Source organism: Lysinibacillus sp. NPDC094403, assembly GCF_050278745.1.
GTDB lineage: Bacteria > Bacillota > Bacilli > Bacillales_A > Planococcaceae > Lysinibacillus.
Window position 1 is genome coordinate 1 of record NZ_JBNNTL010000013.1, and the last position, 115,343, is coordinate 115,343.

General features: G+C 37.1%; 108 protein-coding genes and 1 riboswitch (1 of these 109 running past the window's edge). Of the genes, 23 read left to right on the forward strand and 85 right to left on the reverse strand.

Annotation, left to right across the window (positions count from 1 at the left end):
• Positions 1-355: 355 nt before the first annotated feature.
• On the reverse strand, positions 356-1,249 hold the full coding sequence (locus ACQKMV_RS17160; RefSeq protein ID WP_427505393.1) for a nucleotidyltransferase-like protein: 894 nt from the start codon (positions 1,247-1,249) through the stop codon (positions 356-358).
• Between the two features lie 253 nt (positions 1,250-1,502).
• Between ACQKMV_RS17160 and ACQKMV_RS17165 the strand changes: the two genes are divergently transcribed.
• Positions 1,503-1,853 carry a YgzB family protein gene (locus ACQKMV_RS17165; RefSeq protein ID WP_427505394.1) on the forward strand — a complete coding sequence of 117 codons (351 nt, stop codon included), beginning with the start codon at positions 1,503-1,505 and terminating at the stop codon, positions 1,851-1,853.
• 25 nt (positions 1,854-1,878) lie between these two features.
• On the opposite strand, the gene perR is transcribed toward ACQKMV_RS17165, so the two are convergent.
• The 3 genes from perR to bcp form a co-directional block, all read right to left on the reverse strand.
• Positions 1,879-2,322 (reverse strand): peroxide-responsive transcriptional repressor PerR, encoded by a 444-nt coding sequence (perR, locus tag ACQKMV_RS17170; RefSeq protein ID WP_427426692.1) that lies wholly within the window; start codon positions 2,320-2,322, stop codon positions 1,879-1,881.
• A gap of 116 nt (positions 2,323-2,438) precedes the next feature.
• Positions 2,439-3,383 carry a D-2-hydroxyacid dehydrogenase gene (locus tag ACQKMV_RS17175; RefSeq protein WP_427505395.1) on the reverse strand — a complete coding sequence of 315 codons (945 nt, stop codon included), beginning with the start codon at positions 3,381-3,383 and terminating at the stop codon, positions 2,439-2,441.
• Positions 3,380-3,856 (reverse strand): thioredoxin-dependent thiol peroxidase, encoded by a 477-nt coding sequence (gene bcp / locus ACQKMV_RS17180; RefSeq protein ID WP_427505396.1) that lies wholly within the window; start codon positions 3,854-3,856, stop codon positions 3,380-3,382. Before bcp ends, ACQKMV_RS17175 begins: the two co-directional genes overlap by 4 nt.
• Before the next feature lie 131 nt (positions 3,857-3,987).
• Here bcp and ACQKMV_RS17185 point away from each other — a divergent pair, with 131 nt between their 5' ends.
• Positions 3,988-5,274: a glutamate-1-semialdehyde 2,1-aminomutase gene (locus ACQKMV_RS17185; protein ID WP_427505398.1), complete on the forward strand. Its 1,287-nt coding sequence runs from the start codon at positions 3,988-3,990 to the stop codon at positions 5,272-5,274.
• Between the two features lie 232 nt (positions 5,275-5,506).
• Complete coding sequence (locus tag ACQKMV_RS17190; RefSeq protein ID WP_427505399.1) at positions 5,507-6,595, forward strand: FUSC family protein; 1,089 nt, start codon at positions 5,507-5,509, stop codon at positions 6,593-6,595.
• A gap of 291 nt (positions 6,596-6,886) precedes the next feature.
• Here ACQKMV_RS17190 and ACQKMV_RS17195 read toward each other — a convergent pair whose 3' ends face one another.
• The 18 genes from ACQKMV_RS17195 to mutY form a co-directional block, all read right to left on the reverse strand.
• Positions 6,887-7,921, reverse strand: coding sequence for a toxic anion resistance protein (locus ACQKMV_RS17195; RefSeq protein ID WP_427505401.1), 1,035 nt, complete (start codon positions 7,919-7,921; stop codon positions 6,887-6,889).
• A gap of 21 nt (positions 7,922-7,942) precedes the next feature.
• Entirely contained in the window at positions 7,943-9,574 is a 1,632-nt protein-coding gene (locus tag ACQKMV_RS17200) for a YceG family protein (protein WP_427505402.1), read from the reverse strand.
• Positions 9,575-9,705: 131 nt separating this feature from the next.
• The gene (locus ACQKMV_RS17205; RefSeq protein WP_427505404.1) at positions 9,706-10,506 is read right to left on the reverse strand and encodes an HAD family hydrolase; all 801 of its coding nucleotides are present in this window, start codon (positions 10,504-10,506) and stop codon (positions 9,706-9,708) included.
• A gap of 11 nt (positions 10,507-10,517) precedes the next feature.
• Complete coding sequence (locus ACQKMV_RS17210; protein WP_427505405.1) at positions 10,518-11,618, reverse strand: cysteine protease StiP family protein; 1,101 nt, start codon at positions 11,616-11,618, stop codon at positions 10,518-10,520.
• Positions 11,618-12,976, reverse strand: coding sequence for a phosphoribosyltransferase family protein (locus tag ACQKMV_RS17215; protein WP_427505406.1), 1,359 nt, complete (start codon positions 12,974-12,976; stop codon positions 11,618-11,620). The genes ACQKMV_RS17210 and ACQKMV_RS17215 overlap by 1 nt, the downstream gene beginning before the upstream one ends.
• Complete coding sequence (locus ACQKMV_RS17220) at positions 12,964-14,154, reverse strand: HpcH/HpaI aldolase/citrate lyase family protein (protein ID WP_427505407.1); 1,191 nt, start codon at positions 14,152-14,154, stop codon at positions 12,964-12,966. The genes ACQKMV_RS17215 and ACQKMV_RS17220 overlap by 13 nt, the downstream gene beginning before the upstream one ends.
• Before the next feature lie 145 nt (positions 14,155-14,299).
• On the reverse strand, positions 14,300-14,875 hold the full coding sequence (locus ACQKMV_RS17225) for a TerD family protein (protein ID WP_427505408.1): 576 nt from the start codon (positions 14,873-14,875) through the stop codon (positions 14,300-14,302).
• 32 nt (positions 14,876-14,907) lie between these two features.
• Positions 14,908-15,489, reverse strand: coding sequence for a TerD family protein (locus tag ACQKMV_RS17230; RefSeq protein ID WP_427505410.1), 582 nt, complete (start codon positions 15,487-15,489; stop codon positions 14,908-14,910).
• A 25-nt stretch (positions 15,490-15,514) separates the two neighbouring features.
• Entirely contained in the window at positions 15,515-16,132 is a 618-nt protein-coding gene (locus tag ACQKMV_RS17235; RefSeq protein ID WP_427505412.1) for a TerD family protein, read from the reverse strand.
• A gap of 478 nt (positions 16,133-16,610) precedes the next feature.
• A complete protein-coding gene (nikC, locus tag ACQKMV_RS17240) occupies positions 16,611-17,504 on the reverse strand; it encodes a nickel transporter permease (RefSeq protein WP_427426697.1) in 894 nt (297 codons plus the stop codon).
• Between the two features lie 15 nt (positions 17,505-17,519).
• Complete coding sequence (locus tag ACQKMV_RS17245; RefSeq protein WP_427426698.1) at positions 17,520-18,524, reverse strand: ABC transporter permease; 1,005 nt, start codon at positions 18,522-18,524, stop codon at positions 17,520-17,522.
• A gap of 243 nt (positions 18,525-18,767) precedes the next feature.
• Entirely contained in the window at positions 18,768-20,384 is a 1,617-nt protein-coding gene (locus ACQKMV_RS17250) for an ABC transporter substrate-binding protein (protein ID WP_427505413.1), read from the reverse strand.
• A gap of 21 nt (positions 20,385-20,405) precedes the next feature.
• Positions 20,406-21,395, reverse strand: a complete 990-nt coding sequence (locus tag ACQKMV_RS17255; RefSeq protein ID WP_427505415.1) for an ABC transporter ATP-binding protein — start codon at positions 21,393-21,395, stop codon at positions 20,406-20,408.
• A complete protein-coding gene (locus tag ACQKMV_RS17260; protein ID WP_427505416.1) occupies positions 21,370-22,383 on the reverse strand; it encodes an ABC transporter ATP-binding protein in 1,014 nt (337 codons plus the stop codon). Before ACQKMV_RS17260 ends, ACQKMV_RS17255 begins: the two co-directional genes overlap by 26 nt.
• Before the next feature lie 368 nt (positions 22,384-22,751).
• The gene (locus ACQKMV_RS17265) at positions 22,752-24,497 is read right to left on the reverse strand and encodes an ABC transporter ATP-binding protein (RefSeq protein ID WP_427505418.1); all 1,746 of its coding nucleotides are present in this window, start codon (positions 24,495-24,497) and stop codon (positions 22,752-22,754) included.
• A gap of 222 nt (positions 24,498-24,719) precedes the next feature.
• Positions 24,720-25,268 (reverse strand): nucleoside tri-diphosphate phosphatase, encoded by a 549-nt coding sequence (gene ntdP / locus ACQKMV_RS17270; protein WP_100545160.1) that lies wholly within the window; start codon positions 25,266-25,268, stop codon positions 24,720-24,722.
• Positions 25,269-25,617: 349 nt separating this feature from the next.
• Complete coding sequence (locus ACQKMV_RS17275; RefSeq protein ID WP_323650745.1) at positions 25,618-25,794, reverse strand: gamma-type small acid-soluble spore protein; 177 nt, start codon at positions 25,792-25,794, stop codon at positions 25,618-25,620.
• Between the two features lie 84 nt (positions 25,795-25,878).
• Complete coding sequence (gene mutY, locus ACQKMV_RS17280; protein WP_427505419.1) at positions 25,879-26,913, reverse strand: A/G-specific adenine glycosylase; 1,035 nt, start codon at positions 26,911-26,913, stop codon at positions 25,879-25,881.
• A gap of 197 nt (positions 26,914-27,110) precedes the next feature.
• Between mutY and ACQKMV_RS17285 the strand changes: the two genes are divergently transcribed.
• The gene (locus ACQKMV_RS17285) at positions 27,111-28,097 is read left to right on the forward strand and encodes a metal-dependent hydrolase (protein WP_427505421.1); all 987 of its coding nucleotides are present in this window, start codon (positions 27,111-27,113) and stop codon (positions 28,095-28,097) included.
• A gap of 38 nt (positions 28,098-28,135) precedes the next feature.
• Here the strand turns inward: ACQKMV_RS17285 and ACQKMV_RS17290 are convergent, their stop codons facing one another.
• From ACQKMV_RS17290 to recX, 3 genes are read right to left on the reverse strand one after another with little or no spacing between them, the layout of a single operon-like run.
• On the reverse strand, positions 28,136-28,405 hold the full coding sequence (locus ACQKMV_RS17290; protein ID WP_427505422.1) for a YfhJ family protein: 270 nt from the start codon (positions 28,403-28,405) through the stop codon (positions 28,136-28,138).
• Entirely contained in the window at positions 28,406-28,735 is a 330-nt protein-coding gene (locus tag ACQKMV_RS17295) for a YfhH family protein (RefSeq protein WP_427426707.1), read from the reverse strand.
• Positions 28,732-29,535 carry a recombination regulator RecX gene (gene recX, locus ACQKMV_RS17300; protein WP_427505424.1) on the reverse strand — a complete coding sequence of 268 codons (804 nt, stop codon included), beginning with the start codon at positions 29,533-29,535 and terminating at the stop codon, positions 28,732-28,734. Before recX ends, ACQKMV_RS17295 begins: the two co-directional genes overlap by 4 nt.
• Before the next feature lie 260 nt (positions 29,536-29,795).
• On the opposite strand from recX, the gene ACQKMV_RS17305 reads away from it, so the two are divergent.
• Positions 29,796-30,614 carry a polysaccharide deacetylase family protein gene (locus ACQKMV_RS17305; RefSeq protein ID WP_427426709.1) on the forward strand — a complete coding sequence of 273 codons (819 nt, stop codon included), beginning with the start codon at positions 29,796-29,798 and terminating at the stop codon, positions 30,612-30,614.
• A gap of 44 nt (positions 30,615-30,658) precedes the next feature.
• Positions 30,659-32,038, forward strand: a complete 1,380-nt coding sequence (rlmD, locus tag ACQKMV_RS17310; protein ID WP_427505425.1) for a 23S rRNA (uracil(1939)-C(5))-methyltransferase RlmD — start codon at positions 30,659-30,661, stop codon at positions 32,036-32,038.
• Between the two features lie 184 nt (positions 32,039-32,222).
• On the opposite strand, the gene ACQKMV_RS17315 is transcribed toward rlmD (ACQKMV_RS17310), so the two are convergent.
• From ACQKMV_RS17315 to ACQKMV_RS17330, 4 genes are all read right to left on the reverse strand, one after another.
• A complete protein-coding gene (locus ACQKMV_RS17315; RefSeq protein ID WP_427505426.1) occupies positions 32,223-32,504 on the reverse strand; it encodes a hypothetical protein in 282 nt (93 codons plus the stop codon).
• Between the two features lie 10 nt (positions 32,505-32,514).
• A complete protein-coding gene (locus ACQKMV_RS17320; protein ID WP_427505428.1) occupies positions 32,515-32,907 on the reverse strand; it encodes an SHOCT-like domain-containing protein in 393 nt (130 codons plus the stop codon).
• 13 nt (positions 32,908-32,920) lie between these two features.
• A complete protein-coding gene (locus tag ACQKMV_RS17325; protein WP_018393054.1) occupies positions 32,921-33,286 on the reverse strand; it encodes a DUF2089 domain-containing protein in 366 nt (121 codons plus the stop codon).
• Between the two features lie 2,085 nt (positions 33,287-35,371).
• Complete coding sequence (locus ACQKMV_RS17330) at positions 35,372-36,550, reverse strand: MFS transporter (protein WP_427505429.1); 1,179 nt, start codon at positions 36,548-36,550, stop codon at positions 35,372-35,374.
• Between the two features lie 368 nt (positions 36,551-36,918).
• Here ACQKMV_RS17330 and ACQKMV_RS17335 point away from each other — a divergent pair, with 368 nt between their 5' ends.
• On the forward strand, positions 36,919-37,104 hold the full coding sequence (locus ACQKMV_RS17335) for an SE1561 family protein (RefSeq protein ID WP_285400331.1): 186 nt from the start codon (positions 36,919-36,921) through the stop codon (positions 37,102-37,104).
• Between the two features lie 51 nt (positions 37,105-37,155).
• Here the strand turns inward: ACQKMV_RS17335 and ACQKMV_RS17340 are convergent, their stop codons facing one another.
• The gene (locus ACQKMV_RS17340) at positions 37,156-37,947 is read right to left on the reverse strand and encodes a YwqG family protein (RefSeq protein ID WP_427505431.1); all 792 of its coding nucleotides are present in this window, start codon (positions 37,945-37,947) and stop codon (positions 37,156-37,158) included.
• A gap of 503 nt (positions 37,948-38,450) precedes the next feature.
• Here ACQKMV_RS17340 and ACQKMV_RS17345 point away from each other — a divergent pair.
• Entirely contained in the window at positions 38,451-39,989 is a 1,539-nt protein-coding gene (locus ACQKMV_RS17345; protein WP_427505432.1) for a fumarate hydratase, read from the forward strand.
• A gap of 609 nt (positions 39,990-40,598) precedes the next feature.
• Positions 40,599-42,503, forward strand: a complete 1,905-nt coding sequence (locus ACQKMV_RS17350; protein WP_427505433.1) for a heavy metal translocating P-type ATPase — start codon at positions 40,599-40,601, stop codon at positions 42,501-42,503.
• Positions 42,504-42,558: 55 nt separating this feature from the next.
• Here ACQKMV_RS17350 and ACQKMV_RS17355 read toward each other — a convergent pair whose 3' ends face one another.
• Together ACQKMV_RS17355 and ACQKMV_RS17360 are read right to left on the reverse strand one after the other, a co-directional pair.
• The gene (locus ACQKMV_RS17355; RefSeq protein WP_427505434.1) at positions 42,559-43,497 is read right to left on the reverse strand and encodes a YihY/virulence factor BrkB family protein; all 939 of its coding nucleotides are present in this window, start codon (positions 43,495-43,497) and stop codon (positions 42,559-42,561) included.
• A 23-nt stretch (positions 43,498-43,520) separates the two neighbouring features.
• The gene (locus tag ACQKMV_RS17360) at positions 43,521-43,847 is read right to left on the reverse strand and encodes a YtxH domain-containing protein (protein WP_427505435.1); all 327 of its coding nucleotides are present in this window, start codon (positions 43,845-43,847) and stop codon (positions 43,521-43,523) included.
• A 279-nt stretch (positions 43,848-44,126) separates the two neighbouring features.
• On the opposite strand from ACQKMV_RS17360, the gene ACQKMV_RS17365 reads away from it, so the two are divergent.
• Positions 44,127-44,348: a DUF1128 domain-containing protein gene (locus ACQKMV_RS17365; protein WP_068986647.1), complete on the forward strand. Its 222-nt coding sequence runs from the start codon at positions 44,127-44,129 to the stop codon at positions 44,346-44,348.
• Between the two features lie 66 nt (positions 44,349-44,414).
• Here the strand turns inward: ACQKMV_RS17365 and motB are convergent, their stop codons facing one another.
• Together motB and motA are read right to left on the reverse strand one after the other, a co-directional pair.
• A complete protein-coding gene (gene motB, locus ACQKMV_RS17370) occupies positions 44,415-45,188 on the reverse strand; it encodes a flagellar motor protein MotB (protein ID WP_427505437.1) in 774 nt (257 codons plus the stop codon).
• Positions 45,172-45,975 carry a flagellar motor stator protein MotA gene (gene motA / locus ACQKMV_RS17375; protein WP_427505438.1) on the reverse strand — a complete coding sequence of 268 codons (804 nt, stop codon included), beginning with the start codon at positions 45,973-45,975 and terminating at the stop codon, positions 45,172-45,174. The genes motB and motA overlap by 17 nt, the downstream gene beginning before the upstream one ends.
• A 198-nt stretch (positions 45,976-46,173) precedes the next feature.
• Between motA and ACQKMV_RS17380 the strand changes: the two genes are divergently transcribed.
• The 3 genes from ACQKMV_RS17380 (at position 46,174) to ACQKMV_RS17390 (ending at position 47,629) form a co-directional block, all read left to right on the forward strand.
• On the forward strand, positions 46,174-46,410 hold the full coding sequence (locus tag ACQKMV_RS17380) for an aminopeptidase (protein WP_427505525.1): 237 nt from the start codon (positions 46,174-46,176) through the stop codon (positions 46,408-46,410).
• A 335-nt stretch (positions 46,411-46,745) separates the two neighbouring features.
• Positions 46,746-46,880 carry a hypothetical protein gene (locus ACQKMV_RS17385; protein ID WP_283164800.1) on the forward strand — a complete coding sequence of 45 codons (135 nt, stop codon included), beginning with the start codon at positions 46,746-46,748 and terminating at the stop codon, positions 46,878-46,880.
• A gap of 185 nt (positions 46,881-47,065) precedes the next feature.
• Positions 47,066-47,629: a beta-class carbonic anhydrase gene (locus ACQKMV_RS17390; protein WP_427505439.1), complete on the forward strand. Its 564-nt coding sequence runs from the start codon at positions 47,066-47,068 to the stop codon at positions 47,627-47,629.
• A 49-nt stretch (positions 47,630-47,678) separates the two neighbouring features.
• Here the strand turns inward: ACQKMV_RS17390 and ACQKMV_RS17395 are convergent, their stop codons facing one another.
• Both ACQKMV_RS17395 and ACQKMV_RS17400 read right to left on the reverse strand, forming a co-directional pair.
• Positions 47,679-48,266, reverse strand: a complete 588-nt coding sequence (locus ACQKMV_RS17395) for a GNAT family N-acetyltransferase (RefSeq protein WP_427426723.1) — start codon at positions 48,264-48,266, stop codon at positions 47,679-47,681.
• A 739-nt stretch (positions 48,267-49,005) separates the two neighbouring features.
• Complete coding sequence (locus tag ACQKMV_RS17400) at positions 49,006-49,836, reverse strand: polyphosphate kinase 2 family protein (RefSeq protein WP_427505441.1); 831 nt, start codon at positions 49,834-49,836, stop codon at positions 49,006-49,008.
• Positions 49,837-50,039: 203 nt separating this feature from the next.
• Here ACQKMV_RS17400 and ACQKMV_RS17405 point away from each other — a divergent pair, with 203 nt between their 5' ends.
• Positions 50,040-50,753 (forward strand): hypothetical protein, encoded by a 714-nt coding sequence (locus tag ACQKMV_RS17405; RefSeq protein ID WP_427505442.1) that lies wholly within the window; start codon positions 50,040-50,042, stop codon positions 50,751-50,753.
• 25 nt (positions 50,754-50,778) lie between these two features.
• Here ACQKMV_RS17405 and map read toward each other — a convergent pair whose 3' ends face one another.
• From map to thiT, 3 genes are all read right to left on the reverse strand, one after another.
• Entirely contained in the window at positions 50,779-51,534 is a 756-nt protein-coding gene (gene map / locus ACQKMV_RS17410) for a type I methionyl aminopeptidase (protein ID WP_427505443.1), read from the reverse strand.
• Positions 51,535-52,521: 987 nt separating this feature from the next.
• Entirely contained in the window at positions 52,522-53,037 is a 516-nt protein-coding gene (locus ACQKMV_RS17415) for a DUF4871 domain-containing protein (protein ID WP_427505445.1), read from the reverse strand.
• Between the two features lie 208 nt (positions 53,038-53,245).
• Positions 53,246-53,806 carry an energy-coupled thiamine transporter ThiT gene (gene thiT / locus ACQKMV_RS17420; RefSeq protein WP_427505446.1) on the reverse strand — a complete coding sequence of 187 codons (561 nt, stop codon included), beginning with the start codon at positions 53,804-53,806 and terminating at the stop codon, positions 53,246-53,248.
• Between the two features lie 127 nt (positions 53,807-53,933).
• A riboswitch (TPP riboswitch) is annotated at positions 53,934-54,041 on the reverse strand.
• 124 nt (positions 54,042-54,165) lie between these two features.
• On the opposite strand from thiT, the gene ACQKMV_RS17425 reads away from it, so the two are divergent.
• Entirely contained in the window at positions 54,166-54,501 is a 336-nt protein-coding gene (locus ACQKMV_RS17425) for a DUF4870 domain-containing protein (protein WP_427505448.1), read from the forward strand.
• A 206-nt stretch (positions 54,502-54,707) separates the two neighbouring features.
• Here the strand turns inward: ACQKMV_RS17425 and ACQKMV_RS17430 are convergent, their stop codons facing one another.
• The 9 genes from ACQKMV_RS17430 to ACQKMV_RS17470 all read right to left on the reverse strand — a co-directional run bounded on the left by ACQKMV_RS17430 (position 54,708) and on the right by ACQKMV_RS17470 (position 68,105).
• The gene (locus tag ACQKMV_RS17430; RefSeq protein ID WP_427505450.1) at positions 54,708-57,788 is read right to left on the reverse strand and encodes an SbcC/MukB-like Walker B domain-containing protein; all 3,081 of its coding nucleotides are present in this window, start codon (positions 57,786-57,788) and stop codon (positions 54,708-54,710) included.
• Entirely contained in the window at positions 57,785-58,942 is a 1,158-nt protein-coding gene (locus ACQKMV_RS17435) for an exonuclease SbcCD subunit D (protein ID WP_427505451.1), read from the reverse strand. The genes ACQKMV_RS17430 and ACQKMV_RS17435 overlap by 4 nt, the downstream gene beginning before the upstream one ends.
• 591 nt (positions 58,943-59,533) lie before the next feature.
• Positions 59,534-60,466, reverse strand: coding sequence for an SGNH/GDSL hydrolase family protein (locus tag ACQKMV_RS17440; RefSeq protein ID WP_427505453.1), 933 nt, complete (start codon positions 60,464-60,466; stop codon positions 59,534-59,536).
• A gap of 32 nt (positions 60,467-60,498) precedes the next feature.
• Positions 60,499-61,728, reverse strand: coding sequence for an aminopeptidase (locus ACQKMV_RS17445; protein WP_427426569.1), 1,230 nt, complete (start codon positions 61,726-61,728; stop codon positions 60,499-60,501).
• Between the two features lies 1 nt (position 61,729).
• A complete protein-coding gene (locus tag ACQKMV_RS17450) occupies positions 61,730-62,878 on the reverse strand; it encodes a DEAD/DEAH box helicase (protein WP_427426568.1) in 1,149 nt (382 codons plus the stop codon).
• 268 nt (positions 62,879-63,146) lie between these two features.
• On the reverse strand, positions 63,147-63,848 hold the full coding sequence (locus ACQKMV_RS17455; protein WP_427505454.1) for an aspartate/glutamate racemase family protein: 702 nt from the start codon (positions 63,846-63,848) through the stop codon (positions 63,147-63,149).
• Entirely contained in the window at positions 63,848-65,077 is a 1,230-nt protein-coding gene (locus ACQKMV_RS17460; RefSeq protein WP_427505456.1) for an ATP-grasp domain-containing protein, read from the reverse strand. The genes ACQKMV_RS17455 and ACQKMV_RS17460 overlap by 1 nt, the downstream gene beginning before the upstream one ends.
• A gap of 121 nt (positions 65,078-65,198) precedes the next feature.
• Complete coding sequence (locus ACQKMV_RS17465; protein ID WP_427505458.1) at positions 65,199-66,185, reverse strand: C39 family peptidase; 987 nt, start codon at positions 66,183-66,185, stop codon at positions 65,199-65,201.
• A gap of 423 nt (positions 66,186-66,608) precedes the next feature.
• Positions 66,609-68,105, reverse strand: a complete 1,497-nt coding sequence (locus ACQKMV_RS17470; protein ID WP_427505459.1) for a class I adenylate-forming enzyme family protein — start codon at positions 68,103-68,105, stop codon at positions 66,609-66,611.
• Between the two features lie 251 nt (positions 68,106-68,356).
• On the opposite strand from ACQKMV_RS17470, the gene ACQKMV_RS17475 reads away from it, so the two are divergent.
• Positions 68,357-68,947: a metallophosphoesterase family protein gene (locus ACQKMV_RS17475; RefSeq protein WP_427505461.1), complete on the forward strand. Its 591-nt coding sequence runs from the start codon at positions 68,357-68,359 to the stop codon at positions 68,945-68,947.
• 83 nt (positions 68,948-69,030) lie between these two features.
• On the opposite strand, the gene ACQKMV_RS17480 is transcribed toward ACQKMV_RS17475, so the two are convergent.
• From ACQKMV_RS17480 to ACQKMV_RS17500, 5 genes are all read right to left on the reverse strand, one after another.
• Complete coding sequence (locus tag ACQKMV_RS17480; RefSeq protein WP_427505462.1) at positions 69,031-69,612, reverse strand: DUF305 domain-containing protein; 582 nt, start codon at positions 69,610-69,612, stop codon at positions 69,031-69,033.
• Between the two features lie 119 nt (positions 69,613-69,731).
• The gene (locus tag ACQKMV_RS17485) at positions 69,732-69,902 is read right to left on the reverse strand and encodes a cysteine-rich CWC family protein (RefSeq protein WP_427505463.1); all 171 of its coding nucleotides are present in this window, start codon (positions 69,900-69,902) and stop codon (positions 69,732-69,734) included.
• Positions 69,903-70,033: 131 nt separating this feature from the next.
• Entirely contained in the window at positions 70,034-70,231 is a 198-nt protein-coding gene (locus tag ACQKMV_RS17490) for a gamma-type small acid-soluble spore protein (RefSeq protein ID WP_427505465.1), read from the reverse strand.
• Between the two features lie 15 nt (positions 70,232-70,246).
• Entirely contained in the window at positions 70,247-70,459 is a 213-nt protein-coding gene (locus ACQKMV_RS17495) for a hypothetical protein (RefSeq protein ID WP_427426559.1), read from the reverse strand.
• 41 nt (positions 70,460-70,500) lie between these two features.
• Positions 70,501-70,734, reverse strand: a complete 234-nt coding sequence (locus ACQKMV_RS17500; protein WP_427426558.1) for a hypothetical protein — start codon at positions 70,732-70,734, stop codon at positions 70,501-70,503.
• Between the two features lie 216 nt (positions 70,735-70,950).
• Here ACQKMV_RS17500 and ACQKMV_RS17505 point away from each other — a divergent pair, with 216 nt between their 5' ends.
• Positions 70,951-71,445 carry a L,D-transpeptidase family protein gene (locus tag ACQKMV_RS17505; protein ID WP_427505466.1) on the forward strand — a complete coding sequence of 165 codons (495 nt, stop codon included), beginning with the start codon at positions 70,951-70,953 and terminating at the stop codon, positions 71,443-71,445.
• A 300-nt stretch (positions 71,446-71,745) separates the two neighbouring features.
• Here the strand turns inward: ACQKMV_RS17505 and ACQKMV_RS17510 are convergent, their stop codons facing one another.
• Positions 71,746-72,510: a DUF2935 domain-containing protein gene (locus ACQKMV_RS17510; RefSeq protein ID WP_427505467.1), complete on the reverse strand. Its 765-nt coding sequence runs from the start codon at positions 72,508-72,510 to the stop codon at positions 71,746-71,748.
• Between the two features lie 209 nt (positions 72,511-72,719).
• Here ACQKMV_RS17510 and ACQKMV_RS17515 point away from each other — a divergent pair, with 209 nt between their 5' ends.
• The gene (locus ACQKMV_RS17515; RefSeq protein WP_427505469.1) at positions 72,720-74,390 is read left to right on the forward strand and encodes a ribonuclease J; all 1,671 of its coding nucleotides are present in this window, start codon (positions 72,720-72,722) and stop codon (positions 74,388-74,390) included.
• Positions 74,391-74,488: 98 nt separating this feature from the next.
• Here the strand turns inward: ACQKMV_RS17515 and ACQKMV_RS17520 are convergent, their stop codons facing one another.
• Entirely contained in the window at positions 74,489-75,121 is a 633-nt protein-coding gene (locus ACQKMV_RS17520) for a restriction endonuclease subunit S (RefSeq protein WP_427505470.1), read from the reverse strand.
• Between the two features lie 213 nt (positions 75,122-75,334).
• Here ACQKMV_RS17520 and ACQKMV_RS17525 point away from each other — a divergent pair, with 213 nt between their 5' ends.
• Entirely contained in the window at positions 75,335-75,724 is a 390-nt protein-coding gene (locus tag ACQKMV_RS17525) for a helix-turn-helix domain-containing protein (protein ID WP_427505472.1), read from the forward strand.
• A gap of 181 nt (positions 75,725-75,905) precedes the next feature.
• Here the strand turns inward: ACQKMV_RS17525 and ACQKMV_RS17530 are convergent, their stop codons facing one another.
• On the reverse strand, positions 75,906-76,784 hold the full coding sequence (locus tag ACQKMV_RS17530; RefSeq protein WP_427505474.1) for a radical SAM/SPASM domain-containing protein: 879 nt from the start codon (positions 76,782-76,784) through the stop codon (positions 75,906-75,908).
• A gap of 187 nt (positions 76,785-76,971) precedes the next feature.
• Between ACQKMV_RS17530 and ACQKMV_RS17535 the strand changes: the two genes are divergently transcribed.
• Complete coding sequence (locus tag ACQKMV_RS17535; RefSeq protein WP_427505475.1) at positions 76,972-77,241, forward strand: hypothetical protein; 270 nt, start codon at positions 76,972-76,974, stop codon at positions 77,239-77,241.
• Between the two features lie 273 nt (positions 77,242-77,514).
• Here the strand turns inward: ACQKMV_RS17535 and ACQKMV_RS17540 are convergent, their stop codons facing one another.
• The 3 genes from ACQKMV_RS17540 to ACQKMV_RS17550 form a co-directional block, all read right to left on the reverse strand.
• Entirely contained in the window at positions 77,515-78,918 is a 1,404-nt protein-coding gene (locus ACQKMV_RS17540; protein WP_427505477.1) for a SpoVR family protein, read from the reverse strand.
• Positions 78,919-78,945: 27 nt separating this feature from the next.
• A complete protein-coding gene (gene yhbH, locus ACQKMV_RS17545; RefSeq protein WP_427505478.1) occupies positions 78,946-80,103 on the reverse strand; it encodes a sporulation protein YhbH in 1,158 nt (385 codons plus the stop codon).
• 212 nt (positions 80,104-80,315) lie between these two features.
• Positions 80,316-82,211 carry a PrkA family serine protein kinase gene (locus ACQKMV_RS17550; RefSeq protein WP_427505526.1) on the reverse strand — a complete coding sequence of 632 codons (1,896 nt, stop codon included), beginning with the start codon at positions 82,209-82,211 and terminating at the stop codon, positions 80,316-80,318.
• 402 nt (positions 82,212-82,613) lie between these two features.
• On the opposite strand from ACQKMV_RS17550, the gene ACQKMV_RS17555 reads away from it, so the two are divergent.
• Together ACQKMV_RS17555 and ACQKMV_RS17560 are read left to right on the forward strand one after the other, a co-directional pair.
• Positions 82,614-83,609 carry a M23 family metallopeptidase gene (locus ACQKMV_RS17555; protein ID WP_427505479.1) on the forward strand — a complete coding sequence of 332 codons (996 nt, stop codon included), beginning with the start codon at positions 82,614-82,616 and terminating at the stop codon, positions 83,607-83,609.
• A 301-nt stretch (positions 83,610-83,910) separates the two neighbouring features.
• Entirely contained in the window at positions 83,911-85,605 is a 1,695-nt protein-coding gene (locus ACQKMV_RS17560) for a methyl-accepting chemotaxis protein (RefSeq protein ID WP_427505481.1), read from the forward strand.
• A 222-nt stretch (positions 85,606-85,827) separates the two neighbouring features.
• Here ACQKMV_RS17560 and ACQKMV_RS17565 read toward each other — a convergent pair whose 3' ends face one another.
• The 4 genes from ACQKMV_RS17565 to ACQKMV_RS17580 all read right to left on the reverse strand — a co-directional run bounded on the left by ACQKMV_RS17565 (position 85,828) and on the right by ACQKMV_RS17580 (position 88,580).
• Positions 85,828-86,511 (reverse strand): hypothetical protein, encoded by a 684-nt coding sequence (locus ACQKMV_RS17565; RefSeq protein WP_427505483.1) that lies wholly within the window; start codon positions 86,509-86,511, stop codon positions 85,828-85,830.
• 86 nt (positions 86,512-86,597) lie between these two features.
• Positions 86,598-87,449: a methyl-accepting chemotaxis protein gene (locus ACQKMV_RS17570; protein ID WP_427505485.1), complete on the reverse strand. Its 852-nt coding sequence runs from the start codon at positions 87,447-87,449 to the stop codon at positions 86,598-86,600.
• Positions 87,450-87,560: 111 nt separating this feature from the next.
• Positions 87,561-87,758 (reverse strand): hypothetical protein, encoded by a 198-nt coding sequence (locus ACQKMV_RS17575; RefSeq protein ID WP_427426544.1) that lies wholly within the window; start codon positions 87,756-87,758, stop codon positions 87,561-87,563.
• A 324-nt stretch (positions 87,759-88,082) separates the two neighbouring features.
• The gene (locus ACQKMV_RS17580; RefSeq protein WP_427505486.1) at positions 88,083-88,580 is read right to left on the reverse strand and encodes a DUF1456 family protein; all 498 of its coding nucleotides are present in this window, start codon (positions 88,578-88,580) and stop codon (positions 88,083-88,085) included.
• A 207-nt stretch (positions 88,581-88,787) separates the two neighbouring features.
• Here ACQKMV_RS17580 and ACQKMV_RS17585 point away from each other — a divergent pair, with 207 nt between their 5' ends.
• On the forward strand, positions 88,788-88,985 hold the full coding sequence (locus tag ACQKMV_RS17585) for an alpha/beta-type small acid-soluble spore protein (protein ID WP_049668804.1): 198 nt from the start codon (positions 88,788-88,790) through the stop codon (positions 88,983-88,985).
• 62 nt (positions 88,986-89,047) lie between these two features.
• Here the strand turns inward: ACQKMV_RS17585 and ACQKMV_RS17590 are convergent, their stop codons facing one another.
• The 22 genes from ACQKMV_RS17590 to ACQKMV_RS17695 all read right to left on the reverse strand — a co-directional run.
• The gene (locus ACQKMV_RS17590) at positions 89,048-90,259 is read right to left on the reverse strand and encodes an MFS transporter (protein WP_427505487.1); all 1,212 of its coding nucleotides are present in this window, start codon (positions 90,257-90,259) and stop codon (positions 89,048-89,050) included.
• A 591-nt stretch (positions 90,260-90,850) separates the two neighbouring features.
• Positions 90,851-92,452, reverse strand: a complete 1,602-nt coding sequence (locus ACQKMV_RS17595) for an ABC transporter permease (protein ID WP_427505489.1) — start codon at positions 92,450-92,452, stop codon at positions 90,851-90,853.
• Complete coding sequence (locus ACQKMV_RS17600) at positions 92,439-93,356, reverse strand: ATP-binding cassette domain-containing protein (protein WP_427505490.1); 918 nt, start codon at positions 93,354-93,356, stop codon at positions 92,439-92,441. The genes ACQKMV_RS17595 and ACQKMV_RS17600 overlap by 14 nt, the downstream gene beginning before the upstream one ends.
• Positions 93,357-93,368: 12 nt before the next feature.
• Positions 93,369-94,025: a TetR/AcrR family transcriptional regulator gene (locus ACQKMV_RS17605; RefSeq protein WP_427505528.1), complete on the reverse strand. Its 657-nt coding sequence runs from the start codon at positions 94,023-94,025 to the stop codon at positions 93,369-93,371.
• Between the two features lie 213 nt (positions 94,026-94,238).
• Complete coding sequence (locus tag ACQKMV_RS17610; protein ID WP_427505529.1) at positions 94,239-95,207, reverse strand: tRNA dihydrouridine synthase; 969 nt, start codon at positions 95,205-95,207, stop codon at positions 94,239-94,241.
• Between the two features lie 516 nt (positions 95,208-95,723).
• Positions 95,724-95,912, reverse strand: a complete 189-nt coding sequence (locus ACQKMV_RS17615; RefSeq protein WP_415732260.1) for a hypothetical protein — start codon at positions 95,910-95,912, stop codon at positions 95,724-95,726.
• On the reverse strand, positions 95,912-97,285 hold the full coding sequence (rlmD, locus tag ACQKMV_RS17620) for a 23S rRNA (uracil(1939)-C(5))-methyltransferase RlmD (RefSeq protein WP_427505491.1): 1,374 nt from the start codon (positions 97,283-97,285) through the stop codon (positions 95,912-95,914). The genes ACQKMV_RS17615 and rlmD (ACQKMV_RS17620) overlap by 1 nt, the downstream gene beginning before the upstream one ends.
• Positions 97,286-97,504: 219 nt before the next feature.
• On the reverse strand, positions 97,505-97,627 hold the full coding sequence (cydS, locus tag ACQKMV_RS17625) for a cytochrome bd oxidase small subunit CydS (RefSeq protein ID WP_427426530.1): 123 nt from the start codon (positions 97,625-97,627) through the stop codon (positions 97,505-97,507).
• 13 nt (positions 97,628-97,640) lie between these two features.
• Positions 97,641-98,666, reverse strand: a complete 1,026-nt coding sequence (locus ACQKMV_RS17630; protein ID WP_427505493.1) for a cytochrome d ubiquinol oxidase subunit II — start codon at positions 98,664-98,666, stop codon at positions 97,641-97,643.
• The gene (locus ACQKMV_RS17635) at positions 98,663-100,009 is read right to left on the reverse strand and encodes a cytochrome ubiquinol oxidase subunit I (protein WP_427505494.1); all 1,347 of its coding nucleotides are present in this window, start codon (positions 100,007-100,009) and stop codon (positions 98,663-98,665) included. The genes ACQKMV_RS17630 and ACQKMV_RS17635 overlap by 4 nt, the downstream gene beginning before the upstream one ends.
• A 397-nt stretch (positions 100,010-100,406) precedes the next feature.
• A complete protein-coding gene (locus tag ACQKMV_RS17640) occupies positions 100,407-101,321 on the reverse strand; it encodes a diacylglycerol kinase (protein WP_427505495.1) in 915 nt (304 codons plus the stop codon).
• A gap of 130 nt (positions 101,322-101,451) precedes the next feature.
• Positions 101,452-102,012, reverse strand: a complete 561-nt coding sequence (locus tag ACQKMV_RS17645) for a thioredoxin family protein (protein WP_427505497.1) — start codon at positions 102,010-102,012, stop codon at positions 101,452-101,454.
• A gap of 252 nt (positions 102,013-102,264) precedes the next feature.
• A complete protein-coding gene (gene gatB / locus ACQKMV_RS17650) occupies positions 102,265-103,692 on the reverse strand; it encodes an Asp-tRNA(Asn)/Glu-tRNA(Gln) amidotransferase subunit GatB (protein WP_427505498.1) in 1,428 nt (475 codons plus the stop codon).
• A gap of 1 nt (position 103,693) precedes the next feature.
• On the reverse strand, positions 103,694-105,157 hold the full coding sequence (gatA, locus tag ACQKMV_RS17655; protein WP_427505500.1) for an Asp-tRNA(Asn)/Glu-tRNA(Gln) amidotransferase subunit GatA: 1,464 nt from the start codon (positions 105,155-105,157) through the stop codon (positions 103,694-103,696).
• A gap of 24 nt (positions 105,158-105,181) precedes the next feature.
• Positions 105,182-105,469, reverse strand: a complete 288-nt coding sequence (gatC, locus tag ACQKMV_RS17660) for an Asp-tRNA(Asn)/Glu-tRNA(Gln) amidotransferase subunit GatC (protein WP_010857153.1) — start codon at positions 105,467-105,469, stop codon at positions 105,182-105,184.
• Between the two features lie 435 nt (positions 105,470-105,904).
• Positions 105,905-107,038 (reverse strand): CamS family sex pheromone protein, encoded by a 1,134-nt coding sequence (locus ACQKMV_RS17665; protein WP_427505502.1) that lies wholly within the window; start codon positions 107,036-107,038, stop codon positions 105,905-105,907.
• A gap of 286 nt (positions 107,039-107,324) precedes the next feature.
• Positions 107,325-109,328 (reverse strand): NAD-dependent DNA ligase LigA, encoded by a 2,004-nt coding sequence (ligA, locus tag ACQKMV_RS17670; protein ID WP_427505504.1) that lies wholly within the window; start codon positions 109,326-109,328, stop codon positions 107,325-107,327.
• Between the two features lie 14 nt (positions 109,329-109,342).
• A complete protein-coding gene (pcrA, locus tag ACQKMV_RS17675) occupies positions 109,343-111,595 on the reverse strand; it encodes a DNA helicase PcrA (RefSeq protein WP_427505505.1) in 2,253 nt (750 codons plus the stop codon).
• Between the two features lie 32 nt (positions 111,596-111,627).
• Positions 111,628-112,317 carry a heptaprenylglyceryl phosphate synthase gene (locus ACQKMV_RS17680; protein WP_427505507.1) on the reverse strand — a complete coding sequence of 230 codons (690 nt, stop codon included), beginning with the start codon at positions 112,315-112,317 and terminating at the stop codon, positions 111,628-111,630.
• Between the two features lie 111 nt (positions 112,318-112,428).
• Complete coding sequence (locus ACQKMV_RS17685; RefSeq protein ID WP_004225717.1) at positions 112,429-112,749, reverse strand: YerC/YecD family TrpR-related protein; 321 nt, start codon at positions 112,747-112,749, stop codon at positions 112,429-112,431.
• 15 nt (positions 112,750-112,764) lie between these two features.
• Positions 112,765-113,820 carry a DUF3048 domain-containing protein gene (locus ACQKMV_RS17690; protein WP_427505508.1) on the reverse strand — a complete coding sequence of 352 codons (1,056 nt, stop codon included), beginning with the start codon at positions 113,818-113,820 and terminating at the stop codon, positions 112,765-112,767.
• Positions 113,821-113,889: 69 nt separating this feature from the next.
• Positions 113,890-115,343, reverse strand: partial view of an adenine deaminase C-terminal domain-containing protein gene (locus tag ACQKMV_RS17695; protein ID WP_427505509.1) — the 3' portion only. The gene runs 268 nt beyond the window's last position; the window shows 1,454 of its 1,722 coding nt (coding positions 269-1,722); its start codon lies beyond the right edge, outside the window; it ends in the stop codon at positions 113,890-113,892.

The window sequence follows — 115,343 nt, forward strand, 5'->3', positions numbered from 1 at the left end:
CAAACTCTCCATAAAAAGAAATTTGATTAGCTCAAATTGTTTTGCTGGCATCATGTTTGATGTCCAAAATTTTGTTTCGTTCACTAACTCAAGGTTAGCTACTAAAAACTTTATTGATTACGTTTTGCTTGTTCAGTTTTCAAGGTTCATTTCGTCGTTGTTTTCAGCGACTTCTTAATATTAACATTTAACTCAATTCGTGTCAACAACTTTTTTTAAAAAGTTTTTTTCGTTCGTTGAGTTTTTTTATTACGTCTTAGCGACAATTAATATAATACAATATCAACGAATTAAAAGTCAACAACTTTTTATAAAAAAATATCGAGGTATTTTTCATACCTCGATAACTAGCATACTACAGTCCTTGCTCCATTTCTAGAGCTTCTTTATTTACCTTATAATGACGATGGAATATCATTTCACTTTTCGCAACGATAGGTTCTATTTGAATATAGCCCTTGTCCACTAGAAATTCTACAAACACTTCTAAATCAACCGAGTAATTCATGAGCTCATCATGATCGTGCAATTCCTGAATTGTCCAAGTCTCTTTTGATTGCATTACTTCTAAAATATGTTGAGCGCCGTCTCGAGTACGTGAATGTATTAAAAACTCACTTGCTAAAAACAATAGCTCTAGCCGTTTTTCTATCGGTTCATTACTTGTAACGAGTTCCTCGTATAATTTATAAATCGCTGGTTCTATTTTTTTTACCTGTGACCAAACAGTTACTTCAGGATAAAGTCCACTATCAATGATGGATAAACGGCCCAAATGATGTAACGAATCTACAACATGGTTATAAGCATCGAGATAACTACCCTTATCAAAGTATTCTTTCCCTTCTAAGTAGCGTCGAATTAATTTTGAAAACTGAATGCCTGTTTTGATTTTTCGACCACTAAACGGAAACTCCTGTAATTCAATTTTTAATTTATGAAGAAATTCATTACGATCAAATAATACTCTACCAAAGAAAATCCAATCGACCACTTTTTTATTTGAACCAATTAGTAACCATTTTCGTATTATTTTCTCAGTAACAGTATGTAAAGCTACTTTATTTCCTTCATATAAGTAATGTTTCGTAAAGACTGGCTTTTCTGCTTCCTTTACGATAATAAGTAAGACTGTATCAAATGTATCTGTAACATTACTTTGTTCCTCGCGTTTTCCCACTAAAATAACGCCTAATGTATTCGACTGACTTGCACGTTCTTGGTATATTGGACGCAAAACTTGTTCCATTTTCAGTCCCCCCTCTATTTACTTGTGACCTTTTACCTTTCGCTGGCGGATGTCACGGATTGTTCATCTGTGCGGCAGCAATAAATGTTTTCTGTGCGAAAGCGAAGCGACAGCACAATTACGCCAAAGCGAAATTTATTTCGTTAAAATTTCGACATACTCTAAAAGTATTCCTTCTTTCCATGTTTTCAAAGCTAAAATACTTTGTTCTTATATGTTATAGTAGATTTTAGATTGGGAGGCAAGATGATAAATGAAACCTTACAAAAGTAAAATTAATAAAATCCGTTCATTCGCATTAGCACTTATTTTTATCGGCTTTGTAGTTATGTATGGGGGAATCTTCTTTAAAAACAATCCTATTCTAGTTTTAATTTTCATGACCCTTGGAGTACTTTGTATTATCGGTAGTACAGTTGTTTATGCATGGATTGGACTGCTCTCAACAAAAGCTGTTCAAGTGGAATGCCCTAATTGCCATAAGCACACAAAAGTTTTAGGTCGTGTAGATATGTGTATGTACTGCAATGAACCATTAACGCTGGATCCAACTCTAGAAGGAAAAGAGTTCGACCAATCTTATAATAAGACAAAAAAATCCTAGCCCTCATATAAGAGCTAGGATTTTTTTATTGTACTTTTGCAGATACATCTTTACACGATGGACAAGTGCCGTAAATTTCTAAACGATGCGAATGCACATCAAAGCCTGTTACTTGTGATGCAAAATGTTCAATTTCGTCGAGACCAGGATAATGGAAGTCGACTATTTTTCCACAGCATTCACAAATCATATGATAATGATCGTTTGTAACGAAATCAAAGCGACTAGAAGCATCACCAAATGTTAGTTCTTTCACTAGACCAACTTCACGGAATACGCGAAGGTTATTATAGACAGTCGCTACACTCATATTTGGGAATTTCCCTTCAAGTGCTTTATAAATTTCATCGGCAGTAGGATGTGCCATTGTTTGAATTAAATATTCCAAAATAGCATGACGCTGAGGAGTAATACGAACACCAGTTGTTTTTAACGTGTCAAGTGCATCCTGTAAATGCGTTGCAGACATCGTCATGCACCTCTTCCATAAAGATTCTTAATTTATAATAGTTATAATTAGTGTATCGAATTACTCTTACTTCTGTCAACAATCATACACATTTCAGTTTAATTAGGACCGACACTTCAATAACCTCTTGATAAATCCATAATATTTTCTACATCTATTTCACCACGTAACCACTTCTCTAAACTTGGTTTAAAGATCTCTAAGCTACGTTCAACATAGCGAGATGAGTGACTTGAAATATGCGGAGACACAATGACATTTGGTAAAGTCCATAAAGGATGATTCTCAGCTAAAGGCTCTTGTTCAAATACATCTAAAACAGCATAACCAATTTCACCTGCTTGAATGGCATGGATTAAAACATTTTCCTCTACTAAGTTTCCACGACCAAAATTCATGAAAATGGCGTCATTTTTCATCGCTTTAAAATGTTCTTCTTTCAATAAATGTGTCGTCTCTTCTGTTTTAGGTAATACAGAAATGACAATATCAGCCTTAGGTAAAGCTTCGATTAATTGATCAAAGCTCACTATTTCATTCATATATGTCGCTTCGTTCCCAGAACGGTTACAACCAATTGTCATAACACCAAACGCTTGCAATAAGCGACCTACTTCCGAGCCAATAGCTCCTGGCCCTAAAATAAGTGCTGTACTATCCCGCAGTTCGGTTTGTTTCGCTTTTTTTGACCATTCACTTTTCTTCTGCTGTTCATACATCCAAGGCAGTGCACGCTTAATCGCTAGAATATGGGCAAGCATTGATTCTGCCATTGGTGTTTTATGAATGCCACGCACATTCGAAACTAATATCCCTCGTTCAATAATGGCTTGAGCTGGCATTTTTTCGATCCCCGCTGAAGCTACAAAAATCCATTTAACATTTGTCGCATACTGAATATTTTCATCATTTAAATCTTCACCATATGTCACAAGCACATCTGCTTTTTGTAGCTCATCGTTTGATAAGCCATTTTCAAAAATAAAATCAACTTGTGGGAATTCTGCTACTAGTGGCTCACGTAAATCTGGTCTTGGTTCAAAAGTAAAATAAATTCTCATTGCGTCGCCTCCCATTCCGCTAAATATGTATATACTTCTTCAATATGATTTTTCACTCTTACTTTACGCCAAGCCTTTATCAGGTTTCCTTCTGTATCAATTAAAAACGTCGAACGTTCTATCCCCATATATTCACGTCCATACATCTTCTTCAGCACCCATACGCCATACGCTTCTGCTACGGCATGATCCTCATCCACTAATAGCGAGAATGGTAATCCATGCTTATCTATAAATTTGGTATGTTTTTTTGCATCGTCAGGACTAATGCCAAGTACAACTGCATTTAATTTACTAAAATCCTCGTGCTTATCACGGAAGTCACAAGCCTCCGTCGTACAGCCTGGTGTCATATCTTTAGGATAAAAATATAAAATAACATTTTGTCCTTTGAAATCCTCTAACTTTACTGTTTCTCCTTTTTCATTTATAAGGGAAAAATCAGGTGCTTTTTTACCTTCTATTAAAGCCATATCAATCTCCTCCTCTGTAGGCTCTATTTTACTCTAAATAGTAAAACAAATCATATCCCTTAATTTCTTTGGATTTCTTGCACTGATAGGTCTACAATAGATGAAGTATAAAGATTTAGGAGGCAATATATATGAATCACACAAAATCTGAAGCAGTACACGCAGAAGCGACACAGCATATCGTTGGTGGTGTAAATAGTCCTTCTCGTTCTTATAAAGCAGTTGGCGGAGGTTCACCTGTTGCAATGGCTCGTGGGAAAGGTGCTTATTTTTGGGATGTTGATGGCAACCGCTATATCGACTATCTAGCAGCATACGGTCCAATCGTTACTGGTCACGGTCACCCACATATCGCAAAGGCTATTACACACGCAGCTGAGAATGGCACTTTGTTTGGAACTCCAACTGAATACGAGGTTACTTTTGCTAAAATGCTAAAAGAAGCAATCCCATCTATGGATAAAGTACGCTTTAATAACTCTGGTACAGAAGCCGTAATGACAACAATTCGTGTTGCACGTGCTTTTACTGGCCGTACAAAAGTTATGAAATTCGCTGGCTGCTACCATGGTCACTTTGACTTAGTATTAGTAGCTGCTGGTTCTGGTCCTGCGACATTAGGTACTCCAGACTCAGCAGGTGTTACAACTGCAACAGCAGAGGAAGTAATTACTGTACCATTTAATAATCCAGAAGCATTTACAGAAGCAATGGATAAATGGGGCGATCAAATCGCAGCTATTTTAATCGAGCCTATCGTTGGAAACTTCGGTATTGTAGAACCTAACCCTGGCTTCCTAGAATTAGTTCATGCCACAGCAAAGGAAAAAGGTGCATTAACTATTCACGATGAAGTTATTACTGCTTTCCGCTTCCATTATGGTGGTGCTCAAAACTTATTAGGCTTAACACCTGACCTAACTGCCCTTGGTAAAGTAATCGGCGGTGGTTTACCAATTGGTGCATATGGCGGTCGTAAAGAGGTTATGGATACAGTCGCTCCACTTGGACCTGCCTACCAAGCAGGCACAATGGCTGGAAACCCTGCATCTATGCAAGCTGGTATTGCCTGCCTAGAAGTATTACAAACTCCAGGTATTTATGATGAAATGGACCGTCTCGGAGGTATTTTAGCGGAAGGTATCTTAGCTGCAGCCAAAAAACATGATGTAACAATTACTGTTAATCGTCTTAAAGGTGCTCTTACAATTTACTTTACAGATGTGAAAGTAGAAAACTATGAGCAAGCTGAAAACTCAGACGGTGAAATCTTTGGTCGTTTCTTTAAATTAATGCTTGCACAAGGCATTAATTTAGCTCCATCAAAATATGAAGCTTGGTTCTTAACAACAGAGCATACAGAAGCAGATATTATTGAGACAATCAAAGCGGTAGATATTGCATTTTCACAATTGTAATTATGGGAACACATAAAAAACATATGTTCAACAGTTATTTAAATTAGCGACAACTATAAATTATTAAGGCGGCTCTCCTAAGAGTCGTCTTTTTCATTTAAATGACGTACAAATCTATGTATTTTATGAACACTTCCTTCTATAATGTATAGAAGCATTAATTTTGCCTTGGCATAATTGTGTCTCGCAGAAAGAAGTTAAAAATTTTAGACAGAAAGGACATCCATTTTCTATGAAATTAGGTGCCCGTGTATTTAAAACTGGTGTGGCCATCGTGTTCGCACTATTTATTGCTGAGTTGCTAGAGCTACCTTCACCTGTTTTTGCAGGAATTGCAGCAATCTTTGCGATTCAGCCATCTATTTATCGCTCCTATCAAACAATTGTTGAGCAAGTACAAGCCAATATTATAGGAGCTACCATTGCGGTTATTTTTGGCTTGCTTTTTAGTCACCATGTAGTAGCAATTGGCATTGCAGTCATTGTTGCTATCGGTATCATGTTGAAATTTAAACTTGAAAGGTCGTTGTCTCTAGCACTTGTTACAGTTGTAGCTATTATGGAGTTTCAAGGAGATGACTTTCTTACATTTGGTCTTATTCGCTTTATTACAATATTAGTTGGGGTGTTAGCAGCATTTGTTGTTAACCTAGTCTTCCTTCCACCAAAATATGAAGTAAAGCTTTTCCGTAAGATTTACTTTTTACAGGATGATATTATTCGATGGACGCGACTTGCTGTTCGTCAGGCATCTGAGCATACTTCTACAAAAGAAGCATTAAGCAAATTTAAGGCTCGTATGCAACGAGTTGATACACTGTATGATTTTTATAAGGAAGAGCGTAATTACTTAAAAAATAAAAAGTTTGTAAAAGCACGTAAGCTAGTTGTTTATCGTCAAATGATCACAACGTCAAAGAAAAGTTTAGAGCTTCTTCATCGCCTTCATAATCATGAAAACGAATTAGCACAGCTACCGACGCAATTTCATTTAATGATTCAAGAACGGCTTGATTTCCTGCTAACTTACCATGAGCAACTACTGTTAAAATATACAGGGAAATTAAAGCCCGAACATTCAGAGTGGAGTAAAAACATCGATTATGTTCAGCGCAATGAGTTGATGGAAATATTTATCAAACAAATAACTTATGCACATGATGAAGGCGATACAGAATTTTCGAGCTATCACTTGCTTTATATTTTATCGCGTATTTTAGATTACGAAGAAAACCTAGAGCATTTAGATACGCTCATCGTGTCGTATCAGACTCATCATGGTCATGAAATCAATGTGGAATTTGAAGAGGAATTTATTTAACGAACAAATGCGCCAAAGCGCTCGTTTACATCCGACAAGCGCTGGAGAGCCCGAAGCAAAAGTAAACGCTCCACCTCTTTGGCCCGAGGGATCGAAGCGACCTCGAGGATGTAGCGCTTTAACCTAGACGACTATGTTCTAGGTTATCCAAGGCAAAAAATCTATAGTTTCATTAACTAAAAAAAACGATAGATTGGATTACCATTCTGTCGTTTTTTAAATTTGATAAACATATACTCTTTTAGTGAATCCCCCCTAAAGTAACAGTTTTACCTTAGAGGGGATACTGGTTCAGTTACGCAATGCCATCAGTTTTTTCTCTGCTTGCTTATGCTGTACTGTTTGTTCATCGCGCAACTTCCTATAGTTAGCAATACCTAAAACAATGGTATCCCATATTTCTTCGAGAGTTTGTGTTGTTTCAGTCTGTTGTGCCATAGCAGTACTTAGTTCCACAGTTTCATTGCTAACTCCTCCGAATTGCTTCATACGCTTTTCAAAGGCTGCTACTGAATCATTTTGTAGTTTTTGACGTTTTTCATTAACCGCATTCATAATCCCCATCTTAAAAACAGGAATCGTTGTCACAAACGCATTATTAATTTGCTCCATTAGCTCACTATTGCCATAACGAAGCATCTCAATTTGCGGGGCTGCTAAAATAGCAACCATACGTGATTTCTCAAGCTCTTCTATTTTTTGCTTGAGTAATTCAGCAATGGTTTGTAAACTATTTAGTTCCATTTTTGCTATTTGGTTGCCTGCTTCACTCTGCTTTTCATACATAGGTATTAATGTTGTCGAGACTTCATCTAGTTTTAATTCTGCAGCTACTATATACTTTTCAATGTCAAGATAATACATCAAATCTTCTTTATATAGCCGTGCAAGCATACGATTATCCTTTGCCAATGCTTCTTCCATTAGCACAAATTGATAATGTATCTTCTCTATATCTCTACCTAGAATATTGTACTTGGCAAACAAATCTTCCTCTTTTTTTGCTTCACGCTTAAACAACTTTCTAAAAAAACCTTTCTGCTCAATCACTTCTTTTTTATCGAATTTTGACATCAAGACTTCAAGCTGCTTTAATAAATTACTTGATTCATTTGCTTTAGATTGCGTTATCATGTTTAAAATTTGATCAGAGAAATGTGATAGTTTCGTTGCAGGTCCTTTACCCAATGCCATTAAATCTAGTTGGTTTTTTATATTTATCTGATTTGCAATTTGCTTTACTTCTGCATTTTGACGTAATTGTTGTTTTGCTACTTCCGCTGTTTCTAGTGTCAGTTGCTCAAGAGTAACAGGGATATTTGACATCGTGCGCCCCCTTCCTAACCATCAGAAAAAGCGATTAAATAGTTTTTTTATCATTTTATCTGGCTTGTTTTTTTGTTGTTTTGGTTCTTCATATTGTAAATCAAACAACATATGCTCCAAACGATGTACATCAAATGTATCCTCTTGCAAATATTTTTCTAAATCTAGTTTGCCTGTCGGATTGTATAATACAATATCAATACCGAAGCGATTTAAAAATGCAAGAAGCACAATATCCTCTCGTGATAAAGCTGGCTGCTGAGGCGCTTGATATAATACTAATTTCGGCACCTCTTGCGAATAATCAAAGCTTTGCAATAAACGCAGTATTTCTTGAGGGATCATCGTCAATTGTTTAAATAAAAATAATTGTAAGTCATACAAAGGTTCGTTCGGCTGTTGTTTCAACATTGGCTGTTCACATGAAGTTTTTATCGTATGGGCGATTGCATGTTGTAGTTCTAATGTTAGATCGCCATATTGCCACCAATCACTTTGCACAATACGCTCTACTGATAGTTCACCATTCACTAAGCAATGCTTATAGTGAAAATGATAGTTGGCTCTACTAGTTGTCACAAATGGAAACTCCTGTACAAATACAGTTTGTTGGCTAGTAATCAGTTGATGCATATAATGCCAATATTCTTCACGTCTACTCGAAACACCACTTATTTTCGCAAAAATTACTGGGATTATCACTTCATCTTTTATTACTTCGAATTTCGGGCGAACCATGGCCTTCTCGTTTGCATAAATAAAAATATCATCGTATGTCATACGTAGCGTTAAAGAGCGAGGCAGGCAATCTTTAAACTGCCAAGGTTTAAACACACCCGATTGCTGATCATGCATTAATTGTTCGAAATGCTGACTTGAACGATAACCAACTGTCGCCTGACGGTCACGCATCTTATCAGGAAAAGGCTGTAACGTTGTTTGACTTGCATAGGAATGTGTAATAGAAAACGCATCTGTAGAATCAATTTCTGCAAATTCATCAACTTTAGCTGGATGAAAAATCAATACATCGCAACCAAGCTCCATTAATAATAATAAAAAATATCTCTGACTAATTGTGGTTTCGCCATACCAAACGACTTTTGGAAAGTCATCTGTCGGCTTCATCGATTTCGTCCATTCAATCCAATGGTTTTTTAACCACTTCACCATATCAATTAGAAATCGACGAAAATCATTTGCCAGTAAGCCTAGTGATTGTTGCTCTTGAAAACGTTCAACAACTCGAATCGTCGCTAGCTGTAAATGACGATTCATGTCGGCATCATCATGCTTCGGTATTAACTGATAACCAGACATCATAGCCACTAAACGATTAATAGATAAACCTTTAGGTGTTTGCTGATGCTGCGCTAAAATATTTTGTAGTGCCTGAAAATCCTTTTGTTCTATATGTTTGTTTAATTCTTCATTTAAAATATGGATATTTGGCTTTTGTGACAATGTAAATAATGAATTAAAATAATCATCTTCTTCTATCGGTGCACCTAACACACGAACAGCAATGCGACTAAAACTCACCTGCTGCGCTGTTTCCTCATAATATGCGCGACTCTTTGGTGAATCTTGGAACGCCTGTAGCCAATCATCCGGATCTCGTTCTAGCACTGATTTAATTGTGATTGTTTGCATACAAACGTCACCTCCTCCAAAATCATCTTCCTTTGCACATGCTCAAAAATAACATATTCACGTTTATCCATTGTGTTGCATCACTTATATTTACTTGCCTATTATTTAAATGAAACTTACTTATAGCCTGTTTACTTTGTAGCCAGTCTTAAAACTGCTTCAAGTAATTCTTTTGTAAATGCTTCACCACTGTGCACCGAATAGGTTGTATTCATTAACGTTCGTGGTTGTTTATCCTTTAAATCCCCATGATGAGGTGTATAAGCTATGTCAGCCATCGCAAGCATTCCGTAATCCATAATAGAATCGCCAGCTGCTACATGCAAATCATATGTACAAAGTTCTTTCATATACTCAATCGCCGCTTCCTTCGTAAGCACTTTAGGCATAAAATATAATTTTTTCCCTTGTAGAAGAACATGCCAACCGTGTCCGTCAAATTCATGGATAATTGCTTGTAATTCATCTGGGCGTAAAACATCTACATCAACATGATGAACATAAAATAGGTCATCTATGTAAAATGAACGCTGTAGCCATGTGTCCGATTTTATAGTATGAAAATGTTTTAGCATATCCCCCTGAGGAATAGAAGAGTCTTCAATACGCATACGTAATGTTTTTGCCCACTGTTCATATGGACGACCCTTTTCTAATATTGTACCTCCATTACTCGTAATTGCAAAAGTAGGGCTCAAATCATTTATAAAATGAATTTGTTCATATTGATACAAAGCTCGTGTTGTCACTGGTACAAACTGTGCATGTTTATGAACCTGTTGCAGTAATGGCGCAGTTACTTCTGTCATCATACTAATAATTTCATTCGCTCTTTGTTCAACTACAACCGTATCTGTTGCTGGCGGGAAATTATCCATCATGCGCTTTGAATAAATGAGTGTTCTATCTAAATCAGATGTAAATAGTAGCATATTTATCTCCTCTATATTTCTTTAATAAGGCCGCAACATGCATACGACATATTTGGATATTCTTCTATTGGTACATTTCTTTCCTGAGCTAATAATAAAATGTGTTCAAGTTCATTCATGTATTTTGGATTAATTAAAATTTTCCATGGAATTCGTCTTAGTAATACTCGTGTTGTTTCACCAACACCAGGTTTAATAAAATGAATATTATTAATACCAAATACCTGTTGAATCGCTTGCACTGATTTCATGCCCTGCCAAGTAATCGGAGAGGCTGTTCGCTCCAGAAGTTGTTGTTCAACCTCCTTCTGCACTTTTTCAAAACATGTAGCTACACGATCTATGTATAAGTTTGACACATCTACATCCGCGAGTTCTTTATAGTATTTAGCCCCGTGAAAGTCAGTTTCATCCATAAATTGCAAATTCAAAACCGTCCGACTCACCAACCCGGATACAGTGGAATTCAAACATGCTGAAGGGATTAAAAAATCTGTACGTGTTCCATAAATCGAAGCGCAATGACCTGGATCAGCCAACACAGCCAAATTTGCACTCAGTTGCTCTTTATGATTTGCATTGAACTTTTCACATGAATGTAGCAATTCTGTTGTGATGGCACCTTTACCCGTCCAGCCATCGATAAATTGAATACATGCTTGAGAGTGTTTAGTAAAAATGTAACGAATAGCTGTCTCATCAAAACCTCGACCACGAAGAATGGATATAGAGTAATGAGGGACACAGACACTATAGCGCATTTTTAAATAACGTTTAATTAAAATGCCTATTGGAGTACCTGCCCTTGCTAAACTCACAAGTACTAAATTTTCTAAACCCTGATGTTCTACAATTTGTTCAGCCACAATACCAACAGCTAATGCAATCCGTTCTTCATAGACACTTAAAGTTTCATGAAAAAGTGCCATATATGCCTCAGTTGGATGATATTCGACTGGCAACATTTCTGAATAATGCGTACCAGATTGAATAAGACGTTCACGTTTTTCATTATCCAATTCAAGTAAGACATTACTAATATCACGAAATAAAAAAACAACATCTTCAGGTGCATAACTACCCATTTTATCTGGCTGCATAATTGAGATCATTATTCTTCCTCCACTTCATGCATACAAACTACATAAATTTTTGCATTACTTACAGATTGTAATGCTTTCACAAATAGTGCTAAAATTTCTTTATTTGCTATACGTTCCACAATTACAAATAGTTCCGAGTAAGGGTGACTTTGTACATTATATAAATAGTTTTCAACACCATTATTTTCAGGACATTCAAAAGAGATTTTTTCTGTTATTGTATAGTCTTCATGATCTGTACAATAAATCGGACTTCGTGTTGTTGATTGAAAATAAACATCTTTACCTAAGTAAGCGGCAATTTGCATTGGAACATACATAAACTCACCTGTTCCAATTACTAGTGCCGGTCCATCTGTTCGTAGTTTTTTTAATTGTTTGGCGATTCCCTGTAATGCATCCTTTTGCTTGCTATGCTGCTCAGACGTCAACATAAATCTTCCAGTCGCTAGCATATAGGGTTTACTGTTTTCTAAACCGTTCTCCGCAATAGAACGATAATATCTACGCTCACCCGTTTCTTTTATCGGTAATAGCGATATATCTTGTGCAACACAGTCCATTACTCTTTTTTGGCTACTTGTTAAAAGCGGTGTACCACCACAGCTAAAGCAACCACCCATAATCGCTATAAAATCAACCGATACATGCCACTTCTCCTCTAAATGCTTAAAAAAGGCTTGCTGTTGTTCAGAACGCCAGTCTAAAATGGATAGCACTGTATAATGCTTGACTAAAGGAAATTTCTTTCGTAACGTATTAATAATATTCACGACTGTATTTCCAGTTGTAATCTCATCATCAATTAACACAATGCGCTTTGCATGTAACAATTTTTCAGGTTCTTCCGTATAAATATTATGGCTAGTCGCATGAGAATGTTCTTCTTCAAACGTAACAAATGGTTCGAAGTCAGGTAGTACTTCTCGTGTCGTATGGATATACATAGCATTCGATTGAAACGTATTAAATACAGCGTGACCAAGTGCTGTTGCTGTTTCTGCAAATCCAATAAACAATGTTTCCTCAGGCAGTGTCATACCTGCATCCATGGATAGTTGTAAATCATCCTGCTCATTGAAAGTTTTAAGCGCCTGTACAATAGATGTAATGCTATTTACTTCTTGATCAACAAGCTTCTGATAATACATCATTGCTAGGAGGTTTCCTGTAAGCAATGGTACTTGTGGACGAACAGCTAAATGTTTCCCAAGAACCGTACTCACAAATAAAAATTGTCTTTTCTTATTAATACGTGCCGCCATTTTAAATAAATCTGTGACTGCAAAATCATATGGGTTATGTGTGATATCAATCTCTATGTCATAACTTTGAAGAATATTTAACTTATTTTTTAATTGTTGCATAGACAGTCACTACTCCCTATCTCTGAATTTAATAAAAGTGAGGCAAAATCTATGGACTCGTGATAGACTCCATATACATGTGCCTGACGCAAAATTCGCTGTGCCCATCTCATATGTGGTTTTATTTCATTCATTTTATTGGCATAGTGACTTTTCAAAACACCTTTTTGACCATCATTATTTTCTATAATACTTAGTGCATCTAAATATTCCTCATAGGAAATAGCATATAATGCATGTACAACACGAATATGGCTAGGATGAATAACCGTTTTACCTAATATTCCATTCTGTCTGTCCATTAATACTTCCTTCATTAATCCATCTAAACAATCATCTAACAATGCCTTGCGTGTAGCTAGTGCTCCCTTTTCACTAAACGGTGTTACTCTTAATTCTGGTTTTAATACACGTTGATTACTAAAATACTCCCATACAGGCCCAGAAATGATAAAGCCATCTTCTTCACGACCTAGTACATTGACAATATCAGCAAAACAATCTCGGATCACACTTATATCATAAATTGTCGAATCCATACGACGCCGAATGCCAAATATTCCGCAAAAATCAGTTGCACCTATACGCACGTTTAATACTCGCTGTCGGTATTGCTGTAGGACTTCTTTAATAGCAAATAACGAATCCATACGAGATTCCTTATATAAAATGTCACGACTTTCTAAAATCGGCATACCATATAAGGTTAATTGATGCTGTTGAATCGTTTGCTCCAATAATTCAAAATAGATAGCCCCTTGCACTGCTGTAAATTTAGGAAACACATAACCCGTTAATACTTCTTGTCGCTCTCCTAGCACGGTACTTAAATATTTGAATTGTTCGACATTTCGAACACGAATAAATATTAGTGGTAATTCCTGAGGTAGTAGTTGTTTATTGCTATAGAGCATATATAATTCACTAATATCAGCTATCAATTTTGCCTCACAGCACTCTAATTCGGTATCTCCTACTGCATCCTCTAAATCTATGACCAGTGATGCCAGCTCTTTATATTTTCGTGATTGTATTATACTCACAATATCGGGCATGGATGCAGGCATATACAAAGTCGCACCCAAGGCATATGACAAAATATCTGGCGTTTCCCATTTAGTAAAAGGCTGTGGCTTTTTATAAAAAATCGTCTCTGCTTCTGTTGCAAAATGTTGCAAATTAATCCCCTCCTCAGTAAGAAGTATACCTTGTAAAAAAGCACTGCATCGGCCTCCTTCTACAGACCAATACAGTGCCTTAGTTATACAATTGTTTTCTTATTCGTCTTGTACACAACAAATGTTAATAAGAATGCCACTTACTTTATTGCAGGCCAAATGTATTAATTAATGCTGCTAATCCACCTTTATAGCCTGCGCCTACTGCGGCAAATTTCCACTCGCCATTATGACGGTACAGCTCACAAAATACGACAGCTGTTTCAATACTGAAATCCTCACCTAAATCGTAGCGCAGTACTTCTGACCCTGAGTCTTCATTCATTAAACGAACATATGCATTCAACACTTGTCCGAAATTTTGGTGACGTCCTTCTGCATCGTAAATTGTAACAGTCACAACAATCTTTTCAATTTGAGGAGATACTTGCTTTAAGTTAACAAGAATTTTTTCATCGTCCCCATCGCCTTCACCTGTACGATTATCACCAATATGCTCGACAGATTGGTCTGAACTCTTTAAATTATTGTAGAAAATAAAGTCTTGTTCATTTCGGCATTTTCCAGATGCATCTAGTAAAAATACAGATGCATCTAAGTCAAAGTCTTGCCCACCATCGAATTGTTTCACATCCCAGCCTAATCCAATACCTATGTTATTTAAGCCTGGATCTTGCTTTGTTAAATCAATGCGTTGCCCTTTACTTAATTGAATACCCATTAGAATTCCCCTTCTTTGTTTAAAGATAAATTTTAGTTTACATCTAAGCCATAATCGTTACATAGAACAGCCAATCCACCTTGGTAACCAGCACCGACTGCATTAAACTTCCATTCACCGTTATGGCGATACAGTTCACCTACAACAATAGCTGTTTCAATACTGAAATCTTCCCCTAAATCATAACGTATTAGTTCCTCATTTGAAGCTGCATTCATAATACGAATGTATGCATTAGAAACCATACCGAAGTTCTGGCTACGCGCCTCTGCCTCATGGATTGTTACAGTGAATGCTATACGTTGTACATGTGCAGGTACTTGAGTTAAAGCTACTTTTACCACTTCATCATCGCCATCGCCAATACCTGTTAGATTATCACCAGAGTGTTCAACTGAACCGTTGCCACCTGTTGAATTATTATAGAAGATAAAATCATTTTGATCTGCTACTTTCCCTGTATCAGCAAGTAAAAATACAGATGAATCTAAATCAAAATCATTTCCACCATCATATTTATTTGTATCCCAGCCTAAACCAACAACAACATTTGTTAATCCTGGATTTGATTTTGTTAAATCTACCTTTTGACCTTTTTGCAATGAAATTCCCATTATTCTATTCCTCCTATATTTTAAATTATTGATATCTTCGGACTACATCGCCAAGCTTCATATCGTTAGTACCTGTGCCAACAGCAGCGAACTTCCACTCATTATCATGACGATAAATCTCACCACAAATTAGCGTCGTTAAGTTCGAATAATTATCAGTTAAATTATAACGAATCAATTCATTTCCAGTCCTGTCATCATACACACGAATATATGCATTTTGGATCATACCAAAGTGTTGGTTACGTCCTGCAGCATCATAGATATTCACGACAAACACAAGTTTGTTATATTGCGTTGGTACAGAAGATAACTCGATTGTGATAACTTCATCATCCCCATCTCCATCACCCGTTAAATTGTCGCCTGAATGTCGGACAGAACCACATGTACTTGTTAATTTTCCAAAGTAAACAACGTCATCTCCTGCTAGAACCTTATCATCTTGTAGCATTAATACGGATGAATCACAATCGATACTTCTTTCATTACTTCCACTTTTACTAGAAAATAAACCACCTAAGAAGCCACCGCTTTTTCCTTGGCTTACAGGGTCCCACCCTAAACCAACTTTAATTTTATTTAAACCTGCATTACCTTTTGTTAAATCAACACGTTGCCCTTTTTGCAAATTAATTCCCAATTTCAACAACCTCCTACAAATTGTATGTACTTCCACTAAATCGGCTCATCACCATAACGTGTGGTTGATTTCCGTTCCGACTGGGCGCTTTTATCGCTGCCGCTTCGCTTTCGCACAGAGCAAAGCTTCCTAGGGACGTCCAATCAACTAATATACAGCGCATATATTAAAAAAAATGGTCATCCACAACTTTTGGCGATAAACCACTAAATCATTGTATGTAAATAAAAAAATTACATCCGTTAAAGCAAAGTTGCTAAACTATCGGTTATCAGCCAATATATCTCAATTTTAAAATAATACTACAAAAAACTCAATAAACGATTCCAGAAAAAGGTTTTGTCTCTTTTCTTATTTCGGCCTCTTTATAGAAGACGTTCCTGGTGAAAAAAGTGTTTCCATTTCCATGCATCCTTTTATTTGAAAGACCCATAAAAATCAAAAAACCTTCACATATTGAAGGTTTTTGATTTTTCTATCAACTTTTCATTTTCGGATCAAGTGCATCACGTAAACCGTCCCCCATTAGATTAAAACCGAGAACCGTTAACATAATAGCTAAACCTGGGAAAATCATCGTCCACGGCGCCTTTAATAAATAGATACGGGAATCCGCTAGCATTTTACCCCATTCTGGCGCTGGTGCTTGAGCTCCTAATCCAAGGAAGCCTAATGCCGCCGCTTCAATTATCGCTGTCGCTATCGCTAGCGTTCCTTGTACGATGATTGGCGTCATCGAGTTTGGTAAAATATGAGAGAACAAAATTCGTGAATCACGCATTCCGATGGCCTTTGCCGCTACGATATACTCCTCCTCCTTTACACTCAATACTTTCGAACGAATTAGGCGCCCGAAATTTGGCACGTTAATAATGGCAATGGCAATCAATGCATTTTGTAAAGATGGTCCAAGTACTGCTACTACCGCAATCGCTAGTAAAATGCTAGGGAATGCTAACAAAATATCGAAAATACGCGAGATTATCGTATCAATCCATCTTCCATAATAACCCGCAATAATGCCAAGGAAACTACCTACAATTACAGAAAGGATAACCGAAAAAAACCCTACCTTCAAAGAAATACTAGCTCCATGTATAACTCTAGAGAAAATATCCCGCCCAAAGTCATCCGTGCCAAACCAATGCTCACTTGACGGTGCTAATAAACGCTGCGAAAAATTTTGTTCATTAATTCCTTCAGGAGCAATCATCGGGCCGACTATAGCAAGTATAATAAATAATAGTACAATACCTGCACCTATGAGGGCGATTTTGCTCTTTTTAAAGCTACGCCAGCCTTCTCTCCAAGGACCTGCCGCTCGTTCACGACTTGGTGCTACTTCTGTTTTTATATCTATCGCTTCAGTCATTATCGCTTCCCTCCTCTATTTGTATTTAATCCGTGGATCGATCACCGTATACAGTAAATCCACAATTAAGTTAATCATAATAAAAATAAAAGCAATTATTAAAATACCTGATTGAATAACAGGATAGTCTCGGAAGCCAATGGCATCATAAATATAACGACCAATTCCAGGCCAGCTGAAAATTGTCTCTGTTAATATGGCACCACCTAGCAGTAACCCTGTTTGCAAACCGATTACTGTTAACACTGGAATAACTGCATTTTTTAATGCATGCTTATAAACAACAATAAACATTTTCTGTCCCTTTGCTCTAGCGGTGCGTACATAGTCAGAGCGCATTACTTCAAGCATAGACGACCTAGTCATTCTTGCAATAATCGCCATTGGAATTGTCGCAAGAGCTATGCCCGGTAATACTAATCTCTTTAATACTTCAGTAAACTGATCAAAGCGGCCTTGTATTAACGTATCCAGTAAATAAAAATGAGTAATGGCGGTTATTGGATCTCGCACATTTTCTCGCCCAGATGTCGGGAACCAGCCGAGCTGATTACTAAAAGCCCATTGTTCCATTAAACCGAGCCAGAAGACTGGTACAGACACCCCAATTAAAGCAACTACCATTGCCACATAGTCGAACCAAGAATTTTGGAACCATGCAGAAATAATACCTGCATTTACGCCAACTATCACTGCGATAATCATTGCAAATAGCGCTAGCTCAGCTGTTGCCGCTAAATACGGGAAAATTTCCTCTGATACAGGTAATTTAGTACGCAATGATACTCCTAAATCCCCCTGAAAAACGCCACCTAAATAACTAAAATATTGTGTATACCATGGCTTATTTAATCCTAAACTTGCGTTTAACGCTTCGACCGCTTCTTTCGTTGCCTGCTGTCCTAAAATTACTTGTGCTGGATTACCAGGAATTGAACGAATTAACATGAAGACGATAAAAGTCATTCCAAGCAAAACTGGGATTAATTGAAACAAACGTCTTCCCATATAGTGAAGCATCTTCTTCACCCCTCTGTTATTTTCATAAAATACTTTTTCATCAAAAGCATTGAAGTCTCAACGCATACTGTAGAAAGGGTCAGCTTTCACCAAACAGTTTAGATGATTGGTCTTTCATACAGAAAAAAATACATCTACCTTGTAAAAAGAATCCGCTAGATTTCTACGGCTTACCCGCAGAAAGCAAGCAGATTCTTTAAAATTTTCTCTCAAATCAAACTTGTAAGGATAACCCTTTTACTCCTACTTCGTATCTACATTAGCTAAATGGTCAGAACCTGTTGGATGTGCAATATAGTTTGTAACTTTAGTGTTAGCAGCTAAAATTGGAGTAGAGTGAGCAAGTGGAACCCATGGCGCATCTTTAGAGATGATCTCTTGTGCTTGCTTGTAAAATTCATTACGCTTGTCCTCATTAATTTCAGTTTGTGCAGCCACTAAAAGTTTGTGTAATTCTTTATTGTCATAGAATGTATAGTTGTTGGAACCGATGTTATCCCCATCTAATAAAGTATAAAGGAAGTTATCAGCATCTCCGTTATCACCTGTCCAACCAAGTAAGAACGCATCTGCTTCACCATTTTGCGCTTTTTCTAAATACGTAGCCCATTCAAAAGATACAATTTCAGATTTGATTCCAACATCATCTAAATTCTTTTGGATCGCTTCTGCAATTTTTTTGCCATCTGGCATATACGGACGTGGCACAGGCATAGCCCATAGTTGAATTTTTTTACCATCATAGCCAGCCTCAGCTAATAATGCTTTAGCTTTTTCTGGATCGTACTCATAGCCTTTAATGTCATCGTTGTATCCTGAAATTACTGGAGGCATAGGATTTTTCGCTGGCTCCGCTAAGCCTTCATAGAATGCATCTACTAATGCTTTTTTATCGATTGCATAATTTACTGCTTGACGAACTTTTACATTATCGAATGGTGGACGTGTTACTGTTAATCCAAGATAACCAACATTCATAGATGGGCGTTCGATTAATTGTAATTGTGAGTTTGATTCAATGGAAGCTTTATCAGATGGACTTAAGCCATCCGCTACATCAACTTCACCGTTAGTTAATGCATTTAAGCGTGTAGAGTTTTCTGGAATTGATTTATAAATTACTTTATCTAATTTCGGTAAACCATCAATATAGTAATCTGGGTTTTTCTCAATAGTAATTGCATCATTACGTACCCAGCTCACAAATTTGAATGGACCCGTACCTACTGGATTTGTAGATAATCCTTCTTCATCTGCTTCAAAAGCTTTTGGAGAAGCAATTGCAAAAGGAGACATCGCTAAATTTTTTAGGAATGGTGCCTGTGGCTGGCTAAGCTTGAATACAACAGTATAATCATCTTTAGCAGTTACCGATTCAATCACTTGCTTGCCACCTACTACAAATTGGGAGCTGTAATAAGGGTGTTTATCAGCACCAGCTTTCCAACGCTCAAAATTTTTAACAACACCTTCTGCATTGAAATCAGTGCCATCATGGAACTTTACACCTTCTTGCAACTGGAATGTGTATGTTAATCCATCTTCTGATGGCTCCCATGATTTCGCTAAACCTGGTTGAATTGTTACATCTCGCTCACCGAAATTAACCAGTGTTTCATATATATTTGCTGTAACCGTGAATGATTCACCATCAGTTACAACTGCAGGGTCTAGTGCTACTGAATCACCACCACGACCATAAACTAATGTTTTTGGTCCGCCACTGCTAGCTGTATCGCCACCACTTGAAGTATCTTTACTACCCGTATCCTTAGTATCTGAGCTACCACAAGCAGCTAAGATTGTCGAGAGAACAAGGATAAGCATTACACCCAAAGTCCAAAGCTTCTTTTTCTTCATTGAATTTCCCCCTAAATTTTTTTATATCATTGAATGTTGGATTGCATCATAAAGATGGCAAGCAACATAATGACCCGGTTTCACTTCTTGCAATTTCGGAACTACTTGAGAACATTCTTCATTTTTAAATGGACATCTCGTATGGAAAGTGCACCCGCTTGGCGGATTCGAAGCACTTGGAATATCTCCAGAAATAATGAGCTGTTCACGTTCAAACGCAGGATCTGGAACAGGTACCGAGGATAGCAGTGCCTGTGTATATGGGTGAAGTGGCTCAGCATATAAATCCTCGCTTGCTGTTAACTCCACTATTTTCCCTAAATACATCACACCTACACGATTACTAATATGGCGTACAACCCCTAAATCGTGGGAGATAAAAATATAAGTTAGCTTTAATTCCTTTTGTAGGTTTTGCAATAAATTCAAAACTTGAGCCTGTATTGACACATCAAGTGCAGAGACAGGCTCGTCCGCAATAATTAAACGCGGATTCGTCATCAGAGCACGAGCAATACCGATACGCTGTCTTTGACCACCACTAAATTGATGCGGGTAACGTTTCACATGATATTCATTTAACCCAACAATTTCGAGAAGCTCTAAGACCTTCTGTTTCCGTTCCTTTGCATTGCCCATTCCATGAACAATAAGAGGCTCCTCCAATATTTTTCCAATATTATGCCTAGGATTAAGAGAGGCATAAGGATCTTGGAAAATCATTTGAATATCTCTACGGGCTTTGCGCATTTCATTGTTCGATAATTCCGAAATCATTTTACCTGCGAATTCAATTTTTCCCTCTGTTGGTTCAAGCAATCGCATTAAAAGTCGACCAGTCGTTGATTTTCCACATCCAGACTCACCTACAATGCCTAATGTTTCTCCTTCAAAAACTTCAAAGGAAACATCATCCACTGCCTTTACATCTCCAACCTGTGTATTTAAGACGCCCTTCCGAATGGGGAAATATTTTTTCAAACCATCAACTTTCAACAACACTTTCGACATGTTGCTCCACCTCCTGTTTCTCTAGTAAAAAACATCTCGATTTATGCTGCTCTGTTGCTTCATATAAAGGTGGTGTTTCTTGTACACAACGGTCCATTGCAAATTCGCAACGCGCTGCAAAACGACATCCTGCCTGAATACTTCCCGGCTTTGGTACACTGCCTGGTATTGAGTATAGGTTGTCCTTTTTATAACGCATATCTGGTACAGATTTAATAAGTCCCTGTGTATAAGGATGCTTCGGATTAGCGAATATCTCCTGAATAGGTGCCTCTTCTACAATCTGGCCTGCATACATCACAATAACCCGCTCGCATGTTTCTGCTACAACGCCTAAATCATGTGTAATTAATAAAACAGCTGTATTTAAACGTTTATTTAAATCTTTCATAAGCTGCAAGATTTGAGCTTGAATCGTAACATCTAGTGCAGTAGTCGGCTCATCAGCAATCAATACCTTCGGATCACAGACAAGCGCCATTGCAATCATGACCCGTTGTCGCATTCCCCCAGATAGCTGATGTGGATAATCTTTTAATAATTCCTCTGCACGTGGCAAACCTACAAGTTTCATAATTTCAATTACCCTTGCAAAGGCTTCTTTTTTCGACCATTTTGGATTATGAATTAAAATCGCTTCTTTTAGCTGATCCCCAATTGTAAACAAAGGATTTAAGGATGTCATAGGCTCCTGAAAAATCATCGCCACATCTTTTCCACGAATTTTCTGCATTTGTTTATCAGATAATGTTACGAGATTTTTGCCATCTAACAGTATTTCTCCACCCGTTATTTTTCCTGGTGGTGACGGTATTAATCCCATAATGGACAGTGATGTAACACTTTTTCCACTTCCCGATTCCCCTACAATCCCTAATATTTCCCCCTCATGAACAGAAAAGTCGATATCATCTACGGCAGGAATTTGTCCATCATCTGTAAAAAAGGTTGTCTTTAAACCCTTTATTTCTAGCAGCTTTTTTCTCATGATTAATCGCTCCCTCCCACCCATATTTTTATTTAGCCGAAATAACCGTCGCTCTATTCTCTATTTTCAGATAATTCTAACCAATAAATCTCTCTCTTTCAATCATTATTATTCTGCAATTAACATAGATTTTCTACATTGTTCGAGTTTCATACTAATAATGTCTTATTAATTGATAATATTATATAAATAAGATAAAAAAATAGCCTTCCATTTATGTTAAACGGAAGGCTATTTATAGATTATTCATCACCAAAAGATGGGGATGACATGACGCTTTCGCTATTTATTGCCTCAAAGCGCCCAGTCGGAACGGAAATCAACCCCACGTTATGGTGATTAGTCAGATTTTTTCTATTTAGGGTATATCAATCTAAATGTTGCACCTGGAATAAATTAAAGTAAGTCCCCTCTTTTTGCATTAATTGCTCGTGCGTACCACTTTCAATTAATTGTCCATGATCGATAACAATAATTTTATCTGCATGTGTAATCGTAGAGAGTCGGTGAGCAATTATAATGGTCGTACGTTCATGTGCAAGTACATCCAATGATTCTTGAATAAGAGCCTCACTTTCTAAATCCAATGCAGAGGTTGCTTCATCTAGTATTAAAATAGGAGGATTTTTCAAAAATACACGAGCGATCGCTACTCGCTGCTTTTGTCCACCTGATAACTTTACACCGCGCTCCCCGACCTTTGTGTCATAGCCATTTGGTAAGCTCATAATAAAATCATGTGCATTTGCTGCTTTTGCCGCAGCTATGACCTCTTCATCAGAAGCATCTGGCTTGCCCATTAAAATATTCTCTTTTACCGAATCACTGAACAAGATATTATCCTGTAGGACGATTCCAATTTGTGAGCGTAAAGAATGTAATGTTACGTCTCGAACATCATATCCATCAATACACACCGCTCCACTAGTAGTGTCATAAAAGCGAGGAATCAAACTAATAATAGTTGATTTTCCTCCACCACTCATCCCTACAAATGCAACTGTCTCTCCAGGTTGTATAGTGAAATTGATATTGTTTAAAATTTGTGAGCCATCTTCTTCATATTGAAAGTTCACATTGTCAAAGCTGACTTCACCTTTTACTCGAGGTAACTCTGACGCATTCGCCTTGTTTTTTATTTCATAGGGTTCGTCCATTAGTTCAAACATTCGATCCATTGATGCGAATGATTGTGTTAACATCGTTGATGAACTTACAAGACGACGGAGTGGACCATAAAGTCGTTCGATATAGGCAATAAAGGCCACCATCGTCCCGACTGAAAGAGGACCATTAATAACCTGATAACCCGCATAAGCAATTACTAGGAGAGGTGCTACATCCGTGATTGTATTCACCACTGCAAAGGATTTAGCATTCCATTTCGTATGATCCAACGCTTTTTCTAAAAATTCTCCATTTGCTTCATCAAATAATTTTTGCTCATGCTTTTCTAGCGTGAAGCTTTTAATAATGCTCATCCCAGCTACACGTTCATGTAAATAACTTTGCACACCCGCAAGTGCTTGTGATCGTTTACGTGTTAAAGATCGAAGTTTACCAAAGAAGTACTTCACACTAAATGCATAGAACGGGAACGCAACTAATGCTACTAGCGTAAGCTTAACATCCATGGCAAACATTATACCAATAGCAATAACAATTGTCGCAAGGTCGAGCCAAACATTCATTAAGCCTGTCATGATAAAGTTTTTTGTTTGTTCCACATCATTAATCACTCTTGAAATAACATCGCCAGCTCTTGTATTTGCATAGTATCTTAAACTTAGTCGCTGTAAATGTGCATATATTTGTTGTCGAATATCGAAAAGCACCTTGTTACTGACATGTTGAGCAAAATATTGACGGTAATACTCAATCGGTGGTCGAATAATAAAGAATACTATGATCGTACCACCTAACCAATAAAACAGTTCTTTTGTCTTCTCTGCATCCGTTAGATTATCTGCAGCGATAATATCATCTAACACAATTTTTATGAGTAATGGAATAAATAACGGAATCGCAAATTTCACTATACCAATTATAATTGTTAAAATAATTTCCCATGTATATGGTTTTACAAATCTCATATAACGCTTTATACTACCCAATTTATTATCACATCCTTATTTAAAAGCCTCGCTCTTATGTACATTAAGCAGATACACCACTTTGCACAAAAAAAGAAACAGACATCCACAAACTGAATGCCCAAACGTATTATAGCAATATTTCGTTCAAAGTACAGTTAATTCAGCTTTAACACTAACTATTTTGCAATTAGATTATTTAAGACATAAAAAAACACCCATTAGTAAAACTAATAGGTGCAACTAACAATCATCTGCTTGCATATCGAGCTGAAACTTATAACGACTTGTCCAGGCATCGATGAAATCAGGTGCAAAAGGTCCTCTTTTTTGTTGAATCCAGCTAATTAATTTATCGACATTACGCTTTAAAATTTTATCTATGACATCTGGATAAGACATTTCCTTACTATGGAGCTCATATTCATCCTCATCTAAGAGTGAATAAGACATATCAGGGAAAACTTTAATGTCTAAATCATAGTCAATATATTTAATGGCATTATTATCGAAAACAAATGGTGAGCTTAGATTACAATAATAATACACACCGTCCTCACGTAGCATGCAAATGATATTAAACCAGTGCTCCGCATGGAAATAACAAATAGAAGGCTCTCTCGTTAGCCACGTTCGACCATCGGATTCTGTCACAAGTGTCCGTTCATTCGCACCGATAATGATATTTTTCGTTCCTTTTAAAACCGTTGTTTCTTGCCAAACACGGTGGATACGGCCATTGTGCTTATAACTATGTATTTGTATCGTTTCTCCTTCTACCGGTATTGCCATTTTTGAAGCCCACCTTTTCGTCTATGCTACCTTAATCTAGCAGTCTCTAGTATATTATAGCAATGTGTACGCGAAAGGTGTAGTTAGAAAACCACAAATTTCCCTGCGCTCTTTTAAGTCTATACAAAATTTCGTTAATTTGAAGCGAATATTATCATAACAACAACCCAATTGGATTTTTTTGCTTGTTCTTATATATTAAATCGGGTTTTTTCTTCTGAATCTGAGCGGTTTTCTTGGCTACCCGAGCAGTTTCCTTATCTTAAAATTCAAAAGGAGCTGTCTTTTTTAATCTTTTCGATTTTAGACAGCTCCTAAGAGGTAAATGCAATTATGCAATTACAAAGTGTTATTCACCAAGATCTTGGTTAGTTTTGTTGAAGTTACCTGAAGCTTGAGTTTTGTTTTGCTCTGCTTTAGCATTTTGCTTTTGCACTTCATTAACGTCTGTTTCATAACCAAATTCTTGACTTTGACGTTGCATGTTTTTATTCGGTTGTAAATTTTGGTTGTTTTGCTTTTTCATTATTCATTCACCTCCACGTTCATTATTGTGTACCGAGGTGAATGCTTTTATGCTCATAAATTTTTATTTAATATATTTTTTTGATTAATCCTTAACTTCTTGCCAAATTTTCAGCATTGGAACGGGCATTGGTAATAATTCTATTTGTTCGCGAGTCAGCCATTTGCCCTTTTCTGCTGAATTACATTTCATAAAATAGCTATTTATATGCCATGTTAAATGTGAAAAAACATGCTTAAATGTTAGTAAATCATGTTGCGATTGAACACATATAGCATAATCATTCTTAAAAGTATCTATTGAATCTTTACTGTGCTCGAGCATTGGAAACTGCCATAGATTAGCTAGTAAACCCTCTTCTGGACGTTGCTCCAATAAAATTCGACCTTTGTCATCTTGACATACAAGCACATCATATGTGATATGCTTCATCTTTACTTTTTTAGATTTAATAGGTAATTTTTCAGGCTCACCTTTATTAAAAGCGGTACAGTATTCGCGAACTGGGCACAATAAGCACTTTGGTGAAGTTGGCGTACAAATAAGTGCACCAAGTTCCATTAAGCCTTGATTGAAGGAAGATGCATTTTCTGGATCTATCAGTTCTTCAACAGCCGCTTCAAAAATCTTCTTAGTCTTTGGAACTGCTATATCATCATAAATATTAAGTACACGACTTAAAACACGCATTACATTGCCATCAACTGCATGTTCGGGCTTACTATAGGCAATACTTAAAATAGCTCCAGCAGTATACGGACCTACACCTTTTAATTTTGAAATCTCATGGCGATTATCGGGTACTACCCCACCGTAGTTTTCTAATACCTCGCGAACACCTGCTTGTAAGTTACGTGCACGGGAATAATAGCCGAGGCCTTCCCAATGCTTCAATAAGTATTCTTGTGGAGCTTCCGCGAGTAATTCTAATGTTGGAAAACTTTCCATGAAACGATTGTAATAAGGAATAACTGTGTCGACACGTGTTTGTTGTAGCATCACTTCCGATACCCAGATTTTATAAGGGTCCGTAGTATGCCTCCAAGGTAAATCACGTTTCTCAACATTAAACCATTCGACTAAAGATTGTCGAAATTCTGTTACATATGGATAATTCACAGTGACCTCCAGCGTCTTTACGATTTTATTTATGGTAAAAAGGGTATACAATTAAGAAAAGATTATCTGTCAAAAACGACAAAAAACGTCATAATTCAATTCAGCACGATTAAGTAAATATCAGGTATTACGGATTATTGAAATATACATGTATGCAAATTGTACTCTATTCTTATGCATACAAGGAGTGGATATTTTTGGATTCAGGCACACATTTCGTTATGGGTATAGCCCTCGGTGGTCTTGCACTAGCTGATCCCGTTGTAGCAGATCATTCTATGACCTTTACCGCAGTAATGGCAGGTACAATTATTGGCTCACAGGCACCAGATGTCGATACTGTTTTAAAACTGCGCAACAACGCAATTTATATTCGACATCATCGTGGGATTACACATTCACTACCAGCAGTAGCTATTTGGCCTCTCTTAATTACAGCGGTTTTAGCAATTATTATTCAAGACGCAAATGTGTTTCATTTATGGCTTTGGACATTTTTAGCTGTAGCACTTCACGTCTTTGTTGATATCTTCAATGCTTATGGTACACAAGCACTTCGACCATTCTCTAGAAGATGGGTTGCACTTGGTGTCATTAATACGTTTGATCCAATTATTTTTACACTACATTGCCTTGGCATTTTACTTTGGGCATTTGGTGCAAATCCAGTTTGGACATTTAGTATCATGTATCTCATTATTATCGTTTACTACATTTTACGATTTGCAGTCCAAAAGGCTGTCAAGAACGCTGTGCATAATACCATTCAGGATGAAGAGCATGTTATTGTAGCTCCTACAATGCGATTCTTCCACTGGCGAATTGCAGCAAAATCCAAAACGCATTATTACGTCGGGCGTGCTTATGGGCGAACTGTTAATATTTATGATAAATTCGAAATAAAATCTTTACCAAAAACGCCTCTTATCGAAATAGCTTTGAAAGATCGCAATCTCGCTGCATTCGTGTCATTCTCACCATTGTATCGTTGGGAAATTTCAGAACTCGATAATGGCTTAACTGAAGTAAGATTAATTGATCTGCGTTACCGTAGTGATAATCGCTATCCTTTCGTAGCTGTCGCTCATTTAAACGATGACAACGAGATTATCACTTCATACACAGGCTGGATTTTTACTGAAGATAAACTTCAGAAAAAATTACAAGTTGGAGCAAGTAATTAAACATCAGTAAACCCTGACCAACATTGGTCAGGGTTTTGTTATTGCACCATATCATCACTAGCATCAAGTAAATGTGCGTATTTGGGATTGCGCCCTGCAAATGCATGCAGTTTATCACCATAGCTGGTAATTAATTGACGCACCAAATTTTCAGTGTAATCAGCACCACGATAGGCGTAGCCAGCTTTTGCAGAAGTTGATTCAAAATCACTCCATAAAAGCTCAATCCAAACTCGTGCACGTCCTACTGACATTTGTGGGTTTTTTGCAAGTAACTCAGCAATTAGTTTCTCAATTTTTTCATCCATTTATTTGCCCACCTTTAGTGGAGATAGCATTGAAACTGGTAAAGCTTCTTGGTATTTTTCGCCTCCTAAGCGATGTCCCCAGGCAAAGCGTCCTTTTAAATAATCCACTTGGAAAAATTCATTTTCAGAGCCGTCAATACGATACATTTCTCCAGGAATTATTGTATCTAAATCTACTAAATAAGCAGCAGCCATTAAAGCCTTACGCTCGTATACTGCGAACTCATTGATGATACCGAGCTGTTCCGCCTTACGTGCCTTTTCCTTTATCATGGCTATTTCTTCACGTAATTCGTGCTCTGACATTGCAGCATAATTTTTTTCGTTCATTCCTCATTCTCCTTCTCTTCTATAAAACGATCTATAACCTCTATAGGAAATCCCTTTTGATAGAGCGCCTGCTTTATTTTCATTTTCAGTTCAAAATCAGTATACTTCGATGAATACTTTTTCCAAACTTTTTCTCCTTGTACATCAAGTAACTGTTGCCATTCATCTTCATCTTGCTCAATCTCTACTTGACTTAGCACATCATCTACAACACTAAAAGAATAACCTTTTCGCATTAAAAAATCTTGAATTTTAGCTTTTATTTGTGTTGGTGTTTTCTTTTTTTCAGATCGAATGACTTTTTCAGCTAATTGTGTCGCAAGCTTTACCTGTTCCTCATGACTATACGTAGAAAGTACCTCATCCTGTAAGCTTTTATCAATTCCCTTTTTCATAAGGTCTTGCCTAATTGCCTTAGGTCCCTTTTTCATCGTAGCTTTTTTCGTATCGAGTAATGCCTTAGAATAAGTTTCATCATTTAAAAAACCATATGATTTGAGCTTTTGTATAGCCTCTAATATAACAGCTTCCCCAAACTCTAATGCGAGAAGCTTTTTTTTGACCTCATGCTCACTGCGCATTTGATAAGACAAAAAATTTAACCCTTTGTTAAAAGCTTTTCGAATCTCATCCTCATAGGCAATTTCCTGAATATCAAATTCCTCAAGCACTTTTCCCTTTGTTAATCCAAATTGAATGAGAATTGCCTCATCTACTGGAAAAGCGTATTCTTCGTTCAAATATATATTATAACGTTCTGGATTGTTTTTTTGACGTGCAATTTTCGTAATAATACGCATTAGTAACACCTCACTATTTACCATTATAACATTTTTCGTGGGTGTTGCTTTTTTCCCTTGGGTATTCTCATGTTCGCGGGTATTTTCCCGTTTCACGCGGGTATTCGCTTCTCTTAAATGGGTAAAGGTCAGCATGTACTACCTACTGTTTTAGAAAAACATCACTTTAAAAGATGCCCTTCAAAATTTATTGTATTAAATTGAGTAGGATAATTTTTTGAAAAATACGCATTCTAATGAAAAAGAAAGGATGCGTTTTTATGTGGAAACAGCATATTGTAGGAGCGGTCATCGCTACTTTTATTATTGCCGCGGCAATTAGCTTTAATCCATTTTCAGCTTCTGGCTCTGAAGAATATAACTGGGGCCTCAAACGAGCGAAAAACGGTGAACCAGCTGAGGCTGGAGCACAGCTTGATCAGCTACTTGAGAAGTATGGCGCTATTTATAAAGGTAAGCCTGATAAAAAAGTTGCTTATTTAACCTTTGATAACGGATATGAAAATGGATTTACGGAAAGCATTTTGGATACATTGAAGAAGGAACACGCACCAGCTACCTTTTTTCTAACAGGTCATTATTTAGAAAGTGCCCCTGATTTAGTAAAACGCATGGTTAAAGATGGACATACTATCGGCAACCATTCATGGGGGCATCCAAATATGGCGAGGCTTACGCCAGAAGGTATGCGTAGTGAATGGAAGAAACTCGATGATAAGTTACGTGAATTGACAGGTATTGAACGTACAACATATGCTCGCCCACCTGAAGGTACATTTAATGCGAAATTATTAGAGGTTGGAAATGCTGCAGGCTATCGTCATATTTTCTGGTCTGTTGCCTTTAAGGATTGGGAAAGGGATGTACGTCGTGGCGCAGATTATGCGTATAATGCACTAATAGAACAGCTACACCCTGGTGCCGTAATATTAATGCATACTGTTGCGCAGGATAACGCTGAAGCTCTTCCTAGGTTTATTGCTGAAGCGAAAAAACAAGGCTATACGTTTTTATCCCTTGACGATTTAGTTTTAGAATATGAAGATTTCCCTGTCGCTTTGCAATCGTCTACTCCTTAGTTATAATGGGGAGATGATATTAAAAGAACAGGGACGTGGAACGCTTGACGCAGCAAACAACAATGGAAGTAGGACAAAAATTTCCTCTAACAATAAAGAGACTTGGTATTAATGGTGAAGGAGTAGGCTTTTATAAACGTAATGTCGTATTCGTAAAGGGCGCTATTCCTGGCGAAGAAATTACAGCACAAGTGACTAAAACACAGCGAAATTTTGCCGAAGCAGAAATATTGAATATACGCAAAGCTTCAAAATATCGTCAGGAAGCTCCTTGCCCAGTTTACAACGAATGTGGCGGCTGTCAGCTTCAACATATGACATATGAAAAACAGCTAATCGAAAAGCGTGATATCGTAGTTCAAGCATTAGAACGTTATGCTAAGCCTTTAGCTAATGCAGTTGAAGTTCGTAAAACTCTAGGGATGGATAACCCATGGAATTATCGTAACAAAAGTCAATATCAAGTACGTAAAGAGGGTAAGCGTGTCTATGCAGGGCTATTTGCAGAAGGTAGCAACAAGTTACTGAACATCAATGACTGCCTTGTCCAACATCCGATTACATCAAAAATCACAGTGGCAACACGTAAAATTTTACAAAAACTAAATATTACGATTTACGATGGTCGTTCTCTTGATGGCTTAGTGCGTACGATTGTTGTACGTACAGGGATTCGTACCGATGAAACGCAAGTCGTGCTCGTAACAACGCGTAAAGAAATTCCACATCTAGCGGAACTCATTGCTCGTATAAAAAAAATCGATCCAAGTATCGTATCGATTGCACAAAATATTAACCGTGAGAAAACATCGCTAATCTTTGGCGATGAAACGATTGTCCTTGATGGTAAGGAAACGATTCACGAGGAGCTTGGCGAATTAGCCTTTGATTTATCAGCTCGCGCATTTTTCCAACTGAACCCAACACAAACCGTTCATCTCTATGATGAAATCAAAAAAGCAGCAGCATTAACAGGCAAAGAAACAGTTGTTGATGCTTACTGCGGTGTTGGAACAATCGGTTTATGGCTGGCTGACAAAGCAAAAGAAGTTCGTGGGATGGATGTTATTCCAGAAAGCATTCAGGATGCACGTAAAAACGCCCGAAACCATGGCTTCAAGCATACAAAATACGCAGTCGGCACAGCAGAAAGTGTTTTAGCCAAATGGCGCAAAGAAGGATTTACTCCAGATGTTATTACAGTTGACCCACCACGCACAGGTCTAGCACCAGAGTTCATCCGCACTGTATTAAAGCTAAAACCTAAGCGCTTTGTCTATACGTCTTGTAATCCTTCAACATTGGCGAAGGATTTAAATGAATTATCGAAGCTTTATGATGTAGAGTATATTCAGCCTGTCGATATGTTTGCACAAACGGCGCAAGTGGAATGCGTTGCAAAGCTTGTGTTGAAGAATAAATAATTTAACTTGTTCATAATGTTTGCACATAAAAATGTACATTACTAAATGTATCTTTCATCAAAAATTAAACAACTATATTTTTAACCCCGTCCTAAATTTAGAACGGGGTTAATGCTTTTTGTAAGTAAGAAATTAGGCTATTTCTTCAAAATGCCAGTCAGTGATCGGTGTATTCTATAATAAATTATAATCTAACCTTAACCTCAGTACCGTCCTTAGCTTTGACATCTACTAGCACGATTCCTTTATAATTTTTCAGTTCCTTAACAATAGGCTTTAGCGTTTTTTTATTTATTAACGGGAAGGTAAAGTCCAGTTTTTTTCTTTCGAAGTGCTCTTTTGTCCATTTGTTTGCATTTTGCTGAAAAAATTTCGAAGACAAAATTGAAATAGCAATGTTTAAAACAGCATATGGAATTGGTAAGGTAAACCGAACGTCTTTTGCTTTCACTTTTACATACATCATAAGCAAATCACTATTCAATGATGACCGAAACGGTATCCCCGTTTGCCGATTTAATATCAACAATTTGACCATCTAATTCGTTTTCGATTGCTTCTATAATAAGGTTTATGTCTATATCTTTAACGTATTGTTCCGCTTGAGGAATACTCGCTGCAATGCTGTGTCCAGCCATTAGTACTACCTTGACAAGCTTTATAGGTAAATTGACCATGACGTTATCGCCTTCGTCTGATACGACACGAATTTTTAAAGTTTTATCTAAATATTTTGCCGGTTTTTCAGAAAGCTTATTATCTGTTTCTTCTTCTTTCTCTTTTAATACTTGAATCAGTTCTGATGCCTTATCTGCATCAATCTTACCTTCTTGAACCATCGCTAACACTCTTGTAATTTCTTCTTTCATGATAATTTCCTCCTTATTCTTCTTTTAAGAGCTTAATGGCTTCTTCTGGTGTGATTTCGCCATTTTCCAACATAGTGACAACTTTTTTCTCGTCTACTTCATTTTTCTTCTTCTGCACATATCCAAGGGATGAAATGATGTCTGTTAGCTTACCTCGAACCGTTGGATACGATATCCCCAGTTCCTTTTCAACCTCTTTGATATTCCCTCTGCATGTTAAAAATACTTCCACAAAATGAAGCTGATCCTTTGATAAGGATGCCAGCTTAGATAATTCAAACTCATTTTCAATCGTCGTATGACAATGAGAGCACTGCAACTTTGTAATTTTCAATGTTTTACTGCAGACAGGACAATTCGTGATTACTTTATAAGCCATAATGTTATCCCTTCCTTTTAGTTGATTTGATTATATAACAAGAAAATAAAAATGTAAATAAATAAAATTAAACATCATTAATACAAAAATCAATAATATTAATTCGACATTTAACATTTTTAATTGCCCATCCCCATTTTTCATTTATGCATTATATTGTTATAGACATTTCTCTTGATGAAAATACCTAGTTGCATAATGTGCACGATTTCTTAGACTTTGAAATATTGATTAATAATCCATGGATATTTGTTATTAGTATTCCAACTGTTGATGAGTCAGCTGTCGTTAGCTTTTGGGAATTATAAAATCGTATATAAAGGTTGAAGGAAAAACATATGAGGAAAATTAAACAGCAGTAAATTAGGCGTCTCCTAAAATAAAGAGACGCCCTCATTGTTTTGTTTATTATTTTTATATGTAATGCACAGCTCCTGCTGCCTAGTGGATGACGGACGGTCCAGAAAAATCAGCACCTTAACCAATAGTCAAGGATTTAAAAAATTTTTATACTTTAAGTTTTTAACTTTAATCAAAAGAACTTTTGAAACGTAAACTTTTGGATCTAAGTCAAGATTCCGGACACACAAAGTTAAGTTTTTGTTTTGTGGCAACCACCATTTATGGAGTGTTCCACATCCCGAGTAGCCAGTTAAAGTGAAACGAACCTTTGACAGACTACTCGGGATGTGGGCGAGAAACTCATGGAGGTTGCGCTCCAAATATGTGAAGGGGAAGGTTGCTTTTTTACCCCAAAGTGTTACGCCGTAGCTCGGCACATATCTTCGCATTCATTGGGGGTTAGAAAGCCCTAGAGCACTATGAAATCGTTTACGATTGTACCAACCTTCAATGTATTTAAATAACGCCAATCTAGCCGTTTCAAAATTTACATAGCGCAGATAAATAATGATGAAAAAGGACGTCTCCAATTTTTCGAGACGTCCTTAGCAATTTTTGAGCCATTATATAGTAGCTCTTATGTTCCCTCCTTGTCAATTTTATCCCTTTTCAAAATCAATACTATTGCGATATATATTAAAATAAATGATAGAAAATAGAATATTAAAGAGGCTGTACTTCTAATACCAATTCCAACAAATGTGGACATATTAGCAAGAAGCAAAAACGCTACCCCTACACCCCTCCCACTTTTATTATTTCGCTTATTATATAAAGTAATGCTAATTAATAGAATTATCCCTACAAGTAGCCAAAACATTGAGACGATATTGTACCAGTACATATAATCCCTCTTTTTTAAACAATATTCCCTGTTACATTTTTAATGATTCGTCATAATTATTACCACTTGCCGAACTAGGAATTACAATTGAAAATAGAATTGCAATAGTTAAGAAAAGCATTGTTAATCTCTTTAACATAATTACTACCTCCAATACTTTTTTATGATTATATAAGTACCATAGCATTTGCTATAATATTTTAAAAATCAGTTTTTTTCGAAAATTGAACAAATTTTGATAAAACTCTGAGTTTTTATCAATTATCAATTAAATTATATTATTTTATTAAATTCAAAATATAAACTTATCAAAATATCACTTAAGTCGTTTTATATATGGCGATTATAAAGTTATAGAGCTTGTATCCGTATATGAAGGTAGACGGAAAAATACATTATATGGGGAGGAATTATGCAGCTGTAAAACAGGCGTCTCCTAAAATAAAGAGACGCCATCATTGTTTTGTTTATTATTTTTATATGTAATGCACAGCTCCAGCTGCCTGGTGGATGACGGACGGTCCAGAAAGACCAACACCTGAACCAGTTGCTCAGGAAATCCAAAATCCAAATATTTCTTGTCTGCAAATATTATTTGATTTTATGTTTGCTTGTCTGTATAATAACTTTCTAGGTGCCAAACCTATGTGACTTGGACGGAACATCCTTGTCACACCAAAGAACGCCATAACAGCACGGATTTGCTGGGCGTTTTTTGTTTTATGAGCGGGAAGATGAGCCCCGCTCTTTTATTTTGCCCAAAAGTCTCCGAGCTGAGTAATTCTTCTGTTTCCCCGAGCGTTTGATTCTCTTCCCCAAATTCGAAAGGACAATGCCCCTTACATCGACACTGGTCGCTTATTTTTATTTCGCCCAAATACTAGCAAAATAATTGCTATAATAAGTAAAAGCATCGCCACTAATAAAAGGAAGCTGTAATTTACATATTCTAAATAAACGCCTCCTAAAAATGGACCTGTTAAGCTACCAATACTAAGGGCAATGCCGCAAAGCAGATTTCCTGTTGGCAGTAGCTCCTTTGGTGTTAAGTCAGCCATATAAGTAATACCTAACGAAAACATCGAACCGACTAATGTACCTGTAAAGAAAAATGCTACGGCTACTGCCATTTGTGAATGCTCCAAAAAGCTTGCAATACCAAAAAGAACAGCCCCTCCAAATGAGCCTATCATCAAGACATTGCGTCGTCCTACTTTATCCCCTATTGCTCCAAGTGGTACTTGCGTTAAAATCCCGCCAAATGTAAAGACTGATAAAATAATAGGAATCATATTCACGTCAAAACCTTTACGTAAAGCATAAACAGGGAACAATGCATTTAAAGAAGATTCTAAAAAACCATAAACAAACGGCCCTACAAATGCAATCCACCCAAATACAATAGCCATTTTATAACGATGCCAACCTCTTGCATGCAAGTCTCCCGTTAATCGCTCTGGTTTTTCATTTTGTAAAAGGAATACAAAAGCCCATGCAAATAAGCACATAACCGAGGAAACAATAAACGGTAATGCTTCTGCAATTTGTATAAGTTTCACCATTAAAGGTCCAACTGCAAATCCTGTACTAAAGGACAAGCCGTAAATGGCCATACCTTTTCCTAAGCTTTTATGATCTGAGGTGCTTGTAATCCATGTCTGTGTCGCAAAGTGTAACGCATGATCCCCTACTCCAATGAGTAGGCGGAGGGTAAACCAGAAGGTCACACTCTTCCATAAAGGAAATGCTAACAACGAAACGAAGACAATTGCACCGCCAATTAAGATAATTGGTTTGTAGCCCCATCTTCGTAATGGCTGCTCGATAAACGGTGAGATTAATAATGTTCCTATGTATAGACCTGTTGCATTCAATCCATTCAACGCGGAGGATACTCCATCACGTTCGAAAATAATCGAAATTAGTGGTAAAAGCATCCCTTGTGAAAAGCCTGATATAGATACAATTAACACTAGAATGGCAAATCTTTTTTTGCTGTAATCTGAGAAGTATGTCATCTTTTCCTCCAACATTAAGTCACTTTTCCAAATAACAGCATACCAAAAAGCCTTAGCGCTCACCACATGTGATTTTACGCTAAGGCCTAACTAACACTTATCTCCATTTAATTGTATAAACACGAATTTCGGCTTTTACATTGGCCGATTACTTGTTTAAACTCCCTCCTTTTCGAGTTAGAGTTTTTAAGATTTTTAAAATCAGCTCCTTTACTTTTTCTTAATATTAATTTAACACACAACATCAATATTGTAAATATTCTGTCTATTGTTTTTTCAAAATAATCGCTTAGTCCTAGGTGTTTACCTAAGCATTGAAATTTAGTCCCAAATCAGCTACTATGAAGGGGACGAAATGAGGTGTATGTATGTCAAATCCAATCACTGATAAAAAGCAACAAGTGAATTACTTAAGAGAGCGTCTTGAAATATTTTTAGAGGTATTAGATGCGATTGATCCTGAAACAACTGAATTAGAGGATATTGATCGATTAATTCAAATGATGGATGATTTAGAAGACAAAATGGAGCAATTTAATGCTCGTGAACAATAACTGATAAAAGCAAGTGGAAGGCTCTAATTATCCACTTGCTTTTAATTTAAGTTAATAACAATCCCAATTATATAGAACTTTACTAAAATCCTTACTTTTCAGCTCATCCTCTGAGATGAAAAAATTGCCGACCCCGACATCTCCCCACAGAATATGATCGCCTACACTGTCAATTTGAAGCAACAAAATTGTTGAATCTGTATAGTCGCCATATGCCCTTGGATCTTCCTGGGTAAAGAATGGATATCCCCCGATTTTATGACCTGTGCTATTTAATGTTTCATAAAATGAGTCTACTAAATTATCATTATCTTCTATATCAGCAAGGATCTTCGCATATAGTTTTTCACTTCTAAAGTCACTTGCTGATAGTGGTTCATAGCCTGCTTCAAAGGACAATGCCATTTCTTTTTCCACTGGAAAGTATAATTCTTCTTCTTTCGCTTCAACAAATGAAAAGTCTTGTATTAACTGTGACTCATCACTGACAATATATTCGTGAAAAACAACACGGAAGCCCACCTGATTTCGACCATTATCAAAGTCCATCCCTAGTACATCATCATATCCATCAATATAAAACTGTAAGATTCCCTCTTTAGGGAAATTTGGCAAATGCTTAGGTGCACCTGCAAAATTAATTTGTGCTAGTAATTTTAATGGTTGCCCTTCAGGACTTTTCGGATATTCCATTGACATCGGAAAATACGGATCCCCTGCAAACTTACTTTCAAATAAAGATGTTTTTCGTTCTTCGGTTTCAATAAATACAGTAGGTTGTATAGTTTCTTCTATTACTGTCCTATATTGTTCAAATGCTTCAGGTAAATTAAGTAGCTTCATAATAACCTCCTAAAGTAAATTTAATTTCATTATAGAACAAATGTTCCTGTATGACAATCTTTATTTCAAGTAACCTATAACTTTTAAAGAAGGCAGGTACATTCTTTCACTATATACGTGATTGGGTAAGTATTTATATATCAATTAGGTACATAGGAAATTTTGATCAGGTTGGCTCTATAATTGATCAGCTGCTTGGAAAATCTGATCCGGTTAGCTCCAAATGTGATCGGCTTCTTTCTAAAAGCGATCGGTTTCTCAGGAAATGCCTTCGTTTCCTACTATACTCTTCTTAAGATATTGTTTATTCCCCTGCTTCAATATCTTAATAATAGCTTAACGATAGATAATACTTGATTAACATAATTTCACATATAAATTACTTCTTTTTGAGAATAGACCTATAATTCCGACCACAATGAGTTGAACTCTTTTTTTCATTAGTTGAAAAGAGTATAATGTAACGTGGAAATAATCAAATTTTCTATGGGGGGCAATGCCAAATGAATATCCAAACTTTGGAGAAAAGTCTTTACAATTTAATTACTGAAACATCTACGAATCTACCTAAAGACGTTCGTCGTGCAATTAAGAAAGCTAAAGAAGCTGAAAATGCTGGTACTCGTGCTGCAATGAGCTTGGACACAATCTCAACTAATATTATTATGGCAGAAGATAATGTATCACCTATCTGTCAAGATACTGGTCTACCAACATTTAAAATTTATACTCCTGTTGGTGTAAACCAATTAGAAATTAAAGAAGCTATTAAAAAAGCTATTAACGATACTACTGCAGATGCAAAATTACGTCCAAATGCGGTTGATTCATTAACAGGCGCAAACAGCGGTAATAACCTTGGTGACGGTCTACCTGTTATGAAATTCGAACAATGGGAAAAAGACTACATCACAATTAAGTTAATCCTTAAAGGTGGCGGCTGTGAAAACAAAAATATTCAATACAGCCTACCATGCGAGCTTGATGGTCTTGGCCGAGCTGGTCGTGACCTAGATGGTATCCGTAAATGTATCATTCACTCAGTATACCAAGCACAAGGACAAGGCTGTTCAGCTGGTTTCATCGGTGTAGGTATCGGTGGTGACCGTTCTTCTGGTTATGACTTAGCGAAAGAACAATTATTCCGTCATGTGGAAGATACAAATCCAAATCCTGAGCTTGCTAAATTAGAAGACTATGTAGTGAAAACTGCAAACACATTTGGTATCGGTACAATGGGCTTCGGTGGTGAAGCAACATTACTTGGTTGTAAAATTGGTGTTATGCACCGTATCCCAGCTTCATTCTACGTATCAGTAGCTTATAACTGCTGGGCATACCGTCGTATGGCTGTGGACATCAATCCTCAAACTGGCGAAATTATTAACTGGCATTATCAAGAAGGCGAAAAAATTACATTTAAAGAAGATGAAGTTGCAGCAACAACAGAAGATACTACTACAAATGTAGTGGAACTTACTGCACCAATTACTGAAGAACAAATTCGTGCTCTAAAAGTTGGTGATGTTGTATCAATTACTGGTCGTATGTATACTGGCCGTGACGCAATTCACCATCACTTAATGAGTCATGATGCTCCAGTTGATCTTAATGGACAAGTTATTTATCACTGTGGCCCTGTAATGGCAAAAGACGAAGAAGGCAACTGGACAGTTAAAGCGGCTGGTCCAACTACTTCTATTCGTGAGGAGCCATATCAAGGTGACATCATGAAAAAATTCGGTATCCGTGCTGTAATCGGTAAAGGCGGTATGGGACCAAAAACACTTGCTGCATTAGAAGAACATGGTGGTGTTTACTTAAATGCAATCGGTGGTGCTGCACAATACTACGCTGACTGCATTAAAGGTGTAGATGGTGTTGATCTAATGGAATTTGGTGTTCCAGAAGCTATGTGGCACTTAAACGTTGAGAAGTTCACAGCTGTTGTAACTATGGACTCTCATGGTAACTCACTACACGCAGACGTAGATAAATCATCCCTAGAAAAACTTGCGCTTCACGCAGAAAGAGTATTTTAATAAAGAGTTACTTTGAATAGCAGAATTATTTTATAAGCTGTGGCGATAGCAGAACATTAGCCACATTGCAAAAAAGAGTTTATAACTTAATATTTTAGGCTCATCATCAAAAGTTTGGGATGACATTTACGTATGCCATGTTGATTGTAGTGGAGGCTGGGCGACTCCTTGGGGATCAGCGTCACAGATAAGCATCGGACGCCTCCAGGAAGCTTTACTCAGCGCGAAAGCGAAGCGTCCCCTGCCGGAACGGAAATCAACCCACATTTTATGATGAGACTAATTTATGCAGTAATTCCTAAAGTAAAGGCATTTTCACTGCACAAATTTGAAAAGCACAGAATATTCCTATGAATAACTGTGCTTTTTTTATGTTCAAAATTATTTCAAAAAAAGTCATAATCACCTCAATCTCAATCCTGGACTACTTTTATCCCTCTTTCTTTTAAAATTCCTTCAAATTTTTCACTTTCTTTTTCAAAATATCCTTGTTATAATAATTCTAAATTAGAAAGGAGCCAATTGAAAGCCATTTTCAATTCACTATTGTTAATATATATTGATTTACATGGTTTTTGATATTGATTTTCATTATCAGGGGGGATAAAGGTGGAATATTCTAATCGAGAAAATTTTAATCTAATTGAGAAAATTAAGGAGCATGCTGAATTAATTGCAGCTCTTATAGCAGGTTTGTTTATTTTGCTTGCATGGCGTTTAGATACTAGCGAGCAAACAACAGCTTCTATTATTTTATATATTGTTGCATTTTGCGTTGGTGGATTTGCTAAAGCTAAAGAAGGTATTGAAGAGACCATTGAAAATAAGGAGCTTAATGTTGAGCTATTAATGGTATTGGCTGCAATTGGTTCGGCAGCAATCGGTTATTGGACGGAAGGTGCTATTCTAATTTTCATCTTTGCTGTAAGTGGCGCTCTTGAAACATACGCAATGAATAAAAGTCATCGTGAAATTTCTGCACTCATGAATTTACAACCCGAAGAGGCTTGGCTTGTTCGTGGTGATTTTGAACCTATGAAAGTCGCTGTATCAACGTTGCAAATTGGTGATCGCCTATTTATTAAGCCTGGTGAACGTGTACCAGCAGATGGTGTAATCTTTAAAGGACAGTCTTCTATCGATGAATCCGCTATTAGCGGTGAGCCTCTGCCAGTAGCAAAACGTGAAGGTGACGAGGTATTTGCAGGTACAGTGAACTTAAACGGTGCCATTACGATGGAAATGACAAAACCGAATTCCGAAACACTATTCCAAAAAATTATCCAGCTTGTACAAAGTGCTCAGAGTGAAAAATCTCCTTCTCAGCAGTTTATAGAAAAATTCGAAGGTACTTACGTGAAAATTGCACTACTTACAGTTGCTATAATGATGTTTTTACCCCACTTTGTACTCGGTTGGGACTGGACAACAACTTTCTATCGAGCAATGGTACTTCTAGTAGTTGCTTCTCCATGCGCACTTGTTGCATCCATTATGCCAGCAACACTTGCAGCAATTTCAAATGGTGCAAAACACGGTGTGCTATTTAAAGGAGGCTTACATTTAGAGCATCTAGGTGCATTACGTGCACTAGCAGTAGATAAAACAGGTACTTTAACACAAGGAAAACCAATTGTTACTGATTTTATTGTTCGAGAAGGAGTAGACCGTGAAAATACAATGGCAATCCTAGCAAGTATTGAAGTACAATCGAACCACCCACTTGCTCAAGCAATTACTTCATTCGTAAGAAAAGAGGGTATCACACAATTTCCTCAAGCTACTATTGAAGATATCCCAGGTTGGGGTATTAAAGGCTACGTTAATGAAGTCGAGTATCTTGTTGGTAAACCAGACTTTGTTGGTATAGATGAGGCAAATGATTTTGCAAATGGTGTAGCAGAAAACCTTGCCTCAGAAGGAAAAAGTGTTATTTTCATTCGTGACAAAGATGGCATTGTCGCATTAGCAGCCTTAAAGGATACCGTTCGTAATGAAGCAAAAAAAGCAGTATCATTATTAAAAGAGCTAGGTATTAATGTTGTCATGTTAACAGGAGACAATGAGAAGACAGCAAAGGCCATTGCCAAGGAAGCAGGCGTGACAGAATACGTTGCTGAATGTCTCCCTGAAACAAAAGTGACTGAGATGAAACGACTTCTTTCTCAACATAAATTTGTAGGGATGGTCGGTGACGGTATTAATGATGCACCTGCATTAGCAACTGCAACTACCGGAATTGCTATGGGAGAAGGAACAGATGTGGCTTTAGAAACAGCAGATGTCGTTTTAATGAAAAATGACTTATCTAAAATTGCCTATGCAATACGCTTATCACGTAAAATGCAACGCATCGTCAAACAAAACATCTTCTTCTCAATCGGAGTTATCGTTTTATTAATTGCCTCAAACTTTTTACAAATCGTCGATTTACCTCTAGGTGTAATTGGACATGAAGGAAGCACCATTTTAGTTATTTTAAACGGCTTACGTATGCTTAATAAAAACGTCTAAAATAAACAGCCTCGTATCACAAAACGTGATAACGAGGCTGTTCTTTTTAATATTCCTAACTATTAGGTAGTGTCCCCTGCTTCAGAAGTTCTTTTTGCAATGTCTTTTTTTGCATCGTTGCATTTAAAATCCCACCAAAAATTAAAATAATTCCCGTGAAATATAGCCAAAGCATCAAAATAATAACCCCACCAATACTGCCATATGTAGCGGAATAATTTGCAAAATTACTAATATAAAAAGAGAAAGCATATGTTGCAGCTAACCAGGTTAGAGTTGAAAACAATGCCCCTGGCCAAACGCTCATTAACTTCAAGCGAGGATTTGTATTCGGAACAAATCTATATATCCCCATTAAAACGATAAAAATAAGTAGAGGTGGTATCGACCAGCGCATTCTATACCAGATTATTTCAAACTGCTCCTCAATGCCAACAATCGAAAATAAGAAATGCCCCACTTGTTGCCCAAAAACCGGTAAAAGAAGAGCAACAGCAATAACAACGACAAATGCTATGGTGAAAACAAGGGATAACCCTCGATCTAATATACTCCCCCTAGTTTCTGTATCATATGCCTTATTCAAGGCTCTAATCAATGCATTAATTCCTTTGGAAGCAGACCAAATTGTTCCAAGCACCCCGATGGATAATAAACCACTATTACGGCTTGTTAAAATTTCATTCAATGTATTTTCAATAAGCCTATATACCTCGTCCGGCATAATATTCACTAAAAAGGAATACACTTGCGTCGTCTCTATATTCAAAAACGGTAGTAATGTAACTAGAAAAATTAGTAGTGGGAAAAAAGATAGTAAAAAGAAATAAGCCAATTCCGCTGCAAGAGCTGATATTTCCACTCGCTGTAAGCGTAGTATTAAATCTTGCATAAAGCCCCTTGATGTCATCACATCTACAGCGTCTTCTTCTGGTGAGACAAATGACTTCACCACACCGACAGCTGTATGTATCGATGCTTTTTTCTTTTCCATACAAATTTCCTCCTGTATGATAACTATTCTTTATCAGATAAAGAAAAGGCTGATTTTGTGTCATTAATCATGCCTTCGATTGTGGAAGGTAATTCTTTAAATTCATCAACCTTTTCAACAATTGTGTTGACATTTTCTGTTACACTTTCACATAGCACTTTAGCGGCCAATGCTTTTTCCTCGACTAGTACTTGTAATTCCTCTCGATTGGCTGCATAATACGAGATTGCTTCTTTCATCTTTTTCGTTGTAGCTATTGTTTTCTCACGCGTTGTACGGTCAAACATGCTTAATGCAGCACCAACTGTAGCGCCAACTACGATGGATGCTAATAATTTACTTCGTCCCATGTTAAATACCTCCTGCTTGGTAAGTGTATATTCCTTTAGGATAATTAAGACTCATCACCAAAAGTTAGGGCTGTTTGATGCCCCGACACCTCCATGAAAGCGCCCAGTCGGAACGGAAATCAACCACACGTTATGGTGATGTACCATAATTAAACTGCTTACTGCCCTTATTCTACCCAATAACAGTCTATTTTTAAAGCAATGCCCAAATACAGTGTTGACATTTTTTTTATTCAATGAAATGATATTTTCGAGGATTATGAAAGGTAGGTTTAAATAATGGATTTATCAGTACCGTCAAAAGAAAACGTTATTTATATGGTTGATCAAATGAAAGACAAGCTTCGCATGGTTAATGTCGATGCGATGAAATCGGAAAATTTCGATGAAGCTAATTACGAAGACCTAGTCTATTTATACGAAATGGTCATGAAGCGCAACACATTTAGTCCGAGCGAGATGCAAGCCATCGTTGCAGAATTAGGATCTTTACGTAAATAAATAGGGTTTTGTAAAGAAAAAGCTATTAGCAATAGGGCATCAAAGCCGCTTACTAATAGCTTTTTTCTATTTTTTATTTTTCACGGCAGTACCGTCTTCAGTTACAAGTGGTTGTATTAACACTTCTACACGACGGTTTTTCGCACGACCCTCAGGCGTGTCATTCGGAGCAATAGCTCGATTTTCACCATAACCTTTAGCGCTAAAGTTCTCAGACTTTAATTTAGAATTACTATTCAATAGAACCATATAGAAATTTGAAGCACGCATTAATGATAACTCCAGGTTTGACGAAAAATTCGGTCCTACTGGAACATTATCTGTATGTCCTGTTATAACAATATTTCGGGCTGGATCGGATACTAATACACCAGCAAGCTCTTTAGCAATTGGAATATATTCTGGTTTAATCACTGCTTTCCCTGGATCAAACAGAATACTATCACGAATTGTAACAAGTAACCCCTCATCAGTCATCGCTGTTGCGAATTGACCTTCCATCTCATGAACAGCGATGAAATTATCAACACTATCTTTAATTTGAGCTAACTCCTGCTGATCTTTTAAGTAAGCTGAATTTTGCTGTGCCTGTTGTGGTGTTTGGCTACTTTCTGCATTAGGAGTTTTTACTGCTGCAGGTTGCTCTAAAAAGCCTGTGCCACCATCAAATACCTGAGTAAACACTGCTGACATTCGATCTAGCTTCTCTTGGTCTACTGAACTGGATGCAAACAGTACAATAAATAATGCTAATAACAGCGTCAAAATATCAGCGTATGGTACTAACCAAGACTCATCAACGTGTTCTTCATGCTTTTTTTTCTTAGCTTTCTTTGCCAAGGCCGCCCGCCCCGCTTTCATCCGAAATTTGACGACGTTCTTCCATTGTTAAATAAGAAGATAATTTTTGTTCGATAACACGTGGTGCCTCCCCTTCTAATACCGAAAGGATACCTTCAATCATTAAATGTTTTTGTTTTACTTCTAAAGCAGATTTACGTTTCAATTTATTAGCAAATGGATGCCATAATACGTAACCTGTAAAAATACCTAATAATGTAGCCATGAAGGCAGCTGAAATGGCGTGCCCTAATTTATCTATATCATTCATATCTGCTAATGCGGCAATTAACCCTACTACCGCACCAAGTACCCCTAACGTCGGAGCATATGTACCAGCTTGTGTGAAGATTAGCGCCCCACTTGCATGGCGTTCTTCCATCGCTTCTACTTCTTCTGTTAAGACATCACGAATATAGTCCGCATTTTGTCCATCAATTGCTAATGTAAGTCCATTTTTTAAAAATGGGTCTTCAATCTCTGAAGCTTTACTTTCAAGCGCTAATAGACCTTCACGGCGAGCTAAATCAGCCCATTGTGAAAACATCTTAATAATCTCAATATCATCTGCTAATTTTGTTTCTTTAAAAATATTTTTAAATAGCTTTGGTACTCGCTTTAACTCCTTCATTGGGAAGGCAATTGTTACTGCGGAAATAGTACCGAAGATGATGATTAGAATGGCTGCGGGGTTATAAAACGCACTTAAATTTACACCCTTTAGTACCATCCCTGTTAACAGCGCAACAAACGCTAAAATTAACCCTACTACCGACGACAAATCCATTTTTGAACCTCCAAATCTCCTATTAAACTTTATTTCGTCAACTTTTCCATATTTTAAATAAATACATAATATAGTATAAATGTATTTCACAAATTTTTCGATGTAATAATTACTTTTTATTCACTTTTCGACCATATTTGATTATATTGAATTAAGAATAATACACTAAATTGTCTTTATTTGAAATTAGTTAAGAATTTGTTATTATCCTTCGACACAAAATTACTAAAATATGCTGAACTAGCCGTAAAATCAGGAGAAAATATCCAAAAAAATCAACTCCCTCACATAAGCAGTTCGAATGATAAATTAAAACTTATTCAGATAATTATTAAAATAGCATATAAAAATGGTACAAAACAGGTTTTTGTTGAATTATCAGACGCTATACTTTTTTTGAACTCGCTACGAAAACGATCCAAAAGACTCACTTGATTTCTTCCTATCAAGGAAATTTTAAAACTCGAATGACTAGCTGAGCAAGGGACACAGCTGATTTTATCAATTATGCCTCGGCATAATTGCGTCCGGAATGAGCTATATCAAAGCTTTACACATGACTTTTTTAACTAGTTCTAGATCGAACAGTAAGAAAGAACCGATTTTCCGCAATAAAAACTGGACGTTTTAAGTATTTTATACCTACTAATATTAGTCCAGACTAGGTATGTTATGGATGTCATAAATTCTCCTTAGATTTTCCTAGTAACCTATTGTATAATTACTATAGATATTATTGTAGATTATTTTAGTAGAGAGGAGATGTCATTATGTTCATTACGACTGTACTAGGCTTTTCAGCCGTTTTATTAATCTCTTTGGGATTCTTCATCCACTACCTACAAGTTGGTTTAGATACTAAGTCTTCAGTAACTGTAGATCCAAAACCAAATGAAAAGTTTTAATCTTTCTATAAAAAACGGCTACCATAATGTAGCTGTTTTTTATTTATTCTTAATTATTTCGATTCGCTAAATAAATTACTAAACTTCTTTTTTTTTCTAAAAAATTGCGTGAATATTGTCATTATTATTTGCATATTTATAGTTTTGCTCTAAAATTATTCCTGTAAGGAAGGGAGCAATTTTTCATGACAATGTTACAAGATATTCTTAAGTTTAATGAAGATTTCGTTCAAGACAAAAAATATGAGCCTTTTATTACAACAAAGTATCCGGATAAGCGCATCGTTGTGTTATCTTGTATGGATACTCGTCTTGTAGAGCTGTTACCTAAAGCTATGAATTTACGTAATGGCGACGTAAAAATCGTTAAAAGTGCTGGGGCATTAGTTAGTCACCCTTTTGGTGCAATTATGCGTAGTTTACTTGTAGCTGTTTATGAACTACAAGCAGATGAGGTGTATGTTATTGGACATTACGACTGCGGTATGAGTGCAGTTGACCCAGAAGCAATGTTAAATAAAATGGTTGTTAGAGGAATAAACCCTGATACTATCAAAACAATAGAATATTCAGGTATTGATTTAAAAGAGTTTTTACGTGGATTTGGCGACGTAGCAACAAGTGTAAAGAAAAGCGTCGAAACAATTTGCAATCACCCGTTAATGATTAAAGATGTGCCTGTTCATGGATTAGTAATTGATCCAAATACAGGTCGCCTTGATGTAATCATAGACGGTAACGAACAATAGTAAAAAAGAAGCGCCTATCCTTCATTGTTTGAAAGATAGACGTTTCTTTTTATTGGCCCTCTAAACGTGCATACATATAATGATCCACCCATTGGCCATTAATGTACAGCAGCTTTCTCAAAAGACCTTCACGCTGAAATCCAGACTTTTCTAAGACTCGGATAGAAGCATTATTTTGTGTTGAAACATAAGCCTCTACTCGATGTAAGCCTACTTGCTCGAACGCAAATTGCACGACCATATTAACTGCTTCTGTCACGATCCCTTTTCCAACATAAATTTCATCCATCGCATAACCAACAAATGCACTGGAATATGGTAAACGTTTTACAGCATAAAGAGCAATATGTCCTATCAGGTTATTTGTACCTGGCTCAAAAATACCGAAAGTAAATTCCCTCTTTGAGTCCATTAAGTATAAGCTTTCTTGAATTTTTTTATATTGAGCATTAATTGTATAATATTCAGGTCGTTGTAACGGTTCGTATGTAGACCAAAAGTATTTATTGCGACTTACGAGATCAGTTAAACTTTGCGCATCTTTTTCATAAAATGTGCGAATGTAGCATTTTCCCCCTTGAATTGATACCACATTTTCACCCTTTTTCCTCAATAATCTCCAAATTTTAAGCACCATTTTCCCACACTAACCTTCCGATAATTGTCAATACGTTCTTTAATGCCTGAGTTCATTTTCAATGGTTAACAAACAATTTATGAATCTTCACCATAGAGTGTGGTTGATTTCCGTTCCGACTGGGCGCTTTGCCGCTGACGCTTCGCTTTCGCGCAGATAAAACATGTGTTGCTGTCGCTTCGCTTTCGCACAGAGCAAAGCTTCCTGGAGGCGTCCGATGAGCCGCTTTTGTTGTTGTTGCTGTCGCTTCGCTTTCGCACAGATAAAACATTCGCTGCCGCTCCGCTTTCGCACAGAAAACATCCGCTGCGCTGCAGGGTCTCGGGCCAACACGATGTTGGTCACGAAGGCGTTACAGGACGTGATGATTTTAGCATTCGTTCCTCTATCGCTGATCCCCAAGGAGTCGCCCAGCCTCCACTCCAATCAACTTATATATGGTATAAATTTTAACAAATATTATGCGCAACTTTTAGTAATGAGCCCGTTTTATGGGTAAATCACCACCAAATTGAAGTTTTACTTTATCCCGCTTTAACGGTCAGTAAATGTCTTTCCTCGCTTTAAATGAAGATTGTAGTCGACATAGTAGACGATTAACTGACCGTAAAAGCCCGATTGGTTCAACTAACAATCAGTGGGAAAATAACCCACTGATTGAAGTTTTACTTTATTGTATGTAAAAAAAGATGCTGCTACAACTAAAACATCTCGTCTTGTTGTTACAGCATCTATAACATTATTTTATTTTTTGTTTTTGTTTTTTAGGCTGCTTCTCTAGCAATTCAAGGCTAGACGATTCAGCATCTTCTAAATGCGCTGTGTCTAATACATTCGTTAAATGAAGGCCACGTTTTTTTGCCTCACGTTCGATATGTGCTAGTGTTTCTTGAAGCACCTGAACACGAGCATATTTTTTATCGTCTCCTGATACTAGAACCCATGGAGCACTTTTCTTATCGGTCTTTTCAAACATTTCATTTGCAGCTTCTATATACTGAGGTGTTTTTTCACGATTTCGCCAGTCTTCATCTGTTAACTTCCAAGACTTATATGGATCCTGCTCGCGTTCTTTAAAACGGTTAAGCTGCTCCTCGTCAGATACTTGAAGCCAAAACTTAATAACAATATAATCTCCTGCTGTTAAAATCTTTTCAAAATTATTAATTTCTTCGTATGCACGAGACCACTCTTCTGTTGTTGCAAATCCTTCAATACGCTCAACTAATACACGACCATACCATGAGCGGTCAAAAATAGCGATTTGTCCATGCTGTGGCAGCTTTCTCCAAAAGCGTTGTAAATAATTGTAGCGCAGTTCATGAGGCTGAGGTGCTGCAATTGGGTGTACGACATAGCCACGTGGGTCAACACGTTCAATTAGACGCTTAATAGCGCCACCCTTACCAGCAGCGTCCATACCTTCAAATACTAAAATTAGCCCAATTTTATTGTTCAATAAAAACTGTTGAGCATTTAACATTTCATATTGGAGTACTTTTAATTTCTTCTTATACATTTTCTTATCCAGTTGAACTGATAAATCTAGATCATTTAAATTTTGAGTCATTAAAACTTCACTCCTTACATTTGAATATTCTTATTGTACTAAAGAAACATATGAATGCCTATGTAAATGGTAAATTGTAGATAATTTTAGCGAAACAACACGATACATTGTTGGTAGTTTCCGTTATAATGTAAATATAATGTTACAGTCCTATACTTATTTGTCTTTTCCCTATACAATTTAACACGAAGGGAGAGGAAAGCATGCCTCGGTTTTTTTTGATGACAATCACTTATATTGTCTCACTCATCCTAACCTTTTCATCCTATTTCATGAAAATAAACGGTCAATCTTCTTTAGAAATCTCAAATCGTTTTCCAGTAATATTTGCACCTTTTAATGTTAGTTATGCGATTTGGATTGTGGTTTACATATTTCTTGGTTATTGGTTAGTTATGAATCTAAAAAAGACATCTATGAAACAGACTGTTCTCTTTAGTTGCATATGTATCATGCAGGCGTTAGCAATTGTTGTTTGGCATCACGAATTGTTTATCGTGTCAATTGTCAGTACTTTCATTTTAGTACTGTATTTATTTAAGTTGTATAAAACGTACCCTCTTAGCAATAATTCACTCACAGGTCGTATCCCCTTCTCGATTTACTTCGGATGGATTACGTTTAGCCTGATGACAAATGTAAGCTTTACGCTAACATCTTATCAATGGAATGGTTTTGGCCTTAGTAATCCACTTTGGGCAGTTATTTTACTGACACTTGGGGTAACAATAGCGCTACATATTCGATTCCATTATTTTGATATTATCTATCCAAGTGTATTTATCTGGTCCTATATTGGGATTGCATTACATAATGGTTTTGATGAGCTACTTGTGACAACAGCAGCTTTGTTTTTATGTGGAGTGCTACTTGTTGGTATATTATTTATTAAAAAAAATCCTGCCTACCAAAAATAAATTGGTTAGCAGGATTTTAGTTTTTTTATTGTTCATCAAGTGTAGTTAAAATAATTGGTTTGTCTTTTGTAACGATAATTGAATGCTCGATTTGAGCAACTAATGATTTGTCTGGTGTAACGAATGTCCAGCCATCACCGGATTCCACAATATGCTCCGCTTTCGCTGAGATAAATGGCTCAACTGCAAGCACCATGCCCTCTTTCATAATTGTTGAATCCCATGCATCATAATAGTTTAAAATATGATTTGGCTCATCATGTAAAGAACGGCCTAAACCATGACCTGTTAGGTTCATAATTACTGTTAAATCGTTGGCATATGCTTCACGCTCAACAGCTTTTCCGATTTGGTTTAATTTTGATCCAGCTTTTACTTTTGTCATTGCACGGTCGAAAGCACTTTTGGCTACGCGACATAGCTTTTCTTTATCCTCATAGCCTTCACCAACTACAAATGAAATGCCCGTATCAGCAAAGTAGCCATTTAGAGAACCAGATACGTCTATATTTACGATATCTCCCTCGTTAATCACACGTTTACCTGGAATACCATGTGCAACTTCCTCATTTACACTAATACATGTGTAACCTGGGAAATCATATTCCCCTTTAGGTCCAGAAATTGCTCCTGCTTCTGCAAACATACGACCTGCAATTTCATCTAGTTCAAGTGTTGTTACCCCTGGTTTTGTAGCTGCCTTCATTGCCTCACGAATTTCAGCACAAATACGGCCGATTTTTTTAAAGGCTTCAATTTCTTCTTGCGTTTTTACAATCATTTTTAACGTCCCTTTCATCTAATATCTACTATTTAATATAACATAACTTTTTATACATAAAACGCTAAACGCTTTAAATATTATATGCCATCTTAAAGTGTAAAGTGCTGAAAACAGGCTCATCATCATGACGTGGGGTTGATTTCCGTTCCGTCTGAGCGCTTTTATCGCTGTCGCACAGATAAAACATTTGTTGCTGTCGCTTCGCTTAGCTGCAGGGTCTCTGGCCAACAGATGTTTTTTGCGCGAAAGCGTAGTGTTAACGTAGCGGCAGCAAAAGAGGTTCATTCTGTACGAAAGCGTAGTGCAACGAAGCGACAGCAACAGCAACGATGTTGGTCACGAAGGCATTACCACAGAATGTGATAACGCCTTCGTTCCTCTATTGCCGATCCCTGAGGAGTCGCCCAGCCTCCACTACAATCAACTTATATACATTGTATACTTTGCAACAAATGTCATTCGTAACTAGCTAAAAAACAAAGGCAGTTTTCTTAAAGTTTGTTGTTTCTGGTTTAGCTATCTCCTTCAACTAAAGCTACCCGTTAGTTCAGTTAGCAGATAGATATTTATTGAAAGTTATTAATAGTTAATTGAAAAAACCCAAACATATTAGGTAATATAAAGATCAAAAATAGCCCTGTAAACGAAAAGGTTATAAATTTTTTTCTATCTATACCAACTCTTAATTCCCAGAGTCCCAGACATACTAAATACAAACCAAACAACATACTAATCATTGGTAATATTACTAAATAAATATTCATTTCATTTTCTCCTTTTAATGATTACGTTCTATATGTATCTCTTTGAACTGACATAGTCCCTTTACTTTAATACGTCTGGCATGAATAGAAGTTCCAATTTCAAGTAAATTATCCATTTAAAATTAACAAAGATCTTAAACTAAACTGCCCGTTAGATAAGAAAAAAGAGCTGCATACGCAACTCAATGATCTTCAAGTAAAGCACTCCATTGAAGATAATTTAACTATCTTCGACGTTTATAACTATTTCCCCAAAAAACTTCTCATTAAAATATATTTCTAATTTCCATAATCCACTTATAGGGAACACCATATTCGATGGGATATGGGAATCGGCAAAGTTATTAGGGCTAATGGAAGTATTGGAATATTGCCATACTGTATCATCGCCAGATACCAACACGGGATGTTCTTTCCCTTCTTTGTCAATTCCAACTACTTTAAAATCACCACTGATACTATCTTTATCTCCCCAAAAATGCCACATATACTTATTTGCTTTATTAGCAATAATCTTTTCTTCTACTGCTTCATCTTTTTTACCCGAACCGACCAAAAAACCAACTTTCCCTTCTTCGCCAATCAATAAATACTCACCTTCTGTCCCATCACCCAAAGTAACGGGCAATGAAAAAGTAGAACTTACCTCACGAGTTTCTTTTTTATCAATATTGTTACAACCGACAAGTGTCATTAAGAATTGCATAGAAATCAACATAATCATTTTGTTCCTCATATTTATCCCCCTCTTACCAACCAGACATTCCCTTTCATTTAGTAATTTTGTTAAATTCTTCTTAGATGAACGATATTCTATAGTACTACTTCAACATTCTTATAAATATCCCTTCTTCTTCAACTAACCTGTATCGTTAGTTGAATAGCAACAATCTTTTCGCAAAAGCAAAACAAAAAACCCTCCACTAATGTGAAGGGCATACTAATTATGATTTGCGTTGCATTAATTGAGGTGCTGCCGTAAATAGCAGAACACCAACAATTGCTGTTAAAATCGTTGCTGGTAGCATATATGTTCCATTATAAATGATTGAATAAATCCACGCATTTTGGTCGCCAGCATACTCTGCGAAAAATACAGCGCCCCCAATGGTATGTGTTGCATAACGTAAGAAGCCTGCTAATACAGTTCCTAAAATAATATAAAGCGCCATTTTCTTTTTGTTTAAATCTTTAGCAGCCTCTAGCACAGGTTGACGAACAACGGCCGCCAATCCCACAACTGTAAAGGCAACACCATAATCGAGTATGCCTTGAAGCCAATGCACAATAGTGGCACCAAACATTGTTTGCATAACACCAATGAGTAAACCCGTTGTCATGCCTGGAATAAGTCCCCAGCGAAATGCTATTAATATTATTGGCACCATCACTAGACTAACAGAGCCACCTTGTGCCCATACTTTAAAAGAAACCTGATCTAGCACAAGACCAATCGCTGCAAATATCGCAATCTCCACAAGCATTAAAAGTTTTTTATTGTCCATAAGTATTCTCTCCTTTGTTCCGATGTAGGATACAAGAGCAGGAATAGAAATCAGTTGGCAAATATGTCCCTATCTGGCATCAATAAAATAAAAACGATGCCAGGACAGAGCCTCACATCGTAAAAGTGTCGGTTTCTATCCACATCCCTACGCAAGTGTTAACTTACAGGTTCGAAGAGTCAAGGCATTACGTGCCCAGTCTCAGCTGACATCATCAGCTCCCCTTGTGGTCGTTACATCTTAATTTATTTGAACAACCTCATTTTACTCAAACACTGTTACGATTACAACCTCTTCTACATTATTTTTTGAAACTTTGCTGTTTTTCATGCGTAAATATAAAAAAAGGAGGTACTACTATGGAGAACCAAAAAATTTTATCTGCCTTTAGTTATCTCAGTATTTTATTCGCACCTTTTATTGTGCCATTAGTCGTTTACTTTGTTACAAAAGATAGCGACGTAAAGAGTCACTCTATTCGAGCACTAATATCACATTTAATCCCAGTAGCATTCGGAATTATATTATTTGTCGTCTTTGTCTTCTCAACTTTATCATTCAACACCAATTTCGACCCTGATTCAGGTAGTAATACGTTTCTTATCATTTGGTTTGCTTCATTCGCAATTTACTTACTCGTTTCAATTGGAATCGTTATTTGGAATATTATCCAAGCTGTTCGCGTTATCCGATAAGTTTCATTTCAACCTTGAACAGCTAGTACTAAAAGGAGCTGTTATTTGTGAAAGTATCTAAAGTAATCAAAGTCGCAGTAAAATTAGCACCTATCGCTATCCCCATTGTAAAAAAAGTAATCGCTGCAAAGAAAGGAACAAATCCTAACGTAACTAAAAAATGAAAAAGAGGCGTATTTCCACACAATGGAAACACGCCTCTTTTTTTATTTCACTTCAAAATATGTTTGACTTTGACCGTTCATCGCTTTTTCCACATGCAACACAGCTGGCATTGTAGCTTTTAACTCTGCAACATGAGAAATGACTCCAATCATACGCCCAGAATCTTGTAAATCAATAAGCGTATCAATCGCCTTATTTAACGCTTCTTCATCGAGAGAACCAAAGCCCTCATCAATAAACATCGTTTCAATGCGGATATTACCTTGAAAACTTTGAATGACATCTGCCATACCAAGGGCAAGACTTAAAGACGCATTAAACTTTTCTCCCCCTGATAATGTTTTCACATCTCGTAATTGATCCGTATAGGCATCATACACATCTAGCCCAAGCCCACTTTGCTTGGCATGCTTTTCTAAGCGATCTGAACGTCGTAGTTCAAACTGACCGTTGGATAGATGATAAAGCCGGACATTTGCTGCCTCTGTAATTTTATCTAAATAATTAATTTGAATATAACGCTCAAAGGACAGCTTTTTCTCATTCTGCCCATTTAGCATTGCATACAGTTCCTTCACCCGTCCCGCCTCTTTTTCAAGTAAACGAATCTCCTGTTCGGTCCCCTCAACTTTTTCGATAAAGTCTGCACAAGCCTTCGCAAATCCTTCCATTTGTTGCAATACTTTAAAGGCTTCCTCATATGTGACACGAAGCATCTCTAACTTTTCTTCCATTGCCGTTAAATCTTGTTTTTCTTGCCCTTTAAGATGCTTTTCACCCTCAGCAATTTGCACCTGTAATGTGTGAATTTGTAGTGCATAATCACTGCATGCCTTCCGTAAAGCTTCTATTTGCACTATACTTCGCTTCCCAGCAGCAAATTCTTCATAGCTTTCAAAGCCTGCTTCCTTCATACTTACTGAAAATTGCTCGCGTTTTTCATCCATTTTTAGCTTTAATTCCTCAAAAGCCTGTTTCGCTATTTCTATCGCCATTCTAGTATTATTTGCTGCTTCTTTGGCAGATTGCAGGCTTTGTTGGCTGATATTCCACGCAGTTTGTAAAGCTACCTTTTGTGAACCGATATCAGCAATCGCCTGCTTCAATGCTTGTAGCGTCGTAAGATTTTCTGGAATATGCTTTTGCTGCTCCTCCACAATTGCTTGTTGCTTAGTCAATTCCTTCGTCTTCTCAGCTAAGTATTGCTCTAGTTTTATTTGCTTTTCTTGTAGCTGCTCCATTCGTGTGCGATGATCCTTTTGTTGCATACGTATATCAGACAATTGATTGCTCACTACTTTTAAAATTGTTATTTGTTGCTCTACGTTTTGCAAGGAAGCTACAATTTGTGCCTGATTCGATTGATCAATCTCATTCGTCTCTAACTGTTCTAGCGCCTCTTGTAGAAGATGCTTTGTAGAATTCAAGAAAGCCTCTTTCTCTAAAAACTTGCGCTCATCAGTAGTAGCCTTTCCTCGTAAAGCTTCCACCTGCGCTAATTCGATCATCTCTAATTGCTCACGATGTGTTTCGAGATGCGTTGTACTACCACACACTGGGCAAGGATCTCCATCCTTAAGCTGCTGTGCTAAAATACTTGCCTGACTCGCAATCCATTGCTGTTCAAGTTTTTGAAGAGCCTGCTTACTTTCTTGATAGTGAACATTAGTAGTGGCTACATCCTGCTCACCAATCTCTACTGCTCTAGTGTATTTTTCAACTTGCGCTAGTAAAGATACTTGCTCTTTTAGCTTCGGTAGCTGTTCTAAGTAACCCTCATATGGCTCAAGTTGTTTTTCATATTGTTCAATTGTTTTTATTAGTTGCTGAAATTGCAATTGTCCTTTTTCTACAATTTTACTATTATCCTCTACTGCTAGCTTTGCTGTTGCAACATATTGTTCAGCTATTTGCATTTGCTGCAAATTATTCTCATACGCCTCGAATGTCGGTAATAATGCTTGCAGCTGTAATTCCTGTTGTAGAACGTGTTGACGTTCAGGTTCTTTCGCCTCTTCAACGTTAAACTTTTCTTGTGCTATTTTTAACTGAGCCTCTGCGTTTTGCTGCTCTGTAATTTCTTGCTGATAGGATTGTTCTTTACGATTTTGCTCAGCACGTAAATCAATGCATTGTTGCTCAAGTATAACAAGACGCTCCGCTTTCTCCGCTAATGCAATTTCACGTTCTTTTGCGCTATATATATCTTGTTCTTGTAGCAATACTTGTAGGCGATTCTGACGATTAGTTTGCTCATCAAATTGTTCATTCAGTGTTTTCGCCATACTGTAATATTCTTGTTCTTTTTGATGATGCGCATAAGCTTCTTTATAGCGCTGCTGTTCCAATTGTATACATTCAGTATAATGGGTCTGCTCCTCTTCCAGAGCCTTCTTCAACTGATGCATATTTTCAGTATTAGTAGTAATGCAAGTAAATAAAGATGATGAACGCTGTGGTAAAGCCCCCGCAATTTGACCAAGAAGATGCTCTTTTAATTGTTTAGCACGCAGTAAATCACTTTCTGCTTCTTTTCGTTTCGCATCAAGTCTTTTTGTCATAGCACCAAAGCGATCTGTTTTAAAAATTTTACGCAAAATAACTTCTTTATTCGTAGAATCTGAGGTTAACAACTTGCGAAATTCACCTTGTGGCAGCATAACAATTTGACTAAACTGATCCTTGGTAAGGCCTATTATTTCCTGTAGCTTTTTATCTACCTCAAGCGTTTGTTGCTTTTCTACAATACTGTAATCAAGCATGTCTCCTTTTATTTCAGCCATTTCAATTTTCTTACCAGTAATACTTTTGTTTTTTTCTTTAATATGGCCAGGCTGACGTAAAATTTGATAGACCCTATCATGCATTTCAAAAACGAGTTCAACGGCAGTATACACATCATCATCTGCAAACCCGCTTCGTAGCATGGCCGTATCCTGACGATCTTCACCGCTACCCGCTCCGTAAAGTGCATAGCATATAGCATCAAAAATGGTCGTTTTCCCCGCACCTGTTTTTCCGGAAATCGCAAATAGGCGATGTTCTCCTAGCTGTTGAAAATCAATAACCTCTGTATTTTTATAGGGGCCGAATGCAGTAATCGTTAACTTTAAAGGCTTCATTTTACTGTCTCTCGCTCCTCATCTAATAATTCTTGTAGCATCTCTGTAAATAGACGCTCTGTATCTTGATCTGGCTGTACGCCAATTATATCTGTAAAAAATGATCGGAATAAATCGATGTCTTCTATATTCTCTGTCTCAACTACTTGAATTTCATGTGGTGCTTCTTGGCGTATTACTTTACGCTCAACATGCATCGCATGAGGAAACACTGTACGAATACGTTCCATGGGCGAAGTTACTGGCGTAGTATCTGTTAAACGCACAAATACATAATCATCACTAGGTGGTAATTGCAATAAATCATCCATTAAACCCTCTACCACACGTAAATCTCGTCTCGCTATAAGCTTTCTTTTTGTAACAGTGATTTCTCCCTGTGCATCTAACTCAACTATTAAAAAGCCCTTCTCATGTAAGTGTTCAGATAATGAATACTTACATGGAGAGCCAGCATATCGAATCGTTTCATTCAACACAAAATGCGCTTTATGCAAATGTCCTAGTGCTGTGTAATTAAAAGGCTTAAACAATGCTGCATTTATACAATCCGAGCCTCCTATTGATAAAGGTCGCTCTGAATCACTCGTATTCGCTTCCTCTTCCCCATACTTCGTCACAAAGGCATGTCCAACAAAAACATTACGCTTTGTAGTATCTAAATTTTGCCCAATAAGTTCGATAATTTTTTCCATCGAATCTTGATGAGAACGAATGGAATCATCCTCTAAAATAGTCCGTACCGAAGCCGGCTCTGCATATGGTACGAGATGAAAATGTACTTCGCCGTACTCATCACGTAAAACTATCGGTGCATGATCTTTCGTAAATTGGCCTTTAATATGTAATCCACTATCACTCATTAAACTACTGCCAAAGTTCAATCGACCAGCACTATCGTGGTTCCCGGCAACTGCTAACACAGGGATTTTTTTATCAAGCACAATTTCCGCCAAAATATCATTTAGTAAATTCACTGCCTCAATCGGGGGCATTGAACGGTCATATAAATCACCTGCTATTACGATTACATCCGGTTTTTCCTCATCAATAGCTAGCATAAATTGCTGTAAAATATATTGTTGATCCTCCGTCATATAGACGCCTTGTACAAGCTTCCCTAAATGCCAATCTGCTGTATGAAATATTTTCATTCTTTGCGCCTCCTGTCTATTTCATTTTATCACGGCTGATAGATTGATTGTTTTTCCTTTTATTAGTTTGATAAAGGTTCCTCATCATAATGTGGAGAGCTGAGGTGTCGGGGTATCCATCACTTCGGCGATTCTATCCGTCGCTCTGAGGGTTCAATCCGTCGCTTCGAGGGTTCAATCCGTCGCTTCGAGGGTTCAATCCGTCGCTTCGACAACCCTTTCCGTCGCTTCGGCGATTCTTTCCGTCGCTTCAGTTCTTTCCGTCGCTCTGAGGATTCTTTCCGTCGCTTCGACAATTCTTTCCGTCGTTCCTGGGATTCTTTCCGTCGCTTCGACAATTCTTTCCGTCGTTCCTGGGATTCTTTCCGTCGCTCCGACAATTCTTTCCGTCGCTTCAGTTCTTTCCGTCGCTCAGAGGATTCTATCCGTCGTTCATGGGGTTCTTTCCGTCGCTCAGAGGATTCTATCCGTCGTTCATGGGATTCTTTCCGTCGCTCAGAGGATTCTATCCGTCGTTCATGGGATTCTTTCCGTCGCTTATATTTTGATATATCTTCAATATAAAAAAAGAGCATCACTGTCGATGCCCTGTTACAAATAATTATGATTAAAACGTTTCGCTCTTACCTTCTCCATAAAAGCGGCGTATCCTTTGAAACCTTGAATGGTACGTGCCGTAGGAGTTGGCTTTTCTTTTTCTTTTTCTTCTTGTTTCTGCTCCACCTTCAACAGTTGTTCTAAAATCTGCTCAAATGATATGGGGTTAGGCTTTGGCAGTTCGTTTGAAGAAATAGCTAGAGCATTACTTCCACTATATTCCTTTAAAAATGCATTTGCCATTTGGCGATAGCCTTCAAAATTTGGATGTACATCAGCGATATTTGGTAAAAAGTTTATTGCGTTTAACCCAAATACACCATACACATCTACATAAGCTGCTCCAGCATGCTCTGCCTGTTGCTTTAAAATCGTATTTAGCTTCACAAGCTGTGCATTTGTTCCTTCTTTTTGCGTAGCGTGAACACTTGGATATGCAAAGTAATAGCCCATTACATAGATCTTTGCTTTAGGTGCTCGCACTTTTAATTCTTCTAAAATCTCCGCCATATTTTTTCTGGCAACGTTTAATGCATAATCCGTTTGTAGTTGTGAAAAGGCTAATGTACCGGCAGCCGGATTGACCTGCACTAGACGCAGTAAATCGTTGGCACCTGCCGAAACAGTAATAAGTGTTGCATTTGCTAGTAAGTCACTTGCTTCCTCAGATTTAACTCGTTTCAAGACATCAGCTGTTGTATAGCCTGGGAAAGCGAGCTCCTTTGTATAGAAACTCATTTGCCCAGTCATCCCCAATCTCATGGCGATTAAATCACTGTAGCCTGTATCAATCTGTTGATGAGGTGTTTGACCAGCCGCCAAGGAGTCTCCAATCGACAGGTAGTTTTCAGTCTGAGCAAAAGCAGATGAAACACCAAATGCCATCATAAGTATTGCTGTACCAATTAAGCTAAGTAATCGTTTCATCTGCTAAAACTCCTTTCATCACATGAAGAATCTTAAAATGCCCAGCTACCTTTGCGGAAAATTGGCTCTACAGTTCCATCTGGTAAAATACCGTCAATGTCCATTTCACCGCTGCCAATCATAAAGTCCTCATGTGTTACTGAAATATTTGCACCTAACGCTTCAAGCTGGCCGTTCTCTAAATCTCTTCCACCCTCTAAGCAAGTTGGATAAGCCTCGCCAATCGCTAAATGGTTCGATGCATTTTCATCAAACAATGTATTAAAATATAAAATCTCTGATGCTGAAATTGGTGATTCATGCGGTACAAGTGCTACCTCACCTAAATAGCAAGAGCCTTCATCTACATTAATAAGTTCCTGTAATAAATCATGTCCTACCTGTGCTTCAGCCTTAATAATCTTTCCTTCTTCAAATGTCAGTTTAAAGCCATCAATAATATTCCCTTGATAAACTAATGGCTTTGTATTGCTCACATAGCCATTTACACCTTGTTTCATCGGTAACGTATAAACCTCTTCTGTAGGCATATTCGCAATAAAGATCGTATCATCTGGCGTTTTGCTACCACCAGTTAGCCATTTATGCTGTGGCGCTAATGCAATTGTTAAATCAGTACCTGGCGCTGTATAGTGAAGCTTTGCATATTTTTTACTGTTCAGTAGGGCCGCACGAGATTCTAAATTTACTACGTGTTCACGCCAGTTTTCAACAGCATTGCCTTCACCGATACGAACAGTTTTAAAAATGGCCTCCCATAATGCTGGTACTTGTTCCTCAGCTGCTAAGTTCGGGAATACCTTCGATGCCCACTTTGGTGAAGGGACGGCAACGATCGACCAAGCTATTAAATCCTTCATTACGGCGTTGCGATAGTTTTTCAGAGCAGCTCCTGATACCTTTTGATGGGTAGCTAGACGATCTGTTGAAATACCTGTTAAATTATCAGGGTCTGAAGCATCAATCCATAATAGTGCTCCTTTACGTTCGATCAACTCTTCACGCATTTTGACTACCCATTCTGGAAAACGATTAAATTCTTCATCTGAGGCATGCTCAAAATAAGCACGATCCATTTCATCATCTGAAAAGTTAACATGAACACGTCCTGCTCCAGCTTTATAAGCTTCTTTCACAACTAAACGGGCGAAATCCAGTGCATCCACTGATGTGTTGACTAATAAGTATTGCCCTGGTTGAATATTGACACCAACTTTTACCGCAAGTTCTGCATATGCTTGTAATTTTTCTTCAAAAGTCATATTATTTACCTCGCTTTTGTCCAATTGTTTTTGAATTACCCTCCACTAGCTTGCCTTCATGCCAGACTTTCTGTACAGGTTTCGCAGAAATTTCTCTTGTCCATTTTTTATAAGTTTTTTCATCACGATAAGATAATAACGTTAGTACTTCACCATCTGCTCCAGCACGACCTGTACGACCAGAACGATGCAAATACTGCTCAATTGTTCTTGGGACATCTACATGAATAACATGTGTTAAACCTTCAATATCTAAACCACGTGCTGCAATATCTGTAGCAATTAAAATACGCGCATCACCTTTACGGAATGCATCTAACGCCTTTTTACGTTCTTCCTTCTTCATGTCAGAATGTAATGTCACAATCGGTGCCGAACGGTATTGTAATTTCGTTTCCTTCATCAGCAATTGATCTATATTGTTGACGAAAGCAAGTGCACGTAATCCTTCCGTATGTGAAAGTCTGCGTAGGAAATCAGTTTTATCTCGCTCCTCTACTTTCACGAAAGAGTGTACAACTTTACCCACCTTTAACATATCCTCAGGTTTAATTTTGAAGCGTACTGGCTCGAACATCATGCGACTAGCTACTAATTCAATTTCCTCCGTAATTGTTGCCGACACAACAACTACTTGTCGCCCATATGCTGAACCTTCGATAAAGGATTTTACTACAACACGGTATTCACGACTAAGTAACTGATCACACTCATCTAAAATAACTGTTTCAACTTCTTTTAGCTTTAACTTTCCAGCACGTGCTAATTCATTTAATCGACCAGGTGTTCCTACAACTATCGTCGGTTTTTTCTTTAACTTTTCGATTTGACGTGCAGAGTTTGCACCACCAATTAGTTGTTGAACCGTAATATCAGAACCTGCTGTCCATTCACGAATAACCTCTACAATTTGCATTGCTAGCTCCTGTGATGGGGCTACAATAAGTCCTTGCGTTTGTTTTTTTGAACCGTTTACTTTATTTAGTAAAGGAAGTACATAAGCCAAAGTCTTCCCCGATCCTGTAGGCGATTCAGCTACAATATCTTTGCCGTCAAGCATTGCTGGAATCATTTCTTCTTGAATTTTCATCGGCTCTTCAAATTTCCATTTTGCTTGTACATCTTCATTTAATAAATTTATTACTGACATGTAATTTCCCACCTTCTATCTGCTTGACACTAGTTTAACACACTAATCATTTTCCTACTTCATATGTACGTAAACCTTTGTATAATCGTTTCAAAAATGTCGCTTTCTTAATCTCCCCTAACGAAATTTGAGTATGTAGATAAAAAAATCTGCACGTCTCATCACGGGATTGGTCAGCCTTCAAGCCCTCATTGACACTTGAGCTTCTTTGAAGGTTTACAACTTACCTGCGAAAAGCGAACAGATTTTTATTTCGTTCATTCAATTGTTAATCTACTATTTCATAGCCACATGCTAATATAGCACGTTCTGCTAAAACGATTAATGAGTCGATATATTTGTCACTTAATTTTAAATCTCGATTGACGATAGATAATTCTGTACATCCTAATACGATACGATCACAATTAAGTGCGAGCATTGCCTCTTCTATCGGCTGCCAATCCTCCTGAGAGACATCCTTTCCAGCCTTTACATAATCATAAATAATAGACATCACTTTTTCTTTCATCACATCGTCTGGAACAACTGGTGTTATACCAAATTCCTCTAACGCATCTTGATACATACGTGAGGTTAATGTACCCGTTGTCGCTAAAATGCCTACACGCTCTGCACCTAAATCAGAGGCACGCTTTGCTGTTTCCCTTATCATATGTAATACAGGAACTGGAGACCCTTCAACAATCTCATCATAAAAAGTATGTGCCGTATTACATGGAATAGCAATCATATCTGCTCCAACAGAAGCAAGCTTTTTTGCATCTGCGACTATCACCGGTACAGGATCTTCTTTTGTACTATCTAAAATAAAGGCAGTACGATCAGGGATATTTGTATCATTATCAATGATTGTATGTAGATGCTCCTGATCCTTCGTTGCCTTCGTACGTCTTACAATCATTTCACCGATAAACATCGTTGCAAGTGGACCAACGCCACCAATTATACCTAAAGTTTGTTTTTTCATTAGTTTGACAGACCTTTGTTGTTAAAATATTTCTTATACTTGCGATAAAAACTTAAATTATCTAGCGTTATATTCAACCATCGCTTTGCATTCATATCCTTATAATTAAAGATGGAATCCGTAGCCAATCCTTGGCGAATAAGGCTTTTCGCTTCAATCACAAGCTGTTCATTTTGTACATATTTAAAGAGGACACCGTTTGGCACAATCGTCCAAAGATGCTTGTTCTGAACATATGTTAGCTGTTGCTTGCTCTCACGGATAAAATCATCCGCAACATATTGCATTAAATTATAGCCACTTGCTGTCACATAATAATTTGAAAGTTCATTATGTAATTCAATACTTAATAACTTATATTGACCATCACGTTCATCATACTTCATATCAAACGTAGCAAAGCCTTGGAATCGTATTTCCTCTAGAAACAATTTCACGCGATCCATTAAGTCTTTATCGTATGCTGTCATGATGGCTACATAGCGACCAATCCCCTCTGGAGAATGCTCCTCTAAAATTGGGTTACCTACAGAAAGTAGCTTTACTTTACTATCTTGCCCAACATAAGCATTTACGACGCACATATGAGCATCTTCGCCAGGAATATAGTGCTGTACCATTAAGTCATCTCGGTATGCCGATTCCTTATAAATGGCATGGAAAATAGCATCCTTTTCGTCGTTATCTTTTGCAATATACACTTTTTTCTTACCTGGAAAAATACATGCAGCATACTTTGTCATATTCAATGGTTTAATGACAACTGGATATTCAAAAGGGATGTCAAATTCCTCATAATCATTGACGGTGCAAACATGCATTGCCGGATAGTGAAAGCCGAATTTCGCACAAAGTTCATACATGCTCTCACGTGTTAATAGCTCGTTAGCAAGTTTTTCATCCACATAAGGCACGACAAAATATTTTGCTAGCTCCTCTTTATGCTGCACAATTTTTTTTACATAAAATTCATCGCAGGCTAATAAAAGCAATTTTTTACCTGCAAATTCTTCTGCAATTGCCTTTAACGCAACGACAAAACGTTCTTCAATATGGAGTCTTTGAACTTCACGAAATGTTAATAAATCACTTTGCTGTATTTTCTCCATATTCGTATGATTTAATGCAAGTGGTTTAACGCCATAGGACTCGTAAAATGCTCTTGCCATGCCGTAAGCATTCATTTCATCTCCTAATAAAACCGGTAAAAAAGCGTGCTCAATGGCCATTCTACTCAACTCACTTTAGCTTTTATTAGGCTCTCATATAACGTAGGATTCATCCCCAGTGACGAGCCTTTTTTACAAGTGTAACATACTTTCCTTGTACTCCTTATAACTCTTCTTTGAATCATTTATGAACGGCTACAGCTTGTTCACCTAAATCTTCATAGCTTTTAAAAAACTGATCCACGTTATAAGTGACAAAACCTTTTAATGGGTCCATGACAACTACTTTATCGCCTAAATGCCCGGTTAAAACAACAGCGTGCAAGTTCATATACGCTTCATGTGGCACTGTTTCACCTTCATAGATCCAGCCCTTATCTAAATTTCTTTTTGGCTCTGATAAATCCAATGTAACCCATGTCACAACAGGGACTCCCTCCCGAACAAGCTGTAATATTTCATCCTGCGAAGCGCCACTCTTATTTGTCACTCGTAAGTCAGCCTGTTTATCTGCTATTACTGCCTCTGCTGCTTTGACAATCGGAGCTGCAAAGACATACATTCCGTGTGCCTTATCACGAGGATTACCCGCAAAAGCCTGTGCCGGATTCGGACCAAATCGTTGTCCGTCTACAATACTTATTGTTTGCTTCGGTAAATAGTTATCAGCCATTTCCAGCTTCGTAACATCTAGCCCATAATAATTTAATACAGCCGTTAACGATGTTATTTCACAGCCATGTGGTAATTCTGGATTTTGCATAACAACTGGTACATCCAGCTCTTGCTCGTCCCTAGAAAAATGTGTTTCCAATCGATAATAAGGCTTTGTCGCATCATATGTAAAATTTTCGATAGTCGTATAACCATCGTTTTTCGTACTATTTTCAAGCGTAGTTGCTGCCATAACATATTTACGTCCCTCGATAAGCTTCGAAAATGTTGCTTCGCCCTCTTCAGAGCCAACTGCATCCTCCACTACCTTACCCGTCTCTACATCTGTAGCAGTTATATAAAGTTTAGGTATGGGTGCACCACTATTAAACTCTACCGTTAACACTGTTAATTCTTTGTTTTGCGTTTCCTGATGCGAAAACGGATTGCAACTCGAAAGTAGCATGATTATCATAATACCTATTAGTAAAAGGCGTTTATACCTCGTCCACAAGACAAATTCCGCTCCTATCTTGTTTGAAGACAATAACTTCAATTCTATTATTTCAATTTGTCGTAGACTCTATTATACGCTAATTTCATAGACGTTCCTATTTTAACTTCTTTCAGCGGTAGTCCGAACATCCGCTGAAATAGAGGAACTCAGACTAAGAACTTCACATCCTGTGAAAACTTCTGAGTGGCCAACCTCGTGCCGCTGCGTTAACACTACGCTTTCGCACAAAAAACATTTGTTGCTGCCGCTACGTTAGCACACGCTTTCGCACAAAAAACATTTGTTTGTCTAAAGCCTCCCAGACGCAATAATGCCGAGGCATTATTGCTCTTCATTCACCCTTTAGATGTGAAGTATAGCCCATCAGTCAACGCCTAATCGAGTTTTTTTGATTTCGAGTTTCACTTTTATACACTTAGTTCATGGCATGCTTACTCTTGGTCGTAACGTATGCTTCAACACTTTACCAGAAGCATTACGTGGCAATTCTACTAAAAATTCAATTTCATGTGGCACTTTATATTTTGCAAGCTGAGTCCGACAATAAGCCAAAATCACCTCTTCATCGGAAGACTTCCCTTCCTTCAGTACGACAAATGCTTTCGGAACTTCGCCATATACTTCATGTGGTAAACCTACAACAGCTGCTTCTAAAATTTCTGGCAGTTGATATAAAACCTCTTCTACCTCGATAGGGTAAATATTTTCGCCACCTCGAATGATCATATCCTTTTTACGATCTACAATATAGAGATAGCCCTCTTTATCAAAACGTCCTAAATCTCCTGAATAAAGCCAGCCATCTTTAATTGCTCTAGCTGTTTCCTCAGGATTACGTAAATAACCTTTCATTACTTGTGGTCCTTTGACACAAATTTCTCCTACCTCACCCGCTGGCACAGTTTCTCCAAAGCTATCAACAACACGGACGTCTGTTTGTGCTAATGGTTTTCCTACTGATCCAATCTTTGTCAATGCATCAGCATCTAAAAGGGAAGTGGCCGCAGGAGAATTTTCAGTTTGTCCATACAAGTTTTGTACTTTCACATTAGGGAATGTCTCTTTCACTTGCTTAACAAGCTCATAAGGCATCGGTGCTGCCCCATAACATAATAAACGTAAATTTTTAAATGTATGTTCCTTAAAGTCAGGTGTATTTAAAATAATTGTATACATTGACGGAACTCCAAAGAAAATTGTCGCAGCTGTTGAGGCAAGCTGTTCTATTGTATTTGTTGAAGAAAAAGCCTCTTCTATAACAACAGCACCACCTTTATAAAACATCGGCATCGCAAATACATGAAGCCCTGCACAATGAAATAAAGGTGTACAAATAAACATTCTATCCTCATTGGTCATATCCATTGATGAGGACCATATATCCGCAGCTGATACAATATTTTGATGCGTTAACATAACTCCTTTTGGTTTACCCGTCGTACCAGAAGTATACATAACAACTGCTGTATCATGAGGCTCCAACTTAACAGCTTTTCTTTGGCCAGTATAGTTCTCAGTTACCTCTTTCATTTCTTTGAGCCCTATTATATGTTGAAATGGATATGCAATAGTTGCGAGTACATCCTCTAACCTTTCATCATAAATAAGTCCTCTAGCCTCTGAATGATTAAAAATAAATTCGACTTCTGGAGCTGCTAATTTTGTATTAATAGGCATAACAACATAGCCTGCTAATTGAACACCGATATAAGCGATTAAAAATAAATCTGAATTGAGCGTATATAATGCAATTACATCATTTTTTTCAAAGCCTTGCTCTTGTAAATATGCTGCGAATTTTTCTGCACTTTTATAAAATTCACTATAGGTTAGCTTTGTCCCATCGTATACCGTTGCAATCCCACTTGGTTGCTGCATAGCATAATTTTGTAGAATGTCTGTCATTAACATCGTCATCATAAGCCCCCCAATTTTTAATTTTCATAATCCTGATATCTTGTAGAATCATCAAAAAAGATAAAACTATTAACAAATTTCAGAAAATTATGATTATATTTTATCAAGCTATAAATAAGTTGGCAATTTTTCTACACATTCGAAAATATGACCAATATGTAACTAAATATACTAATACATTTTACTTTTCTATCAATTTCTGTTAGGTGTATGATATTTGCATAATGATTTTGAGGAAAGGCCGGATTAAAATGCTGTACGCACTTTTAGGAGATTTACATTCTAATATTGAAGATACTAAGGCAGTTCTTACCCATATTCAGCAAACTGCGACGGATGCAAAGATATTGGGATTAGGTGATTTATATGAATGTACTGTAAGTAAGAAAAAGGCACAAACAATGTCGGGTTTACCATTACAAAAAGCTGCAATAGTGAAAAATGATTTTGAAAATTTACTAACATTCCCCTCTATTCGTGGCAATCAAGAGGAGCGTATTACACGTGTAACTGGCATCGAACGGTTTACAGAGCTACCTGAAACAATGGAGATTGTTGGAGCAACACTTATGCATGGACATCAATTTCAATGGAGTGTGACATGGCAGCCAACATTTCCGCCATTCAAAAAACCGCTTCTTTTCTTCGGACATAGTCATGAATCAGGTCTTTATCATCACAATAAAAAGTTATCTATTCCTATTCGCTTTGGCCAACCAATCGCATTACAAGAAAAGCAGTACTGCATCAATGTTGGATCAGTTGTTGATCACCGTGAGTGGTGTCTTTACGATAGTGATAAACGAACAGTAACATTTATGTGCGCTCCTTCTGTCAATTAAGGTTCGTTTTTAAGATTTACGCAAGTCTACATGCGAAAAAAAAACGCTAAAATCGATTTCGATTCTAGCGTTTTTTCACCTAACTAGCAATTTTCACAATCTTGTATAGCATCAAGTAATTTTTCCATATCGCAAATTCGATCGCACATCGTTTGAATCATATTTTTAAGGATTGGTATTAATTCTTGGCAAATACAGAACCTTAAAACGTTTTGTGCAAGTCGAACTCCTCCCTGATGGTGAACAATCATCTCTCGAAGATAGTTTATATTAATGTTATTGGAAACTGGTGGTAAGCTCATTGCCTTGAACATAGCTTCAGTAATTTCTTTATATGCGCACATATATTCGTACAATTCATATTCTGAATTTTGCACAATACAGCATCTATTTTGTATCGCTTCTAGACATTCAACAGTCTCTGTACTTGTTTCTATTATTTCTAATGCAAGTTCTTGTACAAGTATATTTGTTGTGTATCGCAAAACATTTTCTGACATTTTAATAGCAGCTACTTGGTGCGGTAAAATTTGCTTAATAAAATTTTCTGAAATGCTACATGTAATTGTTACATAGGTCATGCCCTGAATCATTTTGTCGAGAATCCTTTGGTATTCCGCTAAATAAGCCTGTGTAACATTACTGAGTACAATTGGTTTAGCCATTAGACACACTCCTTTCAGAGTAATATATGTCCGATAGGTTGTTGTGCGGTAGACAATTGTACCAACTGATCTCTATTATTTCGTGACAACAATTGAAGTTTAAGACCTAAAATAAACGATCAATCTTTTTCATATGTATTCAAGCACTTTTGACAAATACATTGCTCTTTAGGTACTTCTTCAAGAATTTCTTTAGGAAAACTCTCCGTCATACACCAGCAATCTTTTTGCCCATTTACTACCCCACAATGATTTTCTTGTCCACATAACGGACAACGTTTTTCCTCCATTCGTATACCTCCTTACATTTACTTTACATTGTAAAATAAAGTGAAGTTTTAATCAGTGATTTTTTCATCTTAATCGCGCTTTTCAGATTAAAATAGAGGAGTACTTAATTTCATACTCCTCTCCAAATAGCTTATTGATTTTTCCATTGAATCTGTTGTTTTACTTCTTCGACATCTGTATCACTATATATTTCCGTACCAACCCCACCTCTTTGGGCTAGCAGCTTTTTCACTTCATTGTAAGATAAACCACCTTCTGCATTGTTTCTTTTTACTTCATTAATATTTGTTCCAGCAGAAGTAAACTGAACTTCATTATGGTCAGTCATACAAATCCCTACTTTCTATAATTCATCAGGCTGCAATTCGATCAATTCATCGCCTTCTCGTTCTACTTTTTTATTGAGCTCCTTAACCGGTATAGAATCAACGGTTTGCATATCTTCGTGTAAGTCGAAAAGACTTATAGTATCTGATTCAACCATGTCTGGTTTGTTCTTGCTTGCTAAATTCATAAATACCTTTTTCTTATGAGGTATGTTTTCTAAGTCCATCATTGCTCACTCCTTTACAGAAAGTATGTGCAATGTTGAACAAATTATGTGCCTTTCGTTTTTGCACTTTTATCGATGCGATGATATTCAGATATTTGAATGACCCGAACATTTCTTGTATGCAGCTCGTGGTACATCCCTCTACTATCCGTAAAGGATATATATTGATCTCGTTCGCTTCGAACTAATGCCTCTGCTTTTTCCTGTGATTCGCTATGGATAAATCTCCTTATATAATGCATTTCATCAAAGAAATAAGTAATTTTAAACTCTTTCATAATAACTCCTCGATTATTGGATATGGTTTGTTACTGCTTATCATATCCAACTAACTACAATTGCTATCCTCATGAATATATTAAAGTTAGCTTCGGCATAACCTGGATTAAAGCAATTATTTTAGGCCCCTCATCAACTTATATACACGGCATATGTTTTAACAAATGTCATCCCTACTTTTGATGATGAGCCTTATTTTATAGGAGGTGATAAATTTGATCCATACAGTTAATGCAGGCGAAACCTTGGCCCAAATAGCTAGAAATTATCGTACTCCGTTATCGTCCATAATGGCTGCTAATCCTGGGTTAGATCCGAATGTACTTTATATAGGACAACAAATTGTTATACCTGGATTTCCCAATCCAAATACAATCCCTTATAGAATAGATATTTCTACTGAAAATCGATGGCTACGGTTATATAAGGATAATATTCTTCAAAAGCAGTACCCTATTGCGGTTGGAAGGATGTTACATGATACACCTACTGGCGATTTTATAATCATTAATAAGGCTCCAAATCCCGGTGGTCCATTTGGGACAATGTGGATGAGTTTATCTAAAGAGCACTACGGAATTCATGGAACGAATAATCCTAGTTCAATCGGTCATGCCGTTTCACGTGGCTGTATTCGTATGCATAATAATGATGTCGAAGAGCTTGCAAGCATTGTCCCAATCGGTACCGGCGTTTCTATTCATCCTTAAAATTCAGACTAAAAACATTCCTAAGATTTTATCGGAATGTTTTTTAGTTTTATCGGAACATTATGTGGATTTATCGGAACATTATGTGGATTTATCGGAATGTTTTCCAATTTTATCGGAACATTATGTGGATTTATCGGAAGAAAAAAGGCAACCTGAAAACCTCAGATTGCCATCGCTTCTTATGCCTACATCCAGGGTGACGTGCCCGAAGATACACGCTATGTGAAGTGGTTGATTGGAGTGGAGGCTTGACGCCCCCAGGAAAGCGCCTTTGCTAAAGAGACCTCTTTTGTGAAATTAACCTTCACCTCTAGATTGTGCTAGCTTCGATAAATAGTATTGCTCCTCTCTTAGCATATGATCCGCCATTAAAGCTGTAAACGTTCCTAATACTTCTGCACTTAACTCCATCTCCTCTAACTCCCTTAAAAAAGTTTTGAATAATTCCATTTCTATATCTACATCTCGATTAAAGCGAGTTAATGCGGGGAATGAGTCTATATTTGAACGCAAATATCCTGTAAGCTCGACTGCTTTTAAATAAAACTCTTCAAAATGTTGAGCAAAGATAGTACTTTTTTGCCTCAATCTTCTTTCTACACCAGCCAAATCGTCATGAATGATACCTGCATGTCCTGATGCATCTAAAAGCCATACTAAGTGATGATGTAGCTCATGAAAGATTGGCGGGACTTCCCCCTTCTTCAAATAACTAAGTACATTTTGATACTCCTCTAGTTCATTCACCATGTGATTAATAAAAGTAGGTGGTAGATGAATATTAATATTTCCTGTTAATTGCTTTCTAAGGATATAAAATTTAAATTGCTTTAGTTGTTCTACAGTCTCGTCGACTGTAAGTGAGAAGGAAACAGCATTATTGGCATCTATCGAATTAACATAGGCAAGAAGCTGAGAAAATTGATGAATAAATGAACTCGCTCTTTTAATGTCCTCCGTTTCCGAAGAATACAATGAATCATGAATAAATTGAGAATGATCTTTAAGTATCCTTAGCCAAAACTTATGTTCAAACATCGCATGCTGTAAGTAATTCGACAACCAGTCACATCCCCTTTATTCTATACGTTCCTCTATTCTATTCTTCTTGAAAATCTAATATTAATGCTGAGTGAAAGTAAAACCTCAAATTGTATTTTCGTATAGGATGAAACGCTTAAAGCTATACTACATAATGCTGAAGCAACAAAACAAATTCAATTTTCATTAAAGGTACTTCCAAATACCTTTAAACTTAGGAGGGGATATGCTTGTCCACAAAAGACACATTATCAATTTTCGCCTTAGGTGGCATTAATGAGATTGGCAAAAATATGTATGTAATACAGTATGGGGATGATATTTTAATTATCGACTGTGGCGCTAAGTTTCCAGACGAAAGCTTACTAGGTATCGATTTAATAATTCCTGATATTACGTACCTACTGGAAAATAAAGAGAAGATCAAAGCATTAATTGTGACACATGGACACGAGGATCATATAGGTGGTATCCCTTATATGTTAAAAAAAATAAATGTTCCTATTTATGCGACACGTTTTACTCTTGGATTAATTGAGTTAAAGCTGAAAGAGCATAAACTTTTAAGAGAGACAGAATTAATAGAAATTCATTCCGATTCATCATTAAATTTCGGACAAGTTGATGTTAGTTTCTTTAGAACGAGCCATAGTATACCTGATTGCTTAGGAATCGTTATGAATACCCCTGAAGGAAATGTAGTACACACTGGGGATTTTAAATTTGATTTAACGCCTGTCAATAATCAGTTTGCAGATATTCATAAGATGTCTGAGATAGGATCAGAAGGTGTACTAGTACTTATCTCTGAAAGTACGAATGCTGAACGACCTGGGCTAACTCCTTCAGAGAAGCTTGTTGGTAATCATATTGAAGATGCATTTTTACACGCCGAGCGTAAAATCGTTATCTCTACTTTCGCTTCTAATGTTAATCGCATACAGCAAATTGTAAATGCAACGGTTGCTGCAAATAGAAAGCTTGCATTACTCGGCCGTAGTATGGTGAATGTTGTAGATGTTGCCCTTGAGCGAAGCTATTTAAACGTACCAGAGGATATGTTAATTGATGCACGTGAGGTGAAATACCTTCCACCTGAAGAAGTAGTTGTACTATGTACGGGGAGTCAGGGTGAACCATTAGCTGCACTCTCTCGCTTAGCAAGTGGAAATCATCGCGAAGTAAAAATTCTACCTGATGATACAGTTATTTTAGCTTCGTCCCCTATTCCAGGGAATGAGAAAGGTGTTTCACGGATTGTTGATAATTTGTTCCAGCTAGGTGCAAAGGTTATTTATGGCTCGTCTAGTCATACAGGTATGCACGTTTCAGGTCATGGTCATCAGGAAGATTTAAAACTAATGCTGACGCTAATGAAGCCCAAATTTTTCATTCCGATTCATGGTGAATTCCGTATGTTACATCAGCATCGTTTGCTAGCTGAGTCCGTCGGTGTCAAAAGAGGGCATACGTTTATTATGAAAAATGGAGATGTTGTTGATATTGAGAACTCAATGGCTAGGCAAACACGTAAAATCCCTTCAGGTGATACGTATGTCGACGGTATTGGTATCGGTGAAGTCGAAGGAGTTGTCTTACGTGATCGCAAACAGCTGTCAGAAGATGGTATGCTTGTTATCGTTATAACGCTTAGTAAGGTAGATGGTGCCTTTATTTCAGAACCAGATACAATTTCGCGAGGCTATGTTTATGCCAAAAACTTTGAGGAGCTGTTAACTAAAGTAAATATTCTGGTCAAAGAAACGGTAAATGAGCTTCAGGATGAAAGTAAGCAGCAAATACATGTCTTAAGAAGAGAAATCAAAAGAGCTGTCGGTCAATATCTATTTTCACAAACAAAAAGAAAACCAATGATTTTACCTATAATTATCGAAATTTAAAAAAGTCGGTGTAATGGGAGTTACCTTTACACCGACTAAATTTATTTTATCCTGCATTAACTGCCAGTAAAGCCAGGATGAAGACCGACCGTTTTATCTTATTTATACTCATCATTGAAAATTTTATGTAACAAATCATTGTAAAGATACTGAGCCTGACTAAACCCATGTTGTAAACTTTCCGAGTGATTGTCTACTTGATTCGAGAAAATTTCAAAATGCTGCGGTAACCCCTCTACTGCTGTCATCAAAGACTCTCTTTTTTTTAATAAGAGTTGAATCGTATTTAAAACTTGCGCCACATTATGTTGGATATCTTTCATCGGAATATCAATGGATATATGGTACAAATGATGCCATTCTTTAATTTGATACCACCTGAGAAAATGGTATAAATAATCACTTAAAATAATTGTTTCATTTGGAATAATAGCGACGATATCATTTGCAATACATACTTCATTTTCACATTGATATATATGTTTATTGATATCCTTCAAATTCGCTTTAGTAAGAATGATGGTTTTAGCTGGTACTGGTGTACACTTAAAATGTTTTTTAAATGTAACATTAACTTTTGGTAATTGTTCAATATCACCATCTAGCATTAACTTTTTTAAATTTTCTGCTGTAATTAGGGGTACTCCGATGTTTGTAAAATACTTTTTCCTCGGTACAATTTTTCCCTCTTCTATTTTAGCAACTTCATCTAATCGATAACGCTTCACCATGCGTGAATCCTCCAATCCTTAACTTAATTAGCGATACTCTAAAACAAGCTACTGAAGAATCATCAACACTGTTTTTGCATAAGTCTTTACTCTTAATAAAATTACCTATCAATCATTGTACCATTTTAATGTAACATTATCTCTATTATACCACTATAATGGTATAGGCATTTTCAATGTTTTTCACTAGCTTTTTACTTAGAGGTGAATCATATGTCAGACTTTTTAAAGCTAGTAGGCGAACAACTCCGTATTATTAGAGTATCTAAGGGGCTTAGTCAGGAAGAAGTAGCAGAAAAAACGGGGAAACTAGGTTTTAGTAAAGGACGAATCTCAAATATTGAACACGGGCAATCTAATATCACATTAAGCACTTTAGAATCGCTGATGAAAGCATTAGATATTATGCCTGAGGAGCTTTTTAATTTTCAAAAATTATCTGGTGTTACAGATATTGAAGAAAAGAACCTTGTGCTTGACATACATCGTTCAGTATTAAGGGAGCGCAATTTAGACGAGGTGAAATACGTAGTACGCATTACGAATGATTTTTTAAATACTATTGATTCACAATCAAAGAAAAACAGCTCCAATAGTCAATGACGTTGGAGCTGTTTTTGCAGCTAGCTAAAAAATATTTTTCGAAATTTCTTGATACACTGCTTTAATGCGGCTAATATCCACCTCATATTTATTTTCATATTTTCTAGCAATATTTTGGATGGGCTCCTTAGGCCCGTAGTAAATAATATTAAAATCATCATTACTGTATTAAAGCTTCACTTTATTCCATTCCAAACTTTTGACGATAACCACATTTTCTACACAGTTCCTCTACTGCTTCTCTACGTGAAAATCCGTCGACAATATTATTTGCACGTTCACCCTGAACAATATCAGTGAAGGATTTTTCGTTCACATTCCCCAAATTAATAACGCCCTCACCATCAAGACAGCACGGCACTACTGTACCATCTACTAAAATAGCGGCTTGGCTACGCAGCGCATGGCAAAAGCCTTTTCCTTCATCCTCAGGTTCCAGCAAGCTTGGCCACTTGAATTCATGATCCTGATTTAAATAAATATTATTAGCAATCTTTACACCTTTACCGGGTTGCACTTTTTCTTCGATGCGATAATCAAGATTATATTCATTTTCTAGAATTTCGAGCGTTTCACGATTTCTTCGTGCCGCAATATCCGTTACATGATCCCTTTGTAAATTCCATAAACGATATGAAATAATTGTATTATATTCTTTTGAAGCACGCACAAAATCCAAAATATCCCCTAAATATTTCTCACGATTTTCCGATCCTTCATGACCGTCGAAACTATGCAAAGAAAAATTGATTTGGCGTAAGGCTGGTTTCCCTAATATCTTTTCACGATTCTTTTTAATCAGTGTACCATTCGTTGTAATATTAACTTTAAAACCTTTCTCATGTGCTGCGTCAAGAAGCTGATCAATACGTGGATGTAAAAGCGGTTCCCCTTTTACATGCAAATAAATATATTTCGTGTGAGGACGTATTTCATCCAATATTTTATTAAATTGTTCCACTTTAATAAGTCCCTTTGCACGAGCCGTTGGAGGACAAAAGCTACATGCTAAATTACAGACACTCGTTATTTCTATATAAACTTTTTTAAATGTTCTCAACGTTGATTCACCGTTCCAGTTCTTTAATTATTAAAACTCTATTCATTTTAACAAATTTTACGATAAGGAACAGTTTTTCAGCCTCCATCCTCTCATATTATTTATACAATTTAGGGCTACATAAACAAGTATGCTTGAGAAAGATTAATAACTTAAGAGTAATGCTAAAATGAAGGAGGTGAAAATTATGCCTGATAATGAACATTCAAAGGATCCATCTAAAAATCATATTACCATCAATCTTACTATTAATATTGGCAATAAAGAAATCCATCTTAATCAAAGGGCTGAAAGTGGAGGACAAATCAATAAGGATGTAGGTACTAATGCCAACCGAGGCGGTCAAAATGCCATGAACGACAGTACTAGAAATATAAACTCCCAATTCGCCGATGAAAACGACAGAAGCGGTATTGCTGGTGACAATAATGATGAAGTGGCGGACAACAAGGAATAAAAGCAAAAGACAGCAGAGTAATCGACAGCGATATCCATTCATCTTCGAATCATAGTGAAAGTAGTGAAGATGAAAATGAATCCTCTCCATTGCTAGATGAAAATATAAACGAATAAAGTTTATTTAGATTCATCACGCCCAGTAGGAACGAAAATCACCACCCTCTTTATAACGATAAGCCTTTTTTTGAAACAGCAAAAACTTCTATCTGTAAAAATAGTTCATACCAACAGATAGAAGTTTTTTGATTTGGTTATCCAAAAGAATCACGTCTCACACATTGCGTTTATAATTTTTTGTACCATCATAGGAATAAAGCATTGGCTTTCCATCCACATATGTTTCTAAATGAACAGGACGACCCCATAGCTGATAAATATATGGCAAAACGTTTTCTAAATAGTGTGGATCGAGCTCCGTTCCCTCATAGCCATGCACTAAATAGAGTTCTCCGTTGCGAAGGTAATCTCCATTTTTAACGAAGATATATGGGAATCCCCCGTTTACACGCATCGATACGAGCTGATCTCGTACCATTTCATACTCCTTATCTGTAATACGGTATTCATTGCCCTTTTTCTGGAACAAATAAAGATCCTCTCGCTTTGCTAAATCCTTCGTTAAATAGTTACGGATAAAGGATATATCCGACTCTATCTCTCGAACCTCAAACATTTTCTCCCGTCCAGAGTTCGGTTGTACACCTAGCTTTCTCATCTCTTCCGTTGGATGATTATAGCGATCCTCAATATCCTCGAAAATTTTCACACCAAGGTAATAAGGATTAATAGATGTCTTTGAAGGCTGCACAACACCTGCATTTAATTTTGCATATTCAATTGTTTCCGCTGTTGTTAGTTTAAGCTCACGCATTATACGTTGATGCCAAAAGGAAGCCCAGCCCTCATTCATAATTTTTGTCTCTAATTGTGGCCAAAAATAAAGCATTTCCTCACGCATCATCGTTAATATATCTCGCTGCCAGTCCTCAAGCTCTCGACTATGCTCCTCTAAAAATAGCAATAAATCTTTTTCTGGCTGTGGCGGGAAGTGCTTTATTTTTCGCCTTACTGATTTATACTCTTTTTCCTTATCATCTAAACTCCATAGATCATCATACGGTGATTTTGCTTGAGGAATATCTTCTTCATATTCATCCTTTGTATTCCAAGACAATTTTGGCCGCAAAAGGGATGGATCGATATGCTCCTGAATCGCTAAAACCGCATCTAAAAATTGCTCGACTTCATCCTTTCCATATTCTCTTTCATAGCCAGCTATCCGTTCAGCTGTTGCAGTCATGCTCTCTACCATGTCTCGTCTAGTATTGGAGAAGCGTACATTATTTTTAAAGAAATCGCAGTGCGCCAATACATGCGCAATAATTAATTTATTTTGTGTTAACGTATTTGTATCGAGTAAAAATGCATAACATGGGTTTGAGTTAATTACTAGCTCATAGATTTGACTTAGCCCTAAATCATATTGGAGCTTCATTTTGTGAAACTGTTTACCGAAGCTCCAATGTGAAAATCGAGTAGGCATACCATATGCGCCAAATGTATAAATAATATCTGCCGGACAAATTTCATAGCGCATTGGAAAGAAATCTAAGCCAAAGCTTGAGGCAATTTCTGTAATTTCATCAATCGCTCGCTCAAGTTCTTTCATTTCCACTTTTCCGCCCCCTCCTTTGAACATGATTTAAGATTCACTTTTTTTGAAAAAGCTCTTTAAGGCATCATATACATCGCCTTTTTTTCTTATAATATGATACCTAAATTTGGGGTCATCTACTTTTTTGTAAGTATACATAAGTGTAGAAAAGCGGTTATGCTGATTGACTTCACCATATCCAAACATACTAGATACTTCCATTAATTCTGCCACTAGTTTCAGGCACTTTTCATTATCCATTGATATATTTTCACCATCTGAAAAATGTACTGGATAAATATTATAGCGAGAAGGATTATACTTTTCTCGAATTAGTTCTAATGCTTTTATATAGGCAGATGAACAAATCGTTCCCCCACTTTCTCCCCTCGTGAAAAATTCTTCTTCTGTCACTACTTTTGCTTCTGTGTGATGTGCAATAAACTCAATTTCCACGGTTTCATACTTCGAGCGCAAAAATTTTGTCATCCAAAAGAAGAAACTTCTAGCGCAATATTTTTCGAAGGAGCCCATCGAGCCACTTGTATCCATCATTGCAAGGACCACTGCTTTCGATTCAGGTTTTTCCACTGCATCCCAAGTTTTATAACGTAGATCCTCATTATGAATTGGTGTAATTTCTGCTTTTCCTTGCATAGCATTACGCTTTAGCGCATTGAGAATTGTGCGCTTTTTATCGACATTTCCCATTAAACCTTTTTTCCGAATATCGTTGAACTCAATTTTTTCCGTTTTAATATCCGCTTTTTCTTTCTGCTGTAGGTTTGGTAGCTCAAGCTCGTTAAATAACACATTTTGAACCTCTTCAATGCTTACTTCAGCTTCATAATAATCATGGCCTGGCTTGTCACCAGCTTCTTTTCCTTTACCATTAGCCTGATTGCCTCTGCTGGCATCACGCGCAACCACATCACCTACATTACTGTCTCCTTGTCCTTGCCCAACATGTTTGGAGTTATCATAGTTATATCGAATTTTATATTCATCAAGTGAACGTATAGGTATTTTAATTACCTCGCGACCATTGGACATGACAATACTTTCTTCACTAACTAAATCAGGTAAATTATTCTTAATAGCATCTTTTACTTTTTCCATATGCCGTTGCTGGTCCTGGTGCCCTTTACGATGGAGGGACCAATTTTCCTGAGAAATGGCAAAACGTTTATTTTCGTTTTCAGTCATTTTTATCCTCACCCATCTATCAAATTCGCTTTTTCTATACTATGCTAGTAAATCACTTTCTTGAACTTTTTTGGAGAAATCAATTTCACTTCGTGGTTACATCACTTATGGTAAATAATAAGTGAATGAAGATAAAAGGAGTGCCCTAAAATGGGACACTCCTATTCACTCCTATCAATAGTCTTATAGTTTCACTGAATAGGTCAAAGCCACTAACGATTTAACAGACTACCTACATATTGCAATAATTCGTTAGCAGATGTTGTATTATAGCCGTGTTCATCAACAAGTCTTGCTACAACTTCATTTATTTTCTTGAGCTGTGATTCATCCGGCATTTTTGAGGATGTTGTAATTTTCACGACATCCTTGAGATCCGCAAATAATTTCTTCTGTATTGCTTCTCGTAATCTTTCATGAGAATTATAGTCAAAACGCTTTCCTTTTCGAGCATAAGCAGAGATACGAATTAATATCTCTTCACGGAATGCTTTTTTCGCATTTTCCGAAATGCCAATTTGCTCCTCAATAGAGCGCATTAATTTTTCATCTGGATTCATTTCCTCACCAGTCAAAGGATCGAAAATTTTATTTTTATTACAAAACGCCTCTACATTATCAAGATAATTATTCATCAATGTTTTTGCAGACTCTTCATACGAATAAACGAATGCTTTTTGCACTTCATTTTTGGCAATGTCATCATACTCTCTTCGAGCAACTGCAATATAGTTCATATATTTTTCTCGATCTTCCTGAGAAATGGAAGCATGCTGGTCAAGCCCATCCTTTAGTGCACGCAAAACATCTAACGCATTAATAGATGGTACCTCTTTTCGGATAATCGCAGAAGAAATACGATTAATAATATATCGTGGATCAATACCGTTCATGCCTTCGTTTGGAAACTCTTTTTTAAGCTCCTCTAAGTCAACGGAATTAAATCCCTCCACATTTTCTCCGTCGTACAGTCGCATTTTTTTAATAAGATCCACACCTTGTTTTTTCGGTACTTCAAGTCTTGTTAGAACCGAAAAGATTGCTGCGGCCTTCAATGCATGTGGCGCAATATGAACATGTGCCATATCGCTTTCTTTAATCATTTTTTCGTAAATCAATTCTTCCTGACTCACTTTTAAGTTATACGGAATTGGCATGACAATAATACGTGAATGTAACGCCTCATTCTTTTTATTTGAAATAAATGAACGATATTCTGTTTCGTTTGTATGCGCAACAATTAACTCATCTGCACTAATTAATGCAAATCGCCCTGCTTTAAAATTACCTTCCTGCGTTAAAGACAATAAATTCCACAAGAATTTTTCATCAAGTTTTAACATTTCTTGGAATTCCATCATACCTCTGTTTGCCTTATTTAGCTCACCATCAAAACGATAAGCACGAGGGTCAGATTCTGAACCAAATTCTCCTATTGTCGAGAAATCAATGCTACCTGTTAAATCGGCAATATCCTGCGATTTTGGATCTGATGGCGTAAATGTTCCTATGCCCACACGTTTGTCTTCAGAAAAAGAAATACGTTCGATCATCACATTTTCAATGCGTCCATCGTACTCCTTTTCAAGACGCATCGTATTTAAAGGCGATAAACTTCCTTCAATTCGTATACCATACTCTTCGTAAAAATCATTACGCAAATGATGTGGAATTAAATGTAGAGGATCCTCATGCATTGGACATCCCTTAATTGCGTAAACTGCGCCTTCATCTGTCCGCGAAAATTGCTCAAGTCCGCGTTTCAACAAGGTCACTATTGTTGATTTACCACCACTTACTGGTCCCATTAATAACAAAATACGTTTTCTAACATCCAATCTTCGTGCTGCCGGATGGAAATATTCCTCCACCAGTCTTTCAATTGCTGTTTCAAGCCCAAAAATTTCTTGCCCAAAAAATTCATACATTTTTTGCCCATCGCGTTCCTCTACACCAGCACTTTTTATCATATTGTAGACGCGTGAATGGGCTGTTTGAGCAACTTCAGGTCTTTCCTTGATGATGTTTAAGTAATCTGCAAATGTACCTTCCCACTTTAGCCGATTTTCTTCTTCGCGATAGCTTTTCACTTTATCTAAAATGTTGATAGCCTTCCCTCCATTCAGGGCTTGATTTATAACATAGTATGAAGGAAATGACATTATGATACCCAATACTTTTTCTTTGTTGAAGTTTCTTCTTATTGGTTATAATTTTCCCCTGCTGGATAATAGATAAAATAATTATGGCTCTTCGGCAAAACGAGGGGTTGATTTCCGTCCCGGCTGGGCTCTTTTATCCTTCGTTCCTCTAACGCTGACCCCCAAGGAGTTGCCCAGCCAGAACGAAGATCAACTTATTTTCAACAAATGTTACTCGAAACAGTTATTGTTATATCTGATGATTTTTTTCACAAAAATTGCTCATTTCTACCGCTTTGTTTTCCCACAAAAAGTGCTGAATGAAGATAAAAAATTCGGTTATTCTAACTTTAGAAAGGAGGTCCATTATTGATTCGCCATTTTATATTCCTTTTATCATGGATGTTATTGTGGAGTTATACTCTCCCCACTGTTGCTTTAGCAAAAGAAGAACCCACCCAAGAAGAAATTGTGCAGCAACGTATGGCCTATTACGTACAATTTGACGAATTACTCATTCCGTGGCATTTCTTAGCAGCCATTGATCAATATGAACGAAATTTGCAATCAGTTCGTAAAGATATTCCAAAACGGGATGGTATCATTGCCATTCAATTTTCTGATGAATATTGGTCAGGTGCTTTAAATCCTGTAAGAGATGATATTCGCCCAGATACAATTAGTTACTTTGGCGGAATGGGGCTAGACGGCAATGGTGATGGATTTGCCAGTCCAAAGGATGATGCCGATACAATATTCTCCATGGCTACTTTTTTAAGTAAATTTGGAACAACTGATGAGGATTTTAAATTAGCTTTATGGGAGTATTACGGAAGTGAACAGGCCGTAAATCAAATCTTCACCATTTCCAAAATGTATAGTCATTTCAAAACTACTGATCTCGATGCCCACACATTCCCAATTCCTACTAATTACGATTATAGCTATCGTAGTACATGGGGTGCTAATAGGGGCTGGGGGGGACGCCGCATCCATGAAGGAACAGATATCTTCGCTAGCTATGGTACTCCTGTGCTTTCTACCTCTTATGGAGTGGTAGAAGTAAAGGGCTGGAACCAATTTGGTGGTTGGCGCATAGGAATTCGAGATAATCATAACTCATATCATTATTATGCCCATCTTGGTAGTTATAATAAGAAGATTAAAGTAGGGGATCTTGTCGAACCTGGGACTGTTCTCGGTAATGTTGGTAGCTCTGGCTACGGTAAAGAAGGGACATCAGGAAAATTCCCACCTCATCTTCACTATGGGATATATAAGTTCAATGGACGTACAGAATGGGCATTTGATCCATATCCATCATTATTACAATGGGAGCGACTAGCTAAAAAAGAAAAACAATAAAACATTTTGCTGAATGAAGATACATTTAGGAGCGCTTGGTGCACTTTTGCAGCAAGTGCTTTTTCATTAGGTAGGAAAAAATACTTAAAGATATTAAAAAAAATTCAAAATTGCACTTAAGACATATATTTTTTACTACCTACCTCATTAACATCAAAAAGTTATTGTACTAATAAAACTATTTTTAAAATTTACATTAAAAAGGTTTATTTCTATAAAGATTTAGTTATAAAATAATATTTGTACTATAACAATTTTTATTTTAAAGACCATTGAAAATTAGCATAAAGGGTGGGAAAAGATGAAAGGTATTTTTCAGTTTAAAACACTTAAAGCTCGAATATTAAGTTCATTTCTTCTTTTATTAGTATTAGTTGTTTGTTTTACAACCTATACTTACATTTCTAATAATAAGATGGAAAAACAAGCAGAAGATTTAGTGAAAGAAGATTTACAAGTCTTAACTGCAAGTAAAAACTTAGCAATGTCTATGAGTGTTCGTCTTTCTGCAGCTTTAAGTTATGTTGTATCTGGTGAAGAAAAATACATAGAACTTTTTAATGAGTATCGTCAAATTGCTGAGGAAAGTGTTAGTATTGTAGAGAAATACGAAAATACGCCTGAGCGTGCGGCGCTAGTAGAAATGGCACGTACATGGAGCAATCGCGTAAATGCCGAAGTATTCGATGTTTATAAAAAAGGTGATAGAAATTTAGCATTAAAAAATTTAACAGCTATGAATAATCTCGTAACCGAAGTTCTTGATGGATATGAAGAATTGGCCAATAAACGTTCAGATTCCATTACTAAGGTGGGAGATGACGTAGTATCAACTAGTTTAAACAATAAAACAGTTGGACTAATTGTTAGCATAGTATTGACAATCGCAGGTGTCCTAATTGCCATTGTCACTGCTAGAAATATTTCTAAGCCTATTACGATTGTCTCAAAGCGCATGAGTGAATTAGCGGATGGTAATTTGCAACATCAACTACTTCCAATAACTCATCGTGATGAGATTGGTCAATTAATGCTTTCCGCCAATGAAATGAATGAAAAATTAAAGCAAACGATAAGCTCAATCCATGCTGTTTCCGAAACAGTAGCAGCTAGTAGCGAAGAGCTGGCCCAATCTTCTAATGAAGTACAAACGGGTACAGAACAAATTACCGTAACTATGCAGGAGCTGGCCTCTGGCACAGAAACACAAGCATCTACAGCAGGTGATTTAGCCGAAACCATGGCTTCTTTCCAGCGTAGTATTCATGAAACAACACAGGAAGGCATTGAATTAAAAGAGCATTCAAGTCATGTACAAGATTTAACAACTACAGGTAAAGGCTTAATGATACAATCAACACAACAAATGGCAGCCATTAATGAAATAGTTTTAGATTCAGTGAAAAAAGTTGAAGGCTTAAATGTGCAGTCTGCTGAAATTTCCAAGCTTGTTTCTGTCATTGATGATATTTCAAACCAAACAAATTTACTTGCCTTAAACGCTGCCATCGAAGCAGCTCGTGCAGGAGAGCATGGTAAAGGTTTTGCAGTTGTTGCCGATGAAGTTCGTAAGCTTGCAGAACAAGTTCAATTCTCTGTTACTGATATTTCAACAATCGTCAACCGTATTCAAGGTGAAACAGGCAATGTAACAACCGCTCTGCAATCCGGCTATGAGGAAGTAAAAAGAGGAACCGCCCAACTAAATCAAACAAATGAAACATTTGAACAAATTTCGGAAGCAGTTGAGGAAATGATTCTTAACATAAATACCATTTCAAGCAATTTAAATAAAGTTGCTCAAAATTCTGAGTCTATCAATGTCTCTGTTGATGAAATGGCTTCTATTTCTCAAGAGTCTGCAGCTGGATTAGAACAAACAACAGCAACTGTAGAGGAAACAGCCGCTACAATGGAGGAAATTTCAAGGAGTGCAAATCAGCTCGCTGGTATGTCTGAAGAGCTAAATATTCAATTACAGCAATTTAAAATTTAAAGTACGAATGATTCTTAATATACAGTAGTTTGAAGAACTTAAACGTTTTGAGTCTCTAACGGAGATTTCTTTGGTACCCAAGTACTTCGTGGTAATACCGGATCACTTTTCTAGCTCACTCGAGCACTTTGAGGTGACACCTCGTCACTCTAGAATTATCCTAGAAGTTAAAAAGCTATCTCGACATTTTGTTCGAGATAGCTTTCTTTACTTCATATTATTTTATTGCCAATGTCTAATTGGAACCCTTTCAAGCTCATAACGTTTTATAATAACACTGATCTTCTTAAACCAATCCTCACATAACTCTAGTGCTTCTTGATACTCATCCTCTTCTCTGGATATAGGATCACTATTATCCATAAAAACATATTCTAGAATAGGGTCAGATAGGTTATCAGCTACAATTTTCAATGTCAATTGAGACACAGTGTTATACTCCGGGTCCTCTTCATCTAATCCTTCTTCCATATCCATATCTTCACCAAGTAATGAACCACTTATTAAGTTATTGCTTGTCCTTGCAATATACATTTCGTCCTCTACTATAGCAACTTCATATATTTTATTGAATGGGATTTCTTTTTTTATCAATTCCTCTTCTAAATCTTCTCGACTTACGAGGAAAAGTGTATTAGAAGGTTCATTTAATAATAAAGCACTTAAACAATCATTTGAGATGATGCAATGTGTATGAGGGATAGCCATAAGCTCTTCCTCACTTACCTCTTTCATTTCATTTAATTCATTGAAGTAGATATATCGCTCTTTCACATACCGAATAACCCCTGCTATTAATAGCCCTAAACCAATTAAAAAATATACGTTACTAAATGTAGCCGTTTCGACTGACTTCGCTAGTAATAAATAGATCATTCCAAGAAAAAAAAGAAAAAAGGTTTTCATCCATATCCCACCCTCAAAAAGATAATCGATAGGATTATTTCATCCATATTAATAGAAATTTTATTCTAACGATTATCTTTTCATTCTTAATTTCTATGGGAATTATCTTCGTTTCTAGCATCTACATCAAACTTTGAAACGGATTTTTCAAGTTCTTCTGCCATTCTGTTCAGTCTTAAAATAGAATGGAGAATATCTTGATTGTAGCTTTCTTGTTCGGTCAATTGCTCTTGAGTTGCATTTGACACATTCGACGAAAATTCAGATGACTGCTCCGTAGATTGCTTAATATTATTGACAGATGCTGCAACTTCCTCCGATGAAGCAGAAATTTGTTGAGATGCAGCCGAAATTTCACGAATTTGACTTGCAACTTCTTCTGATGAAGCGAGTATTTCTTTAAAGATTTCCCCTACTTCATTTGTAAACTCCATACCAGTCTTTACATCTTCTTTACCTTTTTCCATTACAGTGATAGAAGCGTTAGAATCAGCTTGGACTGTACTAATTAAATTGTATATTTCCGTTGCAGATTGTGATGTTTGTTCCGCTAATCGTCTAACCTCGTCAGCGACAACAGCGAAGCCTTTCCCATGCTCTCCTGCTCTAGCAGCTTCAATTGCCGCATTCAATGCTAGTAGGTTTGTTTGATCGGCTATTGCTGTAATAAGACTTACAATATCGCTAATTTTTTTCGTATTGATATGTAATCCGTTTATCGTTGTCCCTATTTGTTCAACAGAATCATTAATCAACTCCATTTGTGCAATGACTTGCCGAACAGCATGATTTCCACGTTCTGTAGCTTGAGAAGCAGAAATAGATAATTCAGCAGCTGTATTAGCAGAGTCAGTAATTTGCTGGATGCCTGTCGCTGCTTTCATATGTTCATCTGCTAAATCAGTAAAGATTTCACCCGCTTCATATACATCGTTCAAATTAGATGTATAGCCTAAAGCAATTAAAAACAGCTACAACGTAATATTGTAGCTGCTACTATAATTTTAAATAATCAATTACCCCTAAATGATTATTCATATTAAAGATCGTTATCTATTTAGTACCATGACTAAAACTGACGGTATGAATGATAAAGCAAACATGCATGAATACCACATAGATGTACGGCGTAATGAAAAACGCACTTTTTTCTTTTCTGCATAAAAAATATCTAACATAACTGAAGCAACAACAAGTGGGATAGTAACACATGCGATAGCAACTAATAAAATGTCTAAACCAAACATAAAAGCACCCCTCTGTTCGTGAACATTTATTTTCCATCTTTGTGACAACTTTATGTCAATATCAGTGTACACAATTTTGTCACAAGTTGTCAATTAGATTTAACTAAGAAAAAAATGCTTTTTGTAGAAAATTTTCATCACAACAAAGGTATTTATGCAAGACCTTCAAAAAAAGCAGCTACAAATTCGCAGCTGCTTTGTTAATCATTAATATATTGGCTATTCACTAAAATTTCCACTTGATTATTCAAGAAAGAACGCTATGACGACGTCTCGACTTAACGCTTCTTTTTAATAAAGAACAGACTTTAATATTGAGCCATTTTACTCTTCTCTATATTTATATGTCAGCCCTCTTAAAAAATTTCTCACAAAGCGATCGCCACATTCTTTATAGTTACGATGACTTGGACTTCTTAAAATGGCACCTAATTCGCCTTTCGAAACGCTAACGCCTCCGTCATATAAAATATCGAGCATCTCCTCACTCGTTAAGGCTAAAGCAATCTTCACTTTCTTTAATAGCATATTATTAGGGCTTTCTTTCCCAGAAACAGGTAGTGGTCCTTCTGGCTGACCAGACTTAGGCTTTTGCGGCCCTCGTTTAAATGTAATAAATCCATTTAAAAATGCCTCTACCATTTTATTATTACATTTGATGTATTCTTCTGGTGCTTCTTCCTCATCATTAACTTTAATAAGCATGTTCAATACTTCTTCCTTCGTAAAGTCCATGCCGCCTAACTTAAAAATTTCAACCATATCTTTATTTTTGATATCTAATGCATATCTTAAACGAATTAAAATATCATTGTTCGTCATTTAAAAAACCTCCATTTTGACTGTAAAAGCGCTTCTAACAATCCTATCCTCGAAACTGAAGCATTACTTTATTATAGCAGAGACATTCACAATTTTAGCTAGCTTTCCAAAAGTTACTTTACTATAGTATTTAGAATGTGCATTTTACTTTTTAACATGTATGATTAGCTAACTCTCGACCATTCTAATCTCAAGGAGGTGAGATAAATGGCTAATCGTAGTTCAAATAAGCTTCTAGTTCCCGGTGTACATGAAGCTGTTGATCAATTGAAATATGAAATCGCACAAGAATTTAATGTACAATTAGGGCCAGAAGCCTCTTCTCGTGCAAACGGTTCAGTCGGAGGAGAAATTACAAAACGCCTCGTAGAAATGGCTGAAAAACGTTCAAAAGGTTTATTATAATAATAAATTTCAAAAAGAACGAATCCCTTTTTTAAATTGGAATTCGTTCTTTCATGTTTTCATTATTTAATTTCAACCGGTTGTAAAGCCTTGCTTGCCCCTTTTAGAGTTAGCATAACGATAAAGGAAATGCAATATAAGGCAGCTAAGTAGATCATTACGACTGTCATATCATAACTTTGTAGAATATAGCCGACAAAGATCGGTGAAAATCCTCCAATTGCTCTACCGAAGTTAAAAATTGTGTTTGTAGCTGTACTTCGAATTTGCACCGGATAGAAGCTACTAATTAAAGCTCCATACCCTGCGAACATGCCATTTGAGAAGAAGCCGACAATCGCACCACCGATTAAAATTGCGACACTTCCTGTGGCATAGGAGTATAAAAACACAGCACATGCGGAAGCAAGTAAAAAGAAACCAAATGCACGCTTTGCTCCAAATCGGTCCATAAATCGACCAAATGTTAGCATCCCGATAATCATGCCTACTGCTGTGCTAATTGTCCAAAGTGCCGAGCTTGAAACGGAAAGACCTTGAGATTTTTGCAACATAGACGGCAACCAAATCATTAAGCCATTGTAACCAGCAATTTGAACTGTTGCCATAACGATTAATGTGATGGTCGTCATCGATGTTCGCGGCGTTTTAAATAGTTGTGCCAGCTTACCTTTTTCATGTTGCTTATCGATTTTTTTATTTTTCTGAGCAGCCAACCACTCCGGTGATTCCTCAAGATTTTTTCGTACAATAAAAGCAAAAATTACAGGTACCACACCAACAAAGAATAAAGCTCTCCATCCTAAAGTAGGAAGAATAACGGCACTTAGTAATGCTGCTAAAATAACTCCATATTGAGCACCTACACTAACATATGAAGAGGCTCTTCCTTGCTTATTCTTCGGCCAAGCCTCGGCAACAAGCGCCATACCAATGCCGTATTCGCCCCCTGCACCAAGACCTGCAATAAATCTATAAATATAAATTTGTTCAATATTTGTTGCTAATCCAGTTAGAGCTGTACCAATTGCAAACAACAAGATGGTATAAGTAAACACTTTTACCCGTCCATACTTATCAGCTAAAACCCCGAAAATAATACCACCCAACAGCATACCAATATTCGTTATAGAAGATATCAACCCACCCGTTGCGAGATCAATGTTAAATTCCGAAATAATCATTGTCATCGCAAAGGAAATAAACATAATGTCCATTCCTTCCAACGTTAAACCAGCTACTGAAGCTACCACTGTTTTCTTACGATAATCCATTCTTACTATCCTCCAGTTTTCATTGTTAAAGATCTCTTTTAGCCTATTTGAGGGAATGGATTATTCAATTCTTTTCCATTCTCTTTTGAAGCCTCACGGGACTCCCTTTAAAAGAGGTATATAAATCAATTTCGCCTTGGCGTAATTGCGTCCGGATTTTGAATTGTGCGGGCACAATTCATTCCTTTCAAAATCCGTGACATCCGCCGGAGGCTTTATATTCATTCAGCAGGTATTGGGACACCCACTAAAAAGGAACCACATCTGCATTCATCTCACCACCTTCAAAGGTGGGAACCTTCTGCTGAATGAATATAAAAAAGCCCTTCTGTCACAGAGGACAAAAGGGCATGCAAAAGCAAAGATATTGTTAGCTTTAAAAATATCATGTAGCCCTTTTCAGCCTCTCTGGACCGTATTAAAGGAAATTTATTTCGTTCATTTATGTCGTTCTACATTCTATAAGATTATTATTGAAAAAGCAATGTATTTTTAAGAAAAGAGATAAAAAATATCGAAGGTAAATTGAGATCACCCCTAAAAGTTAGACAATAAAGTGGTTTGGGATGAACATCGAATTGTGTTTTAATGCTAATTTTTAATATCACGCTTTCGAAAACCAATAAAGCTGATAATCATTAATCCTACCCCAATTGCACTTAATAGGAATAATGGCATAAAAGTTGCTTCCTCTATAGGTACATGCGGAACATGACCAAATGGAGATAGCTTTCCTAACCAATTAGGAAATTGAATCAAGTTTCCTAAATATAGGACAATAAATGAATACATTAAATAAAACCAAATCAAATGGGTAAGCCTTGGTGAAAATCCATTAAGTACTGCAGTGATACCAATCATGACAAGTATTGCTGGGTAAAATACAAGAGCTGAGCTATAAACCATGCTGAATTCAAGACCATGTTCTACAACTGCTGTACCAGCTGCCCATAGACCAATTGCAGTAAGAGAAATCATCACAAAACTATTCACAATTGCTAGTATTAAGTATGATCCAATTAGCTTAGTCCTCGATACAGCCCTACCTAATAAATGCTCCAGACGCCCCTTTTTTTCTTCGCTACGAAGTTTATTCATAGCCAAGAGAGGAGGAATTGTTGCAATTAGGGAGATGACTACCATTAATGTCGGAATAAATTGTTCAACTAATGATGCACCTTCTTCTTGCTGCAACAATTGTTGATACATTTCATTTCCTTTAAAAAAGGATTCCAAATCACCAAATATAGATCCATAAGATGCTCCAAGTATAAATAAGCCAATTGCCCATGCAATAAAGCCTGTTCGCTGTAATCGAAATGCTAGACCAATTGGGCTTTGTAAAAGGCGAGATGCATTACTTTTCCCTGGTTTTGATGCTATGAACCCTTGTTCTAAATCGCGAATACTATTTAGGTAAATTGCAATTATAAATAACAGGATAGCAAAAGCCAGCATTAATAATATTGGCCCCCAATTATTAGATGAATATACTTCTGCTTTCGATACCCACCCTAATGGAGAAAGCCATGATAATTGTTCATTACTTATATCAGTGATAGCTCTAGAAAGATAAGCAAGAAGTAGTACTGCAACCGACCATCCAATCGTACCTCGGGAACTTTCAGAAAGTTGGGCAAAAATCGCTGTCACTCCTACAAAAATGAACCCCGTTCCGCCTAACGCAGCACCATAAAGTAAGGATCCTTCTAAATCCATACTTTCAATTCCTAGTACATATAATCCAAATCCTATAAATAATGCTAAAACTATAAATGTACCACTTGCTACAATAAATGATGCATTTAAATAAGAAAGGCGCCCTGATGGTAAAGAACGAATCATTTCAATGAGACCGTCTTCTTCATCTGCTCTTGTATGTCGTGTGACAAGTAAAATAGCCATTAAACCAACAATTACCGCAGTTATAATGAGCATTTGATGAGCTGTCATTGCACCAATCGTATAATTTTTTAAATCACCAGTTCCTACCATTGCCGTTATTGCGGGATTAGCCATTGTTTCAGTAACGGTATCTCTATCCTGTTGCGTTTTATATAAACTTTCAAAAGCAGGAGGTACGATTAATGTGAGCAACGTTATTCCAACTATCCATAATGAAACTCTTGTTCTATCTAAACGGAAAATTAATCGAGATAGTTGACCTGTATTCGCAAATCTATTTTGATTCATTAATGGACTTCCCTTCTGCATTATTTTTGCTTTCATAGTGACGCATAAATAAATCTTCAAGAGTAGGTGGTGCACTTTCCAATTTTACAATTCCAAATTGACTAATATGTCTGATGGCACTGTCCAGTTCTTCCGTATCAACTTGAAAGGTCAAACCTTGATTAGTTTCTTTTATATCATGTATTCCTTGTAACTTACTTAATGATGAAATAGGTTTCTTTGTCTCAACAAGGATATGTGTTCTTGTTAAGTGACGAAGTTCATTTAACGATCCGGTTTCTATTATTTTACCTTGTCGAATAATTCCCACTCTATCACACAATTTTTCTACTTCAGAGAGGATATGACTTGAAAGAAGTACACTTTTCCCTTTATTTTTAACCTCTTTAACACACTCCTGAAAAACTTGTTCCATCAGCGGATCAAGGCCCGAGGTTGGTTCATCTAAAATATACAAATCTGCATCTGATGAAAATGCCGCAATTAATGCAACCTTTTGTCGGTTTCCCTTAGAATACGTTCGGCATTTCTTTGTTGGATCTAAATCAAATTTTTTTATTAATTCTTCTCGTCTGCTTTTATTATTGGTTCCCCGTAATTTAACAAATAAATCAATTACCTCTCCACCTGTTAAATTAGGCCATAAATTAACATCACCTGGTACATAAGCCACTCTCTTATGGATTTCCACTGCTTCATCCCAAGCATCTTTACCAAATAATTTAACTTCTCCATCAGTCGCCTTTAAAATACCAAGTAATATCCGTATCGTCGTTGATTTGCCAGCTCCATTAGGACCAATGAATCCAAAAACTTCCCCACTCCGTACCTCAAAATTAACGCCATCTAAAGTTGTAACCTTCCCAAACTTCTTCGTTAAATTTCTAACTTCCAACACGCTCATGATCCATCCCCCTTATTTGTAAAAACTATATTTCAGAATCTTGGAATATTTACCCCATTCTTCGAGATACTCTTCCCTAACTTCTTCAAAGCTGTTTAATTGATTCATTACTTTTTCCCCAAATCCGAACATTGTCCAATTAAGAATATCAATCGCTTTTTGAATATCGATGTCCTCACGAAATTTAGAGTAGTCTATATTCTCATATATTTTTGTAACTCCCTCTTCGAAAATAGAATTAACTTTTTGTTTAATATCCTCCTTCACCTCATCAGATTCCTCATGGACTGAAGAAAAAAGAAAATCAAATACCAGAGGGAATTTTCTTTGTATATGCAATTTTTTTAATCCTAATTTCTCAATTCTTATAAATATATCCGTTTCATTCAAATCTATATGCCCATAAATTTTCTCAATGACTTGAATAGAGTATTCAATTAAATATATATAAAGATCTTTCTTGCTATTAAAATAATTAAATAATGAACCTTTGGAGATTCTTGCCTCTTTTACAATTTCATTTGTTGAAGCTTTGTCAAAACCACTTTGCACAAATTCTTTTATGGCGGCATTAATAATACGCTCTTGTTTTTCTGTTTTTAGGCTGTTAAATATGGAATTAATGATAATTATCTCCCTTCTATAATGACCAATGTGGTCATATTTAATTTAACAAAAAATGACCATTGTGGTCAAATGAAAATTAAAAGGAAAAAAGGACATGATTTTCTTCCTGTCGCACTGTCTTTTACATCATCTGGTATAAATTTCTTGACCGAGTTCTCTAGTCTTTTATACGGATAAAGAAGAGATACGGTACTTTACAAAACTATATTAGGCAACAAAAAAGAGGGGTTTTTTGCCCCTCTTTGCTATCTATCGTCATTCAACATTGTTTGATCCAAAGTTATCAAGCAATGCACGCACTTCATCTGTTGATTTCGTATTCATCAATTGATTTCTTAATTCACCAGCTCCACGGAATCCCTTAACATAAATTTTGAAAAAACGATGAAGCCCTGTGATGGAACGTGGTAGTTCTTCCGCATATTGATCTTGAAGATCAAGCTGCAGTCTTAAAAGATCAAGGTACTCTTTACTGCTATGCTCTCTTGGCTCCTTTTCAAAAGCAAAAGGATTTTTAAAAATACCTCGCCCGATCATAACGCCATCAATGCCATATTGTTCAGCAAGCTGTAGCCCAGTTTGACGGTCAGGAATATCACCATTAATTGTTATTAGTGTGTTTGGTGCGATACGGTCACGTAATTTTTTGATTTCCGGAATTAGCTCCCAATGCGCATCTACTTGACTCATTTCCTTTCTTGTACGTAAATGAATAGAAAGGTTCGCAATATCCTGTTTTAAAATATGCGTTAGCCATTCTTCCCACTCATTTACATCGTTAAAGCCAAGTCGTGTTTTCACGCTGACAGGCAGTCCGCCCGCTTTTGCTGCTTGAATAAGCTCTGCCGCAACGTCTGAACGCAAAATAAGGCCACTACCCTTCCCTCTCGATGCCACATTCGGTACAGGGCATCCCATATTAATATCAATGCCTTTAAATCCTAGCTCTGCCATGCCAATACTCATTTGCCGGAAATATTCGGGATTATCTCCCCAAATATGTGCCACCATTGGTTGTTCATCTTCTGTAAAAATCAAACGGCCACGCACACTTTTCATGCCCTCTGGATGACAATAGCTATCCGAGTTTGTAAACTCTGTAAAAAATACATCCGGTCGACCTGCTTCACTTACTACGTGACGAAAAACAACATCTGTCACATCTTCCATTGGTGCAAGTACAAAAAATGGTCGTGGTAAATCACGCCAAAAATTATCTATCATTTTCAAACTCAAATCCTCTCAATATGGATACAACTTCAAACTCTTGGTCATAAAATATAAAGCCCAATGTTCCACTTCTTTTACACTTATATCATGTTCAATAACTTATTATCAAACACAAGTACATTTGGTCATTTATAAATTGTAAAAATTACAAATTTTTATTTTAACGAAAATCGATTCTAAATGGTATGTTTATAAACAAAAAGCAGATGGCATAGATTTTTGAACTGAACCCCGAATAGTGGACACTTTATTCCAAAAACATAAAAAAGCAATTCAAGATAACGGTTAATTTATCATAAAGCAATCGAATTATAAACCCTTTGATATCAAACCCACCTTCTTGAACTTATTATAATGTTCTGATACCAATATTATGAGGTGTATAATTTTCATCACATAGATCAAAAGTAACCTCTTCTATTCAAGCATAAGATTCAACTAAAAACCCTTCCATGCTTACACAAAAAAGGATGGAATATTCACTCCATCCTTTCAGAGTTCTATCATTTACTAATCAATCACCCGAGCAACATTCCTACCACAAGTCTTGCATTTCCCCTTCAATACAGGGGCATTTTCTCCCTCTTGTATCGTGTACTTCACAATTTCCGTTACACCACAATTGCCACAAAATACGTTTTTCACGAGCATTTCTCTGATATCCTTCGGGATAGAGAGCCATTTTTTTGCTGCGTTCATTATGATCGCTCCTTTAGAGTCAGTTCCGTAACAACCTCCACATGCGTCGAATGCGGGAACATATCTACAGGTTGAATTTCCTGCGTTTGATAACCCCCATCCTCCAAAATTCGGAGGTCACGTGCTAATGTAGCTGGGTTACAGGACACATAAACAACACGCTTTGGACGTTGCTCTAAAATTGTTTTTAGAAGCGCCTCATCGCAGCCTTTGCGCGGTGGGTCAACTACTAGGACGTCTGCTTCTTTGCCTTCCTTATACCAACGTGGAATAACTTCCTCTGCTGGGCCGGTCTCGAAATACGTATTCGTAAAGCCATTTAGTGCTGCATTGCGTTTAGCATCTTCGATAGCTTGTGGAACAATCTCAACACCCATAACAGCCTTTGCTTTTTGTGCAAGGAATAATGAGATGGTACCAATTCCACAGTAAGCATCAATTACTCGTTCATCACCCTGTAAGTCAGCGTAATCTAATGCTTGTTTATATAGGACTTCCGTTTGTTCAGGGTTTACTTGATAAAATGAACGGGCTGAAATTTCAAAGCGAACGTCGCCAATTGTATCGATAATAACGTCCTTGCCCCACAGGTTCACGGTTTCATCACCGAAAATAACGTTCGTTTTGTCGCTATTAACGTTTTGCATAATTGATGTTACATTCGGAACAAGCTTCTGGATTGTTCCAACCGCGGCTTCTTTTTGCGGGAATTTTCTCTTTTTAGTTACGAGAACAACCATAACTTCACCAGTTGCTCGTGCTTTACGAATAACTACGTGGCGCAGCATTCCCTCATTTGTTAGCTCGTTATATGGTCGAATACCTATTGTCGCTAGTTCCTTTTTCAAGCCTGCAAGAATAGCGTCCGCTTCACCTGTCTGAATTAAACAACGCTCCATATCCACAATGCTATGGGACTTCGTTTTGTAGAAACCAGCAATGGCTTGTCCTGCTTCATTTGAGGAGAAAGGTATTTGTGCTTTATTACGGTAATGCCAAGGCTCTTCCATACCCTTCACAGGCAGAACAGGCGCATCAATTTTACCAATGCGCTGCATGACATTACGCACCATGTTTTCTTTCCATTTTAACTGCCCTTCATAAGACAAGTGCTGTAATTGACAGCCGCCACATTGCTTGAAATATTCACAAGGCGCATCTACACGATCTGGTGATGGCTTAAGAATTTCTACAACCTTCGCAAAGCCATAATTTTTTAACGTTTTTAAAACATGTACTTCCGCCGTTTCATTAGGAAGTGCACCTTGGATAAATAATGGATAGCCATCGACCTTTGCGACGCCATTGCCATCATGTGTTAAATCTTCTATATAAACTGTTAGTCGGTCATTCTTTTTCACGGGTGCTGACATTCGTACATCCTCCATTTCAATCTCTTTATTGTAGCATGTTGCGGCGGATGAAAAAAGAACAAGGCTTCATATTAACTGCTCGGGCTTGTCGAGAATGTGATCAGGTCTGGTTCTGAACTGCTCGGGTATGCAAAAAAGTGATCGGCTCCGCGTACTCGAGCACTGAACGAACGGATACCTCTTCCCCTTTACACGATACACGAGTAGAAAAAAGAGCCGCTATTCGCGGCTCTTCTCCTCTTTCCTCACTGTGTGGTAATCTCTTGGTGCCCACCAGAAAGCAGCAACTAATCCAAGGATGACGACTATAAATGGCGCATAAAAAATAAAAAAACTTTCCATAGTTTTATCCCTCCTATGCATGATTGTCTTCTTTTCCTGTCACATAATTTTTGTTGAAGAGGAATAATTTCAACAACAAGAATAGTGATGGAACAAGTAGACACAGTCCTAAAATAAATGCTATGACGAGTGCAATTGCCATTTGTGTACTTGTAAAGCTATCGTAAATAGTTAAATACGGATACAGTAAATATGGATATTGAGCGATCCCATATGCGAAGAATGCTACTGCAAATTGGGCAATCAATAATCCAACTGCAAGACCGTAATTTTTTCGCATCCATATTAACACTACAGTAATAATAAACAGCACGGCTGATATGGCAAACATCCACCATAAATTAACCATATGATTGTAACTTTCAGGGTTGATGGATTTCATTTCGTACATAATACCGAGCGCACTCACCATTAATGGTATCGCCCAAACAAGTGCGTATTTTCGCATTAAATTTGATGCTTCCCTATCCTTTGCTTTATGCGCATACCAAGTTAAAAACACGGCTGAAATATAAAGTACAGCTGCAATACTCAACACGACAATACTCCAAGCAAATGGGCTCGTATACAATGTCCAATAGTTTAAGACAGGTTGCCCTCCAACAATATCAACATAGCCACCAGCAGCAATCGCGAATACAACAGAGAGTGAGGCTGGAATAAGTAAGCCTGCTATACCATACGTCAACGTGTAACCAATATGTCCACGTGTGCCATATGATTCAAACGCATAGTAGGAGCCTCGAATTGCAAGGAGCACTAGCGAAATACTAACTGGGACAAGTAAAATCGTTCCATAATAGAAAGCTGTTTGTGGGAAAAATCCAACAATCCCAACAAAGAAGAATACTAAAAAGACATTGGTTACTTCCCAAACAGGCGATAAATAACGCTTAATAATATTCGTTAAAATGTGATTTTTTCCGATGAGTAGGCTGTATGCATTAAAAAAGCCTGCACCGAAATCGATTGAAGCTACAATGACATAGCCAAATAGGAAAATCCATAATACTGAAATACCTAAAATCTCTAACGTCATAAGATGTCACCGCCTTTTTCAGCATGGCGATCTTCTATTTCACGCTCAATTGGATTCTTTTTGAACATACGAACTAAAACCACCATACTTCCTATTGCTAATACAGCATACACACCAGTGAACAGTAGCATCATTAAATCCACATGGTCACTCGTTGTGGCCCCTTCTGGTGTTCGCATTAATCCATATAAGATCCAAGGCTGTCGTCCCACTTCAGCAAGCCACCATCCTGCTTCAATTGCAATAATGGAAAGTGGTCCACCTGCAACAACAATCCATCTAAACCAACGTGTATGAATAAACCGCCAATCACGTGCTTTCCCGGTTACATAAAGCAGTGAAACAAATGCCATGAACATGCCAATAAACACCATGAGATCAAAGAGGTAATGAATATATAGTGGTGGTCGATCTTCTTTAGCAAATTGATCTAAACCAATTACCTCTGCATTTGGATTATTATGTGCTAAAACACTCAAAGCATAAGGTACTTTGATAGCATATTTTACTTCTTCCCCATCTAATACACCAAATAGTATAAGGGAAGCTTTATCTCCCGTTTCAAAATGCCACTCAGCTGCAGCTAGTTTTTCTGGCTGATATTCTGCTAAATATTTTCCTGAAAAGTCTCCAATAATCGCTGATGCAATGGAGAAAATCAGACCAATCTTCATAAGTAGTAATAAAGATTTTTTATGGTATACATGCTTAGAACCTCTAAGTAGACGATATCCTGCAATGGATGCTAACACAAATGCGGACGTCATATACGCTGTTACGAGAACGTGTGCTACCTTTGTCGGCATCGCTGGATTAAACATTGCTAAAAAAGGTTGAATATTCACTAGCTGACCGTCTACAATATCAAATCCTTGTGGCGCATTCATAAACGCATTAACAATTGATATAAACACAGCTGACATAGATGCACCGACAGCAACTGGAATTAACAGCAACATATGCTTTTTCTGACTATCGAAGCGATCCCAAGTATATAGGTAGATGCCCAGGAAGATGGCTTCAAAGAAAAATGCAAACGTTTCCATGAAAAGTGGTAATGCAATTGTTTGACCGGCAAGCTGCATAAAATTCGGCCAAAGTAAAGACAACTGTAAGCCAATTGCTGTCCCTGTTACAACTCCGACTGCAACAGTAATAACAAAGCCTCGTGCCCAACGTCTTGCCATTAAAATATAGTGCTCATCATTCTTTTTATACCCAGTCCATTGTGCAATCATAATCATTAACGGGACACCAACACCAATCGTTGCATAAATAATATGGAACGATAAAGTTAGCTCCGTTAATGCTCTACTCCAAAAGACTGCTGATTCATTCACCATTTCATTGCCCCCCTAACCTCCAAATACTCTTCCAAGTATGGAAAGTAGCATAATAATTGCAACACCAAAGCTTAGCCAAATGAGCTTTCTTTCCTGTGACTTATACAAAGGCACACTTCCTTTCCTTATCTCTTCCCCATTTTCCACTATTGCAACGAAAAAAACCTTTATAACGGACCGAAATTTCGGCCTATTATAAAGGTTTCAAATTTTGTTCAAGTAATATACGCACATTTGCCAAACATTTTTCTTATTTCATTCACAATACCAATTAAAGGATATAAATATCCGTATATGCGGTAATTCACCCATTAATACCTAATTGATTAAACATGCTTTCACATAAAATTAAACAGGGCTCCCTCCTAAATTGAAGAGAGCCCTGTTTTAATGTTCGTTACATACGGTCTTCCTCACGAATATCTGCTAGTGGAACAAAAATTTCAATATGGCGCTTTAAGTTTTCAAATGTTGCAGGCGCATCCCCACCATACTCACCATCTAAATTTAAATGTATTTCTTCTTCAGTAGATACTTTTACGACACTTGCCTTTTTATAAATTACACGATCATCATTTAAATGCTCGCCTCTTAATGCCATTGCGGCAAGCTGAATAAATTCAGGCAGGCTTACTTTTTTCAATACTATTAAAGTAAAGTAGCCATCGCTAATACTTGCGTCAGGTGCAAGCTTTTCAAAGCCACCCACTGAATTTGTTAAGCCACATAAAAACATCATGGCATCCCCATCAAAAACTTCACCATCATATTCGATACGCATGTGGGAAGCTTTAATTGATGGGATCATTTCTACTGCTTTTAAGTAATAAGCTAGCTGTCCAAGCATTGTTTTCATTTTACTTGGCACTTCATAAGTTAACTCTGTAATACGTCCGCCAGCGGCAATATTGATGAAATAGCGTTCCCCATTTAATAAACCAACATCAACCGGCAACGTTTCGCCTTTAATAATGATCTCAACGGCAGCTTCAATATTTCGAGGAATATGCACAGCACGGGCAAAGTCATTCGTTGTGCCCATTGGAATTAAACCTACTTTCGGGCGGTTCTCAAATGAACTCACACCTGAAACAACTTCATTTAATGTGCCATCTCCACCAACTGCAATGATTATGTCAAAGCCACGTTCAACTGCATTTTTAGCTGCAATGGTTGCATCGCCTTCACAGGTTGTTGCGTGACAAGATGTCTCATAGCCTGCTACCTCTAATTTTGCCAATACTTCTGGTAGATGCTTTTTAAACACTTCACGCCCAGATGTAGGATTATAAATGATTCTTGCTCGTTTCATAACATACCTTCTTTGCTTCATAAGATTCTATTTCTTTTAAACGAATTATACGTTTAAGTGTTGCATTGCTAATAGTCCACAAAAGCAAGGCATGTCCTCATTGTCTGACATGCAGCCTTGTGCTTTACAATTATCGCAATGCAGCTGTTACTTGCTTTTTAAAATCCTCATAAACAAATGTCCAATATGATTTATTCGTAATATTCTCTTCACGAATTTCTGCATATAGCGTTTTTTGGGCATCTTCAAATGTAGGATCTTCTTTATCAGGTAAAGTAGCTCGTTTACTCACTACTAGTTCTTGTAATTCTGGTGCACGTGGTCCCCATTTTCCAACAACCTGCCCAGCATCGTCTAATAAAATATAAACCGGAATTGCACGACCACCGTTTGTTAAATAGCGATCAATTAAATCTGTATCAGCATCACGTAGTACTGCGCACATTTCTAATCCTGCTGCCTCTGCAACTCGGCGAATAATTGGATTGTTTAACATTGCGTCCCCGCACCAATCCTCAGTAATTGTTAAAATTTTTGGTTGCTTGTCCTTTAGTAGTTCGATAAAACCATCGTTTAGTGGCACTTCGAAGCCATCATAAATACGGAAGCTTTCCTCTTTTAACGTCGTCATATTTTCCATGTATTGTTGAATCGAAATCGCATCATTGAAATATTGTTGTTCAGTTTTCATTGATAGGCCTCCTAAAGTTATATCATGTTCTATTCTATATTTTGCTATGAATACTCTTTTTAGACAACTATAATGTGCTAAGTTGGTATTTTTTAGTATTAATTTACATCAAATTTTGAAGAAAGGCACAATTTTGCTGTTCATGGCCTTTATCTTGTATAGATGCCCTAAAGATTCTTTAATATGTATTAATTTTAAAAGTAAAAAGCCAAGAAAACAAATTTGCTCTCTTGGCCTTCTGTTTAATTGCAATTAACGTTTTGCAATTTCTTGTTGTAATAATTTATTGACCATTGGTGGGTTCGCTTGACCTTTAGTTGCTTTCATAATTTGGCCAACTAAGAAGCCGATAGCACGATCCTTACCATTTTTGAAGTCTTCGATTGATTGTGCATTGTTGTCTAGAACTTCTGTAACGATAGCAAGTAATGCACCTTCATCAGAAATTTGAACTAAACCTTTTGCTTTAACGATTTCTGCTGCTGAACCGCCATTTTCTACTAATTCAGCAAATACTTTTTTACCGATTTTAGAAGAAATTGTACCGTCAGTGATTAATTTCACCATTTCAGCAAGGTTTTCTGGCGTTAGTGCAGTATCTTTAAGGTCTTTTTGTTCTGCATTTAGGTATGCAGAAACATCACCCATAAGCCAGTTTGCTGAAAGTTTTGCATCTGCCCCTTTAACTACCATAGCCTCGAAGAAGTCTGAGATTTCTTTTGAAATAACAAGAACTCCTGCATCATATGGTGTTAAGCCTAATTCATCAGCATAGCGTTTTTTACGAGCATCTGGAAGCTCGGGAATTTCTGATTTTACTCGCTCTAACCATTCATCAGAGATCGATAGTCGAACTAAGTCTGGCTCTGGGAAGTAGCGATAATCATCTGTTCCTTCTTTCACACGCATAAGAATTGTTTTACCTGTTTTTTCATCGAAGCGACGAGTCTCTTGATCAATTACCCCACCAGAAAGAAGGACATCAGCTTGGCGTAATTCCTCGTGTTCTATACCACGGCGAACATAGTTGAAAGAGTTTAGGTTTTTAAGCTCTGTCTTTGTACCAAATTCTTCTTGGCCGTATGGACGAATTGAAATGTTGGCGTCACAACGTAGTGAACCTTCTTCCATTTTACAGTCAGATACATCTGTATATTGGATAATTGATTTTAATTTTTCTAGGTAAGCATACGCTTCGTTTGCTGTACGAATATCTGGCTCAGAAACGATTTCTACAAGCGGTGTTCCTTGACGGTTAAAGTCAACTAAAGAGTGGTCACCAGAGTGAGAAAGCTTCCCTGCATCTTCTTCCATATGAAGACGCGTAATACCGATACGTTTTGTATAGCCGTCAACCTCGATATCAATCCAGCCATTTTTACCGATTGGCTTATCGAATTGAGAAATTTGATAAGCTTTCGGATTATCTGGATAGAAGTAGTTTTTACGGTCAAATTTTGTTTCTTGTTCGATTTCCATGTTTAGTGCAAGTGCTGCACGCATTGCGAAATCTACAACATTTTTATTAAGTACAGGAAGGACACCAGGATAGCCTAGGTCGATAACTGTAGTATTTGTATTTGGTTCAGCACCAAAGTGAGCTGGTGCTGGTGAGAAGATTTTTGAGTTTGTTTTTAACTCAACGTGTACTTCTAAACCAATGACTGTTTCAAAGTTCATGTTATTTTCCCTCCCAAATTTGAGGAACTTGTTTATGGAACTCCGTTGCTTGTTCGAAAGCATGAGCTACACGGTAAATTGTTGCTTCATCGAAATATTTACCGATAATTTGTAAGCCTAGTGGTAGACCATTTTCAATACCACATGGGATTGAGATGGCTGGCACACCAGCTAAGTTCATAGGAATCGTTAAAATATCATTCGCATACATCGTCATTGGATCATCGACGTTTTCACCAATTTTAAATGCTGGTGTAGGAGAAGTTGGTCCAATGATTACGTCAAAGTCTTCGAATACTTTGTCGTAGTCTGCTTTGATAAGTGTACGTGCTTGTTGAGCTTTTTTGTAGTAAGCATCATAAGTACCTGCACTTAGTGAGTAAGTACCAAGCATGATACGACGTTTTACTTCATCGCCAAAGCCTTGTGCACGTGTTTCTTTATAAAGGTCCATTAAGTTATTAACGTTTTCTGCGCGGAAACCATAACGGATACCGTCAAAACGAGAAAGGTTAGAGGACGCTTCAGAAGAAGAAAGAATATAGTACGCCGCAAGTGCATATTTCGAGTGAGGAAGTGATACTTCTTCTACTGTAGCACCTAAGCCTTTTAATACTTCTAATGCATCAAGCACTGATTGACGTGCTGCTTCGCCAACACCTTCACCAAGGAATTCTTTTGGCACAGCGATACGTAAGCCTTTTACGTCACCTGTAAGGGCTGCTGCGTAGTTTGGTACTTCTACGTCTGCAGAAGTTGAATCGTTTGCATCTAATCCTGCGATTGCTTCAAGTAAAAGGGCGTTATCTTCAACATTACGTGTAATTGGTCCGATTTGATCTAAAGAAGATGCAAATGCCACTAGACCAAAGCGAGATACACGTCCATATGTAGGCTTCATCCCTACAACACCGCAATAAGCTGCTGGTTGACGGATTGAACCACCCGTATCAGAACCAAGTGAGAATGATACTTCACCTGCTGCTACTGCTGCTGCAGACGCACCTGAAGATCCACCTGGTACGTGGTTTAAGTTCCATGGATTTTTTGTTGTTTTATAGTATGAGTTTTCATTCGAAGAACCCATTGCAAACTCGTCCATGTTTAATTTACCGATAGTGACCATACCGGCTTCACGTAGTTTTTTAACTACTGTTGCATCGTAAATTGGCATAAAGCCTTCTAGAATTTTAGAAGCACAAGTTGTTTCTAAGCCTTCTGTAACGATGTTGTCTTTTACACCGATAGGAAGACCAAAAAGTGGTCCACGCTCTTCAAATGGCACTTTGTCCATTTCAGCTGCTTGTGCAGTTGCTTTTTCTTCGTTTGAAGCAAGGAAAGCTTGTACATCGCCGTCAAGCTTCGCCACACGTTCGTATGCTTCTTTTGTTAAATCAGCAATTGTTAGGTTACCCGCTTTAATTTCAGCTTGTAGCTCCTTTGCTGAACGTTCAAATAACGTCATGAGGAATCCTCCTATGTTTTAGTATTACATGATAGCTGGTACTTTTACTTGACCATCTTCTTGTTCTTTTACGTTTAACATCATTACTTCACGGTCTAAGCCTTTTGTTGCCACATCTTCACGCATTACGTTTACTAGTGGTAAAACATGAGTTGTTGGTTCAACATTTGTTGTATCTAACTCGTTTAATTGCTCTGCGAAGTCTGTAATTTTACCAAGCTGTTCAGCAAATTTCTCTGCTTCCTCTTCCGTAATTGCAAGACGTGCTAAATTTGCAACGTGCTTAACTTCTTCTTTTGTTAATTTTGCCATTTTTCACACCTCCGAATACTCATTCAATTCATTGTTTTTATCGATAACAATAGGGTTGAATAAAGTTAACCATGCAAATAATCATAACATTTTTCATATTAAAAATCACAACTTTCACCAAAAATAAAGAAACTTTCACTACTATGACGAAGTGTTGTCTTTAGGGACTGTTTTTAGAATCCTTCATATAGACTTCGCTTTTCGCGAGCGAGGCATGGATCGCGTCGCTGTACTCTCTTTTATAAGTCGATTTAAGTGCTCTATCCGTTTTTGCTCTTCTATCCGTCGATTCTAGTAGTCTTTCCGTCGCTTTTGCTTTTCTATCCATCACTTCAAAGAAGTCTATCCGTCACTTCGATTAATTCTTCCAACAAATATAATTGAATCTCATTTTTCTCCCACAAAAAAAATAGTCAGCACGAGGCTGACTATAAATTAATAGATATGGACGTATGGTTCCTTTTCGTTGGCATTCTTTACGATTAATGCCTCTGGGCCGTTAATCGATGTAATACTTACTTCCACATTGATGTTATCAAATTGATTGATAAGAACACCTGTTAAATATTGTGTAAAGCCTATAATTTCAAGCTTGCCAAAGAATTGGATTGGAACTTCAATCGTTAGCTTTTGAATTTTTTTGTTTTGATAGAAGCCTGTTCCTATCACACTAGTATAGTTTGAAAAATATTTATCTACATCTTGTTTAAAATTCTTAAAGTTATTGCTATCATCTCGGTATACATCCTGTGATTCACTCGTTGGGAACAGTACATATTCTTCATCAAGTGCTTTCCAATCAGATACATCATTTTGTCCTGCTTTTGCTACGCCATAACTAAAATACGTTCCTGGAATAATGTCATTGCGAGCCTTTTGTTTAAATAAGCCTACTACAATCGGTATATCTTTCAATTCATCACGAGTTCTTAGGCGAGACACAATTTCAGCGGCCATCTTCTTTCCTTGCTCAACAAGTTTTGCCTCTGGAATTGGTTGCTCAAAGTAATCTCCATACTTTTCTTTTTGATAGTAATAAATAGAGTTTAAGGCAAGTCCTATCGATATACCGCCTAATTTTACTTTGTTATCACTAGTTTTTGTTAAATAATTTTGCTCAACAATATGTGATAAATAGATTGGAGCCTTTGTTGCACGTTCTTCTGCCGGCATTGAGTCCGTCGTTGGAGGATTTAAACCCTCTTTCTTTTGTGAACTACGTGCTAGCCAATTTGACACTGTATTTTCCGCTAAATATTGCCCTTCTTGGAAGAAGTAGTTTTCTGTGTCAAACTCATTTTGAGAAAGACGCATTAAACCTGTTTCTACTTCCTTCATATCATATTTCGTAAAGATATTTGAAACTACTAATCCTCTGCTAGCACTTTGTTTATAAGGTGTTAGCGTTCTATAGTATGAATCATCAATCTGTAGGTTTGGGATAATTGTTGTTTCCGCTTTTTCCTGTTGCGTATCCTGTGTAAGCTCTGTCTCCTTCTCTTTAGAAGGCACACAGCCGACTAGCATTGCAGCAGCGACAATTGCTGGAATGAGTCGAAATGACTTCATTATTTTAGGACTCCTTTACTGAAATTCAGATTCTGCTCGACGAATTACCTACCTGTGGGCGAAAGAGACGTTTATAAAATGCCTCTACTTTTCACCAAGTGGCTAGGACAATTCATCTTACTTTACTATAATATTTGGATCATCACCATAACGTGTGGTTGATTTCCGTTCCGACCGGGCGCTTTCCTGGTGGCGTCCAGTCGGAACGGAAATAAGCTTATATAAGGTATACATTTTAACAAATGTCATCCACAACTTTTGGTGATGAGCCTGATATTTTCCATTATTAGACGAGGTTAAATTGTTCGATCAGGCTGTCTTCATTCCAAACTTCAATGCCCAACTGCTCAGCTTTTGTTAGTTTAGAACCCGCATCCGCTCCTGCAATGACAAGATCAGTTTTTTTGCTGACACTGCCTGTAACAATACCACCTAACTCTTCTATTTTCGCCTTTGCTTCGTTACGTGTCAATTGCTCAAGTTTACCAGTTAATACGATTGTTTTACCTGCAAAAGGATTATCCCCTACAACAACCTCTACCTTTTTACCTTTATACGTCATATTGACACCTACTTCAGCAAGGCGATCAATGACTGCACGTGCATCCTCATTTGAAAAATACTCGACAAGTGATGAAGCCATTTTATCGCCAATTTCATGAATCGCCACTAGTTGCTCCTCTGTTGCTGCCATTACCGCTTCCATCGTTCCAAACTCCTCTGAAACGATTTTTGCTGCCTTTTCACCAACATGGCGTATACCTAACCCAATTAGTAGACGCTCCATCGAATTTTCCTTGGAAGCCTGAATAGCATTGACTAAATTCGTCGCTGATTTTTCTCCCATACGCTCAAGCTCGACAAGCTGTTCTATAGTTAAGTGATACAAATCAGAGATATCATGAATTAAATCTGCTCGTAATAATTGCTCAACGACTTTATCACCAAGACCGTCAATATTCATAGCATTACGCGATACGAAATATTTAATGCTCTCCGCAATTTGTGCAAAGCATGCTGGATTTACACAACGTAATGCCACTTCTCCTTCAATACGAATAAGTTCGCTATCACAAACAGGGCAATTTTCAGGCATTACATATGGAACTGAGTCTTCAGGGCGCTGCTCCAGTATTACACCTACAACTTGAGGAATAATGTCTCCGGCTTTTCGGATAATGACCGTATCTCCTAGTCGAATATCTTTATCTCGAATCAAATCCTCATTGTGTAATGATGCACGTTGAACTGTCGTACCTGCCACTTGAACAGGCGATAGAATAGCAGTTGGTGTAACAACCCCTGTGCGCCCAACCGTTAAATCAATATCAAGTAATGTTGTGACTACTTCCTCAGCAGGGAATTTATAGGCAATTGCCCAACGTGGACTCTTTGCTGTATAACCGAGCTCATCCTGTTGTGCATAGCGGTCCACCTTAATAACAATGCCATCAATTTCATAGGCTAAATTCGGACGGTTTTCAGTCCATTTTTCGATAAAGGCTAGTACATCTTCAATCGTTGAGCAGCGTTGACGCTCTTTGTTTGATGGGAAGCCTAGCCCCTCTAAATAATCGAGCATCTCTGCATGACCGTCAATACCATACGCCTCGCCATCTCCCCCGATTGCATAAATGAAAGTTGATAGCTGACGACTCGCTGCTATTTTAGGATCTAACTGGCGTAAAGAACCAGCAGCTGCATTTCTCGGATTCGCAAATAATTCTTCTCCATTTTCAGCACGAAGGGTATTCAATTTATCAAATGATTTTTTAGGCATATACGCCTCGCCACGTACTTCAATTGTAAGTGGTTCCTTCAAACGGAGAGGTATTGCTCGAATCGTTTTTAAATTCGCTGTAATATCTTCCCCTACAACACCGTCTCCTCGCGTTGCACCTTGTACAAAAACGCCATTCTCGTATTTTAATGAAATGGCAAGACCATCAATTTTCAGCTCGCAAACATAGGAAAAGTTATCACCGATTGCTTGACGCACTTTACGGTCAAATTCACGTAAGTCTTCTTCATTAAAAGCGTTTGAAAGACTTAGCATAGGGTAATCGTGAGTCACTTTTTTAAAGCCTTCCACCACTGCTCCGCCAACACGCTGTGTCGGTGAATCTGGGTGAATGAGTGACGGATTCTCTTCCTCTAATGCAATAAGTTCATGTAATAATTGGTCATAAACACTATCCGCTACGACAGGTTTATCCAACACGTAATAGGCATGACCGTATTCATGCAATAATTTATTTAACTCCTCAATGCGCTGTTCGATTTCGTTCATTTAAGTTCCCCCGCTTACACTTTTTCAATAGGTGCAAATTGTGCTAGTAATCGCTTAATACCGATAGGTTGTGGGAAGGCAATATCCAGCTCTGTACTATCACCCTCACCTTTTACACTAACAACCATACCTGTTCCCCATTTTTTATGGAACGCTTTGTCTCCAGCCTTCCAGCCGAATTGGTCTCCACCAGTTGTTTGTAAACGAGCTGTTGCAGGCTGTGTGTTCTGAATTGCTCCAAGTGTGCGTTTCTGATAGCCACCTGTTGAACGATTACTAGAGGCAAACGGAACCTCAGGCTTCGAACCACCTTTGGATATTGATTCTGTAATATCCTCTGAAATTTCACCTAAGAAACGTGACACATTGTTATAGCTAGAACGACCAAAAATCGTACGACTTTGTGCACTCGTTAAATATAAACGTTCCTCGGCACGTGTTATACCTACATATGCTAAACGACGTTCTTCTTCCATTTCATCCATATCATCAAGTGAACGAGAATGCGGGAAGATATTTTCCTCCATGCCAATGATAAAGACGATAGGGAATTCTAAGCCCTTAGCGGCATGCATCGTCATTAAAATAATGTTGCCCTTCGATGCATCCTCTTTATCAAGTGCATCAATATCTGCAATTAGAGCTAAATCTGTTAAAAAGGCAACTAAGCTCTTATCATCACTACGCTCTTCAAAAGCCTTTGTTACTGATAAAAACTCTTCAATATTTTCTAAGCGGCTTTCTGCTTCAATCGTCTTTTCGTTTTGTAGCATTGCACGATAACCAGATTTGTCAATGACCTGCTCTACAATTTCTGTCACAGATAAATACTCTTGCATCTCTGTAAAGCCTTTAATCATCGCATAAAATTGCTCAGCTGAATTAGCAGCTTTCCCTGAAAGACCCATGAATACAAGATCGTTCATTGCATCAAAAATAGAACGCTCTTGTTCAATCGCATAGCGCGCCATTTTTTCAAAAGAGGTTGCACCTATACTACGCTTTGGCTCATTAATAATACGTGCGAGTGATAAATCATCATCATTATTGGCTATGAGGCGCAAGTAGGCAAGTAAATCCTTAATCTCTTTACGATCATAGAACTTAGTACCACCAACTATTTGATAAGCCATATTGGACTTAACAAGCACTTCCTCCATCACACGGGACTGAGCATTTGTACGATATAGTATCGCAAAGTCATCAAATGAACGATTTTCTTTTTGAATAAGCTGTTGGATTGTTTGTACAACGAATTGCGCTTCCTCTTGCTCGTTATACGCTTTGTACAATACGATTTTTTCACCTTCTGCATTTTCTGTACGCAGTTCTTTTGGATAACGTGTCGTATTATTTTGAATGACGTCATTTGCCGCTTGTAGGATGCGTTTTGTTGAACGATAATTTTGCTCAAGCATAATGGCCTTAGCATTAGGATAATCCTTTTCGAAAGAAAGAATATTACCAATGTCCGCACCACGCCAACGATAAATCGATTGGTCTGAATCACCTACAACACAAATATTTTTAAATTTCTTGGCAAGCAGCTGAACAAGTAAATATTGAGATTTATTCGTATCTTGATATTCATCAACATGAATATATTGGAATTTGTTTTGATAGTATTCAAGCACTTCTGGTACACGGTTGAATAATGTAATAGTTGTCATGATTAAATCATCAAAATCTAGTGATTGATTGCGACGTAGTCTTTTTTCATAACCTTTATAAACACGGGCAATCGTTTTTTCGTAAGGATTATTTTCATTGATTTGACCTGCATAATCGTCCGCAGTTTTACATTCGTTTTTTGCTGAACTAATCGCATTTAAAATCGCACGTGGTTCAAAACGTTTAGCGTCAATATTTTCATCCTTCATAACATTTTTAATAACTGATAGCTGATCAGTAGAGTCTAAAATTGAAAAGTTACGTGACATCCCAAGCTGATCAATATTGCGTCGTAAAATTCGCACACACATTGAGTGGAATGTCGATACCCACATACTGTCACCAGTTCCGTTGCCTAGAATGCCATCTATACGCTCTCGCATTTCACGTGCAGCTTTATTTGTAAATGTGATTGCTAAAATCTTTGATGGATATACTTCTTTTTCAATTACTAGGTATGCAATACGATGTGTTAATACACGTGTTTTCCCTGATCCAGCACCCGCCATAATTAGAAGCGGTCCCTCTGTTGTTTTGACTGCATTTTCCTGCTCAGGGTTCATACCTGCTAATAAGTTTTTCGTTAACTGCTCCATTCCGCACCGCCTTACAAACATTTGTTCTTACATTATATATTATTTTTTACAGCCTTAACAGTCGCAAGTGCAGCTTTTAAATCTTCATAAATAATATTACCAACTACTACTGTATCAGCATATTTTGCCATTTCTGCTGCTTGCTTAGCAGATGTAATGCCGCCACCGTAAAACAGTCGGGTATTTTTCAATTCATTTTTCACAGCACTGACAACCTCAATATCACCATAAGTTCCGCTATACTCTACATAAAATACAGGTAGTCTAAAGAAATTTTCAGCCATACGTGCATAGGCAACAACATCATCAATGGATAAATCGGTTTTCGCACTCGTTACTTCTGCTACTTTACAATTCGGGTTTAAAATACAATAACCTTCAGCGACTAATTCATCCCATACCATAATATCTCCATATTCTTTAATGGCTTCATGGTGTAGATTTTTAATCCACTTTGGGTCATCACTATTCAACACGGTTGGAATGAAATAATAGTCATAACCTGGTGTTACTGAATCAATCGCAGAAATTTCTAGCGCTATTGGTACTTCAAAGCGTCTTACACGAACAAGTAAATCTAATACACCATCTAAAGTTACACCGTCTGTTCCGCCAACTATAATAACATCTGTACCTGATTCACAAATTTTTTCTAGTGCCTCATCTGAAATATCTTTAGCTGGGTCTAGCTTGAACACATGTCTCCATTCTAAATAATCCATCTATTTTTACCACCTATCATTTTCTATCTATTCGTTTACAAGTATAGCTTATGACTGTCTACAAAAAAATGAAAAAGACTGGGTAAAAACTCTACCCAGCCTCTTTACCTACTATTCTTTTGGTGCTTGAAACGGCTTTTCATCTGGATACAAACGACCTAACATTTCATCATATGTATCATTGCCATAATCAAAGCAACGACGTACACGCGAAATAGTTGCTGTACTTGCACCTGTTTCCTTTTTAATGGATTCGTAGGTTTTCTTTAAACGTAGTAAATGCGCAACCTCAAAGCGTTGTGCCAGCGATTGAATTTCACTAATCGTACATAAATCATCAAAAAACTTATAACATTCTTCGATGTCTTTCAGCTCTAACACTGCTTTAAATAATTGATCTGTTTGATGCCCTCGAATTTTTTCGATTTGCATGCAATCTTCCTCCCTTTAGGGCTGCGTTTTCACCATTGCTTGTAACCCTGGTGAAGTTGGTACGAAATGAATCCAAGACTTCCCTGGTACTAGCTTTACAAGCTCCCCAGACTCTTCTACAGCCATTGGTATTCCATCAATATTAGCCCATTTGACTTCTCTCATATAGCCATTTTGAAATACATACGCATTTCCACCAGAAGTTAAATCAATATCTTGGCGTCCCTCATTATCAATAGTTCGATGTTTCATTTCAAAAAATAGAACATTTGAAAATGATAATTTGTCGCCTGTTAACATATCCTTTGTGTCAACGCCAGCCGATTGTCGTCCATAACTATTACTTTGATGATCATACACATATGAATTATGGAAATACTCACTATTTCCGTAGTAAATGTCAACTCGACTTGTTTCACTGCCTATTTTACCACGTTCATCGGGTTCATAAAAAGCCTCATGTACTTTTTCATGGTAACTCATTGAAGCGCCCACTTTTTTCGCTCCATTTAATATATTTTCAGACGTAATATACGAGTTATGTGGAGCAACACGGTCTTTTGAACGTTTAAAAAGTGTGCCATCATACTCCATACCATTTATATTGTCGACTACATTATTAGTAAGCATAGATTTTGCCTCTGGGCTATAACCATGTGCTACGTAAAATGCATCATAGCCTTTCGCAAGATCAACAAAATAAGAGCGAGCACTACGAACTGGTCCTACATTTTCTGGCAGTTCACTTTGATAAACTGCTAATAAACGCGTAACATTGCCTTCTGCTAGCATTTCATAAATGATATCTGCCGCTTCTATTCCTGATTGCGGACGTGCTTTCGGATGATTATTAACGGTAACAATAATTGGGCGTTGTGTAATTTCTTCCTTAACAGCTTCACCTGTTAACGGAGCAACTTTCGCCCCTTCTTGAATAGGCTCTTCAATAGCAGTTCCATCGTCGACCTTGTTCGTATCATCTTCCTTCACTTCCGACGAATCTTTGGAACATCCTCCTATCAATAAGGTACTAAAAGCCATTGCGATAAATAGTTTCTTCGGTTTGAACACAAGCATTACTCTCCTTTAGTCAATTACATCTAACTGTAATTCTGTGGCTATACCATAGGGAAACTTCAACTAGCGCATCACTGCTGGTAATAATAACTTATTCTTCATAACATCAAAAATCCCTTTTGGTGTTATACGGATATATGGTAAATGTGTCGATTGTAAGAATAGTAAAGAATAAATTGCGTCTCCTAAGTGGTAACCACGTTCCGCTAATGCTTGTTTTAAGAACTTCTCTTTTTCTGTTAGCTCCTTAACATCCCCATCATATAAAAAACCGCCAATAGTTAAAGGAACATCAGCAATTACTTCACCTTTTTCAACAAGTACAATACCACCACGCATTGCTTTCATTTCTTCGAAAGCTTTTATCATATCGTCTTTATTTTTTCCGATCAGTAAAATATCGCCTGTATTCGAATAAGATGAGGCAAAACCTTGAACACTAGTGGCAAAACCTTTAATCATCGTATTAACATGCCAATTGCCATCTCTATTGATAAGTATTAAATAGCATTCATCATGATCTGCAAGCTGTCCTTCTCTAGTAATTAAAGAGTTATATGGTTTTGTAATAACATCATTAACTAACTCAATTCCAAATGGCATCGAGAATTGAAAATCATGTGTCGTTAATGAAAAATCTAAGTCAAATTCAGGTAACGCTGAATAATCAATAGTAGCAAGTTTTTGCACTTGCTCTCCATCGCGTTTTAACCAAACACCCTTCGATAGTACGCTCTCAGGAACTGGGTGCCATTCATCTTGTAAAATATTAAGGGAAGCAAATCGACCAGTTGCGATAAAGCCATGTAAGTTGGACATATTATAATAACGTGCCACATTATAGGAAGCCATTTGATATGCATCTATTGGTGTTACACCTGCATCTAAGGCTACTTGAATACATTTATCCATCACACCGTCCTCATGAAAAGAAGGGGGCGAGCCATCTGTTGTCATCATTAAATGGTCAAAAATAGGTAGCTCATTTTCGACTATTCCCTTTAATAGATTTGGTAAGTCTGGACGTATTGAAGAATGACGCAGTGTTACAGCATATCCTTGCATAATACGTCGCTCTACTTCTTCAACTGTCATCGCTTCATGATCACCATCAGCACCAAGTAGCTTCATTCGTGCTAAAGTTCGTTCTGATGCGCCTGGGAAGTGCCCTTCTATTTTTTTCCCGTAGCCCTTAGCCATTTGCATACGATAGAGCATTTGATCATCTCCATGTAACAATCTTGGCCAGCCCGTTAATTCTCCTCCAAGTAAAACATCATCTCGTTCTAGCCATTCCAAAATGGACGTATTAGAAAAAATTTCTTCCTCCTGTTCCATTTCAGTTTGCGAATCAAAACGAGTCCACCAATAAAATGAAAACGGTAGCTTTTTCAAATCATCTAGTATTGAAAACGCTTTCTTATTTTCTAAAGATAAAACGAAGCTTAAATTATCTGAAATAAAAGTTGTAGTTCCTAGCTGTCCACAAAAATCAGCAAAAGATTGTGGATGGTATA

Excerpts from the sequence above, each read along its gene's own strand:
- map (WP_427505443.1), bottom strand. The coding sequence starts at position 51,534 with ATGATTGTAAAAACGCAAGAAGAAATTGAAGCCTTTAAAAAAATCGGC.
- ACQKMV_RS17565 (WP_427505483.1), bottom strand. The coding sequence starts at position 86,511 with ATGAAAACCTTTTTTCTTTTTTTTCTTGGAATGATCTATTTATTACTA.
- ACQKMV_RS17160 (WP_427505393.1), bottom strand. The coding sequence starts at position 1,249 with ATGGAACAAGTTTTGCGTCCAATATACCAAGAACGTGCAAGTCAGTCG.
- ACQKMV_RS17345 (WP_427505432.1), top strand. The coding sequence starts at position 38,451 with ATGAATATCCAAACTTTGGAGAAAAGTCTTTACAATTTAATTACTGAA.
- ACQKMV_RS17600 (WP_427505490.1), bottom strand. The coding sequence starts at position 93,356 with ATGAGCGTGTTGGAAGTTAGAAATTTAACGAAGAAGTTTGGGAAGGTT.
- ACQKMV_RS17575 (WP_427426544.1), bottom strand. The coding sequence starts at position 87,758 with ATGTTTGGTTTAGACATTTTATTAGTTGCTATCGCATGTGTTACTATC.
- ACQKMV_RS17230 (WP_427505410.1), bottom strand. The coding sequence starts at position 15,489 with ATGGGAATTTCATTGCAAAAAGGTCAAAAGGTAGATTTAACAAAATCA.
- ACQKMV_RS17680 (WP_427505507.1), bottom strand. The coding sequence starts at position 112,317 with ATGGATTATTTAGAATGGAGACATGTGTTCAAGCTAGACCCAGCTAAA.
- nikC (WP_427426697.1), bottom strand. The coding sequence starts at position 17,504 with ATGACTGAAGCGATAGATATAAAAACAGAAGTAGCACCAAGTCGTGAA.
- ACQKMV_RS17415 (WP_427505445.1), bottom strand. The coding sequence starts at position 53,037 with ATGAGGAACAAAATGATTATGTTGATTTCTATGCAATTCTTAATGACA.
- ACQKMV_RS17245 (WP_427426698.1), bottom strand. The coding sequence starts at position 18,524 with ATGCTTCACTATATGGGAAGACGTTTGTTTCAATTAATCCCAGTTTTG.
- perR (WP_427426692.1), bottom strand. The coding sequence starts at position 2,322 with ATGTCTGCAACGCATTTACAGGATGCACTTGACACGTTAAAAACAACT.
- ACQKMV_RS17560 (WP_427505481.1), top strand. The coding sequence starts at position 83,911 with ATGAAAGGTATTTTTCAGTTTAAAACACTTAAAGCTCGAATATTAAGT.
- pcrA (WP_427505505.1), bottom strand. The coding sequence starts at position 111,595 with ATGGAGCAGTTAACGAAAAACTTATTAGCAGGTATGAACCCTGAGCAG.
- ACQKMV_RS17525 (WP_427505472.1), top strand. The coding sequence starts at position 75,335 with ATGTCAGACTTTTTAAAGCTAGTAGGCGAACAACTCCGTATTATTAGA.
- ACQKMV_RS17340 (WP_427505431.1), bottom strand. The coding sequence starts at position 37,947 with ATGAAGCTACTTAATTTACCTGAAGCATTTGAACAATATAGGACAGTA.
- ACQKMV_RS17200 (WP_427505402.1), bottom strand. The coding sequence starts at position 9,574 with ATGCAAACAATCACAATTAAATCAGTGCTAGAACGAGATCCGGATGAT.
- ACQKMV_RS17355 (WP_427505434.1), bottom strand. The coding sequence starts at position 43,497 with ATGGAAAAGAAAAAAGCATCGATACATACAGCTGTCGGTGTGGTGAAG.
- ACQKMV_RS17175 (WP_427505395.1), bottom strand. The coding sequence starts at position 3,383 with ATGAGAATTTATTTTACTTTTGAACCAAGACCAGATTTACGTGAGCCA.
- ACQKMV_RS17580 (WP_427505486.1), bottom strand. The coding sequence starts at position 88,580 with ATGACGAACAATGATATTTTAATTCGTTTAAGATATGCATTAGATATC.
- ACQKMV_RS17450 (WP_427426568.1), bottom strand. The coding sequence starts at position 62,878 with ATGTCAGTAATAAATTTATTAAATGAAGATGTACAAGCAAAATGGAAA.
- ACQKMV_RS17630 (WP_427505493.1), bottom strand. The coding sequence starts at position 98,666 with ATGACGTTAGAGATTTTAGGTATTTCAGTATTATGGATTTTCCTATTT.
- ACQKMV_RS17455 (WP_427505454.1), bottom strand. The coding sequence starts at position 63,848 with ATGAAAAAACAAACTTTAGGTATAATTGGTGGCGTTGGTCCACTTGCA.
- ACQKMV_RS17165 (WP_427505394.1), top strand. The coding sequence starts at position 1,503 with ATGAAACCTTACAAAAGTAAAATTAATAAAATCCGTTCATTCGCATTA.
- ACQKMV_RS17290 (WP_427505422.1), bottom strand. The coding sequence starts at position 28,405 with ATGGATGAAAAAATTGAGAAACTAATTGCTGAGTTACTTGCAAAAAAC.
- ACQKMV_RS17440 (WP_427505453.1), bottom strand. The coding sequence starts at position 60,466 with ATGAAACGATTACTTAGCTTAATTGGTACAGCAATACTTATGATGGCA.
- ACQKMV_RS17250 (WP_427505413.1), bottom strand. The coding sequence starts at position 20,384 with ATGAAGAAAAAGAAGCTTTGGACTTTGGGTGTAATGCTTATCCTTGTT.
- ACQKMV_RS17335 (WP_285400331.1), top strand. The coding sequence starts at position 36,919 with ATGTCAAATCCAATCACTGATAAAAAGCAACAAGTGAATTACTTAAGA.
- ACQKMV_RS17610 (WP_427505529.1), bottom strand. The coding sequence starts at position 95,207 with ATGATAGATAATTTTTGGCGTGATTTACCACGACCATTTTTTGTACTT.
- ACQKMV_RS17305 (WP_427426709.1), top strand. The coding sequence starts at position 29,796 with ATGTGGAAACAGCATATTGTAGGAGCGGTCATCGCTACTTTTATTATT.
- ACQKMV_RS17400 (WP_427505441.1), bottom strand. The coding sequence starts at position 49,836 with ATGACTCAAAATTTAAATGATCTAGATTTATCAGTTCAACTGGATAAG.
- ACQKMV_RS17535 (WP_427505475.1), top strand. The coding sequence starts at position 76,972 with ATGCCTGATAATGAACATTCAAAGGATCCATCTAAAAATCATATTACC.
- ACQKMV_RS17435 (WP_427505451.1), bottom strand. The coding sequence starts at position 58,942 with ATGAAAATATTTCATACAGCAGATTGGCATTTAGGGAAGCTTGTACAA.
- ACQKMV_RS17500 (WP_427426558.1), bottom strand. The coding sequence starts at position 70,734 with ATGAAAGAGTTTAAAATTACTTATTTCTTTGATGAAATGCATTATATA.
- ACQKMV_RS17520 (WP_427505470.1), bottom strand. The coding sequence starts at position 75,121 with ATGGTGAAGCGTTATCGATTAGATGAAGTTGCTAAAATAGAAGAGGGA.
- ACQKMV_RS17480 (WP_427505462.1), bottom strand. The coding sequence starts at position 69,612 with ATGGCTAAACCAATTGTACTCAGTAATGTTACACAGGCTTATTTAGCG.
- ACQKMV_RS17685 (WP_004225717.1), bottom strand. The coding sequence starts at position 112,749 with ATGCAAATCGAAAAAATTCGAGGGCATCAAACAGATCAATTATTTAAA.
- thiT (WP_427505446.1), bottom strand. The coding sequence starts at position 53,806 with ATGGACAATAAAAAACTTTTAATGCTTGTGGAGATTGCGATATTTGCA.
- ACQKMV_RS17590 (WP_427505487.1), bottom strand. The coding sequence starts at position 90,259 with ATGGATTATCGTAAGAAAACAGTGGTAGCTTCAGTAGCTGGTTTAACG.
- ligA (WP_427505504.1), bottom strand. The coding sequence starts at position 109,328 with ATGAACGAAATCGAACAGCGCATTGAGGAGTTAAATAAATTATTGCAT.
- ACQKMV_RS17210 (WP_427505405.1), bottom strand. The coding sequence starts at position 11,618 with ATGATCTCAATTATGCAGCCAGATAAAATGGGTAGTTATGCACCTGAA.
- ACQKMV_RS17430 (WP_427505450.1), bottom strand. The coding sequence starts at position 57,788 with ATGAAGCCTTTAAAGTTAACGATTACTGCATTCGGCCCCTATAAAAAT.
- ACQKMV_RS17470 (WP_427505459.1), bottom strand. The coding sequence starts at position 68,105 with ATGACGATGTTAATGACAGACATTCTACAAAATTATGCTATGCAGCAA.
- ACQKMV_RS17330 (WP_427505429.1), bottom strand. The coding sequence starts at position 36,550 with ATGACATACTTCTCAGATTACAGCAAAAAAAGATTTGCCATTCTAGTG.
- ACQKMV_RS17495 (WP_427426559.1), bottom strand. The coding sequence starts at position 70,459 with ATGATGGACTTAGAAAACATACCTCATAAGAAAAAGGTATTTATGAAT.
- ACQKMV_RS17615 (WP_415732260.1), bottom strand. The coding sequence starts at position 95,912 with ATGAACGCAGCAAAAAAATGGCTCTCTATCCCGAAGGATATCAGAGAA.
- ACQKMV_RS17425 (WP_427505448.1), top strand. The coding sequence starts at position 54,166 with ATGGAGAACCAAAAAATTTTATCTGCCTTTAGTTATCTCAGTATTTTA.
- ACQKMV_RS17460 (WP_427505456.1), bottom strand. The coding sequence starts at position 65,077 with ATGGCCATTGAGCACGCTTTTTTACCGGTTTTATTAGGAGATGAAATG.
- ACQKMV_RS17385 (WP_283164800.1), top strand. The coding sequence starts at position 46,746 with ATGTTCATTACGACTGTACTAGGCTTTTCAGCCGTTTTATTAATCTCT.
- gatC (WP_010857153.1), bottom strand. The coding sequence starts at position 105,469 with ATGGCAAAATTAACAAAAGAAGAAGTTAAGCACGTTGCAAATTTAGCA.
- ACQKMV_RS17585 (WP_049668804.1), top strand. The coding sequence starts at position 88,788 with ATGGCTAATCGTAGTTCAAATAAGCTTCTAGTTCCCGGTGTACATGAA.
- ACQKMV_RS17225 (WP_427505408.1), bottom strand. The coding sequence starts at position 14,875 with ATGGGTATTCAATTAAGTAAAGGGCAACGCATTGATTTAACAAAGCAA.
- gatB (WP_427505498.1), bottom strand. The coding sequence starts at position 103,692 with ATGAACTTTGAAACAGTCATTGGTTTAGAAGTACACGTTGAGTTAAAA.
- ACQKMV_RS17320 (WP_427505428.1), bottom strand. The coding sequence starts at position 32,907 with ATGAAAGAAGAAATTACAAGAGTGTTAGCGATGGTTCAAGAAGGTAAG.
- ntdP (WP_100545160.1), bottom strand. The coding sequence starts at position 25,268 with ATGGCAATACCGGTAGAAGGAGAAACGATACAAATACATAGTTATAAG.
- ACQKMV_RS17360 (WP_427505435.1), bottom strand. The coding sequence starts at position 43,847 with ATGGGACGAAGTAAATTATTAGCATCCATCGTAGTTGGCGCTACAGTT.
- ACQKMV_RS17395 (WP_427426723.1), bottom strand. The coding sequence starts at position 48,266 with ATGGTGCTTAAAATTTGGAGATTATTGAGGAAAAAGGGTGAAAATGTG.
- ACQKMV_RS17325 (WP_018393054.1), bottom strand. The coding sequence starts at position 33,286 with ATGGCTTATAAAGTAATCACGAATTGTCCTGTCTGCAGTAAAACATTG.
- ACQKMV_RS17445 (WP_427426569.1), bottom strand. The coding sequence starts at position 61,728 with ATGACTTTTGAAGAAAAATTACAAGCATATGCAGAACTTGCGGTAAAA.
- ACQKMV_RS17190 (WP_427505399.1), top strand. The coding sequence starts at position 5,507 with ATGAAATTAGGTGCCCGTGTATTTAAAACTGGTGTGGCCATCGTGTTC.
- cydS (WP_427426530.1), bottom strand. The coding sequence starts at position 97,627 with ATGGAAAGTTTTTTTATTTTTTATGCGCCATTTATAGTCGTCATCCTT.
- yhbH (WP_427505478.1), bottom strand. The coding sequence starts at position 80,103 with ATGACTGAAAACGAAAATAAACGTTTTGCCATTTCTCAGGAAAATTGG.
- ACQKMV_RS17295 (WP_427426707.1), bottom strand. The coding sequence starts at position 28,735 with ATGAACGAAAAAAATTATGCTGCAATGTCAGAGCACGAATTACGTGAA.
- ACQKMV_RS17365 (WP_068986647.1), top strand. The coding sequence starts at position 44,127 with ATGGATTTATCAGTACCGTCAAAAGAAAACGTTATTTATATGGTTGAT.
- ACQKMV_RS17315 (WP_427505426.1), bottom strand. The coding sequence starts at position 32,504 with ATGATGTATGTAAAAGTGAAAGCAAAAGACGTTCGGTTTACCTTACCA.
- ACQKMV_RS17195 (WP_427505401.1), bottom strand. The coding sequence starts at position 7,921 with ATGTCAAATATCCCTGTTACTCTTGAGCAACTGACACTAGAAACAGCG.
- ACQKMV_RS17405 (WP_427505442.1), top strand. The coding sequence starts at position 50,040 with ATGCCTCGGTTTTTTTTGATGACAATCACTTATATTGTCTCACTCATC.
- ACQKMV_RS17215 (WP_427505406.1), bottom strand. The coding sequence starts at position 12,976 with ATGCAACAATTAAAAAATAAGTTAAATATTCTTCAAAGTTATGACATA.
- motA (WP_427505438.1), bottom strand. The coding sequence starts at position 45,975 with ATGGATTTGTCGTCGGTAGTAGGGTTAATTTTAGCGTTTGTTGCGCTG.
- gatA (WP_427505500.1), bottom strand. The coding sequence starts at position 105,157 with ATGACGTTATTTGAACGTTCAGCAAAGGAGCTACAAGCTGAAATTAAA.
- ACQKMV_RS17260 (WP_427505416.1), bottom strand. The coding sequence starts at position 22,383 with ATGAGAAAAAAGCTGCTAGAAATAAAGGGTTTAAAGACAACCTTTTTT.
- ACQKMV_RS17645 (WP_427505497.1), bottom strand. The coding sequence starts at position 102,012 with ATGAAAACTGAACAACAATATTTCAATGATGCGATTTCGATTCAACAA.
- ACQKMV_RS17635 (WP_427505494.1), bottom strand. The coding sequence starts at position 100,009 with ATGGTGAATGAATCAGCAGTCTTTTGGAGTAGAGCATTAACGGAGCTA.
- bcp (WP_427505396.1), bottom strand. The coding sequence starts at position 3,856 with ATGGCTTTAATAGAAGGTAAAAAAGCACCTGATTTTTCCCTTATAAAT.
- rlmD (WP_427505491.1), bottom strand. The coding sequence starts at position 97,285 with ATGTCAGCACCCGTGAAAAAGAATGACCGACTAACAGTTTATATAGAA.
- ACQKMV_RS17390 (WP_427505439.1), top strand. The coding sequence starts at position 47,066 with ATGACAATGTTACAAGATATTCTTAAGTTTAATGAAGATTTCGTTCAA.
- ACQKMV_RS17205 (WP_427505404.1), bottom strand. The coding sequence starts at position 10,506 with ATGCTACTATTTACATCTGATTTAGATAGAACACTCATTTATTCAAAG.
- ACQKMV_RS17490 (WP_427505465.1), bottom strand. The coding sequence starts at position 70,231 with ATGACTGACCATAATGAAGTTCAGTTTACTTCTGCTGGAACAAATATT.
- ACQKMV_RS17595 (WP_427505489.1), bottom strand. The coding sequence starts at position 92,452 with ATGAATCAAAATAGATTTGCGAATACAGGTCAACTATCTCGATTAATT.
- ACQKMV_RS17475 (WP_427505461.1), top strand. The coding sequence starts at position 68,357 with ATGCTGTACGCACTTTTAGGAGATTTACATTCTAATATTGAAGATACT.
- ACQKMV_RS17185 (WP_427505398.1), top strand. The coding sequence starts at position 3,988 with ATGAATCACACAAAATCTGAAGCAGTACACGCAGAAGCGACACAGCAT.
- ACQKMV_RS17485 (WP_427505463.1), bottom strand. The coding sequence starts at position 69,902 with ATGGAGGAAAAACGTTGTCCGTTATGTGGACAAGAAAATCATTGTGGG.
- recX (WP_427505424.1), bottom strand. The coding sequence starts at position 29,535 with ATGCGTATTATTACGAAAATTGCACGTCAAAAAAACAATCCAGAACGT.
- ACQKMV_RS17275 (WP_323650745.1), bottom strand. The coding sequence starts at position 25,794 with ATGAAAAAGCAAAACAACCAAAATTTACAACCGAATAAAAACATGCAA.
- ACQKMV_RS17665 (WP_427505502.1), bottom strand. The coding sequence starts at position 107,038 with ATGAAGTCATTTCGACTCATTCCAGCAATTGTCGCTGCTGCAATGCTA.
- ACQKMV_RS17640 (WP_427505495.1), bottom strand. The coding sequence starts at position 101,321 with ATGAAACGAGCAAGAATCATTTATAATCCTACATCTGGGCGTGAAGTG.
- ACQKMV_RS17255 (WP_427505415.1), bottom strand. The coding sequence starts at position 21,395 with ATGTCGAAAGTGTTGTTGAAAGTTGATGGTTTGAAAAAATATTTCCCC.